109 protein-coding genes (1 of these 109 only partly in view) are annotated in these 115,343 nt (G+C 32.3%); 33 read left to right on the plus strand and 76 right to left on the minus strand.

Features of this window, described 5'->3' with window-relative positions; translation table 11 throughout:
* The 3 genes from IEV77_RS02245 to IEV77_RS02255 all read left to right on the plus strand — a co-directional run.
* A protein-coding gene (locus tag IEV77_RS02245; protein WP_188461420.1) for an RNA polymerase sigma factor crosses the window boundary here: on the plus strand, nucleotides 1-267 show its 3' portion. 240 nt of this gene lie to the left of the window's left edge; only the last 267 of its 507 coding nucleotides appear in the window; its start codon lies off the left edge, out of view; it ends in the stop codon at nucleotides 265-267.
* Nucleotides 260-853, plus strand: a complete 594-nt coding sequence (locus tag IEV77_RS02250) for a hypothetical protein (protein ID WP_188461422.1) — start codon at nucleotides 260-262, stop codon at nucleotides 851-853. The genes IEV77_RS02245 and IEV77_RS02250 overlap by 8 nt, the downstream gene beginning before the upstream one ends.
* Before the next feature lie 322 nt (nucleotides 854-1,175).
* Nucleotides 1,176-2,213, plus strand: a complete 1,038-nt coding sequence (locus tag IEV77_RS02255) for an AI-2E family transporter (protein ID WP_188461424.1) — start codon at nucleotides 1,176-1,178, stop codon at nucleotides 2,211-2,213.
* 105 nt (nucleotides 2,214-2,318) lie between these two features.
* On the opposite strand, the gene IEV77_RS02260 is transcribed toward IEV77_RS02255, so the two are convergent.
* The 6 genes from IEV77_RS02260 to IEV77_RS02285 form a co-directional block, all read right to left on the minus strand.
* Entirely contained in the window at nucleotides 2,319-3,101 is a 783-nt protein-coding gene (locus tag IEV77_RS02260) for an enoyl-CoA hydratase/isomerase family protein (RefSeq protein ID WP_188461426.1), read from the minus strand.
* 62 nt (nucleotides 3,102-3,163) lie between these two features.
* Nucleotides 3,164-4,618, minus strand: coding sequence for a sensor histidine kinase (locus IEV77_RS02265; protein WP_188461428.1), 1,455 nt, complete (start codon nucleotides 4,616-4,618; stop codon nucleotides 3,164-3,166).
* A 130-nt stretch (nucleotides 4,619-4,748) separates the two neighbouring features.
* Nucleotides 4,749-5,297 (minus strand): CopD family protein, encoded by a 549-nt coding sequence (locus IEV77_RS02270; RefSeq protein ID WP_188461430.1) that lies wholly within the window; start codon nucleotides 5,295-5,297, stop codon nucleotides 4,749-4,751.
* A gap of 13 nt (nucleotides 5,298-5,310) precedes the next feature.
* Nucleotides 5,311-6,672: an MATE family efflux transporter gene (locus tag IEV77_RS02275; protein WP_188461432.1), complete on the minus strand. Its 1,362-nt coding sequence runs from the start codon at nucleotides 6,670-6,672 to the stop codon at nucleotides 5,311-5,313.
* Nucleotides 6,672-7,709, minus strand: coding sequence for a ferrochelatase (gene hemH / locus IEV77_RS02280; RefSeq protein WP_188461434.1), 1,038 nt, complete (start codon nucleotides 7,707-7,709; stop codon nucleotides 6,672-6,674). Before hemH ends, IEV77_RS02275 begins: the two co-directional genes overlap by 1 nt.
* Nucleotides 7,710-7,762: 53 nt before the next feature.
* Nucleotides 7,763-8,671, minus strand: coding sequence for a helix-turn-helix transcriptional regulator (locus tag IEV77_RS02285; RefSeq protein WP_188461436.1), 909 nt, complete (start codon nucleotides 8,669-8,671; stop codon nucleotides 7,763-7,765).
* A 188-nt stretch (nucleotides 8,672-8,859) separates the two neighbouring features.
* Here IEV77_RS02285 and hemA point away from each other — a divergent pair, with 188 nt between their 5' ends.
* The 8 genes from hemA (at nucleotide 8,860) to hemB (ending at nucleotide 17,450) form a co-directional block, all read left to right on the plus strand.
* Complete coding sequence (gene hemA / locus IEV77_RS02290) at nucleotides 8,860-10,119, plus strand: glutamyl-tRNA reductase (protein ID WP_188461438.1); 1,260 nt, start codon at nucleotides 8,860-8,862, stop codon at nucleotides 10,117-10,119.
* 81 nt (nucleotides 10,120-10,200) lie between these two features.
* Complete coding sequence (gene hemC / locus IEV77_RS02295) at nucleotides 10,201-11,781, plus strand: hydroxymethylbilane synthase (protein WP_188461440.1); 1,581 nt, start codon at nucleotides 10,201-10,203, stop codon at nucleotides 11,779-11,781.
* Nucleotides 11,782-11,900: 119 nt separating this feature from the next.
* Nucleotides 11,901-12,926: a uroporphyrinogen decarboxylase gene (hemE, locus tag IEV77_RS02300; protein ID WP_188461442.1), complete on the plus strand. Its 1,026-nt coding sequence runs from the start codon at nucleotides 11,901-11,903 to the stop codon at nucleotides 12,924-12,926.
* A gap of 11 nt (nucleotides 12,927-12,937) precedes the next feature.
* Nucleotides 12,938-13,501 carry a GNAT family N-acetyltransferase gene (locus IEV77_RS02305; RefSeq protein ID WP_188461445.1) on the plus strand — a complete coding sequence of 188 codons (564 nt, stop codon included), beginning with the start codon at nucleotides 12,938-12,940 and terminating at the stop codon, nucleotides 13,499-13,501.
* A gap of 50 nt (nucleotides 13,502-13,551) precedes the next feature.
* Complete coding sequence (gene hemF, locus IEV77_RS02310; protein ID WP_188461447.1) at nucleotides 13,552-14,460, plus strand: oxygen-dependent coproporphyrinogen oxidase; 909 nt, start codon at nucleotides 13,552-13,554, stop codon at nucleotides 14,458-14,460.
* Nucleotides 14,461-14,477: 17 nt separating this feature from the next.
* Nucleotides 14,478-16,025 carry a serine hydrolase gene (locus IEV77_RS02315; RefSeq protein WP_188461449.1) on the plus strand — a complete coding sequence of 516 codons (1,548 nt, stop codon included), beginning with the start codon at nucleotides 14,478-14,480 and terminating at the stop codon, nucleotides 16,023-16,025.
* Between the two features lie 36 nt (nucleotides 16,026-16,061).
* Nucleotides 16,062-16,451 (plus strand): YchJ family protein, encoded by a 390-nt coding sequence (locus IEV77_RS02320; RefSeq protein ID WP_188461451.1) that lies wholly within the window; start codon nucleotides 16,062-16,064, stop codon nucleotides 16,449-16,451.
* A gap of 6 nt (nucleotides 16,452-16,457) precedes the next feature.
* Complete coding sequence (gene hemB, locus IEV77_RS02325) at nucleotides 16,458-17,450, plus strand: porphobilinogen synthase (RefSeq protein ID WP_188461453.1); 993 nt, start codon at nucleotides 16,458-16,460, stop codon at nucleotides 17,448-17,450.
* 75 nt (nucleotides 17,451-17,525) lie between these two features.
* Here hemB and IEV77_RS02330 read toward each other — a convergent pair whose 3' ends face one another.
* Nucleotides 17,526-18,368: a sensor histidine kinase gene (locus IEV77_RS02330; protein ID WP_188461455.1), complete on the minus strand. Its 843-nt coding sequence runs from the start codon at nucleotides 18,366-18,368 to the stop codon at nucleotides 17,526-17,528.
* 535 nt (nucleotides 18,369-18,903) lie between these two features.
* On the opposite strand from IEV77_RS02330, the gene IEV77_RS02335 reads away from it, so the two are divergent.
* From IEV77_RS02335 to IEV77_RS02365, 7 genes are all read left to right on the plus strand, one after another.
* Nucleotides 18,904-19,998, plus strand: a complete 1,095-nt coding sequence (locus tag IEV77_RS02335; protein ID WP_188461457.1) for a CNNM domain-containing protein — start codon at nucleotides 18,904-18,906, stop codon at nucleotides 19,996-19,998.
* Entirely contained in the window at nucleotides 19,998-20,471 is a 474-nt protein-coding gene (locus tag IEV77_RS02340; RefSeq protein ID WP_188461459.1) for a methylated-DNA--[protein]-cysteine S-methyltransferase, read from the plus strand. Before IEV77_RS02335 ends, IEV77_RS02340 begins: the two co-directional genes overlap by 1 nt.
* Nucleotides 20,472-20,544: 73 nt before the next feature.
* Entirely contained in the window at nucleotides 20,545-22,956 is a 2,412-nt protein-coding gene (locus IEV77_RS02345; RefSeq protein ID WP_188461461.1) for a penicillin acylase family protein, read from the plus strand.
* 2 nt (nucleotides 22,957-22,958) lie between these two features.
* The gene (locus IEV77_RS02350; RefSeq protein ID WP_188461463.1) at nucleotides 22,959-23,315 is read left to right on the plus strand and encodes a hypothetical protein; all 357 of its coding nucleotides are present in this window, start codon (nucleotides 22,959-22,961) and stop codon (nucleotides 23,313-23,315) included.
* Between the two features lie 11 nt (nucleotides 23,316-23,326).
* A complete protein-coding gene (locus IEV77_RS02355) occupies nucleotides 23,327-24,040 on the plus strand; it encodes a 3'-5' exonuclease (RefSeq protein WP_188461465.1) in 714 nt (237 codons plus the stop codon).
* A gap of 99 nt (nucleotides 24,041-24,139) precedes the next feature.
* Nucleotides 24,140-25,618: a serine hydrolase gene (locus IEV77_RS02360; protein ID WP_188461466.1), complete on the plus strand. Its 1,479-nt coding sequence runs from the start codon at nucleotides 24,140-24,142 to the stop codon at nucleotides 25,616-25,618.
* 54 nt (nucleotides 25,619-25,672) lie between these two features.
* Entirely contained in the window at nucleotides 25,673-26,758 is a 1,086-nt protein-coding gene (locus IEV77_RS02365) for a DUF4932 domain-containing protein (RefSeq protein ID WP_188461468.1), read from the plus strand.
* 128 nt (nucleotides 26,759-26,886) lie between these two features.
* On the opposite strand, the gene IEV77_RS02370 is transcribed toward IEV77_RS02365, so the two are convergent.
* A complete protein-coding gene (locus IEV77_RS02370) occupies nucleotides 26,887-31,041 on the minus strand; it encodes a M4 family metallopeptidase (RefSeq protein ID WP_188461470.1) in 4,155 nt (1,384 codons plus the stop codon).
* Between the two features lie 191 nt (nucleotides 31,042-31,232).
* Between IEV77_RS02370 and IEV77_RS02375 the strand changes: the two genes are divergently transcribed.
* The 3 genes from IEV77_RS02375 (at nucleotide 31,233) to IEV77_RS02385 (ending at nucleotide 34,603) form a co-directional block, all read left to right on the plus strand.
* On the plus strand, nucleotides 31,233-32,921 hold the full coding sequence (locus tag IEV77_RS02375) for an ABC transporter ATP-binding protein (protein ID WP_188461472.1): 1,689 nt from the start codon (nucleotides 31,233-31,235) through the stop codon (nucleotides 32,919-32,921).
* A gap of 408 nt (nucleotides 32,922-33,329) precedes the next feature.
* Nucleotides 33,330-33,980: a hypothetical protein gene (locus IEV77_RS02380; RefSeq protein WP_188461474.1), complete on the plus strand. Its 651-nt coding sequence runs from the start codon at nucleotides 33,330-33,332 to the stop codon at nucleotides 33,978-33,980.
* Nucleotides 33,981-33,982: 2 nt separating this feature from the next.
* The gene (locus IEV77_RS02385) at nucleotides 33,983-34,603 is read left to right on the plus strand and encodes a hypothetical protein (RefSeq protein ID WP_188461476.1); all 621 of its coding nucleotides are present in this window, start codon (nucleotides 33,983-33,985) and stop codon (nucleotides 34,601-34,603) included.
* A 130-nt stretch (nucleotides 34,604-34,733) separates the two neighbouring features.
* Here the strand turns inward: IEV77_RS02385 and IEV77_RS02390 are convergent, their stop codons facing one another.
* The 9 genes from IEV77_RS02390 to trhO all read right to left on the minus strand — a co-directional run bounded on the left by IEV77_RS02390 (nucleotide 34,734) and on the right by trhO (nucleotide 43,777).
* Nucleotides 34,734-35,390 carry a CoA transferase subunit B gene (locus IEV77_RS02390; RefSeq protein WP_188461478.1) on the minus strand — a complete coding sequence of 219 codons (657 nt, stop codon included), beginning with the start codon at nucleotides 35,388-35,390 and terminating at the stop codon, nucleotides 34,734-34,736.
* Nucleotides 35,391-35,513: 123 nt separating this feature from the next.
* Complete coding sequence (locus IEV77_RS02395; protein WP_188461480.1) at nucleotides 35,514-36,218, minus strand: CoA transferase subunit A; 705 nt, start codon at nucleotides 36,216-36,218, stop codon at nucleotides 35,514-35,516.
* An 89-nt stretch (nucleotides 36,219-36,307) separates the two neighbouring features.
* Nucleotides 36,308-36,778 (minus strand): hypothetical protein, encoded by a 471-nt coding sequence (locus IEV77_RS02400; protein ID WP_188461482.1) that lies wholly within the window; start codon nucleotides 36,776-36,778, stop codon nucleotides 36,308-36,310.
* Between the two features lie 29 nt (nucleotides 36,779-36,807).
* Complete coding sequence (locus IEV77_RS02405; RefSeq protein ID WP_188461484.1) at nucleotides 36,808-37,224, minus strand: hypothetical protein; 417 nt, start codon at nucleotides 37,222-37,224, stop codon at nucleotides 36,808-36,810.
* A 321-nt stretch (nucleotides 37,225-37,545) separates the two neighbouring features.
* Nucleotides 37,546-39,885, minus strand: coding sequence for a penicillin-binding protein 1A (locus IEV77_RS02410; RefSeq protein ID WP_188461486.1), 2,340 nt, complete (start codon nucleotides 39,883-39,885; stop codon nucleotides 37,546-37,548).
* 4 nt (nucleotides 39,886-39,889) lie between these two features.
* On the minus strand, nucleotides 39,890-40,375 hold the full coding sequence (locus IEV77_RS02415; RefSeq protein WP_188461488.1) for a gliding motility lipoprotein GldH: 486 nt from the start codon (nucleotides 40,373-40,375) through the stop codon (nucleotides 39,890-39,892).
* Nucleotides 40,365-41,537 (minus strand): PSP1 domain-containing protein, encoded by a 1,173-nt coding sequence (locus IEV77_RS02420; RefSeq protein WP_188461490.1) that lies wholly within the window; start codon nucleotides 41,535-41,537, stop codon nucleotides 40,365-40,367. The genes IEV77_RS02415 and IEV77_RS02420 overlap by 11 nt, the downstream gene beginning before the upstream one ends.
* A 164-nt stretch (nucleotides 41,538-41,701) precedes the next feature.
* Nucleotides 41,702-42,706 carry a radical SAM protein gene (locus IEV77_RS02425; protein ID WP_188461492.1) on the minus strand — a complete coding sequence of 335 codons (1,005 nt, stop codon included), beginning with the start codon at nucleotides 42,704-42,706 and terminating at the stop codon, nucleotides 41,702-41,704.
* Nucleotides 42,707-43,777 (minus strand): oxygen-dependent tRNA uridine(34) hydroxylase TrhO, encoded by a 1,071-nt coding sequence (trhO, locus tag IEV77_RS02430; RefSeq protein ID WP_188461494.1) that lies wholly within the window; start codon nucleotides 43,775-43,777, stop codon nucleotides 42,707-42,709.
* 466 nt (nucleotides 43,778-44,243) lie between these two features.
* Between trhO and recA the strand changes: the two genes are divergently transcribed.
* The 4 genes from recA to IEV77_RS02450 all read left to right on the plus strand — a co-directional run bounded on the left by recA (nucleotide 44,244) and on the right by IEV77_RS02450 (nucleotide 48,050).
* On the plus strand, nucleotides 44,244-45,251 hold the full coding sequence (gene recA, locus IEV77_RS02435) for a recombinase RecA (protein ID WP_188461496.1): 1,008 nt from the start codon (nucleotides 44,244-44,246) through the stop codon (nucleotides 45,249-45,251).
* Nucleotides 45,252-45,342: 91 nt separating this feature from the next.
* Nucleotides 45,343-45,741 (plus strand): hypothetical protein, encoded by a 399-nt coding sequence (locus tag IEV77_RS02440; RefSeq protein WP_229736560.1) that lies wholly within the window; start codon nucleotides 45,343-45,345, stop codon nucleotides 45,739-45,741.
* 27 nt (nucleotides 45,742-45,768) lie between these two features.
* On the plus strand, nucleotides 45,769-46,311 hold the full coding sequence (locus tag IEV77_RS02445) for an RNA polymerase sigma factor (RefSeq protein ID WP_188461498.1): 543 nt from the start codon (nucleotides 45,769-45,771) through the stop codon (nucleotides 46,309-46,311).
* Entirely contained in the window at nucleotides 46,311-48,050 is a 1,740-nt protein-coding gene (locus tag IEV77_RS02450; RefSeq protein ID WP_188461500.1) for an outer membrane beta-barrel protein, read from the plus strand. The genes IEV77_RS02445 and IEV77_RS02450 overlap by 1 nt, the downstream gene beginning before the upstream one ends.
* Before the next feature lie 91 nt (nucleotides 48,051-48,141).
* Here the strand turns inward: IEV77_RS02450 and IEV77_RS02455 are convergent, their stop codons facing one another.
* Nucleotides 48,142-48,876, minus strand: coding sequence for a lysophospholipid acyltransferase family protein (locus IEV77_RS02455; protein ID WP_188461502.1), 735 nt, complete (start codon nucleotides 48,874-48,876; stop codon nucleotides 48,142-48,144).
* A 116-nt stretch (nucleotides 48,877-48,992) separates the two neighbouring features.
* Here IEV77_RS02455 and trpS point away from each other — a divergent pair, with 116 nt between their 5' ends.
* Entirely contained in the window at nucleotides 48,993-49,961 is a 969-nt protein-coding gene (gene trpS / locus IEV77_RS02460; protein ID WP_188461504.1) for a tryptophan--tRNA ligase, read from the plus strand.
* Nucleotides 49,962-50,105: 144 nt separating this feature from the next.
* On the opposite strand, the gene dprA is transcribed toward trpS, so the two are convergent.
* Entirely contained in the window at nucleotides 50,106-51,209 is a 1,104-nt protein-coding gene (gene dprA, locus IEV77_RS02465; RefSeq protein WP_188461506.1) for a DNA-processing protein DprA, read from the minus strand.
* A gap of 104 nt (nucleotides 51,210-51,313) precedes the next feature.
* Between dprA and IEV77_RS02470 the strand changes: the two genes are divergently transcribed.
* Together IEV77_RS02470 and IEV77_RS02475 are read left to right on the plus strand one after the other, a co-directional pair.
* Complete coding sequence (locus IEV77_RS02470) at nucleotides 51,314-52,252, plus strand: HU domain-containing protein (RefSeq protein ID WP_188461512.1); 939 nt, start codon at nucleotides 51,314-51,316, stop codon at nucleotides 52,250-52,252.
* A gap of 366 nt (nucleotides 52,253-52,618) precedes the next feature.
* Complete coding sequence (locus tag IEV77_RS02475) at nucleotides 52,619-53,128, plus strand: acyl-CoA thioesterase (RefSeq protein ID WP_188461514.1); 510 nt, start codon at nucleotides 52,619-52,621, stop codon at nucleotides 53,126-53,128.
* A gap of 60 nt (nucleotides 53,129-53,188) precedes the next feature.
* On the opposite strand, the gene IEV77_RS02480 is transcribed toward IEV77_RS02475, so the two are convergent.
* From IEV77_RS02480 to IEV77_RS02585, 22 genes are all read right to left on the minus strand, one after another.
* Nucleotides 53,189-53,746, minus strand: coding sequence for a hypothetical protein (locus IEV77_RS02480; RefSeq protein WP_188461516.1), 558 nt, complete (start codon nucleotides 53,744-53,746; stop codon nucleotides 53,189-53,191).
* On the minus strand, nucleotides 53,734-53,940 hold the full coding sequence (locus IEV77_RS02485; protein WP_188461518.1) for a hypothetical protein: 207 nt from the start codon (nucleotides 53,938-53,940) through the stop codon (nucleotides 53,734-53,736). The genes IEV77_RS02480 and IEV77_RS02485 overlap by 13 nt, the downstream gene beginning before the upstream one ends.
* 170 nt (nucleotides 53,941-54,110) lie before the next feature.
* A complete protein-coding gene (locus IEV77_RS02490; RefSeq protein WP_188461520.1) occupies nucleotides 54,111-55,349 on the minus strand; it encodes a murein hydrolase activator EnvC family protein in 1,239 nt (412 codons plus the stop codon).
* Complete coding sequence (gene lolB1, locus IEV77_RS02495; RefSeq protein WP_188461522.1) at nucleotides 55,350-56,129, minus strand: lipoprotein insertase outer membrane protein LolB1; 780 nt, start codon at nucleotides 56,127-56,129, stop codon at nucleotides 55,350-55,352. It abuts the gene before it with no gap.
* The gene (locus tag IEV77_RS02500) at nucleotides 56,129-57,490 is read right to left on the minus strand and encodes a tetratricopeptide repeat protein (RefSeq protein ID WP_188461524.1); all 1,362 of its coding nucleotides are present in this window, start codon (nucleotides 57,488-57,490) and stop codon (nucleotides 56,129-56,131) included. Before IEV77_RS02500 ends, lolB1 begins: the two co-directional genes overlap by 1 nt.
* A 176-nt stretch (nucleotides 57,491-57,666) precedes the next feature.
* Nucleotides 57,667-58,686 (minus strand): sugar phosphate nucleotidyltransferase, encoded by a 1,020-nt coding sequence (locus IEV77_RS02505; protein WP_188461526.1) that lies wholly within the window; start codon nucleotides 58,684-58,686, stop codon nucleotides 57,667-57,669.
* Nucleotides 58,687-58,725: 39 nt separating this feature from the next.
* Nucleotides 58,726-59,040: a GIY-YIG nuclease family protein gene (locus tag IEV77_RS02510; protein ID WP_188461528.1), complete on the minus strand. Its 315-nt coding sequence runs from the start codon at nucleotides 59,038-59,040 to the stop codon at nucleotides 58,726-58,728.
* Nucleotides 59,041-59,076: 36 nt separating this feature from the next.
* A complete protein-coding gene (gene dut / locus IEV77_RS02515) occupies nucleotides 59,077-59,511 on the minus strand; it encodes a dUTP diphosphatase (protein ID WP_188461530.1) in 435 nt (144 codons plus the stop codon).
* 35 nt (nucleotides 59,512-59,546) lie between these two features.
* Nucleotides 59,547-61,010 carry an oligosaccharide flippase family protein gene (locus IEV77_RS02520; RefSeq protein WP_188461535.1) on the minus strand — a complete coding sequence of 488 codons (1,464 nt, stop codon included), beginning with the start codon at nucleotides 61,008-61,010 and terminating at the stop codon, nucleotides 59,547-59,549.
* 59 nt (nucleotides 61,011-61,069) lie between these two features.
* Nucleotides 61,070-61,576 carry a hypothetical protein gene (locus IEV77_RS02525; protein WP_188461537.1) on the minus strand — a complete coding sequence of 169 codons (507 nt, stop codon included), beginning with the start codon at nucleotides 61,574-61,576 and terminating at the stop codon, nucleotides 61,070-61,072.
* Between the two features lie 126 nt (nucleotides 61,577-61,702).
* Nucleotides 61,703-62,563: an ATP synthase F1 subunit gamma gene (gene atpG, locus IEV77_RS02530; RefSeq protein ID WP_188461539.1), complete on the minus strand. Its 861-nt coding sequence runs from the start codon at nucleotides 62,561-62,563 to the stop codon at nucleotides 61,703-61,705.
* 29 nt (nucleotides 62,564-62,592) lie between these two features.
* Nucleotides 62,593-62,928 carry a four helix bundle protein gene (locus IEV77_RS02535; RefSeq protein ID WP_188461541.1) on the minus strand — a complete coding sequence of 112 codons (336 nt, stop codon included), beginning with the start codon at nucleotides 62,926-62,928 and terminating at the stop codon, nucleotides 62,593-62,595.
* Between the two features lie 109 nt (nucleotides 62,929-63,037).
* Complete coding sequence (atpA, locus tag IEV77_RS02540; RefSeq protein WP_188461543.1) at nucleotides 63,038-64,618, minus strand: F0F1 ATP synthase subunit alpha; 1,581 nt, start codon at nucleotides 64,616-64,618, stop codon at nucleotides 63,038-63,040.
* A gap of 52 nt (nucleotides 64,619-64,670) precedes the next feature.
* Nucleotides 64,671-65,207: an ATP synthase F1 subunit delta gene (atpH, locus tag IEV77_RS02545; protein ID WP_188461545.1), complete on the minus strand. Its 537-nt coding sequence runs from the start codon at nucleotides 65,205-65,207 to the stop codon at nucleotides 64,671-64,673.
* A 6-nt stretch (nucleotides 65,208-65,213) separates the two neighbouring features.
* A complete protein-coding gene (locus IEV77_RS02550; protein ID WP_188461547.1) occupies nucleotides 65,214-65,708 on the minus strand; it encodes a F0F1 ATP synthase subunit B in 495 nt (164 codons plus the stop codon).
* A 169-nt stretch (nucleotides 65,709-65,877) separates the two neighbouring features.
* Nucleotides 65,878-66,084: an ATP synthase F0 subunit C gene (gene atpE, locus IEV77_RS02555; protein ID WP_188461549.1), complete on the minus strand. Its 207-nt coding sequence runs from the start codon at nucleotides 66,082-66,084 to the stop codon at nucleotides 65,878-65,880.
* A gap of 20 nt (nucleotides 66,085-66,104) precedes the next feature.
* A complete protein-coding gene (gene atpB, locus IEV77_RS02560; protein ID WP_188461551.1) occupies nucleotides 66,105-67,190 on the minus strand; it encodes a F0F1 ATP synthase subunit A in 1,086 nt (361 codons plus the stop codon).
* 514 nt (nucleotides 67,191-67,704) lie between these two features.
* The gene (locus IEV77_RS02565) at nucleotides 67,705-67,947 is read right to left on the minus strand and encodes an AtpZ/AtpI family protein (protein ID WP_188461553.1); all 243 of its coding nucleotides are present in this window, start codon (nucleotides 67,945-67,947) and stop codon (nucleotides 67,705-67,707) included.
* Nucleotides 67,925-68,329 (minus strand): bactofilin family protein, encoded by a 405-nt coding sequence (locus IEV77_RS02570; protein ID WP_188461555.1) that lies wholly within the window; start codon nucleotides 68,327-68,329, stop codon nucleotides 67,925-67,927. The genes IEV77_RS02565 and IEV77_RS02570 overlap by 23 nt, the downstream gene beginning before the upstream one ends.
* A 19-nt stretch (nucleotides 68,330-68,348) precedes the next feature.
* The gene (gene porW, locus IEV77_RS02575) at nucleotides 68,349-70,928 is read right to left on the minus strand and encodes a type IX secretion system periplasmic lipoprotein PorW/SprE (RefSeq protein ID WP_308419198.1); all 2,580 of its coding nucleotides are present in this window, start codon (nucleotides 70,926-70,928) and stop codon (nucleotides 68,349-68,351) included.
* A 180-nt stretch (nucleotides 70,929-71,108) separates the two neighbouring features.
* A complete protein-coding gene (locus tag IEV77_RS02580) occupies nucleotides 71,109-71,816 on the minus strand; it encodes an ABC transporter ATP-binding protein (RefSeq protein ID WP_188461557.1) in 708 nt (235 codons plus the stop codon).
* Nucleotides 71,817-71,828: 12 nt separating this feature from the next.
* Entirely contained in the window at nucleotides 71,829-73,310 is a 1,482-nt protein-coding gene (locus IEV77_RS02585; RefSeq protein WP_188461559.1) for a DUF5687 family protein, read from the minus strand.
* Between the two features lie 170 nt (nucleotides 73,311-73,480).
* On the opposite strand from IEV77_RS02585, the gene IEV77_RS02590 reads away from it, so the two are divergent.
* On the plus strand, nucleotides 73,481-74,536 hold the full coding sequence (locus IEV77_RS02590; RefSeq protein WP_188461561.1) for a ferredoxin--NADP reductase: 1,056 nt from the start codon (nucleotides 73,481-73,483) through the stop codon (nucleotides 74,534-74,536).
* Between the two features lie 23 nt (nucleotides 74,537-74,559).
* On the opposite strand, the gene IEV77_RS02595 is transcribed toward IEV77_RS02590, so the two are convergent.
* Nucleotides 74,560-75,588 carry a glycosyltransferase family 9 protein gene (locus tag IEV77_RS02595; protein WP_229736561.1) on the minus strand — a complete coding sequence of 343 codons (1,029 nt, stop codon included), beginning with the start codon at nucleotides 75,586-75,588 and terminating at the stop codon, nucleotides 74,560-74,562.
* 60 nt (nucleotides 75,589-75,648) lie between these two features.
* Nucleotides 75,649-76,257, minus strand: coding sequence for a DUF4254 domain-containing protein (locus IEV77_RS02600; RefSeq protein ID WP_188461563.1), 609 nt, complete (start codon nucleotides 76,255-76,257; stop codon nucleotides 75,649-75,651).
* A 161-nt stretch (nucleotides 76,258-76,418) separates the two neighbouring features.
* Here IEV77_RS02600 and upp point away from each other — a divergent pair, with 161 nt between their 5' ends.
* The gene (gene upp / locus IEV77_RS02605; protein WP_188461565.1) at nucleotides 76,419-77,078 is read left to right on the plus strand and encodes a uracil phosphoribosyltransferase; all 660 of its coding nucleotides are present in this window, start codon (nucleotides 76,419-76,421) and stop codon (nucleotides 77,076-77,078) included.
* On the opposite strand, the gene IEV77_RS02610 is transcribed toward upp, so the two are convergent.
* Nucleotides 77,067-77,993 (minus strand): DUF6427 family protein, encoded by a 927-nt coding sequence (locus IEV77_RS02610; RefSeq protein ID WP_188461567.1) that lies wholly within the window; start codon nucleotides 77,991-77,993, stop codon nucleotides 77,067-77,069. The genes upp and IEV77_RS02610 overlap by 12 nt on opposite strands.
* 163 nt (nucleotides 77,994-78,156) lie before the next feature.
* On the opposite strand from IEV77_RS02610, the gene IEV77_RS02615 reads away from it, so the two are divergent.
* Nucleotides 78,157-78,384 carry a DUF6341 family protein gene (locus tag IEV77_RS02615; protein ID WP_188461568.1) on the plus strand — a complete coding sequence of 76 codons (228 nt, stop codon included), beginning with the start codon at nucleotides 78,157-78,159 and terminating at the stop codon, nucleotides 78,382-78,384.
* Here IEV77_RS02615 and purD read toward each other — a convergent pair.
* A complete protein-coding gene (gene purD / locus IEV77_RS02620; protein ID WP_188461570.1) occupies nucleotides 78,379-79,650 on the minus strand; it encodes a phosphoribosylamine--glycine ligase in 1,272 nt (423 codons plus the stop codon). The two genes, IEV77_RS02615 and purD, sit on opposite strands and share 6 nt — an antisense overlap.
* Nucleotides 79,651-79,739: 89 nt before the next feature.
* Between purD and IEV77_RS02625 the strand changes: the two genes are divergently transcribed.
* Both IEV77_RS02625 and IEV77_RS02630 read left to right on the plus strand, forming a co-directional pair.
* Complete coding sequence (locus tag IEV77_RS02625; RefSeq protein ID WP_188461572.1) at nucleotides 79,740-81,062, plus strand: phenylacetate--CoA ligase family protein; 1,323 nt, start codon at nucleotides 79,740-79,742, stop codon at nucleotides 81,060-81,062.
* Nucleotides 81,062-82,225 (plus strand): glycosyltransferase family 4 protein, encoded by a 1,164-nt coding sequence (locus IEV77_RS02630; RefSeq protein WP_188461573.1) that lies wholly within the window; start codon nucleotides 81,062-81,064, stop codon nucleotides 82,223-82,225. Before IEV77_RS02625 ends, IEV77_RS02630 begins: the two co-directional genes overlap by 1 nt.
* On the opposite strand, the gene IEV77_RS02635 is transcribed toward IEV77_RS02630, so the two are convergent.
* From IEV77_RS02635 to IEV77_RS02785, 31 genes are all read right to left on the minus strand, one after another.
* The gene (locus IEV77_RS02635) at nucleotides 82,222-83,580 is read right to left on the minus strand and encodes an exopolysaccharide biosynthesis polyprenyl glycosylphosphotransferase (protein ID WP_229736562.1); all 1,359 of its coding nucleotides are present in this window, start codon (nucleotides 83,578-83,580) and stop codon (nucleotides 82,222-82,224) included. The genes IEV77_RS02630 and IEV77_RS02635 overlap by 4 nt on opposite strands.
* On the minus strand, nucleotides 83,580-84,569 hold the full coding sequence (locus tag IEV77_RS02640) for a UDP-glucuronic acid decarboxylase family protein (protein ID WP_188461575.1): 990 nt from the start codon (nucleotides 84,567-84,569) through the stop codon (nucleotides 83,580-83,582). The genes IEV77_RS02635 and IEV77_RS02640 overlap by 1 nt, the downstream gene beginning before the upstream one ends.
* 10 nt (nucleotides 84,570-84,579) lie before the next feature.
* On the minus strand, nucleotides 84,580-85,977 hold the full coding sequence (locus IEV77_RS02645; protein WP_188461577.1) for a UDP-glucose 6-dehydrogenase: 1,398 nt from the start codon (nucleotides 85,975-85,977) through the stop codon (nucleotides 84,580-84,582).
* Nucleotides 85,978-86,036: 59 nt separating this feature from the next.
* On the minus strand, nucleotides 86,037-87,182 hold the full coding sequence (locus IEV77_RS02650) for a hypothetical protein (RefSeq protein ID WP_188461579.1): 1,146 nt from the start codon (nucleotides 87,180-87,182) through the stop codon (nucleotides 86,037-86,039).
* A gap of 13 nt (nucleotides 87,183-87,195) precedes the next feature.
* The gene (locus IEV77_RS02655; RefSeq protein WP_188461580.1) at nucleotides 87,196-88,284 is read right to left on the minus strand and encodes a DUF1972 domain-containing protein; all 1,089 of its coding nucleotides are present in this window, start codon (nucleotides 88,282-88,284) and stop codon (nucleotides 87,196-87,198) included.
* Nucleotides 88,259-89,998, minus strand: a complete 1,740-nt coding sequence (locus tag IEV77_RS02660) for an O-antigen ligase family protein (protein WP_188461582.1) — start codon at nucleotides 89,996-89,998, stop codon at nucleotides 88,259-88,261. The genes IEV77_RS02655 and IEV77_RS02660 overlap by 26 nt, the downstream gene beginning before the upstream one ends.
* A gap of 7 nt (nucleotides 89,999-90,005) precedes the next feature.
* Nucleotides 90,006-91,100, minus strand: a complete 1,095-nt coding sequence (locus IEV77_RS02665; RefSeq protein WP_188461584.1) for a glycosyltransferase family 4 protein — start codon at nucleotides 91,098-91,100, stop codon at nucleotides 90,006-90,008.
* Nucleotides 91,101-91,120: 20 nt separating this feature from the next.
* Nucleotides 91,121-91,897: a 2OG-Fe(II) oxygenase gene (locus IEV77_RS02670; RefSeq protein WP_188461585.1), complete on the minus strand. Its 777-nt coding sequence runs from the start codon at nucleotides 91,895-91,897 to the stop codon at nucleotides 91,121-91,123.
* 62 nt (nucleotides 91,898-91,959) lie between these two features.
* On the minus strand, nucleotides 91,960-93,351 hold the full coding sequence (locus tag IEV77_RS02675; RefSeq protein WP_188461587.1) for an O-antigen ligase family protein: 1,392 nt from the start codon (nucleotides 93,349-93,351) through the stop codon (nucleotides 91,960-91,962).
* 5 nt (nucleotides 93,352-93,356) lie between these two features.
* Nucleotides 93,357-94,703 carry a hypothetical protein gene (locus tag IEV77_RS02680; protein WP_188461589.1) on the minus strand — a complete coding sequence of 449 codons (1,347 nt, stop codon included), beginning with the start codon at nucleotides 94,701-94,703 and terminating at the stop codon, nucleotides 93,357-93,359.
* Nucleotides 94,704-94,726: 23 nt separating this feature from the next.
* Nucleotides 94,727-95,962, minus strand: coding sequence for a hypothetical protein (locus IEV77_RS02685; RefSeq protein WP_188461590.1), 1,236 nt, complete (start codon nucleotides 95,960-95,962; stop codon nucleotides 94,727-94,729).
* Nucleotides 95,963-96,016: 54 nt separating this feature from the next.
* Complete coding sequence (pseI, locus tag IEV77_RS02690) at nucleotides 96,017-97,063, minus strand: pseudaminic acid synthase (RefSeq protein ID WP_188461592.1); 1,047 nt, start codon at nucleotides 97,061-97,063, stop codon at nucleotides 96,017-96,019.
* Nucleotides 97,047-97,928: a methionyl-tRNA formyltransferase gene (locus IEV77_RS02695; protein ID WP_188461594.1), complete on the minus strand. Its 882-nt coding sequence runs from the start codon at nucleotides 97,926-97,928 to the stop codon at nucleotides 97,047-97,049. The genes pseI and IEV77_RS02695 overlap by 17 nt, the downstream gene beginning before the upstream one ends.
* On the minus strand, nucleotides 97,922-98,935 hold the full coding sequence (gene pseG, locus IEV77_RS02700; protein WP_188461596.1) for a UDP-2,4-diacetamido-2,4,6-trideoxy-beta-L-altropyranose hydrolase: 1,014 nt from the start codon (nucleotides 98,933-98,935) through the stop codon (nucleotides 97,922-97,924). The genes IEV77_RS02695 and pseG overlap by 7 nt, the downstream gene beginning before the upstream one ends.
* On the minus strand, nucleotides 98,913-99,617 hold the full coding sequence (gene pseF, locus IEV77_RS02705) for a pseudaminic acid cytidylyltransferase (RefSeq protein ID WP_188461598.1): 705 nt from the start codon (nucleotides 99,615-99,617) through the stop codon (nucleotides 98,913-98,915). The genes pseG and pseF overlap by 23 nt, the downstream gene beginning before the upstream one ends.
* A complete protein-coding gene (gene pseC, locus IEV77_RS02710) occupies nucleotides 99,610-100,758 on the minus strand; it encodes a UDP-4-amino-4,6-dideoxy-N-acetyl-beta-L-altrosamine transaminase (protein ID WP_188461600.1) in 1,149 nt (382 codons plus the stop codon). Before pseC ends, pseF begins: the two co-directional genes overlap by 8 nt.
* A 6-nt stretch (nucleotides 100,759-100,764) precedes the next feature.
* Nucleotides 100,765-101,778, minus strand: coding sequence for a UDP-N-acetylglucosamine 4,6-dehydratase (inverting) (gene pseB / locus IEV77_RS02715; RefSeq protein WP_188461603.1), 1,014 nt, complete (start codon nucleotides 101,776-101,778; stop codon nucleotides 100,765-100,767).
* A 76-nt stretch (nucleotides 101,779-101,854) separates the two neighbouring features.
* On the minus strand, nucleotides 101,855-102,421 hold the full coding sequence (locus IEV77_RS02720; protein ID WP_188461605.1) for a hypothetical protein: 567 nt from the start codon (nucleotides 102,419-102,421) through the stop codon (nucleotides 101,855-101,857).
* A gap of 180 nt (nucleotides 102,422-102,601) precedes the next feature.
* Nucleotides 102,602-103,855 carry a sulfate adenylyltransferase subunit CysN gene (cysN, locus tag IEV77_RS02725; RefSeq protein WP_188461606.1) on the minus strand — a complete coding sequence of 418 codons (1,254 nt, stop codon included), beginning with the start codon at nucleotides 103,853-103,855 and terminating at the stop codon, nucleotides 102,602-102,604.
* A 95-nt stretch (nucleotides 103,856-103,950) separates the two neighbouring features.
* The gene (gene cysD, locus IEV77_RS02730) at nucleotides 103,951-104,856 is read right to left on the minus strand and encodes a sulfate adenylyltransferase subunit CysD (protein WP_188461608.1); all 906 of its coding nucleotides are present in this window, start codon (nucleotides 104,854-104,856) and stop codon (nucleotides 103,951-103,953) included.
* The gene (gene cysC, locus IEV77_RS02735) at nucleotides 104,849-105,451 is read right to left on the minus strand and encodes an adenylyl-sulfate kinase (protein WP_188461610.1); all 603 of its coding nucleotides are present in this window, start codon (nucleotides 105,449-105,451) and stop codon (nucleotides 104,849-104,851) included. Before cysC ends, cysD begins: the two co-directional genes overlap by 8 nt.
* A 76-nt stretch (nucleotides 105,452-105,527) precedes the next feature.
* A complete protein-coding gene (locus IEV77_RS02740) occupies nucleotides 105,528-105,956 on the minus strand; it encodes a DUF2061 domain-containing protein (RefSeq protein WP_188461612.1) in 429 nt (142 codons plus the stop codon).
* Nucleotides 105,956-106,750, minus strand: a complete 795-nt coding sequence (cysQ, locus tag IEV77_RS02745) for a 3'(2'),5'-bisphosphate nucleotidase CysQ (protein WP_188461614.1) — start codon at nucleotides 106,748-106,750, stop codon at nucleotides 105,956-105,958. The genes IEV77_RS02740 and cysQ overlap by 1 nt, the downstream gene beginning before the upstream one ends.
* On the minus strand, nucleotides 106,743-107,600 hold the full coding sequence (rfbD, locus tag IEV77_RS02750; protein ID WP_188461616.1) for a dTDP-4-dehydrorhamnose reductase: 858 nt from the start codon (nucleotides 107,598-107,600) through the stop codon (nucleotides 106,743-106,745). Before rfbD ends, cysQ begins: the two co-directional genes overlap by 8 nt.
* Nucleotides 107,597-108,142, minus strand: coding sequence for a dTDP-4-dehydrorhamnose 3,5-epimerase (gene rfbC, locus IEV77_RS02755; protein ID WP_188461618.1), 546 nt, complete (start codon nucleotides 108,140-108,142; stop codon nucleotides 107,597-107,599). The genes rfbD and rfbC overlap by 4 nt, the downstream gene beginning before the upstream one ends.
* Nucleotides 108,142-109,008, minus strand: coding sequence for a glucose-1-phosphate thymidylyltransferase RfbA (rfbA, locus tag IEV77_RS02760; RefSeq protein ID WP_188461620.1), 867 nt, complete (start codon nucleotides 109,006-109,008; stop codon nucleotides 108,142-108,144). Before rfbA ends, rfbC begins: the two co-directional genes overlap by 1 nt.
* 56 nt (nucleotides 109,009-109,064) lie before the next feature.
* The gene (rfbB, locus tag IEV77_RS02765) at nucleotides 109,065-110,120 is read right to left on the minus strand and encodes a dTDP-glucose 4,6-dehydratase (RefSeq protein WP_188461622.1); all 1,056 of its coding nucleotides are present in this window, start codon (nucleotides 110,118-110,120) and stop codon (nucleotides 109,065-109,067) included.
* Nucleotides 110,110-111,165 carry a hypothetical protein gene (locus IEV77_RS02770; RefSeq protein WP_188461624.1) on the minus strand — a complete coding sequence of 352 codons (1,056 nt, stop codon included), beginning with the start codon at nucleotides 111,163-111,165 and terminating at the stop codon, nucleotides 110,110-110,112. Before IEV77_RS02770 ends, rfbB begins: the two co-directional genes overlap by 11 nt.
* A 5-nt stretch (nucleotides 111,166-111,170) precedes the next feature.
* Nucleotides 111,171-112,859, minus strand: coding sequence for a DUF6909 family protein (locus IEV77_RS02775; protein WP_188461626.1), 1,689 nt, complete (start codon nucleotides 112,857-112,859; stop codon nucleotides 111,171-111,173).
* 28 nt (nucleotides 112,860-112,887) lie between these two features.
* A complete protein-coding gene (locus IEV77_RS02780) occupies nucleotides 112,888-114,390 on the minus strand; it encodes a GH3 auxin-responsive promoter family protein (protein ID WP_188461628.1) in 1,503 nt (500 codons plus the stop codon).
* A complete protein-coding gene (locus IEV77_RS02785) occupies nucleotides 114,390-115,259 on the minus strand; it encodes a M23 family metallopeptidase (RefSeq protein ID WP_188461630.1) in 870 nt (289 codons plus the stop codon). The genes IEV77_RS02780 and IEV77_RS02785 overlap by 1 nt, the downstream gene beginning before the upstream one ends.
* Between the last annotated feature and the right edge of the window lie 84 nt (nucleotides 115,260-115,343).

The raw sequence follows: 115,343 nt of genomic DNA on the forward strand, positions 1-115,343 counted from the left end.
GTAAGGACACTTTCCCCTTTAGAACTAGAGCATCAAACAGCAATAATAGATACAGAAAAAACATCGCATGACGACATTTCAGAACTATATAAGGCTATTGGACAATTAAAAAAAATAGACCGATTAATAATCATGATGGTTCTGGAAAACCAAGATTATGATAGTATCTCAGAGGTTATTGGTATTAATCCGATAAATGTGAGAGTTAAAATCCATAGAATAAAAAAACGTCTTGAAACCATTCTAAAAAATAATAAAAATGAGTAGCGAATTTAAAAACCTACAAAGTCATTGGGAAACCAATAAAAAAAGCATGGAAGTTTCTACGCCAAACTTTGACAGCTTATATAAAAAAATAAAAAGTAAAGAAAAGGAGACTTATTTTTTCTACTATGGTACTATTACCATCCTGTTAGTAACACTTATCGTCATTTCTCTTTTCTTTTATTATGTGGCACCAGTAAAAGACATTTTAAGTAGAATTGGGGCAGGTTTAATGATTTTAGGGTTGGCCTTTCGAATTATTATTGAGATAATTAGCATTCGAAAAGCCAAACAAATAGACCTTCTAGATACCACTTTAAAAACAGCAGAGAACTCTATAAATTTTCACCGATTTAGAAAAAACATACATCAGGTTATTGCCCCAATAGTTATTGTATTATACACGATTGGTTTTTATATGATTACACCAGAATTCAGCTTATACATGCCATTTTGGAATATCGTATTAATTGATATTTCCTATGTTGTTATTGGAATCGTCCTTTTTATTGTTATTAGAAAAGGCGTCTTAAAAGAGATGCAAATACTAACTGATATTGTTAAATTAAAAAATGAAATAACTGAATAAAATCATAAGAATGTTTTAATTCTAAAACTACTCAACAAGTTTTTTCCTTAGTTCAACTGGTATTTTCCTGCGTTCATTATAATGTCCTTGCTCGCATCTATTTACAGGTCACTATTGTCTCAAAAAAATAAAAACAAGAAGGATGAAAGAAACATTTGAAAAGTTCCCTTTTAATATTCGAACCATTTTTATACGGATACCAAAATGACGTCTAAACTCTATTTTAGGATCAACCTTTCTTTGACATAAACATTTAAAATAAAATGTTATAGAAACTGAATAAAATAAACTGTAAATTTATGACATTAGTAATTATATTTTTATGACACCCAAGAATGAACCTCAAATAAATTCAGAAAACAATCCCTCTTTTCAAAGAAAAGTATGGATTGTAGTTGGAATACTATCTTTTTCAATAATTTTCTTATTGCTTTTAAAAGCCACGTTTCGGGTGTTTTTGCTCATACTAGCAGGAACACTGATAGCAATATTTTTTAGAGGTATAAGTAATTTCATTCAAAGTAAAACAAAATGGAAAGAAGGGATTTGTGTCGCTATTTCCATTATAAGTACCTTGTTAATAGTGGCAGGATTATTCTGGTTGATTGGAGCAAAAGTGCAGAATCAAGGTACCGAATTAATAGATACGTTACCTGAAATAATTGATAATGCCAAAGCTAAATTGAAAAATAATGCCATAGGCGAAAAAATTATAAATAACATATCCTCAGCAGATTCAATGGAGAAAGCACAAGTGTTTGCTGGCCAATTTTTCCAGTCCACATTTGGGTTCTTTGGTGATATTTATGTTATTCTTTTTATTGGAATTTTCTTTACCATTTCTCCCAAAACATATGTTAATGGCATGGTGCAATTACTACCCGTTAAAGCACAGGAAGCTGGTACCGACGTTTTAAAAAACATAGATAATCAATTGCTAAATTGGTTGAAAGGCACTTTTTTCTCCATGTTTATTGTCTTTGTTTTAACAGCTATTGGTTTAGCTATTCTAGGAGTTCCGCTTTGGCTTGTCCTAGCACTACTAGCCGGTTTGATAAGCTTTATTCCCAACTTTGGACCATTAATTGCCTTGGTGCCAGCTATTCTAGTAGGTTTAATGCAAAGCCCTAAAATGGCACTTTTAATTGCAGGACTTTATATTCTCATTCAGTTTATTGAAAGTAATTTTATTACAACTCTTGTTCAGAAAAAATTAATTAACATGCCTCCAGCACTCATAATAATTGCACAATTATTAATGGGTGCAGTAACAGGAGTTTGGGGATTGGTTTTGGCAACTCCAATAACTGTTATTTTAATTGTTTTAGTGCAGGATTTGTATCTTAAAAGAAGAAAATAAAAAAGAGTTTACTTATAACCGCATATTCAAAAAATAGAAGTGTTTGTTTGTTTCACCTTTTATAGTACCACAAACAAACACTTAATAAGTTAAAGAAACTAAATTTTATTTCCCAGGAAAATCAGCTTTACGTTTTTGTAAAAAAGCTGTTGTTCCTTCGGTAAAATCTTCAGTACCAAAACAGTTTCCAAATTCCTCAATTTCTATTTTAAAACCATCAACACCATCTTTAAAGTTAGCATTTATAGCTTTAATGGCTCCTTGAATAGCCACCGATGAGTTTCTCATAATTTTATTAGCAATCTTTTCAGCCAGTGGTAATAATTCTTCTTGAGTAGTAACGTGGTTTACCAAACCATAAGATAGCGCTTGGTTGGCGTCTATCATTCCAGCAGTCATAACCATTTCCATAGCTCTACCTTTTCCAACTAATTGTGATAAACGCTGTGTCCCTCCATAACCTGGAATAACACCAAGAGACGTTTCTGGAAGGCCCATTTTAGCATTGTCGCTAGCCACTCTAAAATGACAAGCCATAGCCAATTCTAAGCCACCACCAAGTGCAAAACCGTTGACAATGGCAATTACTGGCGTAGCTAAATTTTCAACAAAATCGAATAATATTTCCTGGCCTTTAGCCGCCAATTTACCACCGTTTTCAACATCAAAATCGGCAAACTCACTAATATCTGCACCAGCAACAAAAGCTTTTTCGCCACTTCCTGTTACAAATATTACTTTGGTTTTTGCATCTTTATTTGCTTCATCAAAAGCGCTGTGAAGTTCTTGAATAGTAGCACTATTTAAAGCATTTAATTTGGATGGTCTGTTAATAGTTATAGTAGTAATTCCATTACTACGTTCTGAAAGGATGTTGGTATAAGACATTTTTTTTGATTTTATAAAGACTGTAAGACAGGCTTAAAGCTCCAATAATTTATAATTCTATTTTAATTTTTAGGAAACCTAACTTTAAAAACTGTTCCTTCATTTTTTCGTGATGTAAAGATAATACTTCCATTATAAGTTTCCACAATGTTTTTTACCATACCAAGCCCAAGTCCCATACCACTTGTTTTGGTCGTAAATTTTGGCTCAAAAATCTTTTCCCCATTAGCTTCTAAAATACCAATTCCATTATCTGAAATTTCAATAACTACTTCTTCATTTTCTTCAAAAACTTTTACATTTATGTGTTTCACAAATTGTTCTTCAGGAATGGCTTGAATACCGTTTTTCACCAAATTGGTAATCACTCTAATTAATTGCGTTTTATCAAATTTGGCCTTAATTTCTTGCTCTTCACTTTGAAAAACTATGTAATCTTCACTAAAAATATCCAAAGCCAAACGCGTAATTTCAACCACATTTAATATTTCATTTTGTTGGGCTGGCATTTTAGCAAAATTTGAAAATGCAGACGCAATAGAACTCATAGTATCAATTTGTTGAATAAGCGTTTTAGAATATTCATCTAACTTTTGATGGATGTTTTCATCATTGGGATCAAATTTTCGCTGAAAACTTTGCACCGTTAAGCGCATGGGAGTTAGCGGATTCTTAATTTCGTGAGCTACTTGTTTTGCCATTTCTCTCCATGCTTGTTCACGCTCACTAGTCGCTAATTTTACAGCACTTTCTTCAAGTTGGTCTATCATGCCGTTATAAGATCTCACTAAAGTTCCAATCTCTTCGCTTGTTGATTCAATTTCAATTTTTTTATTGCGCTTTTCAAGAGTAGTTTCATTCATTTTATCACTAATCGTTTTAAGTGATTTTGTAATGAATTTCGAAAGAAAATAAGACAAACTAATAGCAATAATTAGCATGACCAAATAGGCATATCCCAAACGTTCTAAAAACTCGTTAAGCTCTTTATTTAAAAAATCGTCATTCTCTAAATAGGGTAAATTTAAAATAGCCAAAGGTTTAAACTTTTTATCCGTTATGTATGAATATGAAGACAAAAAGACCTCTCCATTTTCTTCTGTTTTATTGACATATCGGTGTTCCGCGGTATTAGAAATGGTATTTAAAACGTTTGCCGACAAACATTTTGTAAGAGAGTCTGTTACAAAAGTGGCTCTGGAAGATTTAATAAGACCGCCGTCTAAATCGTAAAGATTGATTTGTAGTTTATGAATGGCTGCAATTTCATAAATTTCATCTTTAAAAATTAGAGGCATTGTTTCTGTAGAAACAGGATAAGTTGTTTTTTTAATAGCGTACTCAATACTTTGCTTTATATTTTCTTCTTTACGCTCTAATCTTTCGTTGTGATAATCTATAGCTTCTTCGTTGTACTGGTAAATAGTTACCGCAGCAATTAGAATAGACGCTAAAAGCACCAAGAGAATCATGGCTAAAAATATACGAAGTCGTAAGGATAGTTTTCTTAAATGCATGGTAAAAATTGTGCTGTGTTAAATATAGCAATAATCAAACCAAATGCACTTTAGCTTTGACAAAATTTAAAATTACAAAGGCACTGCAATTCTTTTTAAAATTGGGTGTTTTCCGTTTAGATTTTAATTATTAAGCCTCTGGATTTTTAGATCTAATATTTTTGTAAAGCTTAAAGCCTAGCATCAATAAAATACCTAATACAAAGATTCCTGCCACTCCAAAAACCCAGTTTATAGCACTTTTTAAAATTACTAAAAATACAATTGCAAACAGAATAAAAGTAGCGCCTTCATTCCAAAGTCTCATGAAATTTGAAGATTTTTTAACCACATCTTGTTGTAATTGTTTATAATATATATGAGTTTTAAAATGATAAAAGAATAAAAGAACTACAAAGGTTAATTTAACATGCATCCAAGGTTGTTGAAGCCATTCGGGTTGTAAAACTAATAGCCAAACTGCAAAAATAGTTGCTAAAATTGCTGAAGGCCAAGTAATAATATTCCACAATCTTTTTGCCATAAGTTTTAACTGTTTTCCAAGGATTTCCTTTTCGGGAGACGGTTTATGAAATGCTTCAATTTGATAAACAAAAAGCCTAGGAATGTAGAAAAGGCCTGCAAACCAAGTGATAACAAATATAAGGTGAAGCGATTTTATGTAATTGTAATATTCCACTGTTTAAAAGTAATTAGTCGGTTTCTACTGGCTGGGTTAGCAAGGTAGATTTTATTTCTTTATTTAAGTAATAAGCTGTTACTATGGTCGCTAAAACATCTGAAATTGGAAACGACATCCAAACCCCTAATTCGCCATAAAACATTGGTAAAATAAGTATTAAAGGAATAAAAAAGAAGCCTTGTCTGGTTAAAGTCAATAAAAGTGCAGGAATAGCTTTTCCAATAGCCTGAAAATAAGCTGCTCCAATAAGTTGAATTGCAACAATTGGGGTGGCTGCAAAAACCCAACGCATTGCACTTGGCGTTTCTTTGATAACTTCGGCGTTGTCTGTGAATAATCTAGTAATGGCTTCTGGAAATACCATGAGTAAAACAAAAATGATAGTCGCCAAAATAACAGCATATTTTATGGCTGTATTAATTACTTCTCTCACTCTTTCATATTTTGAAGCCCCATAATTAAAACCGGCAATAGGCAAAAACCCTTGGGTAATTCCAAAAACTGGAAACAAAGCAAACATGAGCATTCTTCCAACAATGGCATAGGAAACAACGGAGGTTTCGCCACCAAGATCAAAAAGAATGTTATTCATAAAAAGATATGTAATACTTACAACAGCTTGTCTTGCTAGCGTTACAGCTCCTAAGGAACCTATCTCTTTAACTATGTGTTTTTGAAGTCCTATATGCGAAAAATTTATTTTTAATTCTGAATTTTTAGAAGCGAAAAACCACAAAACAAAACCAAAACACAGCAAATATGAAATTGTAGTTGCCCAAGCAGCACCTTCCATACCATAATCCAATATATTGATAAATACATAATCCAAAATCAAATTCCCAACGGATGGAATCATCATAGCATACATGGCAAATTTAGGTTTGCCTTCTGCTCTAATTACATTATTTCCCATCATACAAAAAGCTAGAAATGGCACGCCATATAGCACAATGGTATAATAGGTTTTTGCTGGCTCGAAAATAGCGCCTTTTCCTCCAAAAGCAGGAATAATAGAATCGACAAAGTACAGTCCTAGAAAAACTAAGGCAACGGTAAACAAAAGAGTTAATGTTATCTGATTTCCAAAAGTTTTTAAAGCTTTTTCAGGATTGTTTCCTCCAAGAGCTCTTGAAATAATGGAAGAACCACCAATTCCAATAGACATTCCAAGGGCAGCAATAAAAAAGGAAACAGGTAATACCACATTAATAGCTGCAATGGCTGTAGAACCAATCCAATTTCCAACAAAAATGGTATCTACAAGAATGTTAAGCGACATCACCAAAATACCTATAGATGCAGGAACTGCTTGCTTAATAAGTAGTTTTCCAATGGGTTCTGATCCTAGATTTTGTGAAGAGATTGTAGCCATTAAATTAGTTCTGCTATGCTTGGTTCTGCCCAGTTTTTAATCCATTTTGCAAGTAAATTCACCCAGGCTTCATCATCATTCAAACACGGAACCGTAGTAAAATTTTCACCACCAATTTCATGAAATATCTCTTGTCCTTCCATGGCTATTTCTTCTAAAGTTTCCAGGCAATCACTTACAAAAGCTGGAGTTACAATAGCCATATTTTTAATGCCTTGTTTTCCTAAACGCTCTATCGTTCTATCTGTGTAAGGTAGTAACCAAGGGTCAAAACCTAAACGAGATTGAAAACTGGTAGAATATGATCCTGGTTCGAGCTGAAGTTTTTCTGCTACCAACCTAGTGACCTCCAAACATTGATGTTTGTAACAATACTCATGCGCTTTAGATGGCGTGACACAACAGCTTTTATCAATTTTGCAATGAGATTTTGTGACATCGCTTTTAAAAATATGTCTTTCTGGAACGCCGTGATAAGAAAATAGTAAATGTTCAAATGGATGGTTCTCCAAATGTTTAGAAACACTAGCACTTAATACTTCAATATAATCTGGTTTATTATAAAATGCAGGAAAATCTGTAATTTTTATACTCGGAAAATGTTGTTTTCTAATCTCTTCAGCTAACACCACAATAGTTTCGGTTGTAGCCATAGCAAATTGTGGATACAAGGGAAATAATAACACTTCATTTACACCTTTATCTACCAATTCTTGAAGCCCTTTTTTTATGGTCATCGTACCATAACGCATAGCCAAAGCTACAGGGTAATCTTCAACTTTTTGTTGTACTTTTTCCTGAAGTCTTTCTGAAATAACAATTAAAGGAGAACCTTCTTCCCACCAAATTTTCTGATAAGCTGCCGCAGAGGCCTTGGGTCTGGTATTTAAAATAATCCCTTTAACAAGAAGTGTTCTTGCCCAAAGTGGCACATCTATAACACGTTCGTCCATTAAAAACTCTCCTAAATATTTTTTTACATCTTTAGGATTTGGACTTTCTGGTGAGCCTAAGTTTACTAATAATATTCCTTTCATATTCATATCCCTAGAAAGCGGGAATTCTATTAATTAATAATACAAATTAAAAATTACGCCTGCGAAGATACCGACATTATATATTTTTTTGGAGTGGTTCCATATTTCTTTTTAAATGCCGAAATAAAATGACTGGACGTGCTATAACCTACTTTTAAACCTACTTCATTTACATTATGACTTCCAGATTCTAAAAGCTTTCTGGCAAATTCCATTTTATAATCGAATAAGAAACTAAAAACAGAATCGCCATAAATTTCTTTAAACCCTTCCTTAAGTTTTTTTAAACTTAATTGAATTTCATCTGCCAACTCTTGTAAGGAAGGCGGTTCTGCCATTCTAGAAATAATAATGTCCTTTGCTTTTCTAATTTTAATCACATTGGTTTCATCAACTAAAAAAGGACATTGTTCAATATTAGCATCTTCACTTCTATTAAAATACAGACTCAATAATTCATAAGCTTTTCCTTTAAAATATAAATTCTTTATAGATGAATTCAAGTTATAATTTATCAGCTGATTTAATACAATAGCCATCGATGGTGAAATTTTCCCTTCCTTATAATATTTTTTATCCTTATTATCTCCACTTAAAAACGTGATATAATCTGCTTCTTGGGAAAATAAACTATGAAATTTTTTAATAGAGATCAATACAGAAACCAACCAGGAATGTGGATTTACAATTAAATGAATGGGTAAATCTCTTTGCGGATTATAAAGTAGAAGCGAATTTTCATCTTGAATATCCAAGACATAACTCCCTTCGTTAAAAATAAATTTACTTAAACCCTTCACGCAATAATGAAATTGAATAAAACTACTATCTATCTCACGTTCAAGAGTTTCAATAACACCGCTTTCATTTTGATATGTTAAAACAAAAAAATCTTGGTCAATTTCAACTTCCTCAAAAGTTCCTTTAGCGATGTTTTCTTCAGTATTAAAAGATGAATTCATTCTGTTTTATTTAGATTGATTCTAAACTGATATGTTTAAAAGCATTGATACAAGGGCAAAAGTATGACATTTATCATGTTATATTAAAAAATTGAGTTAAAAATCGAGCAGCGATACTTAAAGTTCTTTGAGCGTTACTTTTTGTCTGAACATAAAATTACTTTTGTTTCCAAATTCCCAAATCAGGTATGGAATATATGAATACATCAAAAACAACATATTTCTACGCTATTGGTCTAAGCTACAAAAAAGCCGATGCCGAAATTAGAGGTCATTTTAGTTTAGATGAAAATTCTAAATCAAACTTATTACAGCAAGCTAAAGAAAATGGTATTGAAAGTTTAATAGTTACTTCTACTTGTAACAGAACAGAAATTTTCGGTTTTGCTGAACATCCTTATCAACTCATCCAATTACTTTGCGAAAACACCAAAGGAACGGTCGAAGAGTTTCAAAAAGTAGCATATATCTTTAAGGGGAAAGAGGCTATTTCTCACATGTTTAAAGTTGGATCAGGATTAGATAGTCAGATTCTTGGGGATTTCGAAATTATCAGTCAGCTTAAAACAAGTGCTAGAAATTCTAAAAAAGTGAATTTATTAAATGCCTTTTTAGAACGTTTAATAAATGCGGTAATTCAAGCTAGCAAACGTATTAAGACAGAAACAAATATTTCGTCTGGAGCAACTTCTGTTTCTTTTGCCTCCGTTCAATACATTATGAAAAATGTAGAGAATGTTACCAATAAAAACATCTTGCTTTTTGGTACAGGAAAAATTGGGAGAAACACTTGTGAAAATTTAGTAAAACATACCAAAAACGAACACATTACTTTAATTAACAGAACCAAAAATAAAGCTGAAGAAGTAGCTGGAAAATTTAACTTGTTAGTTAAAGATTATGCTAATTTACAAGAAGAAATAAATCAATCCGATGTATTAATTGTTGCTACTGGAGCGCAAAACCCAACGGTTGATAAGCATTTGATTCAATCTAAAAAGCCCTTATTAATTTTAGATTTATCGATTCCTAGAAACGTGAATGTGAATGTTTCAGAATTAGAGCAAGTAACCTTAATTCATTTAGACGATTTAGCTCAAATTACAGACGAAACTTTAGAAAAACGCAAAGCACAAATTCCACAAGCAAAACAAATTATTCAAGAAGTAGAAGCAGATTTTAATTCTTGGTTAGAAACTAGAAAATTTGCTCCAACCATTAGAGCTTTAAAGCTAAAATTAAACGATTTTAAAATTGCTGAATTAGACACGCAACGTAAAAAACTATCTGGTTTTAACGAAGAACAAGCCGAATTAATTAGCAATAATATCATTCAAAAGATAACCAATCATTTTGCACATCACTTAAAAGATGATGCGATTACTACAGATGAAAGCCTGGAACTTATAAAAAAGGTATTTCAATTAGATGCAACAGCAACTATGTAAACATGAATGAAGTAAGACGCTTTAAAAGGTGTTATCTTTGTCGAAAATTTAAAAATCATCTTTCAGATGAAACTATAAAACATGTCTAAAATAATTAGAATAGGTACACGCGATAGTCAATTAGCGCTATGGCAAGCCAAAACAGTACAAAACCTGTTAAAAAAATTAGGTCATAAAACCGTACTCGTACCAGTAAAATCTACTGGCGATTTAGTTTTAGACAGACCCTTACATGAACTTGGAATTACTGGTGTTTTTACTAGAACCCTAGATATTTCCATGCTCAATAACGATATTGATATTGCAGTACACTCTTTAAAAGATGTCCCTACTGTTTTACCTATTGGCATTGTACAAGCGGCAGTTATAAAACGTGGAAATATTAAGGACACTCTAGTTTTTAAAAATAACGAAGAGTTTTTATCAAACAAAGATGCTATTATAGCAACTGGAAGTTTACGTCGACGTGCGCAATGGCTAAATAGATATCCAACACATACCGTTGTTGGGTTACGAGGAAATGTAAATTTAAGGCTTCAAAAACTTGAAGAGAGTGAAGATTGGAATGGCGCTATTTTTGCCGCTGCTGGATTGGGTCGTTTGGATTTAACTCCAGAAGATGCCATCAATTTAGATTGGATGGTTCCTGCACCAGCACAAGGAGCAATCATGGTTACAGCTTTAGCAGAAGACGAAGAAATTAGAGCAATCTGTGCTGAAATTAATCATGAAGAAACAGAAATTTGCACAACCATAGAGCGTAAATTCTTAAATCTACTTGAAGGAGGTTGTACTGCTCCAATTGGTGCTATTGCCTATATTAAAAATGAAGAAGAAGTAGTTTTTAAAGGTGTTTTATTAAGTCCTGATGGGTCTAGAAAAATTGAAGTTACTAGAACCGAAAAATTGGGCGGACATCACAATATTGCACAATTCTGTTCTAATTATATTATAGAAAGAGGCGGAAAAACGTTGATGGATGGTATAAAAAACCAAAACATACAAACCAATGTTTACTCTACAAAATCTTTCACCGAAGGACAGGAGTTACTATTTAATGAAAAAATTTCTGCAAAAAGTAACGATGCCATTAAGATTAGTTTGAATAGAATATCGTTAGCTACCTTAAAAGTTCCGATGCAGAATGTTGTTATTACAAGTAAAAATGCTGTAGAAGCCATTTTAACAAACTGTCCTGCCGAAGAATTAAAATTCAAAAACATTTATTGTGTTGGGCGTCGTACCAAACGCATGGTTGAAAAACGCATTGGAAAAGTTACACATACTGAAAATAACGCTAAAGATTTAGCCAATTATCTAGTTGAATATATTGATGGTACTGAGGTTACTTATTTTTGCAGCGATTTAAGATTAGATCACTTACCTCTAATATTAGAAGAAAATAATATTAAAGTTAACGAAATTGAAGCTTATCAAACAAAGTACGATGCTATTGAAGTAGATGAGAATATTGAAGCTATTATGTTTTATAGTCCATCAACGGTTCAAAGTTATATTAAGAAAAACCATGCAAATGGAATTGCCTTTTGTATTGGAGAATCTACGGCCTTGGAAGCTAAAAAACATTTTCAGGATGTTAGAGTTGCAAAAGTTCCAACTGTAGAAAGTGTTATTGAATTGGTAAACGAACATTATATCTAGTATTCCTATTCCTGCCAGGTTTTAAAAACCTGGCAGGTCTAAAAAGTGTCCCAATAAACACAACAATAATTGAAGTACAATTAAAATAATTCCTGTAGTAAAGGGAATGACATAAAAATATGATTAAAAACGATTTATTTTTAAGAGCATTAAAAGGTGAAACAGTAGATCGTCCACCAGTTTGGATGATGCGTCAAGCAGGGCGTTATTTACCTGAATTCATGGCCATAAAAGAAAAATACGATTTCTTTACACGTTGCCAAACTCCAGAATTAGCTAGTGAAATTACGGTGCAGCCTATTCGTAGATATGGTATGGATGCCGCTATTTTATTTAGCGATATTTTAGTGATTCCTCAAGCCATGAACATAGAAGTGCAAATGAAACCCAATTTTGGACCTTATTTGCCAAATCCGATTCGCTCTCAAAAAGACGTCGATAACGTTATTGTACCAGATGTTACGGTAGCTTTAGATTATGTATATCAAGCCATAAAAGCTACAAAAGAAAAATTAAACAACGAGGTTCCTTTAATTGGTTTTGCAGGTTCTCCATGGACTATTTTATGCTATTGCGTACAAGGACAAGGAAGCAAGAACTTTGATAAAGCTAAAGAATTTTGTTTTACAAACCCTGTTGCAGCCCACCAATTACTTCAAAAAATTACCAATACCACCATTGCTTATCTAAAAGAAAAAGTGAAAGCTGGTTGTGATGCTGTCCAAGTTTTTGATTCTTGGGGAGGCATGCTTTCTCCAGTAGATTATCAAGAATTTTCTTGGCAATATATGCAACAAATAATCGATGCTTTAAAAGATGATGCACCTGTAATTGCATTTGGAAAAGGATGTTGGTTTGCACTGGATGAGATGTCAAAATCTGGAGCCTCAGCTTTAGGTATCGACTGGACTTGTTCGGCTAAAAATGCTCGTTATTTAACAGGTGGAAACATTACATTACAAGGAAATTTCGATCCTACAAGATTGTTTTCTCCTCCTGCTGAAATTAAAAAAATGGTTCACCAAATGATTAACGAGTTTGGAAAAGATAAATATATCGTGAATTTAGGTCATGGAATTTTACCTAATATTCCTTTGGACAATGCCAAAGCATTTATTGACGCTGTAAAAGAATACAAAGCTTAACAAAATGAAAAATGACTTTTTCAACTGAAACATTTAAACTTGAAGCTCTCAAACCAGAGGACGCTCCAAGTTTAAATGCTTTAATGATTTCTAATGGTAAAAATTTTCAGCAATTTTTACCTAAAACCTTAGCACAGAATTTATCTAAAATTGATTCTGAAATTTATATTTCTAAACAGAATAAGGCCATAAAAGAACGCACCGAATTTACTTATGCTATCAAAGACATTGAAACAAATGTTGTTGCTGGTTTAGTGCTTTTAAAAAGCATAGATTATAATTTAAAGCAAGGCGAATTTGCTTATTGCATTGGAAAAAAATTTTCAGGGAAAGGATGGATCACACAAAGTATTAATTCCTTTACAAAATTTGCTTTTGAAGAACTAGGTTTAGAAAATCTACAAATCATTATTCATGAAGCAAACACAAGTAGCGTCAATGTTGCTAAACGATGTGGTTTTACCTGGACTAAAACGCTTAAAGATGAATTTATTAATTCAGACGATATCGCTTTAGATATGGAGCTTTATGAGTTGCAATATGAAAGACAAATCGTCAACCTGCAAGGTCTTTGAGACCTGATAAGTTTAAATAACATAAAAAACACCTTTTATTTAATACCGGAATGAAAGATAAATTTTACAAATACATCCAAGAATTACAAGATAGCATTAGCTCAAAACTCGAAACAGTAGACGGCAAAGCTAAATTTCAAGAAGACCTTTGGGAACGCCCAGAAGGTGGAGGAGGCAGAACACGTGTTATTGAAAACGGACAAGTTTTTGAAAAAGGTGGTGTTAATATTTCTGCTGTTCATGGCGAATTACCTGAAACCATGCGAAATCATTTTGGTGTAAAAGACGCCAACTTTTTTGCTTGTGGTTTAAGTTTGGTCTTGCATCCTAAAAATCCCATGGTTCCTACAGTTCATGCTAATTGGCGCTATTTTGAAATGTACGATCTAGAAGGAAATATTGTAGATAGTTGGTTTGGTGGTGGACAAGATTTAACGCCTTATTATTTATTTGAAGAAGATGCCAAACATTTTCATCAGACTTGTAAAACAGCTTGCGATCGTCATAATACCGATTTTTACCCAAAATATAAAGCGCGTTGCGACGAATATTTTTACAATGCCCACAGAAATGAAGGTCGAGGCATTGGAGGTCTATTTTTCGATTATTGCAAAGTTTCAGACGATATGAGTATGAAAAACTGGTTTAACTTTGTTTCAGAAGTTGGTGACAGTTTTCTAGAAGCCTACGTTCCAATTGTTGAAAAACGCAAAGATTTACCTTATACCGATGCACAACGTACATGGCAAGAAATTCGTCGTGGGCGTTATGTAGAATTCAATTTAGTTCATGATAAAGGAACCCTTTTCGGCCTTAAAACAAACGGAAGAATTGAAAGTATTCTTATGAGTTTACCACCACATGTGCAATGGGTTTATAATCATCATCCTGAAGAAGGAAGTGAAGAAGAAAAATTGATCAAAATATTAATGAATCCAAAAGAATGGATTATTTCGTAAAATTTAAATAATTAAAAATGAAAACAAAATTCTCTATTTTATTATTTTTAATATCCTGTGTTTCCTTTTCTCAAATTGAAGAAAAAAAATTAGATGAACTGATTCAAAATACGTTAAAAACTTTTGATGTTCCGGGTATGTCTGTCGGAATTATTAAAGATGGAAAAACTATTTATTCAAAAGGATTTGGCGTAAGATCTTTGAATACAAATCAAGAAATGACTGATGAAACGTTAGTCGGAATTGCATCAAATTCAAAAGGATTTACAGCAACAGCTTTAGCCATCTTAGCAGATGAAGGAAAGTTAAATTTTGATGACAAAGTATCTAAACATATACCAGAGTTTCAAATGAATGATGCTTATGTTTCGCAACAAATAACAATCAAAGATTTGATTACTCATCGTGCTGGTCTGGGTTTAGGACAAGGGGATTTGATGTTTTTTCCAGAAGGAGGAACACTTACGGTTGATGACATTATTTATAATGTAAGATATTTAAAACCTGAAAATTCTTTTAGAAGCACTTTAGATTATAACAATATTATGTTTATTGTTGCTGGTGAAATTATTCATAGAGTTTCTGGACTTTCCTGGTCAGAATTTATAGAACAAAGAATTCTAAAACCTGTAGGAATGACTTCAAGTTATGGAAGTTATAATAACGCAAAAACTGCAAATGTTTCAAATATTATTGATGCTCATGCACCAATTGATGGCAAGGCAGTTGCTGTTCCTCACGATTGGAATGAAACCGCAAATGCTGCTGGTGGAATTATAAGTAACATTAAAGATATGAACACTTGGGCAGAATTTTTAATGAATGGTTTTACAACAAAAGAAGGAACAAAGCTTGTTTCAGACAAACAAATTTATCAATTATGGAATCTTCAAATCGCAACACCTGTTTCATTTAAAAATGCCTATAATTCTAATTTTGGCGGGTATGGATTAGGTTGGTTTTTAACCGATGTAGAAGGACACAAACAAGTATATCATACTGGTGGATTAATAGGAACAGTAACACAATTTACTTTAATTCCAGATATGAAATTAGGAATTGTTATTCTTACCAATCAACAAAGTGGCGCCGCTTTTAGTACAATTACCAATACTATAAAAGACTCATATTTAGGTATTGAAGATAGAAATTGGCTAACACAGTATGACGAGAGAATGACAAAGAGGAATGCAGAATTTGAGAAAGAAAAACAAGACATTTATTCAAAATCAGATGCTTTTAAGAAAGATAAAAAAAACCAAATAAAAAATGAGCAAATTTTAGGAACTTACACCGACGATTGGTTTGGTGATGTACTAATTTTAAACGAAGGAAATACGTTACGAATTTCTTGCAAAACATCTCCTAGATTAAAAGGTGAATTAGTTCCTTATACTTCAAATGTAATGATTGCAAAATGGGATGATAGAAGTTATGATGCCGATGTATTTGTGAATTTTCAATTCGATGAAAACGGAAAAGCTCAAGGAATGACATTAAAACCAATTTCTGATATTACTGATTTTAGTTTTGATTTTGAAGATTTAGATTTGAAGAAAAATTAATAAACCTATTACGAAATCCAATAGCCTAGGTTTAATATGACTTGTTACTGCGGAAATAATAAAACCTATAAAGCATGCTGTGAAGTCTTTCATTTAAACAAAGAAAAAACGGAAACAGCACAACAGTTAATGCGTTCTAGATATAGCGCTTTTGTATTAGCCAATGGCGATTATTTAATGCAAACCCATCATATTTCTACAAGACCTATATCAGAAAAAAAAGCGATTGTAAAATGGGCAAAATCTGTAGAATGGATCAAACTTGAAGTTCTAGAAACAACTAAAGGTTTAGGAAATGATACCGAAGGCACAGTAACATTTAATGCTTTCTTTCATGAAAATGGAAACGTAGACGTTATTCATGAAAAATCTGCTTTTATAAAAGAAAACGACACATGGTATTACCTAGGTTATGCCAAAAATTAGAAAATTATGTATCCTATTAAAAGAAACCGAAGACTAAGAACAAACGAAGCTATTAGAAGCTTAGTTCGTGAAACCATCATCTCTCCAAACGATTTTTTAGTCCCACTTTTTGTGGTTGAAGGAAAAGGTGTCAAAGAAGAAATAGCTTCCATGCCAAACTATTATCGTTTCAGTTTAGACTTGCTTGAAAAGGAAGTCAAAGAACTCTGGAAACTGGGTTTAAAATCGGTTTTACTTTTTGTAAAAGTACCAGATAATTTAAAAGACAATGCTGGAAAAGAAGCTGTAAATCCAAAAGGTTTGATGCAACGAGCTATTAAAACGGTTAAAAATGCCTGTCCAGATATGTTAGTCATGACAGATGTGGCTATGGATCCATATTCAAAATATGGCCACGATGGCATTATAGAAAATGGCATTGTTTTAAATGATGAAAGTGTCGATTTACTTACCGAAATGAGCTTATCTCACGCCCAAGCTGGGGCCGATTTTGTTGCTCCAAGCGATATGATGGACGGTCGAATATTAAGCATACGTGAAGCTTTTGAAGACGAAGGCTTTTTCAACACCGGAATCATGAGTTATTCTGCTAAATATGCTTCTGCTTTTTATGGTCCTTTTCGCGATGCCTTAGATTCTGCTCCTGTAGATTTAAAGAATATTCCAAAAGACAAAAAAACCTATCAAATGGATTATGCTAACCGTTTTGAAGCTCTTAAAGAAACCGAAATGGATATTTACGAAGGTGCAGATATCGTGATGGTAAAACCAGGTTTATGCTATTTAGATATAGTTCGAGAAATAAAAAACGAAGTTGATGTACCAGTTGCTGTTTATCAAGTTTCTGGAGAATATGCCATGCTTAAAGCCGCGGTAGAAAAAGGTTGGTTAGACCATGACGCAGTTATGATGGAACAAATTACAGCTATGAAACGAGCTGGAGCAGACATAATAGCTTCCTATTTTGCTAAAGATGTGGCGAAATTATTAAACAAATAAAATCACCTATAATAAAACACAAAAGACTTCTTATCTTTTAAAGATTTGAGGTCTTTTTTTATTTTTAAATAAAAATTAAGCTGGAATAGAAACCACAAATTTAGCACCTTTACCTTGACCCTCACTAAAAGGCTCAATAGTACCAGCGTGTTTCTCTACAATTTTTTTAGTTAAATAGAGCCCTAAGCCTGTTGTTGGCTCGCCACTAGTCCCTAAATGACCTGGTACGAATTTACTAAATAGGGTGTCTTTGGTTCTTTCATTAAAACCCGTCCCTTGATCTTGTATGATAATTTGCACTGAATTTTTATCTGAAATTTCTGAAATATGTATTTCCCCATTTTTTTCAGAAAACTTAATTGCATTATTCAACAAGTTTTCAAAAACCTGTTTCATACCTAAGGAATGACCGTGTAGTTTTACATGTTCCGGGATGGTGTTAATAACGGACAAATGTTTTACTTCAATGCGTTTTTTATAATCGTAAATAATTTTATTGATCATGCTCGAAACCGGTATAGATTCAAAATTCTTATACCCAATCTCTATATGTTTAGCCTTTAAAGCTTTCAGCATTTCTTCAAGAAATTTAAGTTGTTTGGTAACAATCTCACTCAATAAACTCAAGTTTTCTGCACGTTGTTCCGGATCATCCCCATCATCATTTAAAAAAGTGATTATATCTAGAGATTGTAGAATGGGAGTTCTTAAATCGTGAGAAATCAACTCGATAATATCTTGTTTTTCCTTATCTACCTCATCCAAACATTCTATGGTATATTGAATATTCTTCAACATTTCCCCAACCTCATCCGTATAAGTAATTGGCAAGTCTGGAACGACATCATGATCTACAAATTCTTTCAAAGCTACTTCTCCTTTTATAATGGGGCTTAGAAGCGCATTTAGAATTTTCAAAGTCAATGCTGTGGCGCCAAGTGTCAATACTAGGGTAATTATAATGAAGGTAGTCGTTGAAATCGAAGTCGAAAAAAGCGCAAATAATATAATACCCAATAATGGAATATGAATACCCAAAAAAGCTATGAAAAGAAATTTGTAAGAATATTTTTTCAGAAAGGGTATCTGAGAAAGAGAATGATAGATTTTCATGTTTAATAAATTTGATGTCAACTTTATTATTTAAGCAATATGATGTTTATTTTAGTCAATCATAGCCAAATTTTGTTAATTTCAGGACATTGAAATCAAACTATTCTGTATAAATTTAAACGACTTTACTATTCATGATATGGCATTCAATTTTGATCTGCCCTTATTTCTGACATTACAAAAAACAATAAAATTAAGTACATAGATTGCCTGTAATGAAATTGTTTTTAACTCTTTTAGAAATAATGGATTAATGAAATATAGCTTGTTAAAATTCTTCTTAGCATAGAGTCAAACTCTTATAATATCCTTAAATTAGCAGGATATAAAACACACATCAATGAGCACACTCCTTTTATGGGCAACCGTTTCTATATTTTTTTCATTTCTATGTTCCATTCTGGAAGCCGTTTTACTAAGCGTTACTCCAACCTTTATTAATGTGAAAAAGCAAGAAAACAAAGAGTATGCTTTCAAATTAGAAACTCTTAAAGCCGATGTTGATCAACCTTTAATTGCCATTCTTACCCTAAATACGATTGCACATACCTTAGGCGCTATGATGGTTGGTATTGAAGCTGAAAAATTACCTTATAAAATAGAGATCTTCGGAATAAATACAGTGGGTATTGTATCGGCTATCATGACTTTGCTTATTTTAGTTCTTTCTGAAATTATACCTAAAACAATAGGTGCATCACATTGGAAATCCTTAGCCGGGTTTACTGCAACAACTCTTAATGTTTTAATATTTCCTTTAAAATATACGGGTATTTTATGGCTATTAAGACTCACAACCAAACTTATTGGAGGTAGCGGACATGGCAGTGTTTTAAGTCGTGAAGATTTTCATGCCATGACCAACATCGCTGAGGAAGAAGGTGTTTTTCAAGAATCTGAATCTAAAGTTATTAGAAACCTGTTAACTTTTAAAGAAGTCCTTGCAAAAGATGTCATGACGCCTCGAACCATCATGTCTATTGAAGATGAAAACCAAACTGTTGAAAGTTTCTTCAAAAAAAATGCCAATATTAAATTCTCCAGAATTCCTGTTTTCACGAACAACCCAGATAATATTACTGGCTTGGTTTTAAAAGACGAGGTATTTAAAGAAATGGCTTTTGGAAATGGAAGCAAATTACTTACAGATATTAAGAGAAACATCATTATTATCAACAGAAGCATGCCAATTCCACGTTTGTTTGAGCAATTGGTTGAAAGTAAAAATCACATGGCTTTAATTGTAGATGAATACGGCTCAGTAAGTGGTCTTGTTACTATGGAAGATGTTATTGAAACTCTTCTCGGTTTAGAGATTATGGACGAAAGTGACGATGTTCCAGATTTACAGCTTTTGGCTAGAAAAAGTTGGGAAGCACGTGCCAAACGTCTTGGATTAATTAATGATGAAGAAGAGGAAGACCCTGAAATCTAATGGAAGACTGTATCATTAATTCTCCTTTAGGTTTTACCAAAATAACTGGTGACGACGATGGTATTTCATCAATCACCGTTTTAAATTCTGAAGAGAAAATTACAGATATTATTCCAGAATGTCTTCAAGATTGTGTTTATCAGCTCAACGAATATTTCGATGGTCAAAGAAAACATTTTGACCTGCAATTAAATCCTCAAGGTACAGATTTCCAAAGAAAAGTTTGGGATGCACTATTAACCATTCCTTCTGGTAAAACATTTTCATATCTAGAACTCTCTAGACAATTAGGTGATGTAAAAGCGATTCGTGCGGTTGCAAATGCTAATGGAAAAAATCCTCTATGGATTGTAGTGCCTTGTCATCGTGTTATTGGTAGCGATGGAAGTCTTACGGGTTATGCTGGAGGTCTACACAGAAAACAATGGTTGCTGGAGCATGAAAGTCCTTTCAAACAACAATCCTTGTTTTAATTAAAGGTCTGATTTTCTTTAATATTTCATATTCAACTAAAAAACATATCTTTAGTTTTTTAAATTTAAATACATGAAATACCTTAAATTTTTTGTTTCCCTAGTTCTTCTTGTTGGCATCTTTTTCGTTTTAAATACCAAATTTGGTTCTATTCCCGTCATTGGCGACTTTTTAAATCCTGCACAAGGGATCTGGCAAAATGAAAATACCGAATCTATTACCGGAAATGTTCAAATAAATGGCCTTACCGAAAAAGTGACGATTCATTATGATGAAAATTTAGTGCCTCATATTTTTGCACAAAATGACACCGATTTATATAAAGCCCAAGGCTACATAACTGCCAAACACAGATTGTGGCAAATGGAATTTCAAACATTTGCGGCCGCTGGAAGATTATCGGAAATTATTGGTGAAAAAGCATTGGATTACGACAGAGCGCAAAGAAGAAAAGGCATGGGTTTTGGCGCAGAAAACACGCTTAAAAAAATGACCGAAGAAGATCCTGAAATCATAGCTTTTATAGGAGCTTACAGCGAAGGTGTTAACGATTTTATTCAATCTCTTGATCCAAAAAATTATCCTGTAGAATATAAATTATTAGGTTACAAACCGGAACCATGGACTATTGATAAAACAGCTTATTTATTGATGTACATGACAGATATGTTGTGTGGAAGAGATTCAGATTTAGAATATACCAATGCCTTAAGATTATTAGGTAAAGAACGTTTTGATTTACTCTTTCCAGATTTTTTTGATGTCAACGACCCAATTATTCCAAAAGAAACCGATTGGAGTTATATTGAAACAGCTATAACCGAAACACCAAAAAGCGAATTACCTCTAGATTCCATTGCGGAAACCATGGAAAAACCGCATCCAAATAACGGAAGTAACAATTGGGCTATTTCAGGTGACAAATCTTATTCAGGAAAAGCCATTCTTGCCAACGATCCACATTTAGGCCTCAACCTACCTTCCATTTGGTTTGTTATGCAATTAGCAACTCCAGAACACAACTCATACGGAGCGACGCTTCCTGGAGCTTTAGGCGTAGTGTCTGGGTTCAATACAGATATCGCTTGGGGAGAAACCAATGCTACCAGAGACGTTAAAGATTGGTATAAAATTGAATTTAAAGACACTAATAGAACCCAATACAAGTACGATAACGCCTGGAAAAACACCACCGTTAGAGTTGAAGAAATTAAAATACAGGGAAAAGAAACCTATTTAGATTCTGTTATTTACACGCATCATGGACCTGTAAGTTACGATCACACCTTTAAAGGGAATGGTCAAATGGAAGGTTATGCCATGAAATGGATTGGTCATATTGGTGGCAATAACCAACGTACTCTAATCGATTTAAATACATCTAAAAATTACGACGATTATTTAAAAGCACTTCAACATTGGGTAGCTCCAGCACAAAACTTTGTATTTGCTTCTACCAATGGAGATATCGCTCTTTGGATTCAAGGGGCTTTTGCCAATAAATGGGAAGGACAAGGCAAATTTTTAATGGATGGTAGTAATCCGGAAAACGATTGGCAAAGCTTTATTCCTAGTGAAAATAATGCCTTTAGTAAAAACCCGGAACGTGGTTTTGTAAGTTCCGCAAATCAACATCCCGTAGATGAATCTTATCCGTTTTATGTTTTCAATGATGGTTATGAAACCTATAGAAATCGAGTGATTAACGATTTTTTTAATTCAAAAGAAAAATTCTCTATTCAAGATTTTAAAGACCTTCAAAATAACAATTACAATTTAAAAGCTTCAGAATTATTACCAACCATGTTCGAAAACATGGATATTTCCAGTCTAAATCAAGAAGAATTAGACTTTTTAAACATTATAAAAGCTTGGGATTTTAATAGCGACATCGCAGAAACAGCACCAAGCATTTGGGATTTATGGTGGAAGAAATTGTATCCATTAACTTGGGACGAATTCGATCTGGATAACACTGCTTTGATTGATCCTTACACCTATCAAACCATATATATGTTTAAAAACCATCCAGAAGATGACTTTATGGATATTGTTGAAACACCCGAAAAAGAAACGGCTAAGGATTTATTTCTAATCACTTTTAAAGAAACTGCCAAAGAACTTTCCGAATGGAAAAAAGAACATGGCGATTATAATTGGCAAGCCTACAAAGGTACTTTCGCGGGTCATTTATTACAAGGATTACCAGCTTTTTCAAGATTTGATTTACCAATTGGCGGCGATAGAAACACCGTTAATGCGGCGGCTGAAAATCACGGACCTTCTTGGCGAATGATAGTTGAAATGACTTCGCCACCAACAGCTTTAGGTATTTATCCAGGAGGACAATCTGGAAATCCAGGAAGCAAGTATTACGATAACTTTATAGATCATTGGGCTGTTGGCGAGTATTTTAAAGCGCTATTTATTCAAGATCAAACGAGCACTGAAGGTGTTATTTCAACTCAAACTTTAACTCCATAATCATGACAAAAAACATCATCAATTTTATAGCAACTATCATCATTGCTCTTATTTTATCTCAGTTTTTACCTTGGTGGTCCATTATGGTTGCCGCTTTTGCTACAAGTTTATTTATAAGTTTAAAACGTGCATCTGTATTTGTAGTACCTTTTTTAGCCATAAGTCTTTTCTGGATGGTTCATGCCTTTTGGTTAAGCAGTGCTAACGATTTTATTCTCGCCCAAAAGATTGCAATTCTATTGCCATTAAACGGAAATGCCTATCTCTTAATTTTAGTTACTGGAATTATTGGCGGTCTTGCTGCAGGAATTTCTGGAATATTTGGAAAACAATGCGTAACTTTATTATCTGATCGTTAATTACTTTCTAAATGATTGACAAACTAAATCTCGAAAACATACTATTTCTGGACATTGAAACTGTTCCAGAAAATCATCATTTTTCAGATTTAGACGAAACCAAACAAGCACTTTGGGAGCATAAAACCCAATACCAAAGAAAAGATGAATTTACTGCCGAAGAGTTCTACGACAGAGCAGGTATTTGGGCTGAGTTTGGAAAAATCGTGTGTATTTCAGTAGGTTATTTTAAAAATCAAGGTGATGTTCGGAATTTTAGAGTCACCTCTTTTTATGGAGAAGAAACTAACATATTAAAAGATTTTAAAAATCTTCTTATTTCACATTTCAGTCAGACTAAACATTTGTTATGTGCTCATAATGGTAAGGAATTCGATTTTCCATATATAGCCAGACGCATGATTATTCACAATATAGAATTACCATATAAACTAAATCTCTTTGGGAAAAAACCCTGGGAAGTACCTCATCTGGACACCTTAGAGCTCTGGAAATTTGGCGATTACAAACACTATACCTCTTTAAAATTATTGACCAATATTTTAGGAATCCCTTCACCAAAAGATGATATCGATGGTAGCGAAGTTTATCGTGTGTATTACGAAGAAAAGCAGATAGACCGGATAGTTGTCTACTGCGAAAAAGACACCATTGCGGTGGCTCAAATTTTTCTGAGACTTCGAGGGGATGCCTTACTTCATGATAATGAAATAGTTCATATATAACATGAAAAACATCATGTTGCCTAATCTTAATTTAGTAATTCAGTTAAAAAACTGTCACAATCAACAAAATTTATCGTCTTTAGTGCAAAACCATATTAAATGAAACATCAATTTTGGAGTTTACTACTTGTACTTCTTTTTTTGAATTCTTGTTCAGATAAATCAAAAATTCAACTGGACAAAAGAAATATTCAAATTCAACAACTGGATTCATTATTCAATTTTAGTCACTCGAATGGGATGTTTAACGGAGCTGTTTTGGTTACAAAAAATGACTCAATTATCTACAAAAAAGCATTTGGTTATGCCAACGAAAAAACAAAAGAAAAAATAACCCCAGAATCCGTGTTTTACATAGCATCCGTTTCTAAGCAATTTACCGCTATGGGAATTATGATTTTAAAAGAAGAAGGCAAGTTATCTTTTGATGATAAAATCAAAAACTTTTTTCCAAATTATCCAGAGTATCTAAACAGCATAACCATAAGACAATTATTAAACCATACGTCCGGGCTCACGGATAGAGAATATTATCAGTTAACCAACCCAAATAACCAAGATGTATTAGAAGTTTTAATGAAACAAGATTCTCTAGAATTGAAAAATGGCGAAACCTTTCGCTACAGTAATTCAGGATATGTAATGCTCGCCTTACTAATTGAAAAACTTTCAGGTAACTCAATTGATCAATTCTGGAATCAACAAATCTTTGAACCTTTGGAAATGAAAAACACCACAGCTACGAAGGCTGTAGTGGATCAAATTCCGAACAAGGTAATTGGCTATAATCTTATTGGGGAAAAAATTGATTACAAATCTTCCGTAATGGGACCAGGTGGAATTTATTCAACATTAAACGATTTAGAAAAATGGAATAGAGCAATAAATACAAACAAATTAGTCTCATCAAAAACACTTGATGAGGCCTTTAAGAATGGAAAATTAAATGAAGGGCCTATATCCATTTCCATGAATAATCAAGAATATGGTTACGGTTTTGGGTGGATGCCATACGTAGCAAATGGAAAAAAGTACGTTCAGCATGATGGATCGGTAGAAAGCTATCGTTCTTTGATAAAGAAAAATTTAACAGATGGGTACGACTATATATTTTTGACAAATCAAGGCGGTAGACTTGCAATGGAGGAATTGACTACATCCATAGACCTTATCCTAGAAAAAACGCAGTATACGGTTCCTAAGATTCCAATTACTAACAAAATAGTGATGGCGTATAGAGCAACCGATATCATAACTGCAACTACCGAAATTAAAAATGAGGTTAGCAATAATTCAAATAATTACAATATTGATGAAAACAGTTTAAATAGACTTGCTTATACCTATTTTCGAAACGACCAGATTAATATTGCCATAGAAATTTTCAAACTAAACACAGAATTATATTCAAAATCTTCGAATGCATTTGATAGTTTGGCTGAAAGTTATTTGTCAAACAATCAGTTAGAGCTTTCCAAAGAAAACTATTTGAAATCTTTAGAACTAAATCCCCAAAACACAAATGCTAAGGTCATGTTGGATCATATTAAGAAACAACAAACAGTTTCTAAGAACTAAGTTAAAACTGTAACAATCTTAAAAAAGAGTAATCTTTAAAGGTAAAATCAAACCATGTATAAATCTCTAGTCTACATTCCTATACTTCTTATTATAACAGTTTTCTCTTGTAAGGATAAAAACACTCTTGGAACTCAAAATTCACCTAATCACGAACAGAACAAAATTATATTTAAAGTAGATGAGCGCACGGAATTCTTTAGAACCATTTTCAATTTAGCAGTTCAGGAGGACTTACCTGCAGACATAGCGCCTTGCAAAACGGAGTACTTAACCCAAATCAATTCGTATTTCGAGCCTTTTAAGAATCATGCGCTACTTAAATATATCTACGACCATGAAACCATGGGAATAGATTTTCCTACTATAGGCTTGATGTACGACACTTTAGAAAATTTTGAAATGGATACCATATATTCTAAAGAATTTCCCATTTATGGTGTTTCAAAACAAGATATGGACTCCATGAGACCACTTTTAATTGACTTTTATACTAAAACTGATTTTAAATCTTTCTACAATAACAGCAAAGCGTATTACGAAAAGGCAGTTGAAAATGTTCAAATGCAACTGGATAAAGAACAGTTGTTTAATACAATTACAAATTTTTATCAAGGGGAAGAAAATGGTATGGAACTTATTGTAATTGTAGAACTCACTAACAATGCAAACAACAAAGCGGTATCCTATTATGATAAATACAATCCGAAGAAAAGAGCGGTTATTGTTGCCAACATATGTGATGATCCGAATGAGCCAACCGCCCAAAACACTATTTTAGAATTAGACAATAATCTTAAAGCGAGAATTTATCACGAAGCTTCGCATCTTTATACAGATAAATTATTAGATAAATATATTGGCGAATTAGACCAATATCAGCCGATCTGTGATGACTGTAACGACGTGGAATTAAAGGACAAAGTAGATCATCTTATTGTTTATCCCTTACAAGAATTGATTTCATATAGAGAGTTTGGAAAGCATGACGGACATGATTTTTATTTGAATAAATGTCAAGATGTAAGAAAGGATATCTATATTAAATTAAGCGAATATCATCCGGAAGACGGTATTCCTTTTGAGGAAACTTATGAAGCGTGTATTAATTTGATACAATTATCTGCATCTGAAAAATAGCTGAATTTATTCCTAAATTCAAGTTGTTTTAACCGTTCATCCTTCACCTAGTTCCAAAAAAACAAAACATAAAAAAGTCCAGAGTTTTCACGCTGGACTTTTTGTTTAATATTAATTATTTGAAAAAATTATCTCTTAATAAATCTTGTAACTTTTGTTTTCTCTCCAATGTTTAATTGTAACATGTAAACACCAGCTTCAAACTTAGAAACATCGATTGTAGAGGAATAACGGCCTTTTAAGACGGTTTGTCCAAGCATGTTTTTAACTTCAAAAGTTTGAGCTTCAAAACCTGCTAAATCAATATTTAGGGTTTGATTAACTGGATTTGGATACACTTTAAAGCGTTGATTCGGGTTCTCTGCAACTGTTCCAGAATTTATACCTTGATATACGCCAGAACTTCCTAAACAGAAATTAGTTGTTTGAGAGCTTGTAAACGATGCTCCAGAAACCAAAATTGCTCCAGAATCAGAATTTGTTAGAGTGTATGATCCATTCCCATAAGAACAGCAAATACCATCGCCATAAACATCTGTAATAACAAAGTCATAACACCCATTATCCAAACATCCTACATTAATGTTTAAAGTAGAACCATCGGCTTGAGACCCATAGGTTCCACCAGAAGCAACTGTTGTTCCCGATGCGTTTTTAAGACTCCAAGCCGTTTCTTCAGGGTAATTATCAAAAGTAATAGAAAGTGCTACATTAGAACATGTTGTTCCAGTTCCACCTCCAGTTGATAAGCTTACAGCATCTACAGCCATATCTCCTTGCCAAGTAGTTCCAGTAAGGCCATTAAAACGCAATTGAACAGTAGAACCAACATAAGACGCTAAATTTACTGAGCCAGTTGCCCAAGCATTGCCTTGATTTCCAGATTTACTCCAGACACTTGTCCAAGTTGAACCGTTATTAACACTAACTTCTAAAGCCAAACTTCCCATGGCTGTTGTTCCATACATATGATATTTAAATTCAAATGTTGCTTGAGAAGCTGTACTTAAATCAAAACAAGGAGAATTTAAAATTGCTCTTTTAGTTGAATAATTTGGGGAAGACGATTCCATAAACACATAATACGAACCAGCCGAAGCACTTGAAGGTCCCGTACTACTTGATGGTGTACTTCCAGATTTTATAGTCCAATTGAAATCATCACCAGAACCTTGAGACCAAGCTCCTAAGGTGTTTTCAAAACTTTCAGAATACGGGAAAGAAGAAATGCCTCCTGTGCATCCGCCTGTAGAAGGTTGAGTTACAATAATCGTTCTAGAACGTTGCGTTGCGGCATTACCTGCAGTATCACTTACATTGTAATTTTTTGTATAAGTTCCTGCTGAAGCTGTATTTACAATTCCTGAAATAACAATACTCGAAGTTAAATTACCATCCACATTATCTGTTGCTGTGGCACCTAATTCAGTATAAGCATCTCCAACTTGTAAATTAATTACGGCCGAGCCAGTTAAAGTAATAACTGGTGCTGTGGTATCTGCAGGTACTTTCACAATAATAGTTCTAGTACGTTGAGTTGCGCTATTGCCAGCAGCATCACTTACGTTGTAATTCTTTGTATAAGTTCCTGCCGAAGCTGTATTAACCGTTCCAGTAATAACTATACTTGAAGTTAAATTACCATCTATGTTATCTGTTGCTGTTGCACCTAACTCATTATAAGTATCTCCAACTTCTAAATTGATTGTAGAGGCTCCTGTTAAGGTGATTGTCGGTGCCGTTGTATCTGATGTTCCAGTAATAAGGTTCACCGTATAATCTTCTACTTCACCATAAGAGAAAGATTCGCAAGACGTTGGAATCCCATTATATTTCATAGATACTCTCATTCTAGTTGCTCCGTTTACTGCGTTTACTGGAACCGTAAACGAACCGCTTACTGGAGTTGTTTTGGAAGCCGCTTTGGTCCAAACCTGTTCTCCTGAATCACTAAAGTCTCCATCTTTATTATAATCTATCCATACAGAGTAGCCTTCATTATAAGATGTTCCAGTCCAAGTTGGAGTAATGGTAATGGTTGCTGAATTTCCTTTAGTTAAATTAGTTGAAATAGACGTGTAATTAGCATAACCTCCTGCAGAACCTCCAGTGGTATTATTAATAGTTCCTAACTGAACTTTTCCTATATATTCATCTGAAACACTATTGCCATTAGAAGCACAGTAATTTATTGGTGCTGTTCCTGTGGTTGTAATACTTGTGGTTGAAGTTGCGCCACTTCCTCCTGAAGAACAATTAGCAACTACGGAACTTGAATAAGCTGTTCCTGGGTTTAAACCAGAAACTACATAAGAAGTGCCTGACGTATTATTTGAAGAGCCATTAACCGTTACAGTATAAGAAGCTGCTCCAGAAACCGAATTCCAACCTAAGGTAAAACCATTGTCGTTTATACTTGAACCAGCAAGATTTGAAGGTGCTGCTAAACTACAAGTTTGAACATACTCGCTACCTACACCAACGGCATAAAAAGCATTCGTTGTAGCAATTACTTCTGTTGAACCTGCACCATATAAATCTACTGCAGATTGAATTCCATAAGTTCTTGCATTCGCATAAGTTGAATTTCCGGATAAATAAACACTTACTAATCTATAGGAGATATTGGATGCTTTTGAAATTCCTATTCCAGAAACATTATAGTTATCGCTTACATCGTTAGTTCCAGAACCTCCAGCTGTTAATAAATAAAACCAGTGGTTTAATACACCTGAATTGGTGTGAACTCCACAATAATCATTGCTATCTGTTGGTGTACCACAATTTGGATTTTGCCAGTAAGTTCCTCCGTAAGTATCTGGTTGTCCTAAAGATTTAGGATCACTCATAGAACGCAAGGCCGCAGAACCACTTCTACGGTCTATTTCATCACCAATTTGCCAGATATCTGAACTTGGTGCCGCGTCATTACCATTTCCTTTTGCAAAGTGTTCGATTGCTGCTCCCCAAATATCAGAGAACCCTTCATTCATGCCTCCAGATTCTCTTTGGTAAGCTAGATCTGCAGTATATTCTGTAACGGCATGACCAATTTCGTGGGCAGCTACATCAATAGATGTTAAGGCATCAAAATATCCATTTCCTTCGTTTCCATTAGAGCTTCCATCTCCATAAGACATGACATTTAGAAACCAAAAAGCATTATCATAATTATTATCAACATGGACATAACTTCTTAATTGTGCCCCATTATTGTCGTAACTAGATCTACCATGTACTTGACTCCAATAATCGTAGGTTTTCATGGCTCCCCAATGCGCGTCTAAAGCCGCATTGTCTTTGTTGGAGTTGTTATATTCTGCTGAAGTCCAATTGTTGTCATTATCAGTAAACTGAGAATAATTGGTGATATAAGGGAGAGAATTTCCAACTGGTGCTAAATTATTAGCATTTCTTGTATATACTTTTCTAGAGGCATCATTCAAGGTATAGTTTGAACCTGTATTGGTAGTTTCAATAGATTGTGATCCACTATATCTAGTTGCAGCAGTTCCGGCAACAAATACATCTTCTTCACTAACTTCCAACGGTCCAATAAAAGGCGTGTTGTTAATCGTTTTTGATTCCCTTCCATCATGACCAAAATTGTCAAAATGCTTTACTCTATTATTATAAAATAAGACATTTCCAGAATTAGCATCCACGTAAACATCAGCTCCCCCAAGCGGAACTATTGTAAATATTTCATATTTGTAAGCTAATTTCATTTTGTCTTCAGACCTAGCATTAGGTGCCACATCCAGCATTGGTAATAAAACCAGTTCTCCTTCAGGTTTTTCGTAGCCCAACTCTTTACTAGCTGCTTCATCTTCCCATAAGTAACTAGAAGCACCAAGATGTTGCATCGCTCTATTTAAGCCTTGTTCTTTACTAAGCCTAGGAGTTGCTGCTTCTTTAACATCATAAAATTCGCCACTCATTGAGCTAAGTTTTCCATTTTGACCATGTAACGTATAAGTAGCAAATTCTACCTTTATGCCATTAAAATATTGTTGGTATTTTTGATGATTAAACCCAATTTGATCATTTGTAGATTCTAATAACTGAAAGCTATTTCGTGAATCTTTAGTTAAAACATCTTGAAATATCTGATTTGAATTTTGAAGATTGTAGGTGTTGTCTTTTTTAAAGACCACAAACGAAGGATTTCCGTTTTGGTCTTTTTCTGATTTTAGCACTTCAGACGCTTTTTCCATATCTTGAGCAAAAAGAGCTCCAGAAAACAGAAAACACATCATCAGTACTGAGATAGTTTTTTTCATTTTTGTGTAAGTTTTTGTGGGAAAATTTGTTAATATTATCATAAATGTATACTTTTTTTGTTAATATGTTAATTTAATACAAGGCTTTTCGTTTAAAATCAAGAAATCTGTAAAGATTTACGGGAATCCCGTAAACAGACGATGGGAAAACCGTAATTTTTTCGAATATATTAACTACTTTTATCTTTAATATGACTACTCCTTTATTATCAATTAACAACCTCAGCATCTCTTTCTATTCCAATAAAATAGAGAAGGAAATCATCCATGATATCTCCTTTCATTTAAACACAAACGAGATTTTAGGTATTGTTGGAGAATCTGGTTCGGGGAAATCAGTATCCTCTCTGGCAATTCTAGGGTTACTTCCTAAAAATGTTTCAAAAATTACTACAGGAAGTATTGTTTTTGATGATTTAGATTTAACTAAAATTCCTATTAAAACATTTCAAAAAATAAGAGGAAATGAGATTGCTATGATTTTTCAAGAACCCATGAGTTCTTTAAACCCATCCATGACTTGTGGCAAGCAAGTTCAGGAAATATTATTACAGCATACAGAACTTTCAAAAAATGAAGCTAAAGCTGAAACCTTAGCACTTTTTGAAAAAGTAAAACTTCCAGATCCCAATCGTGTATTTGGAGCATATCCACACGAAATTTCTGGAGGACAAAAACAGCGCGTCATGATTGCAATGGCCATAGCTTGTAAGCCAAAAATTTTAATTGCTGATGAACCTACAACAGCTCTTGATGTTACGGTTCAAAAAGAAATTATCCTGCTCTTAAAACAACTACAAGCTGAAGAGAATATGAGCATTATTTTCATTTCTCATGATTTGTCTTTGGTTTCTGAAATTTCAGACAGAATTTTAGTCATGTATCAAGGAAAAATTGTGGAACAAGGTTTGGTGCAACAGGTTTTTAAAAACCCAGAACATATTTATACCAAAGCACTAATAAACTCTAAACCTTCTTTAAATGTTAGATTAAAAAGACTTCCAACAATTAAAGATTTCATGAATGAAACAACGGATAGATCTATTGTTTCAAGTGAAGACAGAAAAGCTTACCACGATAACATTTATTCAAAAGCACCTTTATTGGAAGTTATTAATCTGGAAAAAACATACATCTCTAAATCTGGTTGGTTTTCAAAACCAGATATTTTTAAAGCGGTAAATAAAGTAAGTTTTAAATTATACGAAGGTGAAACGCTGGGATTGGTAGGCGAATCTGGCTGTGGAAAATCTACGCTTGCAAATGCTATTTTACTATTAGACGAAGCCACTTCTGGATCCATTTTATACAAAGGAATAGATATTACCAAACTATCTAAAAAAGAGGTTAGAACGTTAAGAAAAGACATTCAAATTATCTTTCAAGATCCGTATGCATCTTTAAATCCGCGCATTCCTGTTGGGAAAGCGATAATGGAACCTATGAAAGTTCATGGCATAGGAAAATCTGAAAAAGAAAGAAAAGAAATGGTTTTAGATTTGCTCTTGAAAGTAGGTTTAGACGACACGTTTTTTAATAGATATCCGCATGAATTTTCTGGCGGACAGAGACAACGAATTGGAATTGCTAGAGCTATTTCTTTAGACCCAAAATTGATTATTTGTGACGAATCGGTTTCTGCTTTGGATATTTCAGTTCAGGCACAAGTATTGAATTTACTGAACGACTTAAAAGCCAATTTTGGATTTACTTATATTTTTATTTCACACGATTTAGCCGTTGTAAAATATATGTCTGATCAGTTAATTGTAATGAATCAAGGAGATATTGAGGAAATGGATGATGCAGATGTTATCTATACCAATGCGAAGAAAGACTATACCAAAAAATTAATTCATGCCATCCCAAAAGGGTTATAGCATGAATACTTTTTTAGTTAAATACATCAAACTTTTAATAAAGTTTTTAGTGTTTTGCAAACCTGAATAAAGCTTGCTCTCGTAATTTGTAGGTTGTTCAGGTAGATTTGAGGCAAAATTCATAATAAGTAGGGTTTTTGGTAGATTTGGGGTTTTATTCTTTTCAGTACAAATTTATAATAGATTTGGGGCAAATTATAAATTCCATATTTTAAAGAACTTGGTTCATTAGGTTCATTCGATTTGGTTCTGCTAATATGAAACTATTTTTGAGTTGTTCAGCTAAAATACATTATAAATCGATGAAATACATTAAAATTTAACATTTAAGAATATTTATTATGAATATTCCTACAATTTTATGTTTTGTAGATGTGAAAATTTTTCTATATTTATCAAAAAAAGAATATGAAAAAACTTAGCCTCATTTTTATATTGGGTCTTTTTTATAGTTGTCAAATTCAATATGATGTTTCTACGCGATTCGTATTTGAAGGACAGGTAAACGATAGAGATGGCAATCCCATAGATAATAATGCTGTTGAGGCATGGATTTACAATTCTAACGATTCGGATCTCATAGGATTTACAACTACAAATGCAGACGGTAATTTTACACTAATTATTCCAGAACCAATTAATGAAAATGAGTTCGCCCTTAAAATAAAAGGAGGATCCGTTTATAGCCAAAAAGAATATGTAAACATTTGGCAATCTGACTTTATAAATTATAAACTAAATCTTGGAGAAGTCACTCTAATTAAAGGTGACGATATTTCGCAATTACAAATTACCTTAAACCATGTAACTGCTGAAAATAGTATCTCTTTTATTGAGGTAACTGGAATCATGGCAGATCAAATAGTTTGGGTAAATTCCTTTGAAAACGACTACCCTTATTATTACAATTACGATACTTATTATAGAGACGTAGCTAAAAATCAAACCTTGAATTTATATTATGAGGTATCTAACGTTATTACAGGTCAAACAGAGTCATTCAGTGAATCTATCGTTGTGGAATCTGATAATGTTACGCCATACACCTTAAACTATTAAGAATGAAAAAGATACTATTATTACTTGTAATGGGTGTGCCTGGTTTGCTATTTTCCCAAGAAACAGATAAGACAGAAAGCGAAGAAACCCTTTCTTTTAAACCTCAATTTTATTTCTATGTAAACCATCACATCAATAGTGGAGATAATTTTTTAGCCGATGGCCATGACGCAGATTTTGTTGGAGTTGGATTTCAAATAAACTTTATCAAATTTCATGATTTTAAATTTGGTCTTGGATGGGAATTTACCGATTACAATGTGACTAATCCAGCCACCATAGGAAATATCAACAATACAACTTATTTAGCAACCTTTGGAAAATTCCAGTATCAATGGGATATTTTAAAGTATGCGTCTCTGGAGCCCTATCTTGGAATAGGAGCAACTAAAATTCAACAACAATATGCAGGTGCAAATGCAAATAGTTTCTACGGAATGAATTTTTATGCAGGACTGAATGTTACTGTTAAAATAATTCCGAATTTATCACTATATACAGGTATTAATTACAATAATATTTGGTTTAACGTACGCACCAATAAAAACTGGGAAGACTATTTTAACAAAGTAAATCAGACCCAAATACAATTAGGTCTGATTGTTTCTCTAGGTAGTAATTAATAGTTTTTTCTATTTCAAGCTTTGGACAAATTGAATTCACTAATTAATATTTTGTTTCAATAATATTAATTTTTAAAGGTTCATTTTATTTGTCGTTTCTATTTTATATTAAGGTCAAATGGAATTCGTTTTAAATACTCATTTCAGGGATATCTCCTTCAATAATTAAAGTGCCTTCAGTCGCTTTTTTAATATCTTCTACTGAAATCCCTGGAGCGCGTTCTAAAAGTTTAAAACCTTTGTCTGTTACTTCAAGCACAGCCAGATTGGTGACAATTTTTTTTACACAACCAACTCCTGTTAAGGGCAAGCTACATCTTTTAAGTATTTTAGATTCTCCAGCTTTGTTGGTATGCATCATGGCAACAATAATGTTTTCGGCACTTGCTACTAAATCCATAGCACCACCCATACCTTTTACCATTTTTCCTGGAATTTTCCAGTTAGCAATGTCTCCATTTTCAGAGACTTCCATAGCTCCTAAAATGGTTAAGTCCACATGTTTTCCTCGAATCATAGAAAAACTCATGGCAGAGTCGAAAAAACTAGCTCCAGGAAGCGTTGTAATGGTTTGTTTTCCTGCGTTTATAATATCTGCATCTTCTTCGCCATCAAACGGAAATGGACCCATGCCAAGCACGCCATTTTCACTTTGAAACTCTACTTCTATATCGTCTCTAACATAATTTGCTACTAAGGTTGGAATACCGATTCCTAAGTTGACATAATAGCCATCTTGTACTTCTTTTGCGATGCGTTTTGCGATTCCTATTTTATCTAAAGCCATAATATTCTTTATTTTGATCAGACACTTCGACTGCATCTCGACTACGCTCGATGACCACTCTCAGTGTGACATATAATTTTAATTTAAAACTGTTAACTCTAGGCACTTTAAATACTTATAACTTTAAGTACTTCTTTGCCTAACTGTACGTTGTTCAATCCGCTTCTCATAAGTTTCTCCTTGAAAAATACGTTGTACAAAAATGCCTGGAATATGAATTTGATTCGGATCTAAAGTTCCAACAGGAACCAACTCCTCCACCTCAGCAACGGTAATCTTTGCTGCACCACACATGACAGGATTAAAATTTCTGGCTGTGCCTTTAAAAATTAAATTTCCAGCAGCATCTCCTTTCCAAGCTTTTACAAAAGCAAAATCGGCTTTAAAGGCATGTTCCAAAACATACATTTTACCATCAAATTCTCTGGTTTCTTTGCCTTCAGCAACTTCAGTTCCGTAACCTGCTGGTGTATAAATAGCAGGAAAACCAGCTTGTGCGGCACGACATCGTTCTGCTAAAGTGCCTTGAGGAATTAGTTCTACATCTAATTCTCCGGAAAGCATCTGACGTTCAAATTCGTCATTTTCGCCAACATAAGACGACACCATTTTTTTGATTTGCTTTTTATGAAGTAGTAAACCTAGACCGAAATCGTCCACTCCTGCATTATTTGAAATACAAGTCAGACCCTTAAGGTTTAATTTTACAAGCTCGTTGATGCTGTTTTCTGGAATGCCACAAAGTCCGAAACCACCGAGCATAAAGGTCATATTATCTGAAACACCTTGAAGGGCTTCATGAACATTGGCCACTTTTTTATTAATCATGTTACTATTATTTTGTAGTGGAAAAATACGAAATAAAAAAGCCATTCTAAAAAGAATGGCAAATTTAATATGTGTATTTAATGATGATCTTATTTAATAATCTCAGGTAATGCTTCAGGAATATTGTCTTCATCAAAAATTAATTCACCATTGTACCAAGCCTTGGTTAAAAAAGTGAAATTCTGACCTGACCGATAATTCGCTGTAATAGTATCTGTATCTGTACTGTTCCACTCTATATAAGTTATTGCATTTTCTAGATTTGAAGTATTGAGTTCTACAGCTATATAATAATATTCCTCACCAGATTCTACGGGAGAAACTAGGGTAAGGTACTGACCAAATATTGGATTATTTATTTCTTTTAGGACACCATTTTGTTCATAATATAATTTTATATCCTCTAAAAAAAAGGCATTTGTATTATCTGGGTTTAATAAATCAATATTTGTATTCGATGACACTCGGAATTCGACAATATTCTGTATAATTATTGCATGGTGATTTGCTGAAGTATTGTTATCCTTTTCATCATCCGAATTACATGAAACTATTAGCAAGCTTATAACAAAAAGGCAAATTAATTTTTTCATAATCTTTCTATGGAGGTTAGTATTATTCTATAATAAGAGATATCTGCAGGTCCATTTGGCTTTTCGCAAATTGATTTGAGATCACCAGAAAATTTGACCTCTACGCTTTCTCCAGAATTCTTTATGTCTTCAAATTCATTGTTTAAAAAGTCTTCATTACAAACAATCATAAAAGTAGAAGAATTAGAATATTGTACTTCTTTATATATTATCGAATAAAGGTTATTGTAAGTACTGTTTTGTGACCTATAATAAATTTTACCTATCAAACTATCTGTTTCAGTAATTGTATAATTCGTTTCAGAGTTACAACCACAATCTGATGGTTCGTCATCATTTTTATCGCAACTAATAAATAATATCCCTATTAACATGAGAAGACAAATTAATGGTGTGTTTATTCTGTTTTTCATTTTTCTATATAAAATTAATGTCCTTATTTTTAATATTCAAACCTAAAAAATTAAAATAAAAATTCTATCCCGAATTTTTAAGAAAATTATGCATTTCATCGAAATACAATCAAATCCGTGTTTTTTGGTTACGGTTTTTCCGTAAAACACCAAAAATAATGGGATTATATAATAGATTCCTCGACAAGCTCGGAATGACATTTACAAATCGCCAAGTTCTGGATATACAAGCTAGGATTAGCAATTAAATTTTGGAGAATAAATAAAAAAAAGCCATTCTTAAAAGAATGGCTTAATATTATGATTGTATTATCTGATGTTTTAGAAATCCAATTCATCAGGAACTTCACCCTCTGGGATGCCTGAATTTGAATTATTATCTGGATCGTAATTCGTGCAATCTACTTCTATAGAAAGTTCTAAAGGTCTTTCAAAATCTGCTGTAGAAATATCTAAGTCTTTATCTTCATAACAGCTCTTCATATAAACTCCCCAGATAGGTAAAGCCATAGCAGCTCCCTGTCCGTAAGTAATGGTTCTAAAATGCGCAGCTCTATCTTCAGCTCCTACCCAAACTCCCGTTACTAAATTTGGTACCATTCCCATAAACCAACCATCACTTTGGTTTTGAGTGGTTCCTGTTTTTCCTGCTATTGCATTTGTAAATTCGTATGGATAACCTGTTATTACCTCTCTATAATCTGCTCGATATTTTTCACGTCCACTTCCCCTTAAACGAGCTCCAGAACCTGATTGTGTAACACCCTCCATAAGTTTAACTGTTACATAAGCCACTTCTTCACTTAATACATCTCTTGTCTCTGGTGTGAATTGATATAAAATTGTTCCATTTTTATCTTCTATATGTGTTACCATAACAGGTTTAGTATAAACCCCTTTATTGGCAAACGTAGCATAAGCGGCAACCATTTCATAAACACTTAAATCTGGTGTTCCTAGAGCAATTGAAGGCACCACAGGTATATCTGCTTCAATACCTAATTTTCTAGCTAAATCCACTACAGGTTGTGGTCCAACTTTATCCATTAATCTAGCAGTAATAGTATTAACAGAATTTGCTAATGCATCTTTTAAAGTTCTATTACCACCATATTTATTACCATCATTTTTTGGTGTCCAAGGATCCGGATTTCCATATTTACCAGCTTCAATAGTAATTTGCGTATCCGGTAACTCATCGCAAGGCGATAAATGTAACTGGTCTATTGCAGTTGCATAAACAAAAGGTTTAAAAGTAGAACCTACTTGTCTGCGTCCTTGTTTTACGTGATCGTATTGAAAATGCTTGTAATTAATACCTCCAACCCAAGCTTTTACATGTCCTGTTTGTGGAGCTATGGACATCATACCTGTATGTAAAAACGACTTGTAATAACGCATAGAATCCATTGGCTTCATAATGGTATCAATATCACCTCCCCATGAAAAAATGCTCATTTGAGTGGGTTTATCGAAAGACGCAATAATTTCATCCTCGTCTATTTTTAAATCGTATTTCATATGTCTCCAACGCTCACTTTGTTTCATAGAGCGATTCATTAAGCCATCAATTTCTGACTGATTTAGCTCTAAAAATGGTGCTGTTGGATTTCTATCTGGTGTATTCTGATTGTCAAATTCTGCCTGAAGCTTAGTCATGTGTTGTGTAACAGCAACTTCGGCATATTTCTGCATTCGCGAATCTATAGTTGTGTAGACTTTCAACCCATCTCCATACAAATTGTACTTTTCGCCATCTGGTTTCGGATTGTTTTTTATCCAATCTTTCATAAATCCATCTAAATAAGCTCTAAAATAGGTGGCTATTCCATCACGATGTGATTGCGGGGAATAATGCAAATCTAAATCTGTTTTTTGAAGGGAGTCCATCACATTTTCAGAAATATAATCGTATTTCTCCATCTGAGATAAGACCACATTTCGTCTGTTTCTAGTTCCGACAGGATTTCTATGGTCTCTAGGGTTATAAAGTGAGGAATTCTTAAACATACCTACCAACATGGCCGATTCTTTAATATCTAACTCGCTTGGTTCTTTATCGAAATAAATACTGGATGCCGAACGGATTCCATCTGCATTATTACCAAAATCGTAGATATTAAAATACATGGCAATAATTTCGTCTTTGGTATATTGACGCTCTAGCTTGATGGAAATAATCCACTCTTTTAATTTTTGCGTGTATTTATCCAAGCCTTTGGAACGCACACCTACAAATAATTGACGTGCTACCTGCTGAGAAATCGTACTAGCTCCTCCGTTTTTTCCTAAATAGACAATAGCTCTTAAAGTACCTCTTGCATCTATCCCAGAATGCTCGTAATAACGGGCATCTTCGGTAGCTATTAAAGCATCTACTAAATGCTGTGGTAAATCGTTATAACCAACTGGCGTTCTATTGTCGTTAAAATAAAATTTTCCTAAGGTTTTTCCATCCGAAGAAATAATTTCTGTAGCAAGATTTGTTTTAGGATTTTCTAAAATGGTATAATCCGGAAGCTCCCCAAAAAGACCCCAAGATGCTGATAAAAATAGCATAACAACAAATAAAAGGCCTGCTATAAATAATTTCCAAAACCATCTAACGTAGCTTGAATAACCTTGATTCTTCTCTGTTTTTTTCTTTTGTACTTTAGCCATAAACTTATTTCGCAGCTGGTTTTTCTATTCTAAATCCAATATCTGTAATCCCTTCTAAATTAACGACACCATTCACCTTCCCATTTTCTCTCATAGCTTGTTGAATGTTTACCGTATAATCTCCAGATTCATTAAAAATGACACCTTCTTTATACCACAATTTGTTTTCTTTAACATCTGCAAATCCTGTGCCTAAAAATTCACCATTAGGATATGTCATTTTATACTCTAAAGTATCTTTTAAAGTTTTTCCGTGTGGAAATTGCATTTCTACAATTAAAAAAAGGTTGTTGTATTTGTATTCGTTATTGTTTCTTAAATTAACATATAAGTTATACGTATTTAAAGTATCTGGCGGCTGTATTTTAAAACTAATTATAGAATCTTTATGCCATTTGTCTGACACAGATTTATAGGAATCGAACACGCTTTTAGAGTCGCAAGACACGATAAGAAGCGCCAAAAGAACCAATAAAACACTATTTCGCATTATTATTTTTGTTTTGGGGTTTTCTTCGTTTTTTATTCTTGTTATTACTTTTTCCTTTTTTATTTGTGTTCTTCGTATCAAATCGTGTTAAACTATCTTGTCCTACAACGTTTTCAAATTCGCTTTTAGTATCTATAATTAAATCTGTAGCATATTCTTCTAGGCTAGCTACCTTTTCATTATTTTTATTTTTTTCTAAAATTTCTTTCGCTTGAGCTGTTGTAATTACATGCCAATTGCTCCATTCGCCTTCATAAGCGTACCACATGTGACCTTTAAAAATATCTGTTTTCTGACAAACAGCAGTTCCTTTATCTGTAATAAGTTTCGCTTCTGTTCTAGGAAAATCTTTTAAGGCATCCAAATAGGTATCCAATTCGTAATTTAAACAGCATTTTAATTTCCCACATTGTCCAGCTAATTTTTGTGGATTTAAGGATAATTGTTGGTAACGGGCAGCTGAGGTACTTACTGAACGGAAATCTGTTAACCACGTAGAACAGCACAATTCCCTACCACAAGAACCAATACCACCAAGTCTTGATGCTTCCTGACGAAAACCTACTTGTTTCATCTCAATTCTAGTTTTAAATTCTCTGGCAAACAATTTGATGAGTTCTCTAAAATCTACACGATCTTCGGCTGTATAGTAAAATGTAGCCTTGCTTCCATCTCCTTGAAATTCAATATCCGAAATCTTCATTTGAAGTTTAATTTCAATGGCATATTGACGAGCTTTCACTTTCATTGGTTCTTCTTTGTCTCTATATTCAGACCAGATATCAATGTCTTTTTGTGATGCTTTTCTATATATTTTTAAGATTTCTTCATCCGTTTCTGAAACTTTCTTACGTTTCATCTGGATTCTTACAAGTTCTCCTGTAAGCGTAACCATACCAACATCGTGACCAAATTGTGCTTGAGTTGCTACAATATCTCCAATGCTTAAAGTTAAATTCTCTGTATTTTTATAATAATGCTTTCTTCCGTTTTTAAAACGTACTTCTACCCAATTGAAAGGAGCTTGACCATTTGGGAGCGTCATGTTTGCTAGCCAATCGAAAACAGTTAGTTTATTACAACTATCTGTACCGCATGTGCCGTTATTTTTGCAACCTTTTGGTTGACCATCTTTGCTTGTGGAGCAAGTGTTACAACTCATATGATTTATGTATATATAGATTCTGAAAGCCTTAGTTTTCAGAAGAAAATTAATAAAAACTATTATTTTTTGAGCAATTTCTACCTTTGTAAAAATTACGCACCAAAGTAAATACTTTGATTTGTAAAGGTAATATTATTTACGGACTTTAAAATAGCCCTTTTTTAATTGAATTCAATCTCGTAATTAAGCCTATTTGCTAAAGATTTTAATTCTTTTTCAGATTTAAAAACGTTAGACCATAGCATTTTGCTCCAACCAATTTTATCGGAATAGGCGTTGAAACTTTCGTTGTTCCAATCGAAACCATCCTTCCAAAATTTTTGTGGAGACACGTAACAAAACGTGTAATCGAAAATTAAACTGGAAGCATTAGCGCTTTGATTTTTAGGAATGGTCTTTGGCGCCAATAATGTAATATGATTTTCTTTACATTGGGTTCTAATATCCTGAATCAATTGCGGGTAATCGTCACGAATACTATCCAAATCGAAATCGTTGTATTCTGTGTTTCCAATTTTTTGAATGGGACGAATTTGAAGGATATCGAAGCTTTTTCCATTAAAATGCTTGAAAAAATCTGCTAATTCGTAAAAATTATCTTTGTTGAAAGTATAATTAATTCGAACTTTAAAATCGTATTGCTTTTTTAATTTTTCAAACGCTTTAAAAGCATTATGAAACTTTTCATAACTCGCTTTTTTCATGAAGTTTTCATAACTCTCCTTATTTACGCCGTGAAGAGAAATGGTAAACTCGTTTAATCCCGCTTTTAAAAGTGCTTCAATTTTTTCTTCATCCAATAAATTGGCATTGGTTGTAATGGAAATGTATGGCACCTTGTAGGTTTTTCCTAATGCGACAACTTTCACTAAGTCTTTATATAAAGTTGGCTCTGTTCCACAACCAATTTGAAGTTTTAAAGCCCGTTTAAAAATAGTTTTAGCTACCTGATTTAATTGATCCTCTTTAAATTGACCTTTTAGGGTTTTAACAAAATCGGCATCTGTGAAATAACACATTTTACAGCGCAAATTACAAGCCATAACGGGATCTAGATTGACAGCCAAATAACGTTGGTCAAACTTATGCAACAAATAGAGACCTAGAAATTTAATTCTATGACTTTTAATTTTTCTATTGAGTTGTAACAGTTTGTAAATATTCATTTATTCTGTTTTTTTAAAAACTTCAAATATGTTTCTTAAATCTTTTTTGTGAGGTAAATGATCTGCGCGTCCTTTTTTAAAGATATCGTTGCTATTACCTTGACCTTTTCTCAATGCCTTTTGTTCCTCGAAAGATAAATGGATTATTTCCTGACAAGGCGTTGAACAACAATTCTCCATTTTTTCTTTACAAGATTCACATTGAATGAATAATAAATGACAAGCTTCGTTGGCGCAGTTGGTATGTAAATCGGCAGGTTCGCCACATTGATGACAATGGGCAATAACATCGTCTGAAATTCTTTCAGAACGACGTTCATCGAAGACAAAATTCTTCCCAATAAATTTATTTTCTAAACCTTGGGCTTCAACTTGTCTCACATAATTGATAATGCCACCTTCTAGTTGATACACATTTTTAAACCCTTTGTGTTTGTAATAAGCACTTGCTTTTTCGCAACGGATGCCGCCAGTACAATACATGACTAGTTTTTTATCTTCTTTATGCTCTTTTAAATCGGATTCAATAATATCTAAGGATTCACGAAAAGTATCTACATCTGGCGTTACAGCATTTTTAAAATGACCTATCTCACTTTCATAATGATTTCTCATATCTACCAAAACCACATTTGGATCGTCAATAAGCTGGTTGAATTGTTCGGCTTCCACGTGAATGCCTTTGTTGGTCACATCAAACGTATCATCATTCAAACCGTCAGCCACAATTTTATCACGCACTTTCACTTTTAATTTTAAAAATGAAAAATTATCGTGTTCAATGGCAATATTCAATCGCACATTCTCTAAAAACGAAATGGTATCCAAATGATCTTTAAACAGATTAAAGTTATCTGCTGGCACAGAAAGTTGTGCGTTTATGCCTTCGTGAGCGACATAAATTCTTCCTAAAACATCCAATTTATCCCAAGACAGGAAAAGGTGATCTCTAAAAATTTCAGGGTTTTCAATTTTCGCGTATTTGTAGAAAGAGATAGTTAAGCGTTCTTTTCCAGCTTGCTCAATAAGTTCTGCTCTTTCTTTAGCGCTTAAGGTATTGTACAGTTGCATGCTATACTAATTTTTTAAGGTTAAAGATTATTTTAAAGTAATTAGAGGCAAAGGTACTATTTTTTGCGAGTTTACGAATTTGTACAAACCAAAAAGCACTTTATAAACTTTTTATAAAGTGCTTTAAGTAGACTAACTCGTTATTAATATTTTTTAATTTATTTTCTAAATCGAAAAAACATTACTACGAGTTAACCTCCATCGGCTTTACAGTTGCTATTTATAAATATAGCAACTGAAACACCTTTTGAGTAAATACATTTTTTAAAAAATTTCATAGTCTCTACACTTTTAGTTTGAACTAATCATTTGTTTAAGTGAGCGATTCTTTTTCTTTTTCACAGTTAAAATTTTCCCACTTTATATAGTAGATGCAGAAAGTATGAAAAGGTTGCGTGATAAAATTGTAAAGTGAAAAAAGAAGTAGTATTTTAGCATCACTTTTACAAGATAAAATTATAGAGAAATGAGCAACGAGAAAGAAGCAAAATTAAAGGCACTAAAACTTACTTTAGATAAATTAGATAAGGCGTACGGAAAAGGTACAGTAATGAAAATGAGCGATCAAGCTGTTGTAGATATTGAAGCTATTTCATCTGGATCTTTAGGATTGGATATTGCTTTAGGCGTTGGAGGTTATCCAAGAGGTCGTGTAATAGAAATTTATGGACCAGAATCTTCAGGAAAAACAACCTTAACATTACATGCTATTGCCGAAGCTCAAAAAGCTGGTGGTATTGCCGCATTTATTGACGCAGAACATGCTTTCGATAGAACATACGCAAAAAACTTAGGTGTTGATATTGATAATTTAATTATTTCACAACCAGATAACGGGGAACAAGCCTTAGAAATTGCAGATAATTTAATTCGCTCTGGCGCCATCGATATTGTAGTAATTGACTCTGTTGCCGCTTTAACACCAAAAAGTGAAATTGAAGGTGAAATGGGAGATTCCAAAATGGGACTTCATGCACGTTTAATGTCTCAAGCTTTAAGAAAACTAACAGCTTCAATTAGCAAAACCAATTGTACGGTTATTTTTATTAACCAATTACGTGAAAAAATTGGAGTGATGTTTGGAAACCCAGAAACTACTACTGGTGGAAACGCATTGAAATTTTATGCCTCTGTACGTTTAGATATTAGACGATCTACACAAATTAAAGAAACTGATGGTAATGTTACTGGTAACAAAACCAGAGTAAAAGTTGTTAAAAACAAAGTAGCTCCACCATTTAAAATGGCAGAATTTGATATTATGTATGGAGAAGGTATTTCTAAAGTTGGAGAGATTTTAGATATAGCCGTCGAATTTGAAATCATTAAAAAAAGTGGTTCCTGGTTTAGTTATGGCGAAACCAAATTAGGCCAAGGGCGAGATGCTGTTAAAGCTTTGATAAAAGACAATCCAGAACTTCAAGACGAACTGGAGAAAAAAATTAAAGATCAGCTAAAAGCTAATAAAGAATAAACCTTAAAATCCCGAACATTTCGGGATTTTTTATTTTCTCACGCAACCTTTTCATACTTTCTGCATCTACAGAGTAAATATGTATTTTTTAATGAAGAAATTTGTTGCTTACTGCTTGTTGGTTCTTTTCATTTTTTCTTGTAGTGTTAGCGATGACAGCGCACCGCAATTCTATAATGAATTTTTACCTATTGAAAGCACTAATTTGCCAGATCAATTTCATTTTGGTGATACCTATGAAATTACTTTAACATATATTAGACCAACTTCCTGTTATGCTTTTAATAGCATTTATAAAGAACAAGTCGTCAATGAAATTACATTAGCAATTGTTGCCAATGTAGCTTTGGGAACTAACAATTGTGAATCGTTAAATGAAGAGATGGAAATTTCTTTCAATTTAACAGCAAATCGTAATGGTCCCTATATTTTTAAATTATGGCAAGGACAAGATAATTATATGATTATTGAAGTTCCAGTAATAGAGTAAAACTTTGTTAATTTAATACACAATTATTTGAGTTTAAAACTACTCATACAAAAATGTAGTAATAATGATACGAAAGCACAAGCAGAACTATATCAACTCTTTTCGGGTAAATTGTTTTCTGTTTGCCTAAAGTATTGTAAAAATTACGCTGAAGCAGAAGATAATCTGCAGGATTCTTTTGTGACTATTTTCAGCAAAATATCACAGTATAAAAATATAGGATCATTTGAAGGTTGGCTAAAACGAATAACCATTAACACAGCTTTACAACGCTACAGAAATCAAGGTGTTTTTGAAATTATTGACGACTCTAATATTGAAGATGTAGAAGTAACTATTGAAGAAGATGATATTTCTCTAGAATTTCTATTACATATAATCCAAGAATTACCAGACCGTTATAGATTGGTTTTTAACCTTTATGTATTAGATGGTTACTCCCATAAAGAGATAGCAGACTTGTTAAAAATAACAACTGGCACCTCAAAATCTAACTTAGCAAGAGCTAGAAAGATTTTAAAAGATAAAATTGAAGATTACAAAATAAGATTAAACACGCATAGCTTGTAATGAGTGATAAAAAACATATAGATAGAATTTTTCAGGAAAAATTCAAAGATTTTGAAGCAACACCAAGCCCAAAGGTTTGGCAGGATATTCAAGCAAAGCTCAACCAACCTGAAAAAGAACGAAAGAGAATAATCCCTTTTTGGTTTAAAGTTGCAGGAATTGCGGCCTTACTCCTTTTATTTCTAACGGTTGGCGGTTTATTAGTCAATAATAATACAGGTAATACAACAAATACAAAGGTTGTAGACATTGAAAATATTTCGGGAGACAGTATAAATTCATCAAATGAGACCTTTAACAATTCAAGTATAACAAACAAGTCAATTACTGAAACCAATCCAGAAAATTTAGAGAATTCAAATTCTGAATCTCAAGAAGCAACTAATAGTTTAAATAATTCAAATGTTACAGAAATAGCTTCAGAAGAAACCGGAGAGCAATCTCAAGAAAAATCTCTCAACAATATAAATAATAAGGTTTCTAAAAATAGTATTATTAATCCTTCAGCTTCTTCGGTTAATTCTGACACACGAATTACTGAAAATTCGTCTTCAAAGGATAAATTGAATTCCGATGAAAAAACTACTGAATTCATCACTAAAAATCCTAGTGGAGCTGAAAATAATAACACTAACCCTTCAGTTTCTGAAAATAGAAATGACACCCGCATTACTCAGAACACGAACATTAAGAACCACGTGAATTCAGATGAAAATGGGACTATAATCAATCCTAATAACCCAAGTACCAATAAAAATAATCTTGCTGACAACACCTCTGAGATTAACAATAGCAAAAGTGTTTCGAATGTAGATAATTCGGAATTAAACAAAACCTATACAGACAAGCAATTACAAGAATTAAACAATCGTACTGCAGAAAATACGATTGCAGAAAAAGAAAATACAGACGCCAACATTGAAGAAACTATAGAGGAAGAGCTAAACAAAATAGATCTTACTATAGAGGAAGCTATTGCGGCCAACCAAGATCTTATTGAAGAAGAGAAAGATGAAATAATAAACAGGTGGCAAGTATATGCTAATATTGCGCCTGTTTATTATAATTCGATGGGAAAAGGTTCGCAAATTGATGCACAGTTTGATAACAACTCTAAAACTGGGGAAGTTAATACCAGTTATGGCGTAAATGTTAGTTACAATGTCAACAAAAAATTATCCATCCGAACAGGCTTGAGTTCGCTAAATTTAAGTTACGACACAAACGACGTTATGTTATATCAAAGTATAGCAAGTACTGGTTCTGCTCCAAGTGCTTTGAGAAACATCGATTTATCTGAAGGAAACGAGACGCTTACAGCTATAAGTGCAGAAAATTTAAGTGTTGCACAAATAGATAATTCTTTAAGCCCAAATTCGAATGCGGCTATTAGTCAGCGTATAAGTTATTTCGAAATACCAATGGAATTAAATTATAGAATTGGAAACAATAAAGTAGGCTTAAATTTGATAGCTGGTTTTAGTTCGTTTATTTTAGATGGCAATGAAGTCTATTCTGAATTGAAAGATGAAAAAACTTATATAGGTGAAGCTAACAATATAAACAGCATGAGTTTTAGCACGAATTTTGGACTTGGATTCGACTATAAATTTTCAGAAAAAGTAAAGTTCAACTTAGAGCCTACCTTTAAATATCAGTTAAATGCGTTTGAAAATACATCTGGAAGTTTCAACCCCTATATTATAGGTATTTACACAGGTTTAAGTTACAAATTTTAGTTTTTTATTGATTGGATTTATTTGTAATTCTGATATAAAGAATAACAAAGACAATCTTAAAAAAGTTACTCTGTGCCATGAGTAACTTTTTTTATTGGTTATTTTCTAAGGTCTTTAAAATAACTGCTTTGGCTTTACTGTTCAGCTCTTTAGTATCCTTAATAGTTAAGCCTTCGGTTTCAATAAATGGATGAATTTTAGCTCGCATTCTTCCTGGTCCACCACTAAAAAAGGTATAAGAGAAACGTTTTTTATTATCTAAAAACGTCATTGGAACAACAGGAATTTGATGATTAATGGCCAACCTAAAAGCACCATCTTTGAAGGTGTCCAGAAAAACATCTTCTTCTGGAACGCCTCCTTCAGGAAAAATACAGATACTTGCTCCTTGTTTTAATCTATTTTGCGCTCTTAAAAAAACAGCTTTACGACTTCTTTCTGAAGTTCTATCTACCAAAATACAGGTTCGTTTATAGAAAAATCCAAATAAAGGGATTTTGGCTAACTCTTGTTTTCCAACAAAAACGAAAGGATTTTTGACCGAAACTAGCATCAGCATAATATCTGCCATGGAAGTATGATTGGCGACAAACATGTAACTTTTGTTTGGATCTGGAGTTTCTTCACGTTCAATTTTCCAAACAAAACCCATTCCACATAAAATGAATTTCGCCCAAAATCGAGCAATTTTAAAATAATATGGATACCAAGACTCCTTTAATATGGTTATAAAGAGAATTGGGAAAAGAACTATAATTGGAAGTGCAACAAGGATGTAGAACCAAATGCGATATAAAATCCAAAATAAATACTTAAATATCTTCATAAGAGCCAAAACTAGTTAAATTTATTGAGCTATTGTATCAAAAAAATTACCTTTGTGCTTTGTAAAAAAATTTAGACGAACTAATTAAAAAGATTTCTGCTTTCGCAGGAAATATTATGGCAAGAATTTTAACAGGCATTCAAAGTACAGGAACACCACATTTAGGAAATATTTTAGGCGCATTAATCCCAGCTATCAATATGGCTAACAACCCTAATAACGACTCCTTTTTGTTTATTGCAAATCTACACACCTTAACTCAAATTAAAGACGCAGCTCTTTTACGTAGCAATACCTATTCTACGGCGGCTACTTGGCTAGCATTTGGTTTAGACGTTGAAAAAACAGTGTTTTACAGACAAAGCGATATTCCTCAAGTAACAGAATTGTCCTGGTATTTAAGTTGCTTTTTCCCATATCAACGATTAACACTTGCGCATGGTTTTAAAGATAAAGCGGATAGATTAGAGGATGTAAACGCAGGATTATTTACATATCCAATGCTTATGGCTGCAGATATTTTAGTTTATGATGCTGAAATTGTTCCTGTTGGAAAAGACCAGTTACAGCATATAGAAATGACTCGAGATGTTGCTTCACGTTTTCATGCTAAAATGGGTGAAACATTTGTTATCCCTGAAGGTAGCATTCAAGAAAACATCATGATTGTGCCTGGAACTAATGGTGGAAAAATGAGTAAGAGTCAAGGAAATATCATCAATATTTTTCTAGACGATAAAAAACTTAGAAAGCAAATTATGACTATTGAAACAGATAGTACAGCTCTTGAAGAACCTAAGGATTGGAGTACATGTAACTGTTTTGCTCTATATAACTTATTGGCTTCTGAAGAACAAATTAAGGCCATGAAAGCTAATTACGAAAATGGCAATTATGGTTACGGTCACGCGAAGCAAGCCCTTTTCGAATTAATTGTTGAAAAATTTGCTTCAGAACGTGAACGCTATCATTATTACATGAATAATTTAGAAGAAATTGATAGACTTTTAGCCATAGGAGCAGAAAAAGCCACCTTGGTAGCTAATGATGTTTTAAAACGTGTTCGTGAAAAAGTAGGATACTAAATTTTATTTCATAAAACAAATTCCAAAAATAAAATTCCAAACTCCATAACCTACAAAGTTTCAATCTAACCCGCAAGGTTTTTAGAACCTTGTAGGTTTCATAACATGAACTATACATTCCTGCCTTCGCAGGAATGACTGTTTTTAAATAATTTCAAAGAGTTTTCCAGGTAAAGGTCTAACCACACCTTTAAGTTCCATATTCAACAAAACGCCGGCCATTTTATAAGTTGGCATGTTACATTCTAAGGCTATAAAATCTAATAGTTGTTTGTCCTTATCTTTTAGATAATTGAAAACCACTTTTTCATCGTCCGTCAATTCTACAAACAATTGTTTTTGTACAGGTGCTTTTTTAAGATCTTCCAATTCCCAATTCAGTATATATGGAATATCCAACGGATTAGAAAGCACATGCGCTTTTTGAAATTTAATTAGATTATTACAACCCAAACTCTGGCTATCTGTTACGCGGCCCGGAACAGCAAATACATCTCTGTTATAAGAATTGGCAATATCTGCAGTTACCAAACTACCACCTTTTTCGGCAGATTCTATCACAATAGTTGCTTCACTTAGACCAGCAATTACCCGATTTCGTTTTAAAAAATTGTTTCTATCAAAGGGAGCAGAACTCCAGAAATCAGTAAAAAAGCCTCCGTTTTTTTCTACATCAGCCACATACTTTATATGCGTTTTTGGATAAATCTGATTTAAGCCATGAGCTAAACAACCAATGGTTTGTAAGTTATTATTCATGGCGGCTTTTTGAGCCGTAATGTCTGTTCCATAAGCAAATCCAGAAACGATTACCGGATTAAAAATAGCTAATTCTTCAATTAATTTGTTACAAAAAGCAATTCCATAAGTCGTAATTTTCCTTGTGCCAACCACACTAATAATGCGTTGCTTTTTGAGATTGATATTTCCAGATTGAAACAATAAAATAGGACTATCAATACAATGTTTTAATTTTTCGGGATAATCGGCATCTGCAAAATATAAAGTGCTAATATTATTTTCTTGAATGTATTTTAATTCTTCTTCGGCTGCCGTAAAGTGACTTTTACTGTATAAATCTCTAATTACCAAGCTTCCAATCCCATCGATTTTGAGTAAATTCTGCTTTTTTTCATTAAAAATAGCATCCACAGAACCACAATGCGAAATCAACTTTTTAGCTGTTATATCGCCTATGTTAGGAACATGTTGCAAAGCTAATATGGATAGTAAACTATTTTCTTTCATTTTAATAATTTGAAAATGAGACTACAAGTAAAGCATTTTTATGATGTTAATAAATAGTTATGCCGAATTTTTGTTCGCATTTAAAAATTATTAACTTTGTTTCTATGCAACTAGAATCCTACATAAGCGACTTACTATATAGATATGAATGTGTTACAGTTCCTGAATTTGGAGCTTTTTTAACGCAACGCGTTTCGGCAACCATTCATGAGTCTACAAATGCCTTTTATCCTCCAAAAAAGAAATTATCTTTTAACGAGCAAATTCAAACAAATGATGGCATTTTAACCCACTATATTGCTGATGTAGAAAAAATTCCTTTTGAAGAAGCTTCAAAAAAGATTGAAAAACGCGTTAAAGCTTTAAAATCTTATCTAACAGAAGGAGAAACCATTTCTTTTGATAGTATTGGGGAGCTTTCATTAAATAACGATGGCAAGATTATTTTCGAGCCTTCCTATCATTTAAATTATTTGACCGATGCTTTTGGCTTATCTCAGTATGTATCTCCTTCAGTAAGTAGAGAAGTTTACAAAGAAGAAGTTCAAGAAATCGAAAAAGTAATTCCAATTGCATTTACTCCCGAAAGACGCAAATCTAGAGGGTATTTAAAATATGCTGCAGTTGCAGTAATAGCATTAACTCTTGGTGGTTTTGTTGCTTCAAACTATTATGTAGAAAACATCAACTCTCAAAACCAAATAGCTCAAGAAGAAGCCAATTTACAACTTGAAAGTAAAATTCAAGAAGCTACTTTTGTTATTGAAAATCCGCTTCCTGCGGTGACTTTAAATGTTACAAAGAAGGTTGGTAATTATCATCTTATTGCTGGAGCTTTTAGAGTAGAAGAAAACAGTGATAAAAAAGTAAAAGAACTGAAAGCTTTAGGCTATGATGCCAAGAAAATTGGTGTAAACAAATACGGTTTACACGAAGTTGTTTATGCTAGTTATCAAGATCGTACGGATGCCTTAAACGCTTTAAGAGAAGTGAAAAGCTCGCATAATGCAGCTGCTTGGTTGTTGGTGAAGGAATTGGATTAATTTTTTGTCATTCAGAGGGTAACTGTCATTCAGAGCGAAGCGAAGAATCTATCGTTTTTCAATAACTCAATCTAATACATTCCTCCTCATTCCTGCTACTCTCAATGACCGCGTCGAAATGACCATGTCATTCAGAAGGAGTTCCGATAATTATCGGATAACTGAAGAATCTATCGAAATTTAAAAGATTCCTCGACCTTTTCGGCTAGACCCAATTATCAAGTCAAAATGACCTTGAAAAGTAAAATAATCATTGAGATTCTTCGCACCAATTCTTGAGGCTCTAAATGACAAAATTTTCATAATTCATAAGTCTAAAATCTAAAATGGGCTTACCTTTGCATTTCATTTAAAAAATGTCAATCCATGTCCGTGAAAACGCCTGAACAATCTAGAACCATCATGACAGACTTAGTGCTGCCAAGTGAGACCAATCCATTAAACAATTTATTTGGTGGCGAATTACTAGCTAGAATGGATCGTGCGGCAAGTATTGCTGCTAGAAGACACAGCAGACGTATTGTGGTTACAGCTTCTGTAAACCATGTGGAATTTAATCGTGCTGTTCCTGTAGGGTCTGTAGTTACGGTTGAAGCTAAAGTATCTCGTGCTTTTAGAAGTTCTATGGAAATCTACTTGGACGTTTGGATTGAAGACAGAGAATCTGGACAAAAAACCAAAGCCAACGAAGCTATTTATACTTTTGTAGCTGTTGATGAAACTGGACGACCTATAGAAGTTCCTGAAATTACTCCTGAAACCGAATTAGAAAAAGAACGTTTTGAAGGTGCTTTAAGACGTAAGCAGTTGAGTTTGGTGCTTGCTGGGAAAATGAAACCTAGCGATGCTACTGAATTGAAGGCTTTGTTTGTTTAAAAAATAAAAAAACACCTCAACTAAGAAATTAAGATGAGGTGCTTTTTTAAATTTAGGTTATCACCATTTTTCTTTTTTTACTGTTTCAGTAATTTCCCAATTATCTTTCTTTCTTTCTAGGTAAACTACATAAGCTTGTCCCCAAAGCGCACTTCTACTTACTCCAAAATAAATTTTACAACTATCTCTGGTAGAATTAAATTCTAAATTAGTAAAACGATATAATAGATCATATTCCTTCCAATCTTTAGAATTTTTGAGCAACACGGTATCCGCTAAAACAATTTTGTTATGACTCCTTTCAATTATATTTTTTAATACTTCATTATTAATAATAACTTTTCTCTCTTTTTCACCTACTTCCAAATTTTTAATTACAGGGTAAATTGCAACTGTCATTTTAATATTCTTTAAGGAATCTATTACTTCAGCAATTTGTTCAAAAACAAGAGAGTCTTCAATCATCTTAGGTAAAGGTGGTAAAGGCACACTAAATTCCTTAACTAGTAAACTTATTACTTTAGATAATTGCTGTTCATCTTTTTTATCAGAATTATTGCAAGAAGATAAGGTTACGGAAAAAACCAAGCTAAAAATTATCCTATTTATTCGTTGCATACTTCTATATTTTCATTTGTTATTTGTCTTAATTCTGAATAATAAATAGATTCAGATTGGGTTAAGGTACCTGTGTAATTATAATCACTTCTTAATCCATCCCAAGCATAATCTTTATAATAATCGATAGCATATCTATTGTTATCGAATAACCTAAGAGCATCAGCTATTGGATTTACATAATTTAATATCATATACTGTTCGTTATTCTGTCATTCAGAGCAGAGCGAAGAATCTGAAAACCTTAAAAATCTTTCAACATTAATTAAAAGTTTCTTGCTTTAACTATGCGGAAATTTGGTAGAACTTAAATACTGTTTTTTGAACCAAAAAAGAATAAGATTCCTGCCTTCTCAGGAATTTGTTACATTTTAAAAATCCAATCGGCTGGATTTTGAGTGGCACTGTCTTTAAAGATACTAAAGCTTAAAATGGTTTCTTTGTTAGAAGGGTTTGTAAATACTTGTCCTATTTCTTGTTTGGTAGTTACGTTGTCTCCTTTTTTAACATACACTTTCGAAAGGTTTTTATAAACCGTTACATAATTACCATGTTGTATTAAAACCGAAAGATTTCCATGCTTTATTGCTTGAACAGCCAATACTTTTCCATTAAACACGGCACGAATTGGTGCACCTTCTTCCGTAGCAATACGAACCCCATTACTTTGTATCATAACAGATGTTACCACTGGATGTGGTTGTTTTCCATAACGAAGTTTTACAACACCTTTTTCTACTGGCCAAGGGAGCTTTCCTTTACTGGACACAAAATTATCTGCTAATATTTTATCTTCTGGCGTTAATGCAAAACCTGTTGAAGCGGCGCTAGAAGTTGCTGGAGCCCCTTTCTTTTTATTAGATTCGGCAATAGCGTCACGGATAATTTTTTCAATTTCTCGATCGATTTTATCTGCTTCGTTTTGCTTTTGTCTAATCTGTGCTGTATAATTATTTAAGTTTTTATTGATGGAAGTCATCAAACTTTGTTGCTCCTGTAAATCGGATTCAAGGGCTTTTTGCGCCACTCGGTTATCGTTAATAAGCTTTTGTTTGTCTTCTTTTTGTTTTAACAAAGCCGTGTTCGTTTCTTGTAATTGAACTGTTTTAATTTTTATGGCTTCACCTTGTTCTTTTTGATATGCCGCATACTGATTGATGTACTGCACACGTTTATAAGCCTGCTGAAAATTACTAGACGATAACAAAAACATCACTCTGCTTTGTTCACTTTTACTTTTATAAGAGGTAACAATCATTTTTGCGTAATTGTCTTTAAGGGTTTGAAGCTCGTCTCTTAATTCGGTAATTTTCTTTTGATTAGTGTTTATTTCCCTAGTCAATAAATTGGCTTGCTGATTGGTTACTTTAATCAGGTTTTGACGCACACTAACCTTATAACTTATATCTTCAATAAGTGAGGTTTGAGATTTTTTCTGGGATTTATTTTTGAAAAGTAAATCGTTTATTTGCTTGATTTCTCTACTAAGTTCCTGACGACGTTCTTCTAACTCTTGCTGTTTTTTACTTTGCGAAAATCCAACAAAACTACTTAAAGTGAAGACTAGTAGGAATAAGTATTTTAATATGTTTTTGTACCCCATTTATTTTAAGACTATTTCTTCAAATCCTGATGGTATGCTAAAAGGATATCTTAAATCTTGGTTCAAAGATACAGATTTGAATTCCATTTCTATAACAGTTTCTTTGTCTCCTTCTAACACATTTATTTTAATGTTCTCTGGCAAGCTTTGCTTATCTACTTCCTGATAACTTAAATAATCTATTTGAAGAAATCTCGCTTCAGTAGTTTGAGCCAGTTGTTGTGAATCTATTTTAAACTGAATGGGATTGATTAGGTAAAACAATTCGAAAAGTGCTAATTGTTCTTTAGGTTGAAACAGGTATTTTTCATTATTTACAGACATGCTATAATCTGTTTTGTTTAAAGGAAACAATGGGTTCCCTAATAATAGATTTTGTACTTTTTCGAAATCTAAATCGGTTCCAAGAATCTCACTTAAAAAGCTGAAATTACCATCAAAATAGGTATTATCTAACTTGTTATAAAAACTTACCTTTTCTGGAGTAATCATCACTCTAATGATGTTAAACGACGAACTTATCCAAATAATCTGATCTTTCAACATTCTATAAGAAACCGTGTGCGTTTGCGAATCGTCGCCTTGAGAATAAGCAATTCTAACCTTAGCCTGTAAGGTTTTAAAATCTGGGGCGGTTTTGTGGTTTTCCTTGATAACCTCTTTTGAAGATAAACTCAAGTTTGCAGTGCCGTCTGAAGCTACCTTAGTGGATTTGCAACCAGTAAAAAATAAAATGAGTAATCCTAAAACAACGGATTTTATATAGGTTGATGTATTCATTAATTTGTAAGTTCTAACTGTTTGGCTTTATCACTAAACGTATTGGCTTTGGTAGTATTGTTTAACAAAGTATAAGCCAAACTAAGTTGTTTGTAAAAATCGACTTCCATTTTAGGGTCGTCAATAATATAATCGAGGCCAGTTTCTAGAACGTCAACAGCCTGTTTCGACTTATTAAGTTTATTTAATGCCACCCCATTTACCAAGTATAATAAGGGTTGTGAAGGGTATTTTAACAAGGCCGTTTCGCTTTTAGTAATGGCTTCATTATAATGTTCTAAGTCAATCTCTAGAAGCAACACATTTTTTAAAACGGTGAAATTATCTGAATCTATTTTTAAAGCTTCATTAAAGTATTCCAAGGCTTTTGGCTTATCTCCTTTCGCTAAATAATATTGCGCTAATTCTATCTGACTTTTTTCGTTTGTATCGTCTAAAGTAAAACTGGTAGCTTCAACCAAATCCTGTTCGTATTGTGGGTTTTCAGCGACAAATTTCACAAAATCTGTTAAAACCATCATTTTAGCTTCTGGCTTAATTTGCGGACTTTGCATAACAATTTTCATAGATGCAATGGCCTGCTCTGGATTATTATCTTCCAAATAAAACTTATAAAGTGCTAAGTGAACCAGTTGTGAATTAGGCTTTAATTCTAATAATTTTTTTGCAGTCTCGTATGCTTTTACTTTATCGTTGTTTTCGCTATATCTAAAAATTAATGCTAGATAGTTTGATTCTTCATCTGGATGATCAACCACACGTTCCTCCAGGTTCTCTATTTGATCCTTTTTACGCCCTGTTGCCGCATAGATTTGATTTCGCATTAAATCTCTAGAAGGTGTGATGCCTTGTTCTTTATCCAATTCATCCAAAATCTCAAGCGCTTCGTTATAATCTTTAGACTTAAAATACAACATGGCTAAATCTTCTTTATAATCTGGATGATATTTAACGAGCTGTTTAACCGTTTTAATGGCTTTGTCGTAATCGTTTTGTTGTGCGTATACTTCGTAAAGCTCATCCAAATACCATTCGTTTTCTGGTTCTGCTTTTACGGCTTTCTTTAAAGCATCTTCGGCGGCACCAAAGTTTTTTAAGAGATTGTAATTTTTACCTAATTCATAATAAAAAACCGATTGCGATTTATCAAGCTCTACACACTGTAAAAGAGCAGTAACAGCGCGATCATAATTTTCAATTCCCTTTTGTTTTATGGCTTCAAAAAATAATTCTTGGGTTCTGTCTTCAACGTCACCTAAGTCGTCGTCTGGCGTTTTATTAAAATCTACTTGCGCATAGATTGCCTGTGGAGTGAAAATCATTCCGAAGAAAAAAATGAGGATGTAGATTTGTTTTTTCATAAATGCCTGCGAAAGCAGGTATCTTAGGGTTATTTTTAAATTTATTCTAATTTATGCTCGATTCCTTAAACAATCTGTCGATTCATATTTAAAAAAGCGTTTAGCTTGTTTGTCTGTTTATAAATGTTCCAAAATTTTTGTCTACTTTTTATGAGATTCCTGCTTTCGCAGGAATTCTACTCTAATACTGAATAATCTCCAATACTAACTTTTGTGAAATCACCAACGTATTTTACGTGATTCCCAATCATGGCTTCGTCTAAATTAGCATTTTTAATAGAAGTATGGCTTTGTATTAAGCTATTTTTAACGGTTGAAGCTTCAATCGTACAATTGTTTCCAATGGATACATTTGGCCCAATCGTTGCGTTTGTTAAGACTACATTTTCGCCAATAAAGCAAGGTTCTATAATGGTTGAATTAGTGTTTGTAACCGATGAAGCAATAAGTTGTTCTTCTCCATCTGCTTTTAAAAAGCCTAACATTCTTGTATTGGTTTCAATAGTGACTGGTTTGTTACCACAGTCCATCCACTCATCGACAGTTCCAGTTTTAAAAACCTTTCCTTTTGCCATCATGCCTTTAATACCATCGTTAATCTGGTATTCGCCACCGTTAATGATGTTGTTATCCAAGACATGTTGCAATTCTTCTTTTAAAACGGCTACATCTTTAAAGTAATAAATTCCTATAACAGCTAAATCGCTTACAAAGGTTTCTGGTTTTTCAACCAATTCTATAATCTCGTTATTAGCATTTAACTTAACAACTCCAAAAGCTTCAGGTTTATCTACTTGTTTCACCCAAATTACGGCATCTGCTTCAGGGTCTAAATTGAAATCGGCTCTAATTAGCGTATCTGCATAAGCAATTACGGCTGGACCAGAAAGCGATTCTTTGGCACACATAATGGCGTGACCTGTTCCTAAAGGTTGGTCTTGACGATAGATTGTAGCTTTTGCATTTAGGCTTTTTGCCAAGTCTTTTAGGCTTGAAACAACATCGTCTCCAAACCAAGCTGGATCTCCAAGAATAAAGGCAATTTCATCTATGGGTTGGTCTAAAACTTTTACAATATCCTTTACTAACCTATGGACAATAGGTTGTCCAGCAACCGGAATTAAAGGTTTTGGTACTGTTAAACTATGTGGACGTAGACGAGAACCTCGTCCTGCCATTGGTACTATTATTTTCATACGAGTGCCTGCGAAAGCAGGTATCTATTAATTATTAAACTAAAATCTTAATTTATTATTATTAAATTTCCAGTTGATACTTAAATCGGACCAACTAGGATTCATGTCTTCTATTAATTCAATTTTCCAATCACGCTTCCACTTTTTAAAATTTCTTTCTCGCTTTTCGGCTTCGATTCCGTTTTCAAACTCTTCAAAATATATTAATTTATCACAATTATATCTAGCTGTAAAAGCATTTGGATGAATTTTAAGCTTGTGTTCTTTGACTCTTTCCTCAATATTATTTGTAACTCCAATATATAAAACACCATTTGGCTTGTTTGTCATGATATAGACGTACCAGTGTTTCATAATTTTCGATTTAGAGATTCCTGCCTTCGGAGGAATTTATTTAACGCCTGTACTCCCAAAACCACCTTCACCTCTAGAGGTTTCAGAAAGTTCTTCGACAGAAATCCATTCAGCACGTTCATGTTTAGCGATGACTAATTGTGCAATACGCTCTCCATTTTCTATAGTAAAATCTTCATTTGAAAGGTTGACAAGAATCACACCAATTTCACCTCTGTAATCTGCATCTACTGTTCCAGGGGCATTTAAAACGGTAATTCCCTTTTTAGCGGCTAAACCACTTCTTGGTCTTACTTGTGCCTCAAAACCTATAGGTAATTCTATAAAAAGTCCTGTCCCTACAATACTTCGTTCTAAAGGTTTTAGTGTTCTAGATTGAGATAAGTTGGCTCTTAAATCCATTCCTGCAGATGCTATGGTTTCATAGTTTGGTAACGCGTGTCTGGATTTGTTGATTATCTTTATTTGCATAATTTAAGATTCTTCGTTTTATTCTGAATGATAGATTAACTTCTTTTTAATATTTGTTTCAATTCATTTTTTTCCGAATAAAAAACAATACCCAAAAATACAATTAACATCGAGATTCCTATAACATAATTCTCCCTAAAATGATAAAAAGAAATGACAGACATGCTCATGGAAAGCATTAAATAAACTCCTATTTTTTTCAAATTATAAGGAATAGGATAATATTTTCTACCATAATAATAAGATAAAAACATCATTAAGCTATAAGCCACAAGAGTTGCAACTGCAGATGCTTTGTAACCATAACTCTTAATAAAAACTAAGTTTATAATTAGTGTAACTGCAGCACCAATTATAGAAATATAAGCTCCAAACTTTGTTCTGTCTGTTATTTTATACCAAACTGAAAGGTTGTGATAAATCCCTAAACATAAATTTGCCATTAATATAATTGGAACTACCCACATAGCTTCCCAATAGGCCTCGCTTCTTACAATAAGATGTTTTAAAACATCGGCAAAAACAACCACACTTAATAAAATTATTGAGCCAAAAGCAACAAAAAATTCTAAAATTTTAGCATAATTTTTTTGTGGATTATTGCTTTTAGAATGACTAAAAAAGAAAGGCTCAATACCTAATTTATAAGCTGTAACAAAAAGCGTCATAAAAACCGCTATTTTATAGCAAGCTGAATACATTCCAATTTGAGTTTCAGCTATATCTGGAGGTAATAACCTATCAAGTAAAATACGATCAAATGTTTCGTTTATGGAAAATGCTATTCCAGCTATTAATACAGGAAAGGCATAACGGAACATCGATTTCCACAAAGTTACATCGAACTTATACTTAATTTTAGTATAGAAAGATATAAGTAGAAGCAGTGTTACTGCGCTTGCAACAAGGTTGGCAATAAAAATATAACTGACCTCAAAATTGGGAATATATATTTTTTGAAAAAAAGAATTATCAATAGCCAAATTCTTTAAAGACAATAAAAAGAATAGATTAAGAACTAAGCTAATAACAACATTTAAAATTTTAATTAATGCATAACGCATGGGTTGTTGAGTAGCTCTTAACCAAGCAAATGGAATAATAACTAAAGCGTCTAGCAGTAAAATCCAAATAACTAAATTTATATACTTTGCTTCTATATGAATTAAAGAGGCTATTTGATTTTGGAAAATTAGAGCTAAAACAAAAAATAATAATGACGATATTATTAATGCTATTGCAGACGTACTTATAACCTTGTTGGTATCTTCATCTTTATTAAAAAATCTAAAAAAGGCTGTTTCCATGCCATAGGCTAAAATGACATTAAAGAGCACAAAATAAGAGAAGATAACTGAAACCTTACCATATTCTGCAACAGAGGATAGTACCCCTTCTGTTGTATAAAGTGGTACCAATAAAAAACTTAACATTCGTGGTAGCACCGTTGCTAATCCATAAATAAAAGTTTGTTTAAACAGAGATTTTAAAGTACTCAAGTGCTAGTTTTTGGTCCGCTAAATATACAGTTTTATAAGACGCCATACAACCAATTAAATTATGGTTGCCTTGGTGGAGCAGATGGGTATTCTTCGCGAGATTTTTCAACAAGGTTTTTTACTTTAAGATATTTGGTTGTATTTTTCTCTATATAACTTATAACACATTCGTTATTGTCTAGTTTAAATGGATCATTAGCTTCTTTTAAAGGCGTTTTGTTGCTAAACTCATCTTTATCTCTATTACTCATTATAACGTCTTCACGTTGATTTAAATCGGTTTTAAAACTAGCCAGATACCCAATTTTACCGATTTCCATTTTTGCTTTATAACCTCTAAAAAAAACGGAATCGAAAACCACATGATTTTTATTTGAAACAACATTAATTATCATATGTATTCCAGAACCACCTCCTTGAACACCTGCGAACCAAGTTTGGTAACTTACTTGTCCCAATTCGAAAGACGCTTGTTCTTGAAGCTTTTGCGCGCTAGAACAATGTGTAAAGCTTATAATGATCCCGATTATTGATAAGACTGCAAAAATTTGCTTTTGTAATTTCATTCTATTCTTAATTATGGTTTTATAAAGATACTAAATCAAATAGTGTTCCATAAAAAAACCTCACTTTAAAAGTGAGGTTTTGGTTTTTATATTATAAGATTCTTCGCTTACGCTCTGAATGACAGATTAATTATTAAGTGCTTCTGCTCCACCAACAATCTCAAGGATCTCGTTAGTAATAGAAGCTTGACGTGCTTTGTTGTAAGTTAATTTTAACTGATCTCTTAATTCTGTTGCGTTATCTGTTGCTTTGTGCATGGCAGTCATACGCGCACCATGTTCTGAAGCAAAAGAATCTCTAATTCCTTTATATAATTGAGTTTTTAAAGATTTAGGAATTAATTGCTCAACGATTTCAATTTTTGAAGGTTCAAAAATATAATCTAAGTTTACATTAGCGTCAGCTTCAACAGGAACAATTGGTAAAAATTGTTCAGTCATGATTTCTTGAGTAGCCGCATTTTTAAATTTGTTGTAAACAATTACAATTTTATCGTAATCGCCAGCAACAAACATATCCATAAGGGATTGCGCTATTTCAGCAACATTATCGAAGGTTAAATCTTCATAAACATCACTTTCATTAGCAATAACCTTATTGGTCTTTTTAAAAGCATCATTTGCTTTTTTACCAATAGCTAAATAAGAAACCTCTTGATTAGCATATGTGTTTTTAGCTAATTTGTTTACTTCCTTAATGATGTTAGAATTGAATGCACCACATAAACCTCTATTAGAAGTAATAGCAACAATAAGTACATTTTTCACTTCTCTTTGGTCTGAAAATTTACTTCCAGAATCTGCATCTAAAGTGGCACTTAAACTTTGTAAAAGTTGCGTTAACTTATCAGCATAAGGACGCATGTCGGTAATAGCATCTTGTGCCTTCTTTAATTTTGCAGCCGATACCATTTTCATGGCACTAGTGATCTGCATGGTTGAAGATACCGATGATATTCTGTTACGTATTTCTTTTAGATTAGCCATAAAACTAGTTGTGAGTTATGAGTGCAGAGTTATGAGTTTTTGATAATTGCTACCAATATTCTTATTAGCTCTTCACACTTATTCTTCATTTCTTTTGGTACTTTCCTTCCAGTTGCTTCAAGAATCTCTAACCAATAAATGGTTTCATCTGCTTCCTTTATTGCAATACCAAATTTATTTTTAAAATCCTTTTTACTAACTCCTCTTTGAGCTTCTCTTGTATTGGCACCAATACTCGTTCCACTTTTAAGTAATTGAGAAGCTAACTCAAAATCTTTATTTTCTTTTAATTTATCACAATAAATAACTATTTCACAAGCAAATTCGAAACTCTTAATTCTAATAGGACTTTCGGTTAAACCCATTTCTTTTAGCTATTAGTGTCGAATTATGAGTTTAGAGTTGTGTTTTTATTTCACTGTTAAAAATATGAGTAAGAAAAACTCATAACTCTAAACCCATAACTCTTCACTCTTATGCTCTATATTTCCCTGATAAATCTTTAGCTACAGCTGTTAAAACATCTGTAACCTCATCAGTTAATTTACCTGCTTTTAAAGTAGCTAAAACATCGCTATGTTTTGCTTTTAAGAAACCTAAATAATCTCTTTCAAATTCTTTTACTTTTTCAACAGGAACGTCTCTTAATAAGTTTTTAGATCCAGCATAAATAATAGCTACTTGATCTTCCACTTTAAAAGGATCGTTTTGTGCTTGTTTTAAAATCTCAACGTTACGCTTCCCTTTGTTAATTACATTTAAAGTTACAGCGTCTAAATCTGATCCAAATTTCGCGAAAGCTTCTAACTCACGATATTGAGCTTGATCCAGTTTTAAAGTACCTGATACTTTTTTCATGGATTTAATCTGAGCATTACCACCAACACGAGATACAGAAATACCTACGTTAATTGCTGGACGAACCCCAGAGTTAAATAAATCTCCATCTAAGAAGATCTGACCATCTGTAATAGAAATTACGTTTGTTGGAATATATGCTGAAACGTCACCTGCTTGCGTTTCAATAATAGGTAAAGCTGTTAAAGATCCACCACCTTTTACGATTCCTTTAATAGAATCTGGAAGGTCGTTCATGTCTTTAGCAATTTCATCGTTATTGATAATTTTTGCAGAACGCTCTAATAATCTAGAGTGTAAGTAAAATACATCTCCAGGATATGCTTCACGTCCCGGTGGACGACGTAATAATAAAGAAACCTCACGGTAAGCAACTGCTTGTTTTGATAAATCATCAAATACAATTAAAGCTGGTCTACCAGTATCTCTAAAATACTCTCCAATAGATGCTCCTGTAAAAGGTGCATAAACTTGCATTGCAGCAGGATCTGATGCATTTGCAGCGACTATAGTAGTATAAGCTAAAGCTCCTTTTTCTTCAAGAGTTTTAGCAATTAAAGCTACTGTTGATGCTTTTTGCCCAACAGCAACATATATACAATAAACAGGGTTACCTGCTTCGTAAAATTCTTTTTGATTTAAAATAGCGTCAATACAAACAGCTGTTTTACCAGTTTGTCTATCACCAATAACCAACTCACGTTGTCCTCTACCAACTGGAATCATTGCATCAATTGCTTTAATTCCTGTTTGTAATGGTTCAGTAACTGGCTCTCTAAAAATAACACCAGGAGCTTTACGCTCTAAAGGCATTTCGTAAGTTTTACCAGAGATTGGTCCTTTACCATCAATAGGGTTTCCTAAAGTATCTACCACACGACCAACAATACCTTCACCTACTTTAACAGATGCGATACGTTCCGTACGTTTTACTGTAGAACCTTCTTTTACTCCTACTGAAGTTCCTAATAATACAATACCAACATTATCTTCTTCAAGATTTAGTACAATACCTTCTAGGCCACCGTCAAATTCTACCAACTCCCCATATTGAGCGTTAGCTAATCCGTAAGCTCGTACAATACCATCACCTACAGTTAATACAGTTCCAACTTCGTCTAATGTAGCTCCTGCTTCAAAACCTGAAAGTTGTTGTTTTAAGATTGCTGAAATTTCAGCTGGTTTTACTTCTGCCATTTTTATAAAGTATTAAGTATTTGGTATAAATATTAGCACCAAATCTGTATATTTAATTTAATGTAAATTCTCTTTTTAATTTATCTAATTTGTTTGCAATACTTGCATTGTATTGAATATCTCCAACACGTAGTATGAAACCACCTAAAATGCTTTCGTCCACAATGCTTTTTAATTCAACATCTTTTCCTGTAAGCTCTTTCACTTTAGCTAAAACCTTAACTCTTAACTCGTCTGTTAAAGGTACTGCTGTTGTAACTTGAGCAATTTGAGTTCCAGTTAATTCATCAAATAAAAGGTTGTATTTTAAAGCAACTTCGTTTAAAAGTGGCAATCTTTTATTTGTAATTAAAGTATCAATTAAATTTTTAGTGATTTCATTAGAGTCATTAAAAACTTCCAATAAAACATTTTTTTTAATTGAAGAACTCACTACAGGACTTTGAAGCATACTTTTTAAGTCTGTGCTTTCTGCAAAAGTTTTAGTTATTAGCTTCATATCATTATTAACAACCTCAGTTGTATTTTTATCTGATGCTAAGCTTAAAACTGCTTTTGCGTAACGTATTGCTGCTCTTGCTCCTGCCATTATATACTAGTTTAATTTTGCTTCACCTAACATAGAATCAACCAATTGCATTTGCTTGTCTTTGTTAGAAAGTTCTGCACGTACAACTTTTTCAGCTATCTCAATAGATAAATCTGCAACATGTTTCTTAAGCTCTGCCATAGCGGCTTTCTTTTCGCTTTCTATAGCTTCTTGAGCTTGAACTATTATTTTATCTGCTTGGGATTTTGCTTCACCCTTTGCATCATCAATCATTTTAATTTTAATTTCACGAGCATCTTTAAGTAACAATTCGCGTTCTGCCCTTGCTTCTTTTAAAATACGTTCGTTATCTGCATGCAAGTTTTCCATCTCTTTACGAGCGTTTTCAGCAGATGCTAATGCTTTTACAATGCCATCTTCTCTTTCGCTTACGGCTCCAAGAATAGGTTTCCAAGCAAACTTTTTTAAGATAATAAGTAAAAACAAAAATGTAATTACTGTCCAAAAGACAAGTCCTAAACCGGGTGTAATTAAATCCATTTCTTAATTTATTTAGTTTATAATCCCATCATGTGGGTATACTTTTTTGAGGCTTACCTCAACTTAATTTTTAAATTCTATGTATAAAACTAATAGGAAATTACCTTAGAGTTTTAAAATTTAAAATACAGAGATAACCAACCGTTATCTCTGTATTTAATAATCATAATTAAACGATTAATGCTGCAACAACACCAAAAAGTGCTACTGCCTCAACGAAAGCTGCTAAAATAAGCGCTGAAGTTTGGATTTTTCCTTGGATTTCCGGTTGACGAGCCATGGCATCCATAGCTGAACCACCGATTCTTCCAATTCCTAATCCTGCTCCGATTGCTGCTAAACCAGCTCCGATTGCTGCGATTCCTGTAATAGTCATAGTTATAAAATTTAAATTAATTAATGATGTGCTTCTTCTGTTGCCATTCCTATATATAAGGCCGACAATACTGTAAATATATATGCTTGAATTGCAGTAACTACAATTTCAATTAATCCGATAAACAATGCAAAACCTACTGAAACTGGTGCAACAAATACAGTTTCGAAAATAAATATTAAAGACATTAAAGCTAAAATAATAATATGTCCTGCTGTTATGTTTGCAAACAAACGAATCATTAATGAGATTGGTTTTACAAACATTCCTACAATTTCTATAGGCATTAAGAATATTTTCATTGGTACAGGAACTCCTGGCATCCAGAAAATATGTTTCCAATAATTTTTATTTCCACTAAGGTTAGTAACAATAAACGTAAATACGGCAAGCGTTAAAGTAAATGCTATATTTCCACTTACGTTGGCTCCATTAAAAAATGGTATTAAACCAAAGATATTATTAACCCATATAAAGAAAAACACAGTTAATAAGTAAGGCATGTATTTTTTGTACTTATGCTCACCAATCATTGGTCTAGCAATCTCGTCGCGTACATAAACAATTAAAGGCTCCATAAAACCAGCAATTCCGGTTGGAACTTTATTGTTAGATTTTTTATAAACTCTAGCTGTAGATATAAAAACAATCAATAATACAATAACCGAAACCCACATCATAAAGACGTTTTTGGTTATAGAAAAATCTGTTGGTTGGCTAGCGTTTGTTGGATGATGCTCAGCATCGAATGTTACTTTTTGTGCATTCGCATCTAACTGATATATTTTTTCGTGAAATTTCACAAATTTCTGCCCATCTTTTTCTACAACATGCGATCCAGAATCGTCATGATGAAATTCGCTAGACATAAAAGTAGTTAAACCTTGATCTGTCCATAAAATAATAGGCAATGCTATGGTAATTGGCTTATTATTCCAATCAACAATATGAAACTCATGTGCATCCTTAACGTGATGCATAATCATCTCTTTGGCATTGAACGCTTTATCGTTCTCGTTGTCCGGGTTTTCTGATGCATATCCAGCAAATGAAATTGCAATAAATAATGCAGAAAAAAATACGTTCTTAAAGGTGTTTAATGTCATTCTATTTTGATTAAAAATACCTTGCTTTAAATTCCGTGCAAATGTACGTACATTATATTAAATGTCAAACACTTTTTTTTAGATAATTTAAAGCCCTGTGTTTTAGCTAGTTTTAAGGCTTTTTTTGAAGAAAACTGGTTAATGAATAAACTTCAAAAAATAAGTACAAAAAGTAGGGAATAAAAAAGTTGAATACATCTATCTGTTTATTGTCTGACTTTGAGAGAAAAACTGGCAATAAAAATAGGATGGCTAAAATCATTTTTAAGAATGTAAATCCCATAAATAAATTGAAAATCTCGGTTTTACCTCTTGAATATTGATAGTTTATCACCGAAAACAAGATGGTAGTTACTGAAAAATGGAAGACATAGATTTGCCAAATTGGAATGATAAAGTGGATGTCTTTCGCAAAATGGAATAATAAATAACTATGAATTCCTAAGAGAACAAGCGTTAGTATAACATTTTGAACTAAAAACGAAAGTTGTCTGGATTTAAAAGCTGGATTCATTTAATTGTCTTCTTTTGAGATTGCAATAATACGTCTTATTACAAAAACAATAGCAAAAATCACAAACACTAAAGATAGAATTATAGTATGGAGGTTGTGTTTATTAGGAAAAGCATCGTCTAGTTTGACACCTGCAAAGGCTCCAATACCAATAATGGCAAACATTTGAAAAGCAATACTAGAATAACGCGCATATGCATTAAGCTGTTTCTTTTCCTGACTACGCGGTTTCTTTTTTATCATTTTTTGATTGAAACTCTTTTTCAGCACCTTTCATGGCACATGTTACATTAAACGTTGCTCCTGGCTCAACTTCTAGCTTTCCTGACACTACTTCGCCTTCAATGTGTGCAGTAGCCTTTAAAGTTAAAGTTCCAGATAAAGATAGTTTTCCGGAAAATTTTCCTTCAAAATAAGCGTCTGTACCATTGAGCGTGCCTTTTATAATACCAGTTTTTCCTACTACTATTTTTCCTGGTGTTTTTAAGTTACCTTCTATAGTTCCATCTATTCTCAAGTCGCCATCACTAATAATATCACCAACTATTTTAGTTCCTTTGGAAATGATATTCTGACTTGAAATTAATTCTGCATTCTTTTTGTCTTTTTTGCTATCGGAAAACATACTATGTGTTATTTGGGGGTTATTGCAAATTTAAATAATCATCGAAATTTTTATGAATTTGAATAATTCGATAATTCGAGGAAGATACAGAGATAAAATCTTGAACAATTTTATTCTTTTTCTTTTCTTGAAGCGCTTGCGCATATCCAGTGGCTCCCTCTTTACTTTTTAATCCATGAACAATCACAAAGGTTGTAGTTGGATTATATACGTCTACAGAAATGGACAAATCGTAAACATTCACATTATCTGTTTCTGTTTGTAATGCAAGTTTAAATGCATCAATCTCTTTTGCAGTAGCGTTTGTGAAATAATAAACAATTTTAAAGTTTTTATCTGCTTCATTATCAACAAAATCTTTGCTAGCTAATTTTGGTAATACGTTATCAATTATATCTTGAGCCTTGGCTCCTTCTGGAGTATTCGCATAATTTAAAGCCACAAAATTTAACGCATTAGCATAAGCTTCATAACCCTGAAGTCTTCCAGTAGCAGTAGCTTTTAGTAATTCGAATTTTGGCACCATTGGATCTCCTTCAAAAGAAGTAATGTAGTTATCTGCTTGCGATATAACCTCAGCATAGTCATGAGTTTGCATTTTATTATAAAGCACTTGATATATACTCTCCGGACTATTTTCGTCTTTTAAATTAGCAGATTCAGGATTTTTTAAGATAGTTGCGTATCTAGAATCTGGATAATTGGATATAATCTCGTTTTTAGCTAATTCCGCTTGGCTATTTTTACCTAAAAGCAAGTAAATTTTATAAAGGTTATATTTAGAAGGTAAGACCAGTTTTTGTTCTGGATCCATAGCTAATAATTCTTGAAATCTGTTTTCTGAAAGTTCGTATTCCTTAAATTTTTCTTTATAAATAACAGCTAATTGGTAATAGGCGAAATTTCTTTCTTTTGCTATACTATCAATTAGTTTTTGATCTGTAGGGATTTTAGAAATATAATATTCTGGGTCAAAAATTTCATTCTTTTCATCAACAACATCTGTCATATTTTTAGCAGACTCACTTATAATAGATTTACTTTTTGTGGACCATCTCCAATCGTCTTCCAATTCTCTATTTCCCCATTTTTTAAGAAATTCGTTTTTACCGTATGAAACCGTTGATGGATTATAAAAATAAAAACTAGAGGCTGGAGGTTTATTAGAACTTCCTCTTAAACTTTGCATGCTACCTTCTCTAGAATTGAAGCTGTTTTTGGATTCAATTCCACCAAAATCTTGTTCTCTACTAGTAGTTTCTTGTGCTATAGCTTTTTGCTCTTCTTCTTTTTCTATTTTAAGTTTCAGGTTTTCTATATAGTCTTCAAAAAAAGTTACTTGTTGATCTGACGATAAATGGGTTAATTTTATAATACTATCGTTAGCAAAAGCAATGTCTTCATAGTAAATAACATCGTCTAGATTATCTCTTTTTCTTTTAATAATTCGATATGGTTTTGTATCGGTTACCATGTTCATCATGGTGCTATCAAAATAGGCTCCTGCAATTTTATATTCTGTATAATCGAAAAAATAATCTCCTAATATTTCATAGTTAATTGCCATTAACCTTTTATCTCTAGTGTTGGTTCTTAAGGATTTGTTATAATATTCTACAGCTAAAGAATCTTGATCGCTTCTGGCATAAAAATTTCCTATTTGATGATAAATTTTGTCTAAATAAGGTCTGTTCTCTCTATTTTCCTCGATTTTAGTTAAAGTTTCTGTAAGTAGAACTTTGTCTCCAGTGGCATGGTCAAAATTGTTTGCTAATTCTAATTGTGCCGCAATTAAATAAATACGAGGTGTTTTACGATTTAACTTTACTACTCTTTCAAAAGCAAAATTAGCACTGTCTTTATAACCCAGTTTGTTATACAATTGCCCTTGAATATAACGATAACGTCCGCGCTCGTCGTCGTTTTTAGTAAACAGACTAGCGATATTTAATTGGGTTGTTGCGCTATCTAATGCTTCAATATTTATATAAGCCTGGGCAAGTGTAGAAGTTGCATCGGCTAGATCCTGATCTTTAAGATCATTTTGCTTCAGTAATTTTTTTAGTTTATCAATTGCAACCTGATCGTTTTCCAATCTTAAATTTGCCTTTTCACGCCAAATTTTAGCTTGATTGATTTTATCACTTGCAGGATATTTATAAAGGATATAATTAAATGCTTCTAAAGCTGGAACAAACCTTTGATCGTAATATCTAGCTTTTCCAAACAGCAAATATGCTTCATCAATTTGAGGGTTGACTTCCTTTCCATTGATGTTCATACCATGCATTTGAATGGCCTTAACCGCTTTTTCTTCAGCTCTAGAAAATTGTTCGTTTTTATTTTGTCCAGGAAGTGTCACTTCTTCTGAAACTTGCATACGTTCTACAGGCAGAATATCCCAATAGTTATCCTCGTAGCTTTCATTTAAACTAAGCACCCCTTGGTCTAATGCCATATAGCCATTATACAAAATGTTGTCTTTAGCAGAAAGCGCGTGGTAATTTCTACTAATAAATGAATCCTTTTTTCTAGAACAACTTGTTATAAAAAGCGTGATACAAAATAGGAATGATATGATTCTAAAAGCTGTACGCAACGTTGATTGTGTTTGGTTTAAGTATAAACTATTATTAGCTACATATATTATGTATTGCCGTAAAAATAAGGCATCTTTTTGAATTATTTGTATAGAAATATCCCAAATATAACATCAAGAGAATTATATCTGCTACAAGAGAATCCATTTTCTTGGTCACAGTTAGACGAAATCACTTTTTTAAACTACCTGATTTCCTGCAAAATGTGCTTCCAATTCTTTTAAAGTCTCCGTACTTGTTGCCAAATCTTTGATAACTTCTCCTTTTTCTAATACCACAATCCGTTCGCAAACATCTGTTACATGTAATAAATCGTGACTGGAAATTAAAACGGTGACTCCCTGAGTTTCAGCTAGGTCTTTAATGATGCTTTTTAATCTAATTTGAGTGGTTGGATCCAAATTAGCAAAAGGTTCGTCTAGAATTATAACTTCAGGATTTCCAATTAAGGCGGCTACTATCCCAACTTTTTTCTGGTTTCCCTTACTTAAATCGCGTAGATATTTTTTCTGGTTTAATATTTCGCCATGGAAAAAATCTTCAAATTGAGATAACAACCCATCAACATCTGCTTTATTTTGACCACGAAGTTCGGCTATAAAATAAAAATATTCTTCGGGTGTTAAATAGCCAATTAGGAAGGTTTCATCTATAAATGCGGCTGTAAAAGGTTTCCAATCTTCACTCTCACTAACCAAAATATCTTTGCTTTTTATTTGTCCTGTAGTAGGTTTTATAAGATCTAATAGTAGGCTGAAAAAAGTTGTTTTTCCTGCGCCATTATTTCCGACCAAACCAAAACTTTGTCCTTTTGGAATCTCTAAATTTTTAATATCTAAAACTGAATTGCTTCCGTATTTTTTGGAAAGGTTTGATGCGTTTATCATAATAAGTGTTTATTAATTGTCTTGACTAAAAGCCTGAATCATTTGATATTTTGAATCTAAATATTTTTCTGTGATGATATTCATTAGTTTTTGATGAAAAACAATTCCTATCAAACCTAAAATTGCTAGCACCAAACATCCCATTTCAAAACTAAAAAAGTAATATGAAGCTCCAAAAATAGCAAGTGGCAATGCCATTAATGGAAGCCCAACCAACCATTGCACTGCTCCTGTGCCTTGATAATTAAATGCTGCGCGTTGATTTAAATCTATTTTTTTTCTATTAAAAGAACCTGCAAACAAAACAACATGCGTATTAATACCAATGTTATAAATAGCTGCCGCCAAATGAGCCAATAAAATGTTCCATCCAAAATACACGTAAGGAATACTTAAAACAAACATGATAATAACACTTACTGCCATTAAAGTGAATTTTGATTTTAAGTACTGCTTATATTGAATATTTTGACTCATCAACATTTTATAGTAACCACTATCCCACGCAGGAATGAATTGACCAAAATTGATTAAAAATATACCTGTTACAAAAATACCAACAAAGGCAAACATCCATGGTTGGTCTTGGTAAGTGGGATTTGGATAGAAAAACAACCCATAAAGCAATCCGATAACTAAGATAAAAACTGAAGAACGAGGCCTTTTATTTCGCCAAATAAGTTTTAAATCTAATTGCATAAAAGGTGCTGCCTCGCCAAATTTTCTAGTCCAATCCAGATTTGAAGCTTTCACTTCCTTAACCTTAGATTGCAACGAACTATCCAAATATAATTTCCCTCTTAAGAGTTTAAAATTCAAGAGATATAATCCAATTAAGATAAGAATGGGAATAATTATAAATACATGTGTTTCATAAATAGAATTAACGGCAGTGGCAACCAAACTTGTAAAAGAAATTAAGTTGAAATAATTAATAGCAAACAACCCTCCTGCTAAGGCGATAATAGGTAGAAAAGATAGTTCTGTTTCAGAAGAAAAACTTTCTATAATGAAATTTAAGAAGTTAATAATTAGCGTTATTACAAAAATTGTAAACATCCAAATTACAACAGAAACTAAAGGATAATCATTAATTATTAGCATGATTCCAAAGGGAACAATAGCAAAAAGCGGTAAGAAATTAAAAAATGAAAAAACAGATTTCCCTAATACATAATGAACTACTTTCCTTCTTTTTACCGGCAAGGTTAATAAGGGTTTTACAGTCATAACTGGTAACTTTTGAAAGAAAAACCGCATAACTACATCGGCTAAAAACCAATAAAACAAATAACTATTTACTATAATTAAAGGATCTTGATCTGGAAACGCATCTTTTAAAATGGGGTACAAGGCAATCCCTAAAGCCAAGAACGTCACTATAAAATACAAGGCAAAAAGTGCAAGAAGGATATTTAAAGCCATACTTTTTTGCCAATAGGCTGACCTAAAATATTGCTTCCATTCTAAGTTAAAAAAGTGTTTTAATTTCATCTGTTCGAAATTTTTAGTTTGTTGAAAATGAAGAAAAAAAAGATTCTACAAATTCAGGAATGCGCATAAAAACTTAGTTGGTTTATTCTATTAGTAATATTAATGTACATTTTGTTACAATCAAAACTAAAATCCTAACTGTATTTCTTATTTTTGTGAAAAATTAATTTATGTCACATTTTCATAAACTTACCATTAAAGACATTTTAAGAGAAACAGACAAATCTGTTGTTTTGAGTTTCGATGTCCCAGAAGATTTAAAATCTACCTATGCTTTTAAAGCTGGTCAGTATATCACTTTAAAAACAAACCTTAATAACCACGAAGTTCGTAGAGATTACTCGTTATGTTCTTCACCAAAAAGTGGTGATTTAAAAGTAGCTGTTAAAGAAGTTACGGATGGTACATTCTCTGCATATGCTAATAATACCTTAAAAATCGGAGATGTTTTAGAAGTGGCTCCACCAAAAGGACGCTTTGTTTTTGAACCTAACGATTCTAAAACCAAAAACATTGCAGTATTTGCTGCAGGAAGTGGCATTACGCCAATTTTAAGCATTATTAAATGTGCTTTAGAAGAGGAAGTTTATAGCAAAGTTATTTTGGTATATGGAAATAAAACAACTCAAGATACTATGTTTTTGCAGGAGCTTTTAGACTTGCAACATCAATATAAAGATCGTTTTTCTATTCAATTTGTGTTTAGTCAAGCAGATGAGGACGATGCTATTTTTGGACGTATTGAAAAAAGCACGGTTAATTATGTTATGAAAAACACTCATAAGAATATAGTTGTAGATGCTTTCTTTTTGTGTGGTCCAGAGGCCATGATTCATACAGTTAAAGATGTCTTAACCGAACATAACATTCCTAAAGAAAATGTGTTTTATGAGCTTTTTAAAGCCGCAAAACCTGCAGATGTTAATGAAGACGCAATTGCTAGTGGTAAAACAAAAATTACGGTTATAGTAGACGATGAAGAAACAACCTTTGAAATGTCTCAAAAACAATCTATTCTTGAGGCAGCTTTAGATGAAGATTTAGATGCGCCATATTCTTGTCAAGGTGGTATTTGTAGTAGCTGTTTGGCTCGAGTTAAAGAAGGTGAAGTAACTATGAGACAAAACAACATTTTAACAGATAGTGAAGTTGCTGAAGGATTAATTTTAACTTGTCAGGCACATCCAACAACACCTACTGTAAAGGTGGATTATGATGATATTTGATGTTAGTTGTTAGTTGTTAGTTGTTAGTTGTTAGTTGTTAAACTATACTTTATTTTTTCAACAACCGTTTCAGGTGAAATACTTCTCGAAGCTTCCTCATAACCTTCTGGAAATGTATTTCCATAAATAGAAGTTGGGATTAATGGAAATTGTTCTCTATTAGAAATTAACGCAAAATCTTCTGGTTGATTGAAAGGTGCAAAACCAGCAAAAGGATGTGTGACTCCCCAAATGGTAATGACTTTTACTCCCAACATGGCTGCCAAATGCCCATTTCCAGAATCCATGGAAAGCATAACGTCTAAATTAGAAATAACATCTAATTCTTCAGTTAACGATAATTTTCCAGCTAGATTAATAACATTTTCATATTTGTTTTGAAGGCCATTAAGAATTTCAACTTCCTTTTTTCCACCGCCAAAAAGTAGGATTTTGTGAGTTTTTGAAAGCGAATCAATCACTTTCTCCATTAAATCTAAAGGATACATTTTGCTTTCATGTGCTGCAAAAGGCGCTATTCCAATCCGTTTTTTAGAATCTGTTCCAATAAGTGAATGTAATTTAGACTCTAATTCTACTTGTTTTGCAAATTTTGGATTTGATAAGTCTAATGGAAAACCTAGTTTTTTAAAAACATCTGCATAACGTTGATGCGTGGTTTTTAGTTGTTGGAAATTTTGCCCAGAAACCAAGGCTTTCTTTTCTTCTCTCCCTTTATCAATTTGAAAAAAGGGCTTTCCGAATAAAAAGACTTTTAAAATTTTTGTTCTTAATACGTTGTGTAAATCTGCAACTGCATCAATTTTCAGTTTATTTAACTCTTTTGAGAGTTTATAAAGTCCGAAAATGCCTTTATGAGTTCCCTTTAAATCTGCTGGAAAAACAGTGACATTTTCTAAATCTCTAAAAAATGGTGTGAAAAACTCCCGAGTTAAAACGGTAAGTTTTACTTCCGGGTATTGGGTGGAAAATGCTTTCAAAACTGGAACAGTCATAGCAACGTCTCCCATGGCTGAGAGACGTATTACTAGAATGTGTTTTGGTTTTTGCATCTTAATGAAGATGAGATTCCTGTCTGCACTTCGGCTTCGCTCAGTGACCACGCAGGAATTTTATTTTTGCGAACGAAGTACTGGATTTAACTCGTCGTCGTTGTACATTTTCATTTGTTTATAAACCTTCATGTACTTATCGCCTTTTTCAATATCGCTTAGTAACGTATCAATAGCAGTCGATAAATCCACACGTTGTTCTAACAAAATATCTAATTTCGTTTTACAAGCCACTAAATGTGCATCAGAAGCATCTGTACGAGTCGCTTCTTCATTCATGTGATATACTTTTAAAGCTAAAATAGACAATCTATCAACTCCCCAAGCAGGGCTTTCAGTATTGATAGTCGCATTTGCCTTAGAATTCACATCCTTATATTTTTCTAGAAAATAGCTGTCAATATATTCTACCATGTCTGTTCTATCTTGATTTGAAGCATCAATTTGACGTTTCAATTTCAAGGCAGCAACAGGGTCAATTTGAGGATCACGAATAATATCTTCGTAATGCCATTGAACCGTATCAATCCAACTCTTTCTGTAAAGTAAATGCTCTAATAAATGAGATTCTTTGTTATATGGGTTTTCAAAAGGTTGATCTACCGTATTTATAACATGGTATTTATTTATAACGTCTTGAAAAATTTTATTGGCTTTGTTTGCAAACATGATTTTAAATTTAAAACACAAATTTACATATTTTTTAGCTAAAATATTTTTAAAGCCAAAGGAATGTAGATTCAGGTTTACATTATATTAAAAATAGAAATTACAAACGTAAATATAAGCCTAATTAATTAACTTTACCACTCCATAAAACAAGTAACAACATGCATATTCATAACTTTTCAAATCAAAATACCATACTAAACACCTTCATCTCTGAAATGAGAAATGTGAACATTCAAAAGGATAGCATGCGTTTTCGAAGAAATATAGAACGTATTGGTGAAATTTTAGGTTACGAATTGAGCAAAACTTTAAGCTACAAACCAACAACCATTACAACGCCGTTAGGAGTTTGTGAAATTGAACAAATAGACAACGACATTGTGCTTTGCTCCATTTTAAGAGCCGGAGTTCCATTGCATGATGGCTTGTTAAATTATTTCGATAAGGCGGAAAATGCATTTATTTCCGCATACAGACATCATAAAGAAAAGCCTGAAAATTTCGAAATAATCGTCGAATATTTAGCCTGTCCAAGTTTAGAAAACAAAACTTTAATTCTAGCAGACCCCATGCTTGCAACAGGTCAATCTATGGTTGCTACTTTTGAAGCTTTAAAGCCTTTTGGAAAACCAAAAAACATTCATTTAGTTTGTGTTATTGCAGCACAAGAAGGGGTTGATTTTATTGAAAATCATTTTGATAAAGACACACATTTATGGGTTGCAACTGTAGATGAAAAATTGAATGAAAAAGGATATATCGTTCCTGGTTTAGGAGATGCTGGCGATTTAGCTTTTGGTGAAAAACTACAGCATTAAGTTAATTAAAGGAACAATAATAAGTATCCAAATTAGTATTTCTTTAAACCATTTTTCAGGAATAATTTCAATATAATTTGCCATGATTATAGATAATGGGGCAAATAAAAACAGAAACTCAGCACCCGTTTTTTGAGGTGAGATAATAATTATTGTAATGGCAATTAATGCGGCTAAAATAATTAGTAAATAAGAAGGTTTATAATTTTTAGTTTTAGATTTTATATTGATTATAAAGAAAAAGATTGCCCAAACAAAATAGGATAATATAACGGTTGAAGAAACTACTATTTGCGGGGAATTTAGCATGCTAAAATCGAAACTAACATCTGTGTTTATATTAGAAAAATAACCTAGAACATCTGTATTTGTTATCAATAAAACACAAACACTAATTACCACAACGGTAAGTATTCCAATAAAAGGAATCAACCAGTCTCTTACGTCTGCAATAGCATATAATAGCAGGGCTGCAAAAATTAAAATATAAAAAAGTGAGGCCCAAAAACATAATAAGGTAGCCAGACTAATCCAAAAAGCAGCATCAAACACCTTTCTATTAACTTGCTTCATGGTTCTAAGACTGATTATTCGTCTAAATGCAAATAAAATAAAGAGATTTGCTACCAAAATCTTAGAATTCAAGAAGGTTTGTGGCATCATGACCATAAACAAGCTAAAGAATAAAATCTTATAACTATTGCTCTTGGTTAAATCGTTTTTACCGGAAAGAAAATCGAAAACAAAAATTGAAAAAAAACAAACTCCAAATAACAGTATTTGCTTGCTTACAAGCAAAACATCCATTGTTTGTGTTAAGTGATTCGCTTTAGTATAAGTAAAAGCAATAAGTAGTAACAAAGTTACAACAACAAAATGAATGGGTTTTGCTTTACTAAAAAAACTAGAAATCATGTATTGATTTGTTTTAAATATGTCTCCTGAAACAGTTAATAGAAGTAAATTACTAATATTCTTTTCAATTTATTAAATTTTAAATTGAAAAAAATGTAATTTTGTTGTTTAAATATATTGATAATACCATATACGCTCTTAAGGAGCCTAAAAATTATATATAATGAAAGACTTTTTTTACGCCATTCAAGATTTATTTGTAAATGTATTACTACTTCCTTTTAATGCATTGGCAAAATTAGAACTAGAAAATTGGTTTGCTGCTAATACAATTTCTTGGATATTTATAATAATCGGATTTGTTGCTTTTCTTTATTGGATGAAACAATTAAAAGGATATAGCGACTCTAACGATGATGATAAAAGCATTACATCCCATTCATACCTATAAATCGAAACCAATATCTTTTCGATAATTCATCTTATCAAAATGTAGTTTTTCTATATTTTGATAAGATTTTTTTATGGCTTCTTGATACGTGTTTCCAAAGGAAGTAATTGCCATAACACGTCCTCCAGAGGTTACAATCTTTCCCTCTCTTTCAATTGCTCCAGCATGAAACGCAATTGAACCTTCAACATTTTCTAGACCTGTTATTTCTTTACCTTTTTCATACCCTTCTGGGTAACCACCAGAAACTAACATAACCGTTGTAGCCGCACGTTCATCTATTTCGATTACTACTTCATCTAAAGTTTCATTGGCGATAGCTTGAAAAATCTCCACCAAATCCGTTTTAAGTCTTGGTAAAACAACTTCAGTTTCAGGATCTCCCATTCTTACATTGTATTCAATGACTTTCGGATCATCTCCAACTTTAATAATTCCAATAAAAACAAAGCCTTTATAAGGCAGGTTGTCTTTTTTTAAACCATCAATTGTTGGTTTTACTATTCGGTCTTCAATTTTATTTAAAAAATCGTCGGTAGCAAAAGGAACTGGAGAAATAGCTCCCATTCCGCCTGTATTTAAACCGGTGTCACCTTCGCCAATGCGCTTATAATCTTTAGCCGTAGGTAATATTTTATAGTTTTTTCCATCTGTTAAAACAAAACAGCTTAGTTCAATACCATCTAAAAACTCTTCAATAACTACTTTGGAGCTAGCTTCGCCAAATTTAGCATCTACTAACATGCTTTTTAATTCGGTTTTGGCTTCATTTAAATCGTTTAAAATCAACACACCTTTTCCAGCCGCTAAACCATCTGCTTTCAATACATATGGCGGATTTAAGGTTTCTAGGAATGCATAGCCTTCTTCAACATTTGTTTTATTAAAACTTTTATAAGCCGCTGTAGGAATGTTATGTCTTACTAAAAACTCCTTAGCAAACTCCTTACTTCCTTCCAATTCGGCTGCCGCTTTTTGAGGTCCGATAACCGAAACATGCTTGATATCCTTATCATTCAAAAAGAAGTCGTGAATACCTTGAACTAAAGGATCTTCTGGACCTACCACAACCATAGATATTTTATGTTCTAAAACAGCTTTTTTAATGGCTTGAAAATCGGTGACATTCAAATCCAAATTTTTAGCAATTTGAGCTGTTCCTGAATTTCCAGGTGCCACAAAAAGCGAATTACATAAAGGACTTTGAGTCATTTTCCATGCAAAAGTATGTTCTCTTCCTCCAGAGCCAAGAATTAAAATGTTCATGTTGTAAGTTGTTTGGAACAAAAATAAAACTAATGCTTCGAATACACGAATTATTTTTGTTTACTTTACGGAAAATCTGTTTATTAGTTTTGAATTTATTCGATCTCTCTTTAAAGTTTAATGGCTTTCCTATTGGTAAAGCAACGCTTGCTTTGAATGATATTCAACAAATAAATGAAACTAATTTTGAAACATATCTGAATAACAAAAAACAAGATATCGTTTCTTACCATTTAAAACACACACCTTTTTACTCTAAACTTGCAAAAAACGCAAGTCCTTTTGATTGGAACTCGATTCCTGTAATGACCAAAAACGATTTACAACAACCTTTAAATGATCGTTTTTCGGAAGGCTACAATCAAAAAAATGTTTATGTAAATAAAACTTCTGGATCGTCTGGAAATCCTTTTGTTTTTGCAAAAGATAAATTTTGTCATGCATTAACTTGGGCCATTATTAAAAATAGGTTCGGCTGGTATGGCTTAGATTTTAATAGTTCTAAACAAGCCCGATTTTACGGTATTCCATTAGATAAAAAAGGATATTTTAAAGAAAGATTTAAGGATGCCTTAAGCAAACGTTATCGGTTTTCTGTATTTGATTTAAGTGATGAAGCTTTTCATAATTATACACGAATTTTTGAGTCTAAAGAATTTGATTACATTAATGGTTATACCAGTTCCATAGTGCAATTTGCTAAGTATTTGGAACGACAAAATCTGCATTTAAAAAACATTTGTCCAACATTAAAGGCTTGTGTAGTTACTTCTGAAATGTTATTTGAAAATGATAAAGCCTTAATGGAAACTCAATTTGGAGTTCCTGTTATAAATGAATATGGAGCTTCTGAACTGGATATTATAGCGTTTCAAAACCCTAAAAAAGAATGGCAGGTAACCAGCGAAACCTTATGTGTAGAAATATTAGATGAAAATAACAATATATTGCCTTATGGAGAAGAAGGGCGTATTGTAATAACATCACTATACAACAAAGCACATCCTTTTATAAGATACGATATTGGAGATATAGGCATACTTTCAAAACAAAGCACCTTAAAAAAGCCGATTCTAGAAAAACTTATTGGCAGAACAAACGATATGGCCATATTACCCAGTGGGAAAAAAGCGGCTGGATTGACATTTTATTATATAACAAAAAGTATTATTGAAGACGATGGTAGCGTAAAAGAATTTATTATAGAACAGCACCAAAAAGATACTTTTGTTATAAAATATGTAAGTTCGGAAGAGCTTTCTACTAAAAAAATGAAACTAATTTCAAAAGAAATGGAACATTATCTAGAAAATGGACTTCACATTCATTTAGAACGAGTACAACAATTAGAACGTTCAAAAAGTGGAAAATTGAAACAGTTTTCATCATTAATACCTAAAGAAAATAGCTAATGAAAGATGTTCTTATCATAACTAGTTATTTCCCTCCCGAAACTGGAGCGGCTTCAAACCGCATGTTTCATCTGGCTGAAGGATTACAAAAAGAGAATTATAAAGTTTCTGTAATAACACCTCTACCTAATTATCCAACTGGAAAAATCTTTCCTGAATATAAAGGGAAATTCAAGCATATTTCTGTTGAAAATAACATAACCATCATTAGATTATGGCTTTATGCGAGCAACTCTAAAAACAAATTCTTGCGTTTATTTGCTATGTTTTCTTACAGTTTTAGCCTTATTTGGTTTTTTCTTTGGAATAAAATTCCACAGACAGTTATTGTACAATCTCCTCCTTTATTGGTAGCATTTACAAATATGTTTTTTTTAAGATCTAAAAATAGAAAACTCATACTAAATGTTAGCGATTTATGGCCAATTGCCGGATTGGAATTAGGAGCATTCAAAAAAAACTTCAGCTATAGAATGCTGGAGAAGATTGAGCGTTTAAATTACAAAAAGGCAGATCTCGTTTTAGGACAGAGTGAAGAAATTCTAACTCATGTAAAAACACTCTTTCCTAACAAAAACACATTTCTATATAGAAACTATCCTGATTTTGAAGTTTCAAAAATAGAATTTCAAAATCCTTCGGAACAAAAAATTAAACTGGTTTATGCTGGTTTGCTTGGTATGGCTCAAGGTATATATAAACTTTGTGAACAGTTAGATTATACTAACTTAGAATTTCATATTTATGGAGCGGGAGCAGAACAAGCTAAAATAGAAATATTTATTGCAAATCATCCCGAATTACCAATTACCTATCATGGGGAAGTTACAAGAAAAGAACTTCATCAAGAGTTGTTAAAATACGATTTAACGATTATTCCTCTACTAAATAGAATTTATGGATCTGTACCATCAAAAATATTTGAATATGCCAGATTAGGCTTGCCAATGCTTTATTTTGGTGGTGGAGAAGGTGAAGATATTATTAAAAGACATGATTTAGGATGGATTGCAGAAGCTGGAAATTATGAAGCATTAAATAACGAGATTTCAATTATTAAAAAATCAGATTTAAGTCTGGAATTAAAAGAAAAAATAAGAAAGACGGCTTTAGATAAATTTGATTTTAACCATCAATTAAGTCGTTTAAAAAAAATTATTTAATATGCCTTATCATCCCCTTTTAAGGTATCTATAAAAGTCTTTAAAATAATTTTAAGGTCTAATAAGAGGGACCAACTTTCAATGTAGAAGATATCGTATTTAACACGTCCTATAATATCTTTATCTGTTTCCACTTCCCCTCTAAAACCACTTATTTGAGCTAAACCAGTAATACCCGGTTTAACAAAATGTCTCACCATAAATTTGTCAATTTTTTTAGCGTACATATTTGTATGACTTACCATATGTGGTCTTGGCCCAACCACTGACATATCTCCAAAAAGCACGTTAAAGAATTGAGGTAATTCGTCTATACTTGTCTTTCTTATAAACTTCCCTACCTTAGTTACACGCTGATCTCCTCTGGTTGCTTGATATAAATGAGCATCTTTATTAGGCATCATAGACCGAAATTTATAACAATCAAATTCTTTATAATTAAAGCCATTTCTAGATTGTTTAAAAAACACAGATCCTTTGGATTCTAGTTTTATAAGGATAGCTATTAATGGTGTTAGCCAGGACAATACAAAAATAATTACTAGAGAAGAAAAAATTATGTCGAAGGATCTTTTTACAAACTGGTTGACAGAATCTTCCAACGGAATATCTCTTAAAGAAAGAATTGGAATATAATCGTAATACTCATATTTCAATTTTTTGGAATAAATATCCTTATTATCTGGAAGAAATTTGAGTGTTTTTAGGTTGTTATCTGCAAAATCTATAATCTTATGCATTTGGGTATTGGAAAGCTCTGAAATAGAGCAATAAATCTCGTCAATAGATTCATTTATCATAAACCTAAAACAAGCATCCAAATTAAAAACTTCTTTATCTTTAATATTAAATGTTCTTTTATGCATGTACCCATATTCAGGGTTTTTATTGAAGAAGTTTTCTAAAGCTATGGTCTGTTTATTCTTTCCTATTATTGCAGTAATTCTATAATTTCCACCAAAAACAGTTCTATATTTTTGCAATAAATAATATAGAGTAAATTTAAATAATCCAATTAATAAAAAAACGGATAAAGAATAGTTAAAAATGGTTCGAGGCTCGATATTTAGTTCGAAATTAAACCCTGAAAAGGCAAACATTAAAAGAGTAAATAAAAACCATTGTTTTAAAATTAACGAAGCAATAGTAATTTCTCTAGAATATCTATAAACTTCATAGAATTTAGAGTAAATGGACAACACAATCCAAGAGGTGGATATTATTATTGTAAACTCAAGAGCGTTCACCATTTTAAAGAAGTATAGCAAAGCCAACCCATTTATAATACTTAAATCAATGAAGTAAGAAATGTGTCTTAAATAGCCAGAATATCTACCTTGTTTAAATGCAGTCACTATTTTTTAATGTGTTTTGTAAAATCTTTATGCTCGCTTTTATGTAATTCTTCGGCTGAAAGACTTTTAAAATAATTAAATGTTTTTAGCATGCCTTCTTCTCTTCCTACTTTTGGTTCCCAATTTAAAAGTTTTTTTGCCAATGAAATATCTGGTTGCCTTTGCATTGGGTCGTCTTGTGGTAATTCTTTATAGATTACTTTTTGATTTGTACCAGTAAGTTTAATGATTTCTTCTGCAAAATCCTTAATGGTAATTTCATGAGGGTTTCCTATATTAACAGGATATGAATAATCACTAAACAAAAGTTTATAAATACCATCTACCTCATCGCTAACATAGCAAAATGATCTAGTTTGCATTCCATCTCCAAAGATTGTTAAGTCCTCACCTCTTAGGGCCTGTCCCATAAAAGCGGGGATAACACGACCATCGTTTAACCTCATTCTTGGACCATAGGTATTAAAAATACGAACAATTCTTGTTTCTAAACCATGAAACCTGTGATATGCCATGGTTATAGATTCTTGGAAACGTTTCGCTTCATCATAAACACCTCTTGGTCCTATGGTATTTACATTCCCGTAATAATCTTCAGTTTGCGGATGAACCAAGGGGTCTCCATAAACTTCAGAAGTTGAAGCTATTAAAATTCGAGCATTTTTAGCCTTTGCTAAACCTAACAAATTATGTGTTCCTAAAGACCCAACCTTAAGGGTTTGAATTGGTATTTTTAAATAATCGATTGGACTTGCGGGAGATGCAAAATGTAAAATGTAATCTAAATTCCCTTCAATTTTAATAAACTCGGTAACATCGTGTTCTATAAATTGAAAATTAGGGAGGTCTAATAAATGAGCAATGTTTTTTTTGTCGCCAGTTATAAAATTATCCATTCCAATAACATGGAATCCTTCATTTATAAATTTATCACATAAGTGCGAGCCTAAAAAACCTGCAGCACCAGTAATTAATACTTTTTCTATCATTAATTATTGTTTACTTTCCAGTTCCAATTTTATAATATACAAATCCTATATTTTCTAATTCTGTTTTATTTAAAACACCTCTTCCATCGAAGATAAAAGCTGGTTTTTGCATACTCTCATAAATTTTATTCCAATCGTAAGTTTTAAACTCATCCCACTCTGTTAAAACAGCAATGGCATGTGCGTTCTTACACACTTCATAAGGATTTTTAATTACTTTAAGAAGCTTTCTATTATCCTCGTTGGATCTTGTGGCTAAATATTCTAAATCTGCATAAATGCGCTCCTCTACAACTTTTGGGTCGAAAACAGCTATTTCAGCTTGTTCATTTAGTAAATTATCTGCGACTTTAATTGCAGCAGACTCTCTAGTATCATTCGTGTCCTTTTTAAACGCCCAACCTAAAAAAGCTATTTTTTTACCAGATACGGTATTGTATAGCGTGCTAACAATATTATCTGAAAATCGCTGTTTTTGATGGTCATTCATTAAGATTACTTGCTCCCAATAATCAGCAACTTCATTTAACCCATAACTTTTTGCAATATATACTAAATTAAGTATATCCTTTTGAAAACATGAACCTCCGAATCCGACAGACGCTTTTAAGAATTTTGATCCTATTCGGCTATCCATACCTATAGCTTTCGAAACTTCGTTAATATCTGCTCCCGTTTTCTCACAAATCTCAGACATGGCATTGATTGAAGACACACGTTGTGCTAAAAATGCATTGGCTGTAAGTTTAGATAACTCAGACGACCATACGTTGGTTTTTAAAATTCGTTCTTTAGGCACCCAATTGGCATAAATATCTGCCAATGCTTGGATAGCTTCTTCTCCTTCTGGAGTTGTATCCCCTCCAATAAGAACTCTATCAGGACTTAAAAGGTCTTCAACAGCAGTTCCTTCAGCTAAAAACTCTGGATTTGATAAAATTTGAAATGCTACATCATTACCCGTATTATCCAAAATGCTTTTTATTGCAGAAGCAGTTCTAACAGGGAGAGTTGATTTTTCAACAATAATTTTACTTTGCTTAGAAACTCTTGCTATTTGACGAGCGCATAATTCGATGTATTTTAAATCGGCCGCCATACCTTTCCCTTTACCATAAGTTTTAGTTGGTGTATTTACCGAGATAAATATCATTTCAGCTTCATCAATAGCCTTATCAACTTCCGTAGAAAAAAACAGGTTTCTGCCTCTAGCCTCTTTTACAATTTCATCTAAACCTGGCTCGAAAACGGGAAGATTATCTAAATTCTCATCGTTCCAAGCGGCAATTCTATTTTCATTAATATCTACAACGGTAACTTGTATATGTGGACATTGTTTAGCAATTACAGCCATGGTAGGACCTCCAACATAACCAGCGCCAATACAACAGATTTTTTTTATGTTCATTTAAAATGCTTTTATAAACAAAAATAAGGAAGTATTTTAAAAAAAGACTAGTTAATAAACTAAAATGCATGATCGTTAAGGTCCTTTTTCTTATGAAGAGCAAACAGTACTAAAAACATTAGTAATGTTGATAAAGGAATGTAAAAAAGATTTCCGCTCAATATTGAAAGTGCTATGATGGTTATAAAAAATGCTTTTGAAATATAATTATTAACCAAATGCGTGTATAGAAAATAAATAAATACCGAATACCCCAATAAGCCAATGATTCCAAAAAACAACATAATGTCTAGCATCTGTAACTCTAACCTTACAATTTCTAGCCCTATTGTGCCAAATAGAAAGCTATAGTTGATTGAGGATAATTCGTTGAAAAGCTCTAAAGTATTATCAGTTCTGTATGAAAAAATTGCAGTGAATAAACCGTCGGATTTAATCACTTTTTGAAATAAAGGGGTAAGAAATAGTCCTACAAGCAAACCAATAAAAGCAATAAAAGCTGCGATTAATATTTTAAATTTAAGCGATTTTTTAAGATTAGAATCAAATACAATCAGCAAACTTACTAGTAGGAATTCTGCAAAAAACACGCCTTTAACTCCTGACAAACTAGCTATTACTAGGGTAAGCAAAATCATTTTTTTGTTTTTAAATGCCCAAAACAAAGTGGTGGCACATAAATACAAATAAGGGGTAAAACCTTGACTTAAAATAATGCCATTATATCCAAATCGGTGGTATTGATAGGTTTGAAAAATCAATATTTCAAAAATTAAACCAAGAAATACATAGATTGCATTTAAAACAATAAAGCCTATAAAAAGTTTATAAAGCTTCGTTGCAAAATTTTGGGCTGTATTTAAGTTTGCAAAATGTATTAATGGAAATACAAGTAAAGGAAATATATATCTCAGATATTCATCAACATAACGATGAGAGAAGTTGTTTTTTAAAAGAAAAAGAAAAGATAATAAAATAATAAAACCCATTAAAAGTTTTAAATTATCAAGCACATATTTATAATGTGTTAATATAAAAACTACTGCATATAGAATAAATATGGCTTTTATAATTCTGTTGAGTTTCAATAATTCGATATTATAGAATATTCCTATTTTATCTAAAAAATCAAATCCTAAACTTAATATTAGAAAGCCTAAAATTACACCTTGATAATTGGTTAGAAGAGCTTTAAATTTATGCATTTCAAACATACAATTATTTAATTTTCTTTAAAATATACTTTTCATAGGCTGCATTAATAATGTCCCAATGATAAAGGTCTTCTACTTTTTTTATGTTGTTTGTTGCAAAGTTTCCCTTTTGAGAAAATAAGCTTTCATTATTCATCATGCTCCGAATATCATCAGAATTATCAAAATAATAGGCGTTTTCTTCTAATATACTTTTATTAAAAATATTATTGTTTGCTATTATTAATGTATTAGAAGCCATGGCTTCTAATAAGGAAGGATTTGTACCGCCAACAGAATGCCCATGGAAATAATACTTAGAAAAAAATCTTAAATTATTAAGCTCTTCTTGATTGTAATTTGCACCTACAAACTGTATTCTTGTATCATTACTATATTTTTTTTGGAGCTTCTCTCCAAAGTCATTTAAGCCTCCGAAAATAATTAAACTATGTGGTGTTTCGGATTTATGATATCCTTCCACAATGGTAGCTATATTGTTTTCTGGCTCTAGTCTAGCTATTAGGATACAGTATTTATTCGCCCCTACATTGTATTTTGTTAAAACATCATCATCCGGGTTTTTAAAAACAGATGCGCCATATGCAATAAATTCTGACTCTCTATGGTACTTTTTAGAAATATAGTCTTGAATCCCGATAGAATCTGATATTAAGAAATCGCTTGACCTAACAGCAAGTTTCTCCGCATATTTTAAGAATTTTTGAACTTGAGCAGAATATTTTGAACGCTTCCATTCCATACCATCCATATTCGTAATAATCACTGGCTTTTTAGGAAGTAATTTATACCATATAGAATTTGAGGTGTAACCTAACTGTAAAATAACATCAAAATTTCTTTTTCGTGCATCTAAAATACAGTTCAAATCATATATAAACTGACCAACAGTGCCTACTTTAGATTCTGGATCATAGCAATGAATTAAATGAACACCTTTAAAGTTTTTTTTCTGAAAAGGATGGTCGTGAGAGTTATATACATAAACATCGTGGTTTTTGCTTGCTAGATACACTGAAAAATATTCAGCAAACTGCTCAAAACCACCATGATTATTGGGGATACCTCTAGTTCCTAATATGGCTATTTTCATTTACTTTATTTGAATTCATAAGTATTAAGATGACCGTGGCGAAAAAATAAACTCCGTTTACTCTACCAAAAATAGATTCTGAGAACATTACTACAAACATAAATAATGAAAACTGAATTATTAATTTATCCTTCCTTTTTATTCCAATAACTAAACTATAAACAGGAATCAAAATTAATAGTATCAAGCCTATAATACCAGTTCGCCAAAATGTATCAACATACTGATTATGTGGATTAAAGCTTTTGTGATTTACCAAACCCAAATTAACTAATCTATTTTCAAGAATTTTATTTGTTTCTTTTGTAACGCCTTTTCCAAAAACATAATCTAATCCACTCATTGTAGCAATAGATTCTCTCCATAGCAACAAACGCAGTGTTAGTCCATTAACTCGTGCATCATTAGAGTTCTCTATAGGATTCTCATTTAAAATAGCAAAATCTTCTTTCTTTAAGATTTCATCAAACCTGCTTTTTAAAGGTGAAAATAAAATTACAATTATAACCAATGGCAAAATTAAAAGCGCCGTTTTCTTATTCTTTAGCAAGTTGATAAATACAACAATTAATGACAGTAAAAACACCATTTTAGATCCACTAAATATTAGAAATACAAGCAAGACAAATTCTAAGAAATATTTACTTTTACCTTTATAATTATGATCTATAAAACAGATGGAAAAGAATAGAAGATAAGAAAAATATACTGGATGCAAATATTTTGAAAAATAATCAAAGGATAGAAATTCAAAATTCTGATAAATATAAACTTCAAAAACTGACGTTAATAAAAAGCCAAACCCCAGTACAAATGCAGAAATAGGAAACAGCGATAAATATTTTCTGTCGGCTATAGATGGTAATACGGCGGCTAAAACCAAAAATGGCAGAAATCGATCAATTGTAGATATTTCTTTAAAACCTTCATCAGAAAAAATGTTATTTATCATATAAAGCATAAAAAAACCTAAAATAATAAGGTTAATTTTTTGTGCTTTTATAGCCAGCCAAGATATGTTTCTTAAATGCAAAACCGCTATTAATATTAAGGCTATATTATAGATAGGAGCTGGTAAAAAAACACTTAAAATAAGGAATGATAGTGTTAGACTTGTAATAGTGAATGGCCCAATATCTATTGGTTTTAAGGCTTTTATAACTAATACCATTAAAACCAATAGAATTAATGTTGGAAAAACAAGTTGGTAAATATTCTTAAAGTCTGAAGTATATATAAAAGTTTTAGGCAACTCAATAAAACTATGTTTTCCATTGGCGTTTATCGAATATTTATCATCCGTTTTTTTTAAACTTAAACTACCTACCAAATTAATATCGTTAAGCTTTACAGATTTAATTTCATTTTTTGTTTTTATTACAATATCATATAAATAGAGATCTTCTGTAGGATTATTAAAATAGAGCCTTATTTTTCTTACTTTAGAAGAAGTATCTAAAACAGCTAAATATGTTGAATCTATAATTTTTTGAAATAAGTATGGCTTTTTAAAATCTATTGCCTCATCATTACCTTTTACTATATATACTAATGGAATTACTTTTTTATTTACCTGATTTTTTAAAGTAATTTGAATTAAATTTACATTACTATTTAATAGGGTGGTGTGTTTATGTATATAAACCCCAAGTATAATAAGAGCTATTACAGTTGTTATTAAGAATATAAATAATGGATGTTTTTTAGTTATCAAACTTCAATTACTGGTTTTTATGATGAGAATCTATAATTTTTTTAAAATGTTCAGCTATTGTTGGCCAATTATACTTCGATAGAATTGGGCTATAAATCTCCGCTAAATTAAAATTGCTGTTTAATTGGTTGATTATTTTTGATTTCAATTCATCCAAATTATATGGATCAAACAAAAATTCATTAGGTAAATCAAAATCTGTCATTGCCGTTCGATTAGAACATAAAACTTTTTTTTCTAAAACCATGGCTTCTAAGGGCGGGATCCCAAATCCTTCAGCGAAAGAGGGGAAAACAAAAAGATCACAATTTTTATAATACTTAATTAAATCATTAGTGGCTACGTTTTCTATACAAATTAAGGAGTCTCCAATAAGTTCTTTATTTGAATTAATATAATTTTCAAACTCAGGATAGCTAATATCTCTTTTCCCAATATAAACAAGTTTGTATCCTTTATTAAACAATTTCAACTCTGTAAAGGCTTGAAGTAAACTTAAATGATTTTTTCGAGGTTCTATCCTTGAAACATACATAATGTATTTTGACGGTGTTTCTACATAACTTTCGTTTTCAAGATAAAAATCGTCATTAACCGCATTGGGAGTTACAAAAATATCTTCCGCATTTATCTTATAAAATTCTAATATTTTTTGTTTAGAGAACTCAGAAACGGTCAATAAAACATCAGCTTTCCTAGATGAAAGTTTATGTAGGAAGTGGTTAATAATCCTAGTTTTCAATGGAAAAAAGGACTTAAATTCTTTCTGTTCAAATAAAATATCATGTACCGTAACAATATATTTTCCTCTTATTATTGGAGGGATAGTATATTGAAAATGTGAATAATCAATATCATATCTTCTAATAATTGAAGGGAAATCAACTATCAATCGGTGAAATTTATTGCTCCTTTTTAAGGGCACGAACTGAAGATTATCAAACTCTCCAAACTCTTTTTTTAAATTATCAATATTCGATGCCGCAATAAAAAAATTCCAATCTTTACAAATAGGAATAAGTGCGAGGTATAAGCCTTTTAGATAACTTCTTGTCCCTTGATATTTATCATCAAAAACATGACCGTCAACTAGAATATTCATAAGTTAAAAATGGTTTTAAATTATTGGTTTTTAGCTGTTCCGCTACCAAATAACTTATTTTTTATTTTTACTGCAAAATCAAAATTTTGTGCAACGAGTTTTTTTATTTTTGAAGAATCTTCTCCTGGGAACCAATCAGTTGTTCTTGGTGTTTCCATATGAGTTTTGTGCAACGTATAAGCATAAGTAGCTACTGATGTTCTAAAATTTCCTTCAGGAAAAGATGTTAAATCATAGCCATGAAGAGTATGACGACCGCACTCCTGAATAATTAATCTATTAAAAGGAACTGCTAATTCTTTTTTTACCCCAGACCTTAAATCTTCTATTTTCAAATGACCTTGATATTCTTCTTTCCAGTCGGTATTAAGATATAACAAAAGATTCATTTGTCTAAACCAATTTTTATTTATAGGATGATAGTTGAAATCTAAATGCATATCTAGAAAACTGTTTTTCTTTCCTTGATGCAATCCACCACCATGATTTTTGGGGTCGACAAATACTTCTTTGGCAGATATATAGGATAAAAATTTATTAAATCTATCGGATTTTAGGTCATTATACAATTCATCAAAAAGAGGCCCCAATTCTTTATAATTAGATTTTTCAAATTTATTGTTAGCAAACATATAATCTCTGCTCTTATTATTCAATTCTGGTATTTGACTTCGTAATTTTTGCAATTTATCCTCATCACAAAAATCATCAATAATTAAATATGAAAAAGGCTGATTAGTTAAATATTTTATTCGAAATTCTTCAATATTTTCTTCTAACTTGTCAAAATGTATCATAATAATTGTTTTTTCAAAATTACACAAAAATATTAATAAAATAATAGTTTAAAACTATGCTTTTAATTCTGTATAATACTATTTTTCAATGAATTTTTGGTACTGTTTAAGTGACTTAGACCATAATAAACCAAAATAATTACAAAATAGTAAAATCCTTGTTTAGGAATATCAGTTCCAATAAGATTAATATAAAACCCAATTAAAAACATTAAAGATATTCGGTTTCTTTTACTATAGAATATTTCTGTAAATGACAGTAGCATGAGTACGAAACCTATAATACCTTTTTCGGCTAGAGACATTGCTAAGTAAGTGTCTGTTACGCTATAATAAAAAACTTTATCTGGAATTTCTTTATGCAAATTTGTTATCCCTGCATAAATTTTGTTATCTGCATTTGGTGAAGATAATGCCCCGATACCATTTCCAAATGGATTTTCATAAAACTTATTTAATGAATATTCCATAAAAATTCCGCGTTGCGAAAACGCATTTTTTTCTGCAAATGGATTAAAAGTACTAATAAATTTTTGAAGATTGTCATCATTTAATACATAAACGATACTTCCAATTAATACTATAAAAGAAGTGAATGCGACCAACAAGACCCTTTTGGTTATTTTAATTTTTTTAGGTAAATAAACAGCCAATAGTAATAATGCTAGAATTATTAATGGCCCTCTAGAAAACGTAGTGACAGCAACAGCAATAAGTAAAGCAACATCCCAATAGTTTTTAGTTTTATTTAAATAGTATAGTAAAATTAAGTACAAACAAGCTAATTGCGTCATTATTCTAAAATCAAAAACAAAGCCCATATTTCTTGGAATAGCTCGATTAACACCTAAATCTATGGTGTAAGTTGGTTCTTTAAAAATAATACCACCTGAGAACAGATTATACATTTGGCCATAAAAGTCTGGGGATATATAAATTATTAAACACGCCACAAACGTATATCTGAAAAATTTTAAAAGGTAATGGTAGTTTATTTTCTTTTCTCCATTGCTTAATACAACCAATAAAAATAATAGTAATGGAAGTATCTCTTTTGCAAATTCTGTTATAGCATATGAAATATGGAACAAGCTCAATAACAACATAAATACTAAAAAGAGAATGGTCCACTTTAATGCATTCAATTTATAATTACTAATACTTTTTAAACTACTAAAATTATAAGTTAATATTATTAGTATAGGGACGTAATTACAAACCAAATTAAGTATATTAAAAGATATATTACTGTTAATAATAAAAGGCCCCATTATAAGTCTTGCAGATAGCATTAAGATCAATACCGTGGTAATATCTCTTTTAACAATAACTCTATAATACGAAATAGCTAAAAGGGGTAAAATAAGTATATAGGCATATTCTGGCTCCTTGTATATTGTTATTATAAGTAACCCAATTATAAACAGATAATAATCAACTTTTAAATGCTTCAAGATATTTATTTAATTACTGTTAAGAATGCGATACTTAGTGCTTTAATGTTTTCCTGATGCATACATCTTGGATCTCCAAAAGCATCAGACATAATGCCTTCGAAGGAGTTTTCTAACAACCAATTAGAAAATTCATTAATGCTCATGCCATCTTCTTTGTTGTTTATTAGAGTGGTTAAAGATTTATTTTTAAAATCTTTCCAAGACACTTCTTGGCAAGATTTTAATTTATTAAAAAAAGCTGGAGCAAAAGTAAATGCATTTTTATTTTTTAACCCTGCCTCATAAGCTATTGTTCCAGATACCGTAAAAACACCTTCAACCACATCCAATAATTTATGGGAGTCTGCCTTATTATTAATTAAATAAGTGTTACGTAATTTTTTTACCGTTTTGTAAAATTTCAAATTTCTATCACCAATAGCATTGGAGTGCTCTTTAACTAATAATATAGAATCTTCAGGGAGTATTCTCCAAATATTTATAATGAGATCTAACTGATTTTCATAATACCTTCCAATAACATCTATGGAAGCCTCAGGTTGTTTGTGAAGTGTAAAAAGAAACATCTTCTTATCCTGTGGTAAGTTTTGAGTTGAAGTTTCTGAAACAAACCTTTTAAATAAAAATCGATTATAAACTTCTGCCGTTCTTATTTTAAATTGAGTTGCAGGGCTACTGTACAAAGTAGGGTCATTTGAATCTTGATTCGTTCTTGAAATAAAGTTTTTAATCAAGACCAAGTTATGCTTAAGAGTCCCTTTTTTTAATATTAATTTGTCGTTAATTGCCAGGTAAGATGGTTTCTCAAGTTTAATGCTAGAACCATTTGTAGTTATAACATTAGAAACTTCTTTGATATGAGACTGAAATTCATCCTCAAAAAAAGCAAACCTTCCGTTTGGAATTCTAACAGTGTGTGGATTTAAATATACGCAATTAAGTGCTTTAGCAGTTTTGGTTAATCTGTGAACCAGTAATTCGTGAGCCCAGGTGACTTCTCCAAAAACAAACTGAATGGTATTAGTATCTATAAAATTATAAACTAATTCCTGTAATTTCAATAAATAATCAAAAGTCCAAGTTTCAGATTCCTCTTTTAATACCCGATCTCCATAAACTAATTCATTAATTTTTAAATCAACTTGACCTATTTTCGGGTTAGACGCTAACACTTCTTTTTTACCAATATATAATAATTGGTCTTCTGGAAATATAGTCTTTAAAAAATCATATTGTTTTCTGCTAGGTATAATCCAAAAAGATTTTACATTATCAGCTTTAAGCAACTTTGCAACTTCAACAAAAACATCTGTTTTGTAATAATTGGCAATAAAACATATGTTTTTCATATTTAATTAAATAAAAATTTGCTCTAAGCTATTTTATAATTTCTTTTATACAACACAAAGATACTTAATAATAAAGACGTAAATGTACTTACAAACATGGCAATTGAAATCCTCTCTAAGAAATTTATATCTAGTAATATCAAAAGCATAATAAACACAAAGGCACTAAATAATGCCAAATACAATTTAATAATATTTTTATTTTCTCTTCCATAATGCATTTCTAAATATGCATAAATACATGCAAAAAATGTTTGCCCAATTATTAAAGCAGAAATGGATGTAACTCTAAACAAATCAACATAATTATATACGAGATAAATTTCTGTTACAATAATTACAAATACCAACGCAAGCGTTAAAAACCCTAAATATTTATATAATAAATTCCTTCTTATAACAAATAGATTTTTTTCCACATAAATATCCTTTATTATAAAAGCCCAAATAGAAGAATGTGTAAGAAATATTAGCATCGAAAACCGCTGCACTAATGATAGCAAGACACCATCATCTAAATTCATTTTGGTTAAAACATGCATTTTACCATAATTAGTAATATACATCATAATAAAAACTTGTAATAAAGAAGGCCATGAAAACAGCAAGGTGCTTAAAATTAATTTCTTTAACTTATGGTTATCAAAATCTTTGTTCTCTTTAAAGAAAACATCTATAACACACTTAAAAAGATAAAATACGCTAAATAAAATTTGGCCGATAAAGATGAGCCATAAAGAAAATTCTAAACCGGAAAAGAAATACGCAAAAAGAAATGATAAAGATAAAACATTTGAAAAAAGTGTTATATAAACGGCTTTTTCAGGTTTATTGGTAAGTCTATAATAAGAGGCAAAAAAAACTGTCGCTAAAACAAAAAGCAACCTAGAAACAATAAAAACAATAAAGGGCTCATACTCAAAGCCATAATAATTTACAGCTATTAAGACTAAACCAATACAACTAATAAGCAAATATAATCTCTGGAATGTTTTTACAAATATCTTTAGAGTAGCTTCCTGATTATCGCTATTTCTGTAAGCATAGAAAAAATATCCTGCCAGCCCTAAATCTACTAAAGGAATAATAACGGTGGTTATCGAATAAATATATTCAATGGAAACATATACTCGCTGGTCTTTAAAAAATTGAAAAACTAATAAAGGCAGTAGGAAAATAATGGCTTTATCCAAATAACTCAAGGCCATAAACCTTAAGAGCGGTTTGTTTTTCTGAAAAAGCGTAATAATTTTTTCCAAGATCAATATTTATAAATTAAGTTTAATATTTTAAAATGAAATCTTTAAAACACCTTAAAACCCCTTAATTAATTCTTTACTTAAAGGTGTACCTCTTTCAATATTTTCAGAAAATGATTTTCCTAAAATTTCATTATAATATTTTGGGTGCAGTCCATATCCAGGACGAATAGAACGTATATTTTCTTCCGTTACTAAATCGCCTGCTTTAACTTCTTGAACGACAAAAAGTGATCGTGCAAATTTCCTATTGTTCTTTACTTTTTCTGATATCTCATAAGACACCTTTCCTAATAGTTTTTCGGTATCTCTTACTTTATCTACTAATTCTGTGAACTCCTCCACATCTAAAGAAAAATCTGCATCTGGTCCTCCAATCGCTTTATCTAATATAAAGTGTTTTTCTATAACTGTTGCACCTAAAGCCGTTGCTACCGTTGGTGCTAAAGAGCCATAAGTATGGTCGCTAAAACCAACCTCAACGCCAAAGCGTTGTTTTAAATCTGGAATGGTTTTTAGATTTGCTAAGTCTAAGGGCGCTGGGTATGATGATGTACACTTTAACAGAATAATATCATTATTTCCAACTTTTCTACACGTATCAACAGCCAATTGAATGTCTGCTTCTTCAGCAATTCCTGTGGATATTATAATAGGTTTTCCTTTTGATGCCGCATATTCTATTAATGGAATATCTTGAATTTCAAATGACGCAATTTTATAAGCTGGCACATTTAATTCTTCAAGAAAATCTACAGCCGAAAAATCAAAAGGCGAAGAAAAACAAATCAAACCTTCCTCTTCGGCTACTTCAAAAAGCCTTTTATGCCACTCCCAAGGCGTATATGCTTCGCCATAGAGTTCGTAAAGAGTTTTTCCGTCCCAAAGGGTGCCTCCTTCAATTTTAAAGTGCTCGTTGTCACAATTTATCGTTAAGGTATCAGGCGTGTAAGTTTGAAGTTTAATGGCATCTGCTCCTGTCTTTTTTGCTGCTCTTATAGTTTCAATGGCTACATTTAAATCGCCATTATGGTTTGCAGATAGTTCTGCTATTATAAAACATGGATTGTTTCCACCTATGGTTCTATTTCCTATTTTCATTTCCAAGTGTTTTTCCAAGCGTAAAAGTACAGCTTTCTGTCCTTATTGTATCCAACTGCACCGCACCATTTTTGGTCTTGATAATTACATGAGGTTCGATCTGAATAATTTCACCATTAGCCTGTTTTTCGGTAATGATACTTTCTGAAATCGAAATCTTATCAATAATCACTTTCTGATTTTTATAGAATGTAAACGCTCCTGGATACGGATTTGCTTGTGCTCTTACCCAATTTCGAATGTACTCTTTATTCCAATTCCAATCTATTTCACCATCTTCTGGCGTACGTTTTCCAAAATAAGTTGCCTCTAATTCGTTTTGTTCTATTAGGTTTAACCGATTTGTAGCCGCATCATTCAGAACTTTATTAACCAACGGATAGTATTCTTGAGCATACTTTTCAAGCATTATCGCTCCCGTGTCATTTATGTTAATTGGAATTTCTATTTGGTGAATAATTTTACCGGTATCACATCCTACATCAATAATGTGACCCGTTACGCCAGCCTTAGTTTCCCCATTAATTATGGCCCAAACATGTGGTGTTCTACCTCTATACTTTGGTAATAATGAACCATGAATATTAAAAGTTAATAAATTAGAATGGTTAATTATATCTTCCTCAATTAAAAACAAATAATTAATAGAGGCAATAACATCTGTTTTAAAATTTTTTATAAAACTGAAACCTTTACCTTTTCTAGGATTTCCTGCATAAAAAGGAATATTATTTTGAATAGCAAAATCTATAATTCCAGTAGAATTTTTATCTGTTAAAATAAATTGGACTGCATGATTTTTAGCCACTTTTGAAAGCGTATCTAAACCTAATCCACCACTGCAAAGTATACCTATCGTTAACATAAGCTTTTAATTAAATCTAAGTGTCTTTTAGTGATTTTATCATCAAACAATATCTTTTGTGCCTCAAGTTGAGAATTGAATTCTTTATTTTCAAAAATGATCTTTAAACCATTTACAAAATCTGAAACTTGATAGTTTTCCATATTGCCACCTTCAAAAATTGCTTTATGATTTAAAAAACCCTTATAAATTAATTCTTGATTATCTACATAAAAACCACTAAAAATAGGCATTTGTACACAACACAATTCATATAAAATCGTGCTTGCAGGTGCAATTGCAAAGTTGCATTGCTCCATAGTTTCTATGAGTTTTTTTTCTGATAGGTTTCGATATATTTTAATTTTACGGCCGTATTTTTCTTCTAAATTAAAAATTTCTTCATCTAAATAAGCCGCTCCTAAAACAACATGTATACTTTTGAAGTTTTCAAATAATAAGAGCGCCTGGACAGCTTTTAAAGTTAAATGGAATGGATCTGCACCTCCAAAGCATACAAATGCGCTATCCAATTCTTTAACAGCTCTATTTTTTTTGGCTGCTTTTAAAAATAAGGGTCTTAATAAAGCGAACTTTGTTCCTAAAGCTAGTTTTGAATAGACCTCCTTTTTGTAATGCTTCTCTTGTATGTAAGGCGAATGATTTATAACAACATCTGCATATATATGTTCTTTTGCTAAATCGTCTATATAAATTAAACTATAACCTTTCGATTTTATTTGTTTTTGGTAAGATGACGTAAATTGATAACCATCTGCAATAATTATATATTCTTTAGATGAAAAATTAGCTTGCAACCAATCTGCTTCATCAAGTGTATTAATTTCTTTGGGAATAATTACCGTATTATATTCTTCAGGAATAACTGAATTTGTTGAGGTTTCATGTGTTATAAACACAAATTCTAAAGTGTTTTTAACAGTTTCAACCAGACTAAATAATCTATATAAATGACCTAATCCTGCGGTTGAGCTTCCATCGGCTCTAAAAATTACTTTCTTGGTCATTTAGCATGAGTTTATATTTAATTTCAGCTAATTTCCAGTCGGTTTCGGTATCAATATCTTGTGCATGTAATTCCGAAATTACAATAGCTCCAGAATTATCTGTAAACAACTTCTTTTCTATCTCAAAAGCGGCAGATTTTAACCAGTAAAACTGACCAGAATCATGGTATCTGGGCTCTAAATCTTGAGAGCGAGAGTTTAAATACTCATTCCAAACCATGTCTACTTTGTTATTTTCAATTTTTAAAGATCGTTGTATTGGAAATGAAAACTCCAATACTGGAAAAAGGCTTTCAAAGTTACCATCAATAAATTTATTGTAGGCCTCAGTAATTTTCGTGGGTGTTACAAAAGGTGCTGTTGGTAAAATACAGCAGATATTTTTAAAATCCTTATTCTTTTTAGAGTAATTGATGCGTACCTCTTCAACAACATCTGCTAGAACGGCAAAATCATTTGCATTTTTTTTATCTCTTAAAAAAGGAACTTTTGCACCATATTTTTTAGCTATTTTGGCTATCTCTTCGTCATCAGTCGATACCATGACTTCTTCAAACAAGTTACTTTTTAAAGCTGCTTCAATAGAATATGCAATAATAGGTTTACCTAAAAACAATTTAATATTCTTTCTTGGTATCCGTTTACTTCCTCCTCTTGCAGGTATAATTGCTAAATTAGCCATTGATGTAAGATAGAACTTTTTTAATTACAAAATCCTGGTCCTCATCAGTTAAACTCGGGTACATAGGTAAACTGATACATTTGGAATAATAATTTTCCGCACAAGTTAAATGAGCCGTATTGTATCCAATTTCCTTATAATAAGGCAATAAGTGTACAGGAATATAATGTATTTGCGTAAAGATATTCTGTGTTCTTAAAAAGTTGTATAACCCTTTTCTATCTTCAACTTCAATAACAAATAAATGATGAGCATTTAAATTGCCCTCTGGTAAAGTTTGAAACTTTATTTTTCCAGTAAAAGCTTCTTTATATCTTTTTGCTATGTCGTTTCTTCTTGCTACTCCTGCTTTGTTTTTTGCTAGTTGTGTAATCCCTAAAGCAGATTGAATATCTGTTAACCTATAATTATAACCCAATTCTTGCATTTCGTAAAACCAGCCTCCATGATCTTCAGCCATATTTTCTTTAGTAATACCATGGGTTCTTAATAAAGATAATTTTTTGAAAAGTGCCTCGGAATTGGTAGTCACCATCCCACCTTCTCCACAGGCTATATGCTTTACGGGATGGAAAGAGAAAATGCCAATATCGGCATACGTTCCATTTCCACACATTTGTGTTTTATGTTTAGAGTCCGTAAAAGAACCACCAGGTGCATGGCAAGCATCTTCTATAATCCATAAATTATGTTCTTGAGCTAATAATTTGAAAGCCTCTAAATTAATTGGTAATCCAGCAAAATCTACTGGAATAATACCTTTAAAAAACCCTTTAGGTTTACTTTCAATAAGTTTTTTGGTACTTTCAAGAGAAAGTAGATACGTATCTGGATCTATATCTGCAAACCAAACTTCTCCTCCTGCATACCTAATGCAGTTGGCGGATGCCGCGAAAGTTATTGGTGTCGTTATTACACGTTCCCCTTCCTTTAAACCTAAAGCTAAAACAGCTAAATGTAAACCAGATGTTGCATTGTTAACTGCTACGGCGTATTTGGCACCAATATAAGTTGCAAATTTATCCTCAAACTCCTTTACTTTTGGTCCCTGTGTTAGGAAGTCGGCCTTTAAGGTTTCAACAACAGCATCAATGTCATCTTGTTCAATATTTTGTCTTCCGTAAGGTATGGCGTTTTTCATTCCTTTTTAAAAATTAGGGTCTACATGTTCTTTTATAAGTTTACGAAGACTTTCTACAGTTTCCCACTCTTCATTATCTCCGGAGTTATAACTAAAGCCATAAGGTGCTTTTTTAGCGCTAAATGTACTTATAAACTCGTCTAAACTCCATTTATGTGTTGGAGGTAGAATGGTATAATACTTCCCAAGATCATAGGTGTAAAAAGAATCTGATGATGTTATCATTTCTTCATGAACTTTCTCTCCTGGTCTAATGCCTACAACTGGTTTTTCACAATCTGGACCAATAGCATTTGCTACATCCATTATTTTGTATGAAGGTATTTTAGGAACAAACAATTCTCCTCCCCAAGCATGTTCTAAGGCATGCATAACCATATCTACACCACCTTGAAGCGAGATATTAAAACGTGTCATATTTGGGTCTGTGATTGGTAAAATATTCTCGATTTTCTTTTTATTTATAAAAAAAGGAATAACTGAACCATTAGATCCCATGACATTTCCATAACGTACTACTGAAAAACGAATGGGATTTTCTCCCTTTATATTATTTGCAGCAATAAACAATTTATCTGACGTTAATTTAGTTGCTCCATACAAATTTATTGGTGCACAAGCTTTATCTGTTGAAAGTGCTACAACGCGTTGCACTTTAGTTTTAAAACAGGCATCTACAACATTCTCAGCACCACCAATATTGGTTTTGATACATTCATCCGGATTATACTCGGCAATATGAACATGCTTCATGGCAGCAGCATGAATTACATAATCTACACCTTGGAATGCTCTAATTAAACGCTCTCGGTCTCTTACATCTCCTATAAAATAGCGAATTTGAGGATATTTTTCAACGGGATATTCTTGAGCCATTTGAAACTGTTTCTGTTCGTCTCTAGAATAAATAATCAATCTTCTAACCTCTGGATAATTATTTAATATATGTGAAGTTAAAGCCTTTCCTAATGAGCCCGTTCCTCCTGTAATTAATATAGATTTTCCTTTTAAATATAACATATTCTCTTCTTGAATTTATTTGTAATAAAATTTAAAAAAACAGAATAAGATTAAAATATCTGCTTAGTTTATTTTGTTATACATCCTCTTGCAAAATAATAACACAACGATCATTTCCAACAATATAAGGATCGTATTTTTCTCCACTTGCGTCCGTAAATTTTTTTAATTTAAATGTTGTTGAATCTTGAAGTATTTCAATTCCTTCATTAAAATTAAAATACTTGTAAAGTTCACTTGCTTTGATTTTATAACTAGAATTAGAATATTTCAAATCACATTCAGTAATCATAATATTCTCTTGACTAGGGTTACTACCAAAATCTAACCTAATGTTATATGGGTAATCTGATTCTGGCAATTCAAATTTAATTTCTTGTATTTCATCACTTGGATATACCTTAGTATGTATCAATTGATCAACACCAAATTTTTCACCTTCAAATTGCGTATAGAATAAAGAAAAAACGTCTTCTTCCTTAACTAAGGCATTTAATGTTAAAGAAAAAACTTTTTTTAATTCCGGCTTCTCGATTACATCTTCTTCAATTGATTCTACTGGTTTTTTATCTGTTTTCTGATTACATGCCGTATTTAAAAATATAAAACAGCAAAACAATAAACTCATATTTATTCTTATCATGTCATTTTAGTTTTTATTGTCCATTTAGTAAAATTTGATATAATAATAAACTCTTTAATACCAATATTTTTTTATTTTGACTTGGCTACATTTTTGGTTCTCTTTTTATCTCTTGTAAAGATAAAAAAAACTAAGAGAGCTGATAGCGTTCACTTTAGTAATCCAATAAACTTCTACCCATTAAACAATCATACCAGCAGCAACTGTTTCGTTGGTAGCATCATCTACAAGAATGATACTTCCAGTGGCTCTATTTTCTCTATAAGAATCGATCATTAAAGGTTTGGTGGTTCTAATTTTTACTTTAGAAATATCGTTCATATTAATTTCGAGATCTGTGGTAATACGCTCTAAGGTATTAATATTGAATTTATATACAATCTCCTTAATTATAGCCTTTTGTTCGTTAGACGTATGCTTAATAGTATATTTCGTTCTAGGATTAGCCGACTTATTATTCAACCAACACAACATAACTTCAATATCTTGAACTGCTTCCGGTTTGTTGTTAGTGCGCACAATCATATCACCTCTACTAATATCTATATCGTCTTCTAAAGTAATAGACACAGACATTGGAGCATAAGCCTCTTCCAATTCTTTATCGAATAAATTAATTGATTTTATTTTACTTGTAAAACCTGAAGGCATAACCGTAATGTCGTCGCCAACTCTTAGGATTCCACTGGCAACACGGCCTGCATAACCTCTATAATCTCTATGGTTTTCACTCTGTGGTCTTAATACCGTTTGAACAGGAAAACGAGCATCTATTTTATTAATATCGCTACTTATATGAATGGTTTCTAAAGTATGCAATAATGGAGCTCCTTGATACCAATCCATTTTAGTAGAGCGGTTAACTACATTATCTCCATTTAAGGCGCTTATAGGAATAAAACGAACATCTTTAACCAACATTTTAGAAGAAAATTCTTCGAATTGATTAATAACCTTATTATAAGCTTCTTCAGAATAGTCTACCAAATCCATTTTATTTACACAAACAATTACATGAGGAATTTGTAATAATGAAGCAATAAAAGAGTGTCTTTTTGTTTGCTCGATAACACCATGTCTAGCGTCTACCAAAATAATGGCGGCGTTTGCTGTAGAAGCTCCGGTTACCATATTTCTAGTATACTGAATATGTCCTGGAGTATCTGCTATTATAAATTTTCTTTTTGGTGTTGTGAAATATCGATAAGCTACATCAATGGTGATACCTTGTTCACGCTCATCTCTTAAACCATCTGTAAATAAGGCTAAATCTACGCCATCGTGCCCTTTCTTTTTACTCGTGTTTGTTATTGCTTCAAGTTGGTCTTCAAAAATTGATTTTGAATCGTATAATAAACGTCCAATTAATGTGCTTTTACCATCATCTACACTTCCTGCAGTTGTAAAACGTAATAATTGATTGTTGTCTAACATTTTTCTAACTTATTTTTTGTGAATTAAACTCAAAACTTGAAGTTTAATTTTAAACATTGATTGTAATTATATCTTTTAAAAAACGAAAGTGTTTTTTAAAAATACCCTTGACGTTTACGGTCTTCCATAGCGGATTCTGAACGCTTATCGTCTGTTCTGTTGCCACGTTCTGTTTGTCGCATTCCAGAAACTTCTTCGGCAATTTTAGCCAAAGTATCTGCATCAGATTCTATACCTCCTGTAATAGTAATATCTCCTAAGGTTCTAAAACGAATTTTCTTAGTTACAATTTCTTCATGATCTTCTAAAACTAAAAACTCCGAATTAGGTATCCAAGAATCTTGTCTCCAAACCACCTCACGCTCGTGCGCATAGTATAAAGATGGGATAGCTATGTTTTCTCTTTTAATATAATTCCAGACATCCATTTCTGTCCAATTACTAATTGGAAAAGCTCTAAAATGCTCACCTTGGAAATGTTTTCCGTTAAATATATTCCATAATTCTGGACGTTGGTTTTTTGGGTCCCATTGTCCAAAATCGTCTCTATGAGAAAAGAAACGTTCTTTGGCTCTTGCTTTTTCTTCGTCACGTCTTCCTCCTCCAATAGCACAATCCACTTTGTTGGTTTCTATAGCGTCTAAAAGTGTTGTTATTTGAAGTGCATTTCTAGTGGCACTTTTCCCCTTTTCTTCGGCAACACGTCCATCGTCAATAGCTTCTTGAACAGAACCTACAATAAGTTCTACGCCAAATTCTTTAATGATATCATCTCTAAATTGTATGGTCTCAGGAAAGTTATGTCCCGTATCTACGTGCATTAATGGAAAAGGAATCTTAGCTGGATAAAAAGCTTTTTTTGCCAAATGTGTTACTAAAATAGAATCTTTACCTCCAGAAAATAAAATAACTGGATTTTGAAATTGTGCCCAAACTTCTCTTAAAATAAAGATGGCTTCACTCTCTAATTCGTCTAAATAATTTAAATAATACTTACTCATTTTCGAGTTTCAATTTTGGTGTTATAAAATCTATAATCTGTTTAACTGCTACTTCAACAGTTGTATTTTCTGTTTTTATATCAATATCTGCACTTTCTGGAGCTTGATAAGGAGCTGAAATGCCAGTCATGTTCTGTATTTCTCCTGCTCGCGCTTTTTTATAAAGCCCTTTTACATCTCTCTTTTCGCATTCTTCAATACTCGTATTCACATATACCTCAACAAAGTTAACATCTTTAACTATATTCTTAATGTTCTCTCTGTCTTTTTTATAAGGAGAAACAAAAGCAGCAAGAACAACTAGCCCAGCATCGATCATTAAATTAGCCGTTTCTGCAATTCTTCTAATGTTTTCTGTTCTATCTTCTGGGGAGAAAGAGAGATCCTTATTAATGCCTTTCCTAATATTGTCGCCATCTAGAATGTAGGTTTTAATACCTTTATTGAATAATTCTAGTTCTACAGCATTTGCTATAGTAGATTTCCCAGAACCTGAGAGCCCAGTAAACCAAATTAAAAAAGAGTTGTGTTTGTTTCCCACTCTTCTATCTTTAATTGAAATTTGGAAAGTATGTGGGATGATATTCTCGTTCATCTTGAGTTATTTAATGTTTATAAAAACCTGAAAAGATTTCTATTACTTATTGCTAATTTTTATAGCACTTCAAGTATTAATTATTGTTACGTTTTGTAAGTCCGAAATTGAGCTTGTACCAAATACGTTCATGAAAATAGTATAAAATCATTTTAGTTATAACTTCTGCAAAACCAATTTTTAAACCTGTTAAAGGGTTTCCAGAAACAATCCATGCAATTAACATGGTGTCCATAGTTCCAATTATTCGCCATGTAAATGTTTTGGCGATATGACGTTTTCTGCTTTCAAGAATTTTTCCGTCTTTAGATAAATTAATCTTAAACCAAGCTCTTTCATGTAAGTAGTAAAATAACATTTTTGTCACCACTTCAGCCATCCCAATTTTTAATCCAATATAGGGGTCTCCTGAAATAATCCAAGAAAGAATTATGGTATCGATGGTACCAACAATTCGCCAAGTTATTGTTTTGGCAATATGCCTTTTATGGGAAGTATCTGCCATTATTTACTAACTAAAAACCAAGGATTTAAAAGGTTTTCTTTATTATACATTAAAGGTTTATCTGTTTCCTTAGAAATCACTTCAATTCCAACCGCATTACATATAGCTTGACCTGCAGCGGTATCCCATTCCATTGTTGGAGCAAAACGCGGATAAACATCAGCATTGCCTTCTGCAATCAAACAAAATTTTAAGGAACTACCTTTTGAAACTACTTCAACTTGACTGCCGTTTGATTTAAGGGAATCCATAAAGTCTAATGTTTCTTGACTCATATGAGAACGACTTCCTACCACTTGAATTGGATTGGAATTTCCTTCTTTAGGTTTCAAGGGCGCTGCTTTCTTTAAAACCTGTTCCAAACTAGTTTCATGCGACTCTAATTCAGCTTTAAAGCCTTCTTTTTTAGTGACATCAGCAAAATACAACACTTTAGTTGCAGGTACATAAATAACCCCTAAAATAGGCTTCCCATTTGTGATCAAGGCTATGTTTACAGTAAACTCACCATTACGTTTTATAAATTCTTTTGTGCCATCTACAGGGTCAACAACCCAACAGGTGTCCCAAGTTTTTCTAGTAGCGTAGTCGGTTTGCTTATTTTCTTCTGAAATGACAGGTATTTCAGTTGGAATTAAATAAGAATTAATAACATCGTTTGCTTTCTTATCCGCTTCTGTTAAAGGCGATTTATCATCTTTAAGTTCTACGCTAAAAGCAGTGTCATAAATTTCCATGATAACTTTCCCTGCCTCCAATGAAGCTTCAATAGCTATTTGTAAATTTTTATCCATTATAATTAATTAAGGCTTTTCTTAAACTGTCTCTCCAATATGGAATTTCAATTTGTAAAGCTTGTTTTATTTTTGATTTGTCAAGAACACTAAAAGGAGGTCTTTGGGCCGGGGTTGGATAAGCTACAGATTTAATTGGTAATAATTTTATGTCAGAATTTATTTCTTCAAATATGGCTTTTGCAAAATCGTACCAACTTGCAACACCCTCATTACTGTAATGATAAACACCATATTGCGTGTTATTTGAATTTATAATCTGCCATATAATTAAAGCTAAATCCTTGGCATAAGTAGGTGTCCCTATTTGGTCTACAACCACGCTAAGCTCTTCTTTTTCTTTTGATAATCGAATCATGGTTTTCATGAAATTATTACCATGTTCCGAGTATAACCAAGAAGTTCTTAATATAAAGTGTTTAGAAAGATGCTTTTGTATTTCAATTTCTCCATTTAATTTAGTTTCACCATAAACACTTTTAGGGTTAGGTTGGTCTTCTTCATTATAAATTGAAGATTGGTTACCATCAAAAACAAAATCTGTAGAAATATGAATTAAAGTTGAATTGTAGTTTTGGCATACTATTGCCAAGTTTTTTGCGCCTAGTTCATTTACTTTTTTCGCGTTTTCTCTGTCGTTTTCTGCTTTATCGACTGCTGTATAGGCGGCACAATTAATACAATAATTAATAGAATTTTTTTTAAAAAAGGTCTCTAGAACTTCTATATTGGTAATATCTAGATCTGGAAAATCTGTATAAAACACATTTAAATTAGATTGTTTTATTTCTAGATCTTTTATACAACTTGCTAGTTGTCCATTTCCTCCAGTAATAAGTATGTTAATCATAATTTTGCCTCCAATAATTTTGGCAAAATTACGTCTTTTTCTGAAACTAGTAGAGATTCTTCCGGCAATTGCCAGTTAATATTTAAAGAAGGATCGTTATAAATGATGCCTCCTTCAGATTCTTTATTATAATAATTATCACACTTGTAAGAAAATATTGCAGTTTCGCTTAAAACTACAAATCCATGAGCAAAACCTCTTGGTACAAACAGTTGCTTTTTATTCTCTTCTGTTAATTCAACAGCAACATATTGAGAAAAAGTAGGAGAATTTTTTCTAATGTCTACGGCAACATCTAAAACTTTTCCTTTAATAACTCGAACTAATTTGGCTTGTGCATAATCTCCTGTTTGATAATGTAGACCTCTTAGAACTCCTTTTGTAGAGAAGGATTCATTGTCTTGAACAAAATTTGTTTTAGTCCCAGTTAATTCGTTGAATTTATTCGCATTAAAGGATTCAAAAAAATAACCTCTTTTGTCTTCAAAAATTCTAGGTTCTACAATAAAGCACCCTTGTAATTTTGTTTCTTTTACTGTCATTATTCTTTATTCAATAAGCCTAATAAATTCTTACCGTATCCACTTTTAAGCAGTGGTTCAGCTAAATTGATAAATTGTTCTTTGTTTATGTAGTTCATCTCAAAAGCAGCGGCTTCAATCGAGCCTATTTTAAGACCTTGTCTTTCTTCAATAACCTCAACAAATTGAGATGCTTGCATTAGAGACTGAAAAGTTCCGGTATCTAACCAAGCGGTCCCTCTATCTAAAATACTCACACTTAAATTGCCTTGTTTTAAATACACTCTATTAACATCTGTTATTTCCAATTCGCCTCTATGACTTGGCTTAATATTTTTTGCAATATTAACAACAGAATTATCATAAAAATAAATTCCTGGTACCGCATAATTTGATTTTGGCTTTTCAGGTTTTTCTTCAATTGAAATAGCTTGACCATTTTTATTAAACTCTACAACACCATAGCGTTCAGGATCATTAACTCTGTAGGCATAGATAATACCTCCTTCAGGATTATTATTACTTTGTAACAATTCTGACAAACCAGTTCCATAAAATATGTTATCACCTAATATTAAAGCTACTTTATCTTTGCCAATAAATTCCTCTCCAATAATAAATGCTTCTGCCAAACCATTTGGGTTTTCTTGAACTTCATATGAAAATGAACAACCTAATTTCTTTCCATCTCCAAGCAAATCCTTAAATAATGGTAAATCTTTAGGGGTAGAAATTATTAAGATTTCTCTGATTCCTGCATACATTAAAGTTGAAAGTGGGTAGTAAATCATTGGTTTATCATAAATAGGCATTAATTGCTTACTTACTGATAGTGTTAATGGATGAAGTCTAGTTCCTGATCCTCCTGCTAGTATAATTCCTTTCATTGAAAATTATCTTTTCATTTCCATGACTTCGTGTCCGCAAACAGGAAGGTGAAAATCTATTTATATTGTTTTTCGTAATATAATTGGTAGGTTCCACTGGTAACATGATCTAACCAATCTTTATTGTTCATATACCAATCAATGGTCTTCTGTAAACCTTCTTCAAAGGTAACTGATGGTTCCCAACCTAATTCTTCCTTTATTTTTGATGCGTCAATAGCATATCTTAAATCGTGTCCAGGGCGGTCTTTTACATAAGTAATTAATTCAATTGATGAGTTTTCGGGTCTTTCCAAAGCCATATCCATTTGTTGACACAATAACGTGACCAAATCGATGTTTTTCCATTCATTAAAACCTCCTATATTATAAGTTTCTTTGATGATACCTTTGTGAAATATTAAATCTATTGCTATCGCGTGATCTTTTACATAAAGCCAGTCTCGCGTATAATTACCATCTCCATAAACAGGAAGTGGTTTGTTATTGATGATATTATTTATAAATAATGGGATTAATTTTTCTGGAAACTGATTTTGACCATAATTATTGGAGCAATTGGAAATAACATAAGGCATGCCATAGGTTTCGCCATAGGCTCTTACAAAGTGGTCGGAACTAGCTTTTGATGCTGAGTATGGAGAATTAGGGTCGTAAGATGTCGTTTCTGTAAACAACCCAGTTGCACCTAAACTTCCATAGACTTCATCCGTACTAATATGATAAAACAATTTATTGTTATAATTATCTTTCCAAAGGGTTTTAAAAGCATTTAACAAAATCATAGTCCCAATAACGTTTGTTTTAACAAATGCTAGAGGATCTTCTATGGATCTGTCCACATGAGATTCTGCTGCTAAATGAATAACGGAATCAAATTGATGTTTTTCAAACAGAGAATTAATCTCCGTTTCATCCGTAATATCTGCTTTTAAAAAAGTGTAATTAGCTTCGTCCTCTATGTCTTTTAAGTTCTCTAAATTACCTGCGTATGTTAAAATATCTAAATTAAAAACGTGATATTCCGGGTATTTATTCACAAATAATCGAACAACATGAGATCCTATAAATCCAGCTCCACCAGTAATTAATATCGATTTTTTATGCTTCATATTTAGAAATGAATTTTATGGTATTTCTAATTAAAAAAGCAAAACAAAGAGCAACAAAAGCAATAAGAGGGAAAACAAAAACATTTTTCTTCCAAATGGTTGTATATCTCGCACCGGTATCTTGAAAGCTTGAAAGGGTATCAAAATACACATCGTCTTCTACTTTTTGAGAATCTAATTTACTCAAGTCTTGTTTTAAAGTCATGCTTTCTTTAAGCAAATCGTACTCCCTTGTTTTTGTTTTTTCTTGAACAAAGGTCATCCCATCTTTGGTGGTATAGGCTCCTTGCTTAGAAGTAGCCTCCTCATCCATAACATTAATATAAACTTTTTGTAAAGAATCTACTTGTTTTATAGATGCAACAATGCGTTCTCTTTCTATAGACAACAACAAATCTCTTTTTTCCCTTTTCTTCATTGAAAAGGAATTTGTAAAAGTGTTATTTAAGCCAGCCTCTAAAGATCTAAAAATATCTTTTTTATAAGAGAATGCTCCAATTTCAAATACATCACCAGAATAAATACTTCTATTCTCAACAAACTCTTCAAAACTAATATTCTGAGCTCTTGTACTGTCAATAGATCTTAAAAAAATATCATATTGAATTATTTTATCATTTTCATTTTCGGGACCTGTATTAATGTCAAAGCGAATAATTTGTTTTGCATCATCTTCAGAAATATTAAAAACCTGCATTAATTGGTCATATTCCCCTTCATTAATTAATGTATTATAGTATTTAATATTGGTAACTAATTGAAACTTGGAATCAAAATATGGTTTTACAAGCATTTGAGAGGTATACACATTACGTTGTGTTCTTTGAAGAACATAACCTAAAACAGCAGCAACCAGCATGACCAAAACAATTAGCTTAAAGTTTCTTATAAAAGGTTTTAATGCATAAATAAAAAATGAAAATATGCCTTTAATAATGTTTAACAAAAAATTAAAAAATCCTCTAATACTTCTTCCGAAATAATCAAAAAGGACTAATATGTCTACTTCATCATTATTCTTATTCTGGGGTAAATTATTACTCATATTGGTTAATTAAAGATTTGTTCTAATATTTTTCTTGTTATTAAATAGGTTGGTTTTACACCAGAAGTGCCTAAACCTCCAGAAGCTAATGTGCTTCCTGTTTCAAGTGGGTTATCACTTGCATAATAAGCGTATCTTACTTTAACTTTCGGATTGATGCTATGTCTCACCTTGGATGCTGCCTGTATAGCTTTCTGGTAATGTGCTCCTTCCATTTCTAGTCCGATAACATTCCAAGTAGAATTAAAAAAGAATTTTAAGATTTCTTTATTTTGTAAAGAAGTTCCTAAAACGGTTATCATGGCTCCTTTACAAACTGATAAACCATGACCTTCTAAATCCTTTTTACTCAATTCATTTTTAAAAGGATAATTATCTGCTGTTCCTTCAAAAATATGAGCAGAAGGGATCATAATATCTCCTTTTCCTCCTTCTAAAATACCTGCTTTTCCCATAATGGAAATAGACTCTACTTTTAAATGGGTTTTCTTTCCGTTAAATCGAATAGGTTTTAATAATTCATCTATAGTCTCATACGCTTGTTCTCCAAAGGCATAATCCATGACGAATATAACGGGTTTATCAGAATTCTTAAAGGTTTCACTTACTTCAATATCTAATTTTGAAAAATCGAATTTTTCTGTATCAAAAATTTGAACATCTATGTTTGTTCCAGAACTATCTGGAATATATATCATCCCCCTTTGCAAGGCTTCTTTGGTAACTTTATTACGTAAATCCTGATTATCCTTATGACTTATGGCTTCATAAATCTCAAAAATAGTTTTGTTTTTTGAAGATGTTTTTAAAGCTGAAGGAGCAAAAAGAGAATTCATAACACTATGCATATTCGCACTAATAATATGAATTGGTCTTTCTAAAAGTCCATTTTGATTTAGGATTTCTTTGATGTTATTGGACCAAATCTCACCATGAATATGATGTCCTAAACGTTCTCTTAATACGGGACTAAAAGTAACGGTTCTTTTGTTGTTGTTTATAACTTCTTCTATAGCTAATTTACCCAACCAATAAACAATATGTAATAACCTTTCAGGTTGAGAATCTAAAGCAAACTGATCGTAAACTGTACTAATTTCATTAAAGGTTCTCCCTAAAATATTTGCTGTATGCGAAATAGCGACTTCTCTTTCTTCTTGAGTAAGCTTCTTCTTAGACAATACAGCTTTTTCAAGTTTTGCCCAGTCTCGAGTCGTATTTCCTGCTTCGTCTATTAAGACGCGTTTACTAATTTTATGGGACTCAATAAATATGAAGGTAAGATGGGTAAGAATATCGTAGATTTCAGATCGTCCACGCGTTATCTCAATATTCATCTGTTCTTTATCAATACGATAACAGTTTCTTCTTCTTTTAGGTGGGATTATAGCCTTAAAATGAGAATTTGCATAGCCTTCGTCGCTAGTTAAATTAATAAATGTACATTCTTCAATTCCTTGAGGTAATCTATCTATAACATATAGCAAACCTTCTAATTCGGCTTTTTCTTCACCCACAGAACCATAAATCTCTGGTCTTAAAAGCAATAATGCCTCTCGAAGTGTTTCTCCAGAAACTCCCATTGGCTTGTAAAACCCTCTGTTAAACAAGTGCCTCATGGTAATATACATTCTTTCTATAGCATTTGAGCTTTCTTGAGCTCTCGTTCTTTCATGATGTTTTATTTTACTCATATTCCTAATTTAGCTAACAAATATAGCATTATTTAATCAGTTTTTGGTTTTCAAATATGTCCGCTATCTTTCTATCATTTGAAAGTCTCGCTATTTTGTTCTGGCCCCCTAATTTCCCTATAGACTTCATGTATTCTTGAAAACCATTTTTCTTTATCTGGGTAATTTTTAGTGGCTGAAGCACTTTCCCTTTTATCAAATCGAAATAGTAACTATTTTGTACTTGTAAAGAAGCATCTATTTTGTTTGAAAACTCTTCCAAATTTGATGGTTCATTATCAAATTCTATAAACCATTCGTGGTAAGGCAAGTCTTGTTCTGGATTGATTAGTGGCGCAACAGTAAACTCGGTTACCTGAATATTAGTTCCTTTTACAGCTTCTTGTAATGCTTGTTCCACTTCCTTTCCAATAACGTGTTCTCCAAAGGCCGAAATAAAATGTTTTATTCTGCCTGAAACAATAATTCGGTATGGTTTTAACGAGGTAAATTCAACAGTATCTCCAACATTATAGGCCCAAAGTCCCGCGTTTGTAGAAATAATCAAGACATAATTAACTCCAATCTCTACCTCTTTAATGGTGATGCGTTTTGGATTTTCATTAAAAAATTCATCTGCTTTTATAAACTCATAGAAAATACCCGACTTAAGTTGGAGCAACATCCCTTTTTCGTTTTGCTTATCCTGAAAAGCAAAAAAACCTTCGCTTGCAGGAAACAACTCGATACTATCTACTTTTCTACCTATTAAACTTTCAAACTTCGCTCTATATGGCTCATAATTAACCCCTCCAAAAATAAAGAGATTGAAATTTTTAAAAACATCACCAACTTTTTTACCTGTTTTCTCTTGGATTTTTTCAAAATACATTTGAACCCAAGAAGGAATTCCAGAAATAACAGTCATGTTTTCTGGTAAAGTCTCTTCAACAATAGCATTTACTTTCGTTTCCCAATCATCGATACAATTGGTTTCCCATGATGGCATTCTGTTTTTTTGAAGGTATTTAGGCACAAAATGTGCTACAATTCCTGAAAGTCTTCCTAGCTGAATTCCGTGGCTCTCTTCTAAAATAGGACTTCCTTGTAAAAAAATCATTTTTCCATCAACAAACTTGCTGTTTCCTGTTTCGGCAATGTACATTAAGATAGCGTTTCTAGCCGCTTCAATATGTGTTGGCATACTTTCTTTTGTTATAGGAATATATTTTGCTCCAGAAGTTGTGCCAGACGTTTTAGCGAAATAAATAGGTTTCCCTTTCCATAAAATATCTTCTTCTCCAGCAACAACCCTCTCTACATAAGGTTTTAAATCTTCGTAATCTCTTACAGGTACTCGTTTTATAAATTCTGCATGAGAATTGATGCTAATAAAATCGTGATCTTTTCCAAATTGTGTTGAAGTGGCTGAACTTATCAATTCCTGAAATACAGTTTCTTGTGTCTCAATGGGGTTATTAGCCCATTTTTGAACAGATTTAGAAACGTGTTTTGCAAAAGGTTTTGCTAAAGCAGATTTTAGTGAAAACATTAGTTAAAGTCTATAAAATTAGTTGGATTTATTGGATAACCATCTTTCCAGAGTTCAAAATGCAAATGTGGTCCCGTAGTTAATTCGCCAGTATTTCCGGAAGTAGCTATAACTTCTCCAGCTTTTACTAATTCGCCTTGAGATTTAGTTAGAGATGCATTATGCTTATAGACAGAAATTAGACCGTTACTGTGTTCTATAATCATAACATTTCCTGTTTCTACTGTCCATTCGGCAAAAATAACGGTTCCATCTGCTGTAGCTTTTACTGGCGTGTTGCTTTCAACAATCAGATCGACAGCATAATGTTTTTCTTCAAAATTATAAGGTTCAGAAATAGTACCCGTAACGGGTGGAAATAAAACCGAATTTATATTAGAAGTCGCCGTTTCAAACAGGTTATATTTATCTTCTTTGGCTACTTTTTCTCGTAGTAAAGAATCTTCTCTTGATGGGCTTAAATTTAATTGTGAGGTATTAATTCTGGCTTCCTCTAGAATGGAATCTCGATTAAAGTCTACAGAGCTTATCTCTCCTTGAAGCACTTTCTTAATTGACGAATAATATCTTTCGTTTACAGAAATTAATTGTTGCAAAGAATCTGTTCTATAAGTCAATTCTACTGCCTTTTTCTTTAAAGCTGTTGACGAATATCCAGGAATATACTCCCTTAACTTAGTAAAAGATATTAAAATGGTAGTTCCTGCAATTAGTAAAATTGAGGATAAAGACATAATCACAAACACATTTAAGCGCGTTAACTTAAACGATAAGCGCTCTTCAAAAGTATCTTCATTGAGTATGACTAAGCGATACTTATGAAGTAACTTCTTTTTAAACTTTTTGTTTTTATTTTCGTTCTTTGCCATTCTGCTAACAAAATTAAATAAAATTATCTCACTTGTGGATGTGCTTTATGCTAAAGTTCTTGTTAAAACGGTAATATTAAACTT

It is taken from the genome of Xanthomarina arctica (assembly GCF_014638915.1).
GTDB lineage: Bacteria > Bacteroidota > Bacteroidia > Flavobacteriales > Flavobacteriaceae > Xanthomarina > Xanthomarina arctica.

Bases quoted from the DNA above. Each gene is read 5' to 3' on its own strand.
- IEV77_RS02250 (WP_188461422.1), top strand. From the start codon at position 260: ATGAGTAGCGAATTTAAAAACCTACAAAGTCATTGGGAAACCAATAAA.
- IEV77_RS02255 (WP_188461424.1), top strand. From the start codon at position 1,176: ATGACACCCAAGAATGAACCTCAAATAAATTCAGAAAACAATCCCTCT.
- IEV77_RS02260 (WP_188461426.1), bottom strand. From the start codon at position 3,101: ATGTCTTATACCAACATCCTTTCAGAACGTAGTAATGGAATTACTACT.
- IEV77_RS02265 (WP_188461428.1), bottom strand. From the start codon at position 4,618: ATGCATTTAAGAAAACTATCCTTACGACTTCGTATATTTTTAGCCATG.
- IEV77_RS02275 (WP_188461432.1), bottom strand. From the start codon at position 6,672: ATGGCTACAATCTCTTCACAAAATCTAGGATCAGAACCCATTGGAAAA.
- hemH (WP_188461434.1), bottom strand. From the start codon at position 7,709: ATGAAAGGAATATTATTAGTAAACTTAGGCTCACCAGAAAGTCCAAAT.
- IEV77_RS02285 (WP_188461436.1), bottom strand. From the start codon at position 8,671: ATGAATTCATCTTTTAATACTGAAGAAAACATCGCTAAAGGAACTTTT.
- hemA (WP_188461438.1), top strand. From the start codon at position 8,860: ATGGAATATATGAATACATCAAAAACAACATATTTCTACGCTATTGGT.
- hemC (WP_188461440.1), top strand. From the start codon at position 10,201: ATGTCTAAAATAATTAGAATAGGTACACGCGATAGTCAATTAGCGCTA.
- hemE (WP_188461442.1), top strand. From the start codon at position 11,901: ATGATTAAAAACGATTTATTTTTAAGAGCATTAAAAGGTGAAACAGTA.
- IEV77_RS02305 (WP_188461445.1), top strand. From the start codon at position 12,938: ATGACTTTTTCAACTGAAACATTTAAACTTGAAGCTCTCAAACCAGAG.
- hemF (WP_188461447.1), top strand. From the start codon at position 13,552: ATGAAAGATAAATTTTACAAATACATCCAAGAATTACAAGATAGCATT.
- IEV77_RS02315 (WP_188461449.1), top strand. From the start codon at position 14,478: ATGAAAACAAAATTCTCTATTTTATTATTTTTAATATCCTGTGTTTCC.
- IEV77_RS02320 (WP_188461451.1), top strand. From the start codon at position 16,062: ATGACTTGTTACTGCGGAAATAATAAAACCTATAAAGCATGCTGTGAA.
- hemB (WP_188461453.1), top strand. From the start codon at position 16,458: ATGTATCCTATTAAAAGAAACCGAAGACTAAGAACAAACGAAGCTATT.
- IEV77_RS02335 (WP_188461457.1), top strand. From the start codon at position 18,904: ATGAGCACACTCCTTTTATGGGCAACCGTTTCTATATTTTTTTCATTT.
- IEV77_RS02340 (WP_188461459.1), top strand. From the start codon at position 19,998: ATGGAAGACTGTATCATTAATTCTCCTTTAGGTTTTACCAAAATAACT.
- IEV77_RS02345 (WP_188461461.1), top strand. From the start codon at position 20,545: ATGAAATACCTTAAATTTTTTGTTTCCCTAGTTCTTCTTGTTGGCATC.
- IEV77_RS02350 (WP_188461463.1), top strand. From the start codon at position 22,959: ATGACAAAAAACATCATCAATTTTATAGCAACTATCATCATTGCTCTT.
- IEV77_RS02355 (WP_188461465.1), top strand. From the start codon at position 23,327: ATGATTGACAAACTAAATCTCGAAAACATACTATTTCTGGACATTGAA.
- IEV77_RS02360 (WP_188461466.1), top strand. From the start codon at position 24,140: ATGAAACATCAATTTTGGAGTTTACTACTTGTACTTCTTTTTTTGAAT.
- IEV77_RS02365 (WP_188461468.1), top strand. From the start codon at position 25,673: ATGTATAAATCTCTAGTCTACATTCCTATACTTCTTATTATAACAGTT.
- IEV77_RS02370 (WP_188461470.1), bottom strand. From the start codon at position 31,041: ATGAAAAAAACTATCTCAGTACTGATGATGTGTTTTCTGTTTTCTGGA.
- IEV77_RS02375 (WP_188461472.1), top strand. From the start codon at position 31,233: ATGACTACTCCTTTATTATCAATTAACAACCTCAGCATCTCTTTCTAT.
- IEV77_RS02380 (WP_188461474.1), top strand. From the start codon at position 33,330: ATGAAAAAACTTAGCCTCATTTTTATATTGGGTCTTTTTTATAGTTGT.
- IEV77_RS02385 (WP_188461476.1), top strand. From the start codon at position 33,983: ATGAAAAAGATACTATTATTACTTGTAATGGGTGTGCCTGGTTTGCTA.
- IEV77_RS02390 (WP_188461478.1), bottom strand. From the start codon at position 35,390: ATGGCTTTAGATAAAATAGGAATCGCAAAACGCATCGCAAAAGAAGTA.
- IEV77_RS02395 (WP_188461480.1), bottom strand. From the start codon at position 36,218: ATGATTAATAAAAAAGTGGCCAATGTTCATGAAGCCCTTCAAGGTGTT.
- IEV77_RS02405 (WP_188461484.1), bottom strand. From the start codon at position 37,224: ATGAAAAACAGAATAAACACACCATTAATTTGTCTTCTCATGTTAATA.
- IEV77_RS02410 (WP_188461486.1), bottom strand. From the start codon at position 39,885: ATGGCTAAAGTACAAAAGAAAAAAACAGAGAAGAATCAAGGTTATTCA.
- IEV77_RS02415 (WP_188461488.1), bottom strand. From the start codon at position 40,375: ATGCGAAATAGTGTTTTATTGGTTCTTTTGGCGCTTCTTATCGTGTCT.
- IEV77_RS02420 (WP_188461490.1), bottom strand. From the start codon at position 41,537: ATGAGTTGTAACACTTGCTCCACAAGCAAAGATGGTCAACCAAAAGGT.
- IEV77_RS02425 (WP_188461492.1), bottom strand. From the start codon at position 42,706: ATGAATATTTACAAACTGTTACAACTCAATAGAAAAATTAAAAGTCAT.
- trhO (WP_188461494.1), bottom strand. From the start codon at position 43,777: ATGCAACTGTACAATACCTTAAGCGCTAAAGAAAGAGCAGAACTTATT.
- recA (WP_188461496.1), top strand. From the start codon at position 44,244: ATGAGCAACGAGAAAGAAGCAAAATTAAAGGCACTAAAACTTACTTTA.
- IEV77_RS02440 (WP_229736560.1), top strand. From the start codon at position 45,343: ATGAAGAAATTTGTTGCTTACTGCTTGTTGGTTCTTTTCATTTTTTCT.
- IEV77_RS02450 (WP_188461500.1), top strand. From the start codon at position 46,311: ATGAGTGATAAAAAACATATAGATAGAATTTTTCAGGAAAAATTCAAA.
- IEV77_RS02455 (WP_188461502.1), bottom strand. From the start codon at position 48,876: ATGAAGATATTTAAGTATTTATTTTGGATTTTATATCGCATTTGGTTC.
- trpS (WP_188461504.1), top strand. From the start codon at position 48,993: ATGGCAAGAATTTTAACAGGCATTCAAAGTACAGGAACACCACATTTA.
- dprA (WP_188461506.1), bottom strand. From the start codon at position 51,209: ATGAAAGAAAATAGTTTACTATCCATATTAGCTTTGCAACATGTTCCT.
- IEV77_RS02470 (WP_188461512.1), top strand. From the start codon at position 51,314: ATGCAACTAGAATCCTACATAAGCGACTTACTATATAGATATGAATGT.
- IEV77_RS02475 (WP_188461514.1), top strand. From the start codon at position 52,619: ATGTCCGTGAAAACGCCTGAACAATCTAGAACCATCATGACAGACTTA.
- IEV77_RS02480 (WP_188461516.1), bottom strand. From the start codon at position 53,746: ATGCAACGAATAAATAGGATAATTTTTAGCTTGGTTTTTTCCGTAACC.
- IEV77_RS02485 (WP_188461518.1), bottom strand. From the start codon at position 53,940: ATGATATTAAATTATGTAAATCCAATAGCTGATGCTCTTAGGTTATTC.
- IEV77_RS02490 (WP_188461520.1), bottom strand. From the start codon at position 55,349: ATGGGGTACAAAAACATATTAAAATACTTATTCCTACTAGTCTTCACT.
- lolB1 (WP_188461522.1), bottom strand. From the start codon at position 56,129: ATGAATACATCAACCTATATAAAATCCGTTGTTTTAGGATTACTCATT.
- IEV77_RS02500 (WP_188461524.1), bottom strand. From the start codon at position 57,490: ATGAAAAAACAAATCTACATCCTCATTTTTTTCTTCGGAATGATTTTC.
- IEV77_RS02505 (WP_188461526.1), bottom strand. From the start codon at position 58,686: ATGAAAATAATAGTACCAATGGCAGGACGAGGTTCTCGTCTACGTCCA.
- IEV77_RS02510 (WP_188461528.1), bottom strand. From the start codon at position 59,040: ATGAAACACTGGTACGTCTATATCATGACAAACAAGCCAAATGGTGTT.
- dut (WP_188461530.1), bottom strand. From the start codon at position 59,511: ATGCAAATAAAGATAATCAACAAATCCAGACACGCGTTACCAAACTAT.
- IEV77_RS02525 (WP_188461537.1), bottom strand. From the start codon at position 61,576: ATGAAATTACAAAAGCAAATTTTTGCAGTCTTATCAATAATCGGGATC.
- atpG (WP_188461539.1), bottom strand. From the start codon at position 62,563: ATGGCTAATCTAAAAGAAATACGTAACAGAATATCATCGGTATCTTCA.
- IEV77_RS02535 (WP_188461541.1), bottom strand. From the start codon at position 62,928: ATGGGTTTAACCGAAAGTCCTATTAGAATTAAGAGTTTCGAATTTGCT.
- atpA (WP_188461543.1), bottom strand. From the start codon at position 64,618: ATGGCAGAAGTAAAACCAGCTGAAATTTCAGCAATCTTAAAACAACAA.
- atpH (WP_188461545.1), bottom strand. From the start codon at position 65,207: ATGGCAGGAGCAAGAGCAGCAATACGTTACGCAAAAGCAGTTTTAAGC.
- IEV77_RS02550 (WP_188461547.1), bottom strand. From the start codon at position 65,708: ATGGATTTAATTACACCCGGTTTAGGACTTGTCTTTTGGACAGTAATT.
- atpE (WP_188461549.1), bottom strand. From the start codon at position 66,084: ATGACTATTACAGGAATCGCAGCAATCGGAGCTGGTTTAGCAGCAATC.
- atpB (WP_188461551.1), bottom strand. From the start codon at position 67,190: ATGACATTAAACACCTTTAAGAACGTATTTTTTTCTGCATTATTTATT.
- IEV77_RS02565 (WP_188461553.1), bottom strand. From the start codon at position 67,947: ATGATAAAAAAGAAACCGCGTAGTCAGGAAAAGAAACAGCTTAATGCA.
- IEV77_RS02570 (WP_188461555.1), bottom strand. From the start codon at position 68,329: ATGTTTTCCGATAGCAAAAAAGACAAAAAGAATGCAGAATTAATTTCA.
- IEV77_RS02580 (WP_188461557.1), bottom strand. From the start codon at position 71,816: ATGATAAACGCATCAAACCTTTCCAAAAAATACGGAAGCAATTCAGTT.
- IEV77_RS02585 (WP_188461559.1), bottom strand. From the start codon at position 73,310: ATGAAATTAAAACACTTTTTTAACTTAGAATGGAAGCAATATTTTAGG.
- IEV77_RS02590 (WP_188461561.1), top strand. From the start codon at position 73,481: ATGTCACATTTTCATAAACTTACCATTAAAGACATTTTAAGAGAAACA.
- IEV77_RS02595 (WP_229736561.1), bottom strand. From the start codon at position 75,588: ATGCAAAAACCAAAACACATTCTAGTAATACGTCTCTCAGCCATGGGA.
- IEV77_RS02600 (WP_188461563.1), bottom strand. From the start codon at position 76,257: ATGTTTGCAAACAAAGCCAATAAAATTTTTCAAGACGTTATAAATAAA.
- upp (WP_188461565.1), top strand. From the start codon at position 76,419: ATGCATATTCATAACTTTTCAAATCAAAATACCATACTAAACACCTTC.
- IEV77_RS02610 (WP_188461567.1), bottom strand. From the start codon at position 77,993: ATGATTTCTAGTTTTTTTAGTAAAGCAAAACCCATTCATTTTGTTGTT.
- IEV77_RS02615 (WP_188461568.1), top strand. From the start codon at position 78,157: ATGAAAGACTTTTTTTACGCCATTCAAGATTTATTTGTAAATGTATTA.
- purD (WP_188461570.1), bottom strand. From the start codon at position 79,650: ATGAACATTTTAATTCTTGGCTCTGGAGGAAGAGAACATACTTTTGCA.
- IEV77_RS02630 (WP_188461573.1), top strand. From the start codon at position 81,062: ATGAAAGATGTTCTTATCATAACTAGTTATTTCCCTCCCGAAACTGGA.
- IEV77_RS02640 (WP_188461575.1), bottom strand. From the start codon at position 84,569: ATGATAGAAAAAGTATTAATTACTGGTGCTGCAGGTTTTTTAGGCTCG.
- IEV77_RS02645 (WP_188461577.1), bottom strand. From the start codon at position 85,977: ATGAACATAAAAAAAATCTGTTGTATTGGCGCTGGTTATGTTGGAGGT.
- IEV77_RS02650 (WP_188461579.1), bottom strand. From the start codon at position 87,182: ATGCATAAATTTAAAGCTCTTCTAACCAATTATCAAGGTGTAATTTTA.
- IEV77_RS02655 (WP_188461580.1), bottom strand. From the start codon at position 88,284: ATGAAAATAGCCATATTAGGAACTAGAGGTATCCCCAATAATCATGGT.
- IEV77_RS02665 (WP_188461584.1), bottom strand. From the start codon at position 91,100: ATGAATATTCTAGTTGACGGTCATGTTTTTGATGATAAATATCAAGGG.
- IEV77_RS02670 (WP_188461585.1), bottom strand. From the start codon at position 91,897: ATGATACATTTTGACAAGTTAGAAGAAAATATTGAAGAATTTCGAATA.
- IEV77_RS02680 (WP_188461589.1), bottom strand. From the start codon at position 94,703: ATGAAAAACATATGTTTTATTGCCAATTATTACAAAACAGATGTTTTT.
- pseI (WP_188461592.1), bottom strand. From the start codon at position 97,063: ATGAAAATAGGAAATAGAACCATAGGTGGAAACAATCCATGTTTTATA.
- IEV77_RS02695 (WP_188461594.1), bottom strand. From the start codon at position 97,928: ATGTTAACGATAGGTATACTTTGCAGTGGTGGATTAGGTTTAGATACG.
- pseG (WP_188461596.1), bottom strand. From the start codon at position 98,935: ATGACCAAGAAAGTAATTTTTAGAGCCGATGGAAGCTCAACCGCAGGA.
- pseF (WP_188461598.1), bottom strand. From the start codon at position 99,617: ATGGCTAATTTAGCAATTATACCTGCAAGAGGAGGAAGTAAACGGATA.
- pseC (WP_188461600.1), bottom strand. From the start codon at position 100,758: ATGAAAAACGCCATACCTTACGGAAGACAAAATATTGAACAAGATGAC.
- pseB (WP_188461603.1), bottom strand. From the start codon at position 101,778: ATGTTATATTTAAAAGGAAAATCTATATTAATTACAGGAGGAACGGGC.
- IEV77_RS02720 (WP_188461605.1), bottom strand. From the start codon at position 102,421: ATGATAAGAATAAATATGAGTTTATTGTTTTGCTGTTTTATATTTTTA.
- cysN (WP_188461606.1), bottom strand. From the start codon at position 103,855: ATGTTAGACAACAATCAATTATTACGTTTTACAACTGCAGGAAGTGTA.
- cysD (WP_188461608.1), bottom strand. From the start codon at position 104,856: ATGAGTAAGTATTATTTAAATTATTTAGACGAATTAGAGAGTGAAGCC.
- cysC (WP_188461610.1), bottom strand. From the start codon at position 105,451: ATGAACGAGAATATCATCCCACATACTTTCCAAATTTCAATTAAAGAT.
- IEV77_RS02740 (WP_188461612.1), bottom strand. From the start codon at position 105,956: ATGGCAGATACTTCCCATAAAAGGCATATTGCCAAAACAATAACTTGG.
- cysQ (WP_188461614.1), bottom strand. From the start codon at position 106,750: ATGGATAAAAATTTACAAATAGCTATTGAAGCTTCATTGGAGGCAGGG.
- rfbD (WP_188461616.1), bottom strand. From the start codon at position 107,600: ATGATTAACATACTTATTACTGGAGGAAATGGACAACTAGCAAGTTGT.
- rfbC (WP_188461618.1), bottom strand. From the start codon at position 108,142: ATGACAGTAAAAGAAACAAAATTACAAGGGTGCTTTATTGTAGAACCT.
- rfbA (WP_188461620.1), bottom strand. From the start codon at position 109,008: ATGAAAGGAATTATACTAGCAGGAGGATCAGGAACTAGACTTCATCCA.
- rfbB (WP_188461622.1), bottom strand. From the start codon at position 110,120: ATGAAGCATAAAAAATCGATATTAATTACTGGTGGAGCTGGATTTATA.
- IEV77_RS02770 (WP_188461624.1), bottom strand. From the start codon at position 111,165: ATGAGTAATAATTTACCCCAGAATAAGAATAATGATGAAGTAGACATA.
- IEV77_RS02775 (WP_188461626.1), bottom strand. From the start codon at position 112,859: ATGAGTAAAATAAAACATCATGAAAGAACGAGAGCTCAAGAAAGCTCA.
- IEV77_RS02780 (WP_188461628.1), bottom strand. From the start codon at position 114,390: ATGTTTTCACTAAAATCTGCTTTAGCAAAACCTTTTGCAAAACACGTT.
- IEV77_RS02785 (WP_188461630.1), bottom strand. From the start codon at position 115,259: ATGGCAAAGAACGAAAATAAAAACAAAAAGTTTAAAAAGAAGTTACTT.